We start from the raw sequence: 88,374 nt of genomic DNA on the forward strand, positions 1-88,374 counted from the left end.
CTGCGGTGGGTTTCATACGGAAACACTATCGAACAGGATTTGTAACAGCAACGCCATTAATTGCTGAAACCCACTGCAGCACAAGCGGATTCAGATTGCCTGAATGGGCCGCGAGTTCCGTTGGGGCGCAGGCAATCTCGTGGCCATTTGTTCGACTCCCAGCAGGGTGACCTGCATCACATTCTGTGTAGGCCGTCGTAGGCTCGGCCACCGCAGTGGCTCCGCCGGACAGTCGAAGAGACCCGGCGCCCCTCAGGTGGTGCGGCGGGTGACCGGGGAGAGGGCTTCCTGGCCGGAGAGCACCGCCAGGGCGTTGCGGGCGGCCAGGTCGGCCATGGCGGAGCGGGTCTCGTGCGTGGCTGACCCGAGGTGCGGGAGGAGGACGACGTTCTCCAGGTCGAAGAGGTCGGGGTGGATCGTCGGCTCGTCCTCGTAGACGTCCAGGCCTGCGCCTGCGATCGTGCCGTCGCGCAGGGCCGCAGCGAGCGAGGCCTCATCGACCACCGGGCCGCGGGAGGTGTTGACCAGATACGCGGTCGGTTTCATCGCGGCCAGCGCTGCCGCGTCGATGAGGTGGTACGTCGAGTCCGGGCGACCCTGCGGCACCAGCGGGCAGTGCACCGAGACGACATCCGCCCGGGCCAGCAGCTCTTCGGTTGCCAGCCGGGTCGCCGACAGCTCCGCCTCCGCGGCAGGGTCCATCGGGCTGCGACCGCTGTAGACGATCTCCATGCCGAATGCCCGCGCCCGCCGCGCCGTCGCGATGCCGATGAGGCCCGGTCCGATGATGCCCAGCGTCTTGCCTTGCAGGCTTGTGCCGAGCAGATAGAACATGCCCCAACGCCACGGCTCTCCCGAACGCACTTCCCGCTCGGCCTCCCCGAACCGACGGGTCGCCATGAGCATCAGCCCGAAGGCCGTGTCCGCCGTCGTATCCGTGAGCACCCCAGGGGTGTTCGTCGCGACGACGCCTCGCGATTCGCAGGCCGCCACGTCGAGGTTGTCGTAGCCGACCGCCACATTCGCCACCACCAGCAGTTGGTCGCCCGCCGCGTCCAGCAACTCGCCGTCGACCCGGTCGGTCAGCAGCGTGACGATCGCGTCGGCCCCCGCCACCGCCGCCAGCACCTGCTCCCGGCTCGGCGGCTGCTCCTGCTCCCAGGCGATCACCTCGTGCTGCTCGCGCAGCAGTTCCAGACCCGATGCCGGGATGCGGTTGGTGACGACGACGCGGGCCATGCGGTCTCCTGGTGATCGGTGCCAAGCGAGCGGGCCCCGCCATCGTGTCGTCTCCGGCCGCCCGCGCGCCAGCCGAGCGAGCGCCGCCAAGACACGGGGGCATCGACAGCGATCGCCTCATAGGCTGACGGGCGAGGATCGGCTGACATGAAGGAGTGGGGCGGGATGAGCGCAGGACACGTACTGGTCGCGTGTGACAAGTTCAAGGGATCGCTGACCGCGGACGAGGTGCTCGCCCACATCGAGCAGGGCCTGCTGCGCGCCGACCCCGACCGCGAAGTGCGCACCGTCGTCGTCGCCGACGGCGGCGACGGCACCCTGGCGGCAGCCTTCTCGGCCGGCTTCGATCGGGTGCCGGTCACCGTCGAGGGCCCCACTGGTGAGCCCGTCGAGACCGCCTACGCCGTCAAGGACGGGACCGCGGTCGTCGAGATGGCCGACGCGTGCGGCCTGGTCCGCCTGCCGAACCGCGAGCTCGCCCCCCTGACCGCCTCCAGCCGCGGCGCCGGGCAGGTGCTGGCCGCGGCGCTCGAAGCGGGCGTGCAGCGCATCGTCTTCGGCGTCGGCGGCAGCGCCTCCACCGACGGCGGCGCCGGCCTGCTGCAGGCCCTCGGCGCCCGGCTGCTCGACGCGCAGGGCAACGAGGTCGCCGTCGGCGGTGGGCCGCTCGGGCAACTCGCCCGCATCGACCTCGACGACCTGCACCCGCGCCTGCGCGACGTGCAGCTGACCCTGGCCAGCGACGTCAACAATCCACTGCTCGGCGACCAAGGTGCCGTCGCGATCTTCGCTCCGCAGAAGGGCGCCGACGCGGCCCAACAAGAGCAGCTGGAGGCGGCGCTGACCACCTTCTCCGACCTCGTCACCGCGGCCGTCGGTCGCGACGACACGCAGCGCCCCGGAGCCGGAGCTGCCGGCGGGGTCGGCTACGCCGCCATGGCCGCGCTCGGCGCCGACATGCGCCCCGGCATCGAGCTGATGCTCGACCTCACCGGCTTCGACGCGATGCTGCCCGGGGCGACGCTCGTCGTGACCGGAGAGGGTTCGCTCGACGAGCAGACTTTGCTCGGCAAGGCCCCCGCCGGGGTTGCCGCCGCCGCCCGCGCGCAGGGCATCCCCGTCGTCGCCGTCTGCGGACGTTCGCTGCTGACCGCGCAACAGGCCGCCGACTCCGGCATCGAACAGGTCTACGCCCTCACCGACCTCGAGCCCGACCCGAGCGTCTGCATGCGCGACGCGGGGCGCCTGCTCACCGACCTCGCCGAGCGCGTCGGCCGCGAGCACCCCCGCGGCTGAGGCAGTGGACCAGGGAGTGACCAGAGCCGGCGCCACATGATCGTCACGGCGAACCGCCTCGCCGCGCGCATCCCCTACGACGTGATGCGGGCCTGGCTGCACGAGGCGGGGCTGTCGGCGTTGCTGCGGGTGGGGACCGACGGGTGGGTGTTCGCCGACGTGCTCGCCGACGGCGACGATGTCGTGCACCGGGTGGGGGAGCGGGTCGGCGCCGGCAGGCTGTGCGCGGATCTGGCCGCCGTGCAGGCCAGGCACGAGAGGCGCCAGGGTCACGAGAGCGACGAGAGCGCCGTGTACGTCGGGACTGCGGGGATGACGTATCGGTGCCCGGCGTCGCCCGACGGTCCGACGGATCCGCAGGTCCGCGAGCTCGACCCGGAGGAATTGCCCGTGCGCCTGGCGGGGCCCCTGCTCACGGGCCTGGGCGAAGAACAGACCGCCGCCGGGCGCGAGGTCGCCCTCGTCGCGGGCCCGGGTGACCGGGCCGTCGCGTGGGTGGATCGGAGCCGGATCCCCGTGGCGGCGACCGTGGTGGACGCGAGCCCGAGCAGGCCGGTCACGCTCGTGCGCACGAGCGTCGACCCCGAGGTGGGTTTCGGTGAGCAGGGCGCCCACAGCCTCGCGCAGGAGTGGGCCGCCGGCGACCAGGTCGCCGCGCTCGTGCTGACCTTCGACTGGGAGGGCACCCATCTGCACGCCTACGACGGGTCCGTGCCCGTCGCGCACCACTTGTGGGCGGCAGGCGAATTCGTCGGGCGAGAGTTCCTGCCGAGCTACCTGCCGGCAGCGACTGCCTGGCAGGTGCTGACCGCGAGCTACGGGCTCGACTGGGCCGACCTGCCCGCCCTCGGCGATCGTCAGGGGCCGCGGCCAAAGCGGGTCCTCGCCGTTCCGGACGCCGAGTGGCCCACCGGCCCACCGGCCCGCGTCGTGCGCTCCATGCTGGCGGCGGCCGGCCTCGACCCCGACGCCCTGGCGCCGGCGGTCCTGCAGGAGCTGGTGTACGGCCCGGGCGACCCCACCGACCGCATCGCCCCCGCGCCCCTCCCGCCGTGGCCCCACGCCTCGGAGGCTGAAGAGACTGTCCGGGCGCCGCATCGCGGCCACTCAAGCGGACCACGGCACCAGCTGCTCGTCGAGACCTGGCGCTCGTGGGTCGCCGGCGAGGCCACGCCCTGGCCCGCGGGGACGCTGCGTGCCACGGCGTTCGAGGTCGCCATCGGTTTCGTCTTCCTCCCGCTGACGCTGGCCTACTCGGTCGATCTCGTCGGCCAGATCGTCGCGGGCGAAGCCGGCCCGTCGTCATGGCTGCTGCTGCTCGCAGTGCTGGTCATCGTGCCCCTGCCCGCCGCGCTCGCGTGGCGCCGGCTGCGCCGACTCCTGGGCCTCCACCGACCCGACGCCGACCGACCCGAGACCGAGTAGACGCGCCGTAGCCCTCAGGAGGCGGGGGCGGCCAGGTTCGGGTCGCGGATTCCTATGGCGAAGGGCGACGTGCAACTGCGTACACAGATAACTATAGGTACACTGGGAGCATGACGGAACCCAGCACGCTCACAGGGCAAATCACCACTCGTCAGCTGCGAGAGCAGCTCTCGGATGTGCTGGGCCGCGCTGCGTATGCGGGTGAGCGCATCGGCATTACCCGGCATGGAAAGTTGTCTGCGGTCGTGATCGGCGTCGAGGATCTCGAGGAGCTCGAGGAGTTCGAGATGTCCCAGGATCTCGCCGCCTACCGCGCAGCCAAGGCGGAAGACGATGGCGAGCGAGTCTCGGCCGTGGAGCTGCGTCGCCAGCTCGCGGACGATGCTTCATGACGCGATACGCCATCGAGTACACCCGCGCCGCCGCACGCCAGATGGCCAAGCTCGATCGCCCGACGCGGGAACCCTGCTGAACGCTATCGATGAACTCGGACAGGAGCCGCGCCCAAAAGGGTGCCGCAAGCTCACCGGTGAAGAAGCGTGGCGTGTGCGCATCGGCAGCTTTCGCGTGATCTACGAGATCGCCGACGCGCGATTGACCGTCACGGTGGTGCGCGCCGGGCATCGCCGCGACGTCTATCGCCGCTGACCCGCTCGGCGTGCTGTCAACCGCCCCAGACGCCGGTCGCCCAGGCCCGCTCGACGATGTCGGCGTAGGGCGCGGGGTCCAAGCCTTGGGCGGCGAGCCACGCGTCGTCGTTGACGCTCGCGTCGTAGCGCTCCGTGCCGTCGCAGACGAGGCTGACGATGCTCCCCGACCGCCCGGCGGCCACGAGTTCGCACGCCAGATACAGCGCGCCGTAAAGGTTGGTGCCCGTCGAGGGGCCGCTGCGCCGACCGAAGCGGGCGGCGAGGAAGCGCATCGCCGCGACCGAGGCCGCGTCGGGGATGCCGAGCATCCGGTCAACGACCCCCGGCTCGAAACTCGGCTCGACCCGCGGCCGCCCGATCCCCTCGATCCGCGAGCCCCGCGCGCTCGGCGCCTCCTCACCGGCGAAGGCCGGCAGGAAGGCCGAACCCTCCGGATCGACGACCGCCAGGGCTGTGTCGTAGCCGCGATAGCGCAGGTAGCGCCCGATCGTCGCGCTCGTGCCGCCCGTGCCCGCGCCGACGACGATCCACTCCGGCACCGGGTGCGGCTCGAGCGCCAGCTGAGTGAAGATCGACTCCGCGATGTTGTTGTTGCCGCGCCAGTCGGTCGCCCGCGCCGCGTTGGTGAACTGGTCGAGGTAGTGCCCGTCGCACTCCGCGGCGAGCCGCCGCGCGACGTCGTACACCTCGCCCGGATCGTCGACGAGGTGGGCGCGACCGCCCTCGCGCTCGATGAGCGCCACCTTCTCCGGGCTCGTCGTGCGCGCCATGACGGCGACGAACGGCAGCCCGAGCATCGCCGCGACGTGCGCCTCGCTGATCGCCGTCGACCCACTGCTCGCCTCGACGATCGTCGTACCCGGCCCGATGAGGCCGTTGCAGATGCCGTAGAGGAAGAGGCTGCGCGCCAGGCGGTGCTTGAGGCTGCCCGTGGGGTGCGTCGACTCGTCCTTGAGATAGACCGTCACCTGCGGCGCCGACGCACCGGACTCGGCGGGGACGGGCAGCGGTAGGCGCAGCAGGTGAGTGTCGGCGCTGCGGTTCGCATCGGCGGTCAGGGCCTGCACGGCGGCGTGGACCCAGGCGCGGTCGATGGGGCGCATTGTCGGAACGTCGCGGATCGGAGCAGGTGAGGGCGTGCGGGTCATGACAGACACTGTGCCCCCTCCCCAGAACGGCGGTGTGGTGGGGCGGGTCAGCGGCGGCCCATGCGCCGGATGAGTTCCTCCTCCGCTCCCGGGCCGGGCGTGACCTTGACGAGCCGGGAGGCGAAGTAGACCCCGATGATCGTCCACGCGCCGATGATGACCCACTCGTACGGCCAGGTGAGCGCCGCCGGGGCGCCCGGCATGAAGAGCGCCGCCATGCCGGCGGAGAGCACGACGGCTACGATCCCGAGACCGACGCCACCGGGGGCGCGGAAGGGGCGCTCCATCTCCGGCTCGCGGCGACGCAGGATGACGAAGCTGATCGCCACCATGAGCCACGCGAGGATGATCGCCAGGCCGCCGGCGTTGACGAGCCACACGAGGGTCTTGCGACCGAAGAACGGGGCGATCATCGACAAGACGCCGATGAAGACGATGGCGTTCGCCGGCGTCTTGAACTTCGGGTGCAGCGCCGCGAACCACGGCGGCAGCATGCCGGTGCGGGCCATCGCGTAGATGAGTCGGCTCGCCCCGATGAGGAAGCCGTTCCATGAGGTGAGCAGCCCGGCGATGCCGCCGAGCACGAGGACCGTGCCCATCATGGGTGAGTTCCACAGGGCGACCATTCCGTCGGCGGCCGCGAGCTCGGAGGCGGCAAGCATCTCGACCGGCAGCGAGGAGCCGATCGTCACCATGATCATCACGTACCAGAAGATCGCCATGAAGACCGAGACGAGCAGCACCTGGCCGATCTTGCGGTACTCCAGGTTGATCTCTTCCGCGGACTGCGGGACGACGTCGAAGCCGACGAAGAGGAAGGGCGTCGCCACGAGCACGCTGATGAGCCCAGCCGCGCCGCCGATGAAGAGCGGCTGCATGTTGTCCGTCGAGCCGCCGACGAACGAGCCGGTGAGCAGGACGACGCCGACGAGGAGGAGGAAGCCGACGGCGACGCTCTGGAAGACCGCGGCCTGCTTGACGCCGAAGTAGTTGAGCGCCGTCATGATGATCGCGGTGACGACGCCGACGGCGACCCAGCTCGCGTACACCTCGTAGCCCGCGACGCTGTACATGTAGCCGACGAGCATGTCGGGGAAGAGGTAGAGCACCGTCTGTGGGATGGCGACGGCCTCGAAGGCGACGACGCTGACGTAGCCGAGCACGAGGCTCCAGCTCGTGAAGAACGCCGCGCGCGAGCCCATGGCCCGGAGGGCGTAGTTGTGGGCGCCGCCGACGCTCGGCATCGCCGCGACGAGTTCGGCGTAGGTGAGGGCGATGAGCAGGACGATCGCGCCGCCGATGATGAAGGCGAGGGCGGCGCCGAACGTGCCGGCGGATTCGAGGAAGCCGCCGGTGAGGACGATCCAGCCGAAGCCGATCATCGCGCCGAAGGCGACGGCCATGACATCCCAACGACCCAGGACGCGATCCAGGGTGGCGTCGTCGTGCGGCTCGGTGTTGTCCACCTGACCTCCTTGCAGTAGGAGCGAAAGCCAATGACTACCGGACCGGTGAGCCCTTGCGGGAGGTCGGGAGCCACTTCGTGACCAAGGCGTGACCTGAGTCGCATATCGGTACGATCCGACGCCGGTTCGCGCGCGCCGGTAGCGTGCGCAACCGTGGCCACCTCTGCATCCACCGAGACTTCGCCCGCATCGACTCCGTCGACTCCGCTGGGCCTGCGCAAGATCCTCGTCGCCAACCGCGGCGAGATCGCCATCCGGGCCTTCCGCGCGGCCTACGAGCTCGGTGCGCAGTCCGTCGCCGTCTTTCCCTATGAAGACCGCGGTAGCGAGCATCGGCTCAAGGCCGAGGAGAGCTACGAGATCGGCGAGCGCGGCCACCCGGTGCGCGCCTACCTCGACCCCGAACTCATCGTGCGCGCCGCCGTCAAGGCCGGCGCCGACGCGGTCTACCCCGGCTACGGCTTTCTCTCGGAGAACCCCGAGCTCGCGGAGGCGTGCGCCCGCGAGGGCCTGACGTTCATCGGCCCGGGCGCCGACGTGCTGTCGCTGACCGGCGACAAGTCGCGTGCCATCGCGGCTGCCAAGGCGGCGGGCGTCCCCACCCTGGAGGGTGTGGCCCCGACCCGCGACGCCGACGAGCTGGTCGCCGCCGCGCAAGGCCTGGACTATCCGCTGTTCGTCAAGGCGGTCGCCGGTGGTGGCGGGCGCGGGATGCGCCGCGTCGATGAGCCGGAGGCGCTGCGCGAGGCCGTGCAGGCCTGTATGCGGGAGGCGGAGGGGGCCTTCGGCGATCCGACGGTCTTCGTCGAGCGGGCGGTCGTCGACCCGCGCCACATCGAGGTGCAGATCCTGGCCGACGCCACCGGCGAGGTGATTCACCTGTTCGAGCGGGACTGCTCGGTGCAGCGCCGGCACCAGAAGGTCGTCGAGATCGCTCCCGCTCCCAACCTCGACCCTGCGATCCGGGAGGCGATCTGCGCCGACGCCGTGCGCTTCGCCCGGCACATCGGGTACGTCAACGCGGGCACCGTGGAGTTTCTGCTCGACGCCGCCGGGCAGCACCATTTCATCGAGATGAACCCGCGTATCCAGGTCGAGCACACGGTGACCGAGGAGGTGACCGACGTCGACCTCGTGCAGTCGCAGATGCGCATCGCGGGCGGCGCCACCCTGGCCGACCTCGGCCTGTCACAGGAGAGTGTGCGGTTGCGGGGTGCGGCGCTGCAGTGCCGCATCACGACCGAGGACCCGGCCAACGGCTTCCGGCCCGACACCGGCAAGATCACGACCTACCGCTCTCCGGGTGGCGCGGGCGTGCGCCTCGACGGCGGCACCACCTACGCGGGCGCCACCATCAGCCCGCACTTCGACTCGATGCTGGCCAAACTGACCTGCCGCGGCGCCGACTTCCCGGCCGCCGTCGCCCGCGCCGCCCGCGCGGTCGCCGAGTTTCGCATCCGCGGCGTCCGCACCAACATCCCGTTCCTGCAGGCGCTGCTCGACGACCCGGACTTTCGCGCCGGCCTGCTCGACACCTCCTTCATCGAGCGGCATCCGCACCTGCTGACCGCCCGCAGCTCCGCCGACCGGGGCACCCGCCTGCTGCACTACCTGGCCGACGTCTCGGTCAACCGGCCGCACGGAGCGCTGCCGACGGCGATCGAGCCGCGGTCCAAGCTGCCGGAGCTGCCCGAAGGCACCCCGGTGCCCGACGGCTCGCGGCAACTGCTGATCTCGCACGGGCCGCAAGGTTTTGCCCGGCGGCTGCGCGAGCAGAAGAAGGTGGCGGTGACCGACACGACCTTCCGCGACGCCCACCAGTCGCTGCTGGCCACCCGGGTACGCACCTACGACCTGCTGGGAGTCGCCGAGCACGTCGCCGCGCTCACCCCGCAACTGTTCTCCCTCGAGGCGTGGGGCGGGGCCACCTACGACGTCGCCCTGCGCTTCCTGAGCGAGGACCCGTGGGAGCGGCTCGCGGCGCTGCGCGAGGCCGTGCCCAACATCTGCCTGCAGATGCTGCTGCGCGGCCGCAACACCGTCGGCTACACCCCCTACCCGACGCAGGTGACCGACGCCTTCGTCGCCGAGGCGGCCGCGACCGGCATCGACATCTTCCGCATCTTCGACGCCCTCAACGACGTCGAGCAGATGCGCCCGGCGATCGAGGCCGTGCGCGCCACCGATTCAGCTGTCGCCGAGGTGGCGCTGTGCTACACCGGCGACCTGTCGAACCCGGGCGAGCGGCTCTACACCCTCGACTACTACCTGCGGCTGGCCGAACGGATCGTCGAGGCCGGTGCTCATGTGCTGGCCATCAAGGACATGGCGGGGCTGCTGCGAGCGCCCGCGGCGCGCACCTTGGTCACGGCGCTGCGGGAGCGCTTCGACCTGCCGGTGCACCTGCACACGCACGACACCGCCGGCGGCCAGCTGGCGACGCTGACCGCGGCCATCGACGCCGGGGTCGACGCGGTGGACGCTGCCTGCGCCGCCCTGGCCGGCACGACCTCGCAGGTCGCGCTCAGCTCCCTGGTGGCCGCGACCGACCACTCGCCGCGCGAGACCGGCCTGTCGTTGGAGGCCGTGTGTGCGCTGGAGCCCTACTGGGAGGCCGTGCGGCGGGTGTACGCGCCGTTCGAGTCGGGCCTGCCCGCGCCGACCGGGCGGGTCTACCGGCACGAAATCCCGGGCGGGCAGCTGAGCAACCTGCGCCAGCAGGCCATCGCGCTGGGCCTGGGGGAGAAGTTCGAGCAGATCGAGGACATGTACGAGGCGGCCAACCGCATCCTCGGCAACATCGTCAAGGTGACCCCCAGCAGCAAGGTGGTGGGTGACCTCGCGTTGCACCTCGTGGCGGTCGGCGCCGACCCGGCCGAGTTCGAGGCCGACCCCGCGCGCTTCGACGTGCCCGACTCGGTCATCGGCTTCCTCTCCGGCGAGCTCGGTGACCCGCCCGGCGGGTGGCCCGAGCCGTTCCGCACGAAGGCCCTGGCGGGACGCACGATCAAGCCGGCCGCGGCCGACCTCGACGAGGAGGCGCTGCACGGGTTGGCCACCGACCGGCGGGCCACGCTCAACCGGCTGCTGTTCCCCGGCCCGACCCGCGACTTCGCCGAGTCCCGCGAGAAGTACGGCGACGTCTCCGTGCTGCCCTCGACCGACTTCTTCTACGGCCTGCAGCCCGGCGACGAACACGAGGTGCGCCTGCAGGAGGGCAAGTGGTTGCTGCTCGGCCTGGAGGCCGTGGGGCACGCCGACGAGCGCGGCCTGCGGACCGCGATGTGCGTCATCAACGGGCAGCTGCGGCCCATCGTCGTGCAGGACCGCTCGATTGCGGCCGAGGTGGCCGAGACAGAGAAGACCGACCCGAGCAAGCCCGGCCATGTGGCCTCCCCCTACGACGGCGCGGTCACCCCGACCGTCGCCGCCGGCGACCAGGTCGAGGCGGGCCAGGCCGTTGCGACCATCGAGGCGATGAAGATGGAGGCCTCGATCACCGCCCCGGTCGCCGGCACCGTCGAACGCCTCGCGATCGAGGGCACCGGCCACCTCGAGGGCGGCGATCTGGTGCTCGTCATCACCCCCGCGCAGTAGGTGCGGGGGTGGCCGGTCAGCTGGAGACGGCGGCGGCCAGGTTGCCGAGGCTGTCCTCCAACGCGGACTGCTGGATGAGGGGGAAGCTCACCTTCTTCAGCAGCTCCTTGTCGGTGACGGCGGACCAGTCGTAGGTCAGCGAGACGTCGGTGGCGTCCGGGCCCTGCGGGGTCAACTGCCAGACCCACTGCCAGCCGGGCGGCTGCGTGCCGGCCGGCGCCGTCTGCCAGGCCAGCAGCTTGTTCTCGTCGTACCCGGTGACGTGGTTGTCGGTCTGGTACTCCCCGCCCATGTGCTCGGCGTCCATGTTCATCGTGAACACCTGGCCGGTGCCGGTGATGCGGTCGCTCTTGTGGTCGGAGACGATCTGGCCCGCGCCGTCGAGCTGGGCGTGCCGCTGCGGATTGCTCAGCACCTCGAAGATGTCTTGGGCCGGGGCGTCAATGGTGCGGCTGACGGTGATGCTCGTTTCGTCACTCATGGTGCCCAGCCTTGCCGCTGCGGCGCGCCCCCGCGACTCGAAGCGCTGCGACCGGCCCGCGGACGTACTTGCGCGGCAGCCTCTTTCGACGCACCCTCGGTTCTTGCTCAGCGTGAGCGCGCGCAGGGCGATGGGACTGCAAGTGGCTCGGGGGAGTCTTCGAAGGGTCGATCGGTCCACCACCACCGCGGCCCAGGGTGTCGACGCGACGGAGGAAGCATGACGACACGCCGGCCTCGCCGCCGCAGCACCCTGCGGGCGGCCCTGAGCGCAAGCGTGACCATCCCGCTGGCCGCCGCTCTGGCGGCCGCCCCCCACCTGATGCCGAGCGCGCACGCCGCGGTCTCGCCGGCGATTTCGGCCGCACCGATGCCCGCGACCGTGGGCGTCGAAGCAGCCGACGCACCGGCGGATCGGATGCCGACCGGCCGGGTCATCGTGCGCTTCAAGGACGGCTCCGCAGCCGCCGTCTCCACCGCCGCCCGCGATCGGGCCCTCGATGCCGTAGGCGCCGGCACCGACGTCGACCTTGAGGCCGAGCGGCGGCTGGGCACCGGCGCCACCCTCGTCGCGGGGGCCGATCCCGCACAGGCGCAGGAGGTCGCCGACCGGCTGCAGGCCCGCCCCGACGTCGCCTACGCCGAGCCCGACGTGCGGCTGACCATCGCCCGCACGGCCACCCCCGCCCCCAACGACCCGCTGTGGCACTACCAGTGGAATCTGGCCGCGACCGACGTCGGCATCGACGCTCCGGCGGCGTGGCCGCGCACCCGCGGCGCGGGGGTCACCGTCGCGGTTGTCGACACCGGCATCGTGCGGCACCCCGACCTGAGCGGCCAGGTGCTGCCCGGATACGACTTCATCTCCGATCCGCGGACGGCCCGCGACGGCAACGGCCGCGACAACGACCCCACCGACCTGGGCGACTGGCTCGTCAACAACGACTGCGGCGGCACGGAGAAGGCCGCCGACAGCACGTGGCACGGCACCCATGTCGCCGGTGCCATCGCGGCGCTGTCCGGCAACGGCGCCGGCATCGCGGGTGTGGCGCCGCGCGCCAAGATCCTGCCCGTGCGGGCCATCGGCCGCTGCGGCGGTTCGCTCGCGGACATCGCCGACGGCATCACCTGGGCCACCGGCGGCACCGTGCAGCAGGTCCCCAAGAACGCCAACGTGGCCCGTGTCGTCAACCTCTCCCTCGGTGGGCCCATGGCCTGCCCCGCCACCCTGCAGGCCGCCATCGACGGAGCCCTTGCCCGCCGCGCCGTCGTCGTCACCGCCGCCGGCAACTCCGGCATTCCCGCCGAGCGCGAGTCGCCCGGCAACTGCCGCGGCGTCATCAACGTGGCCGCCACCACCGGCTCCGGGGCGCGGGCCAACTACTCGAACTACGGCCGGGCGATCACCCTGGCCGCCCCCGGCGGGCAGACCGATCGCGACGGCATCCTGTCGACCATCGACGGAGGCCGGCGCGGGTCCAGCGGTCCTGAGTACGGCTTCATGGTCGGCACCTCGATGGCCGCGCCGCACGTCAGCGGTGTCGCGGCCCTGCTGCTCTCGGCCTCGCCGGGACTGACTCCCGCGCAGGTCTCCTCGGTGCTGACCTCCTCGGCGCGCCCGTTCACCGCCGCCTGCAACGGCTGCGGGGCCGGGATCGTCGACGCAGGCCGCGCCGTCGCGGCCGTGCTCGGCTCGCCGGCCAAGGCCAACCGCGACGCGACGGCCGCCACCGGTGGCCAGCAGACCGTGGCCACCGGCGTCGCGCGCACCTCGACCCATGCGCCCGTCGTCGACCAGACGCTGATCCCCAACACCGTGCACACCACCCCGCGCGCCCGGCTCGCGTGGGAGCCCTTCGCCGGAGCCAGCGGCGACGTGCGCTACACCGTGCAGTGGCGCCCCATCACCCTCGACGGCGCCACCCGCCGCTACGGCGCGTGGAGCCCCGTCGCGACCGACACCACCGCCCGGTCGATGTGGGCGGGCGGGATGGCCGGCGGCGTCTACCAGTACCGCGTGCGCGGCACCGACTCCGCCGGCGTCACGAGTGCCTGGTCGCAGGCCGCCACGGTGACGATCCCGGCCGACCTGACCGCGCGCGTCGGTCGGTGGCGCGGCTCGTGGAGCACCGTGCGGGACGCCTCGGCGGTATCCGGCACGCTGATGCGCACGAGCGAGAGGGGCGCCGGCGTCACGCTGCCGTCCACCTACGCCGCCGGGGTGGCGGTCGTCGCCGGCACCGGTCCGGGCGGCGGGGTCTTCGACATCGTCGTCAACGGCAAGCGGGTGCAGCGGGTCGACACCAAGGCCGCCCGAACCTCCGCCGCCCGCAATGTCGCCACGGTCCGACTGCCCTACGGTCGGGCCGACGTACAGCTCGTGCGCGTCTCCGGCACGATCTCGCTCGACGCGATCGCCTACCTGCGGTGAACGCGACCCACCTGACCCCTTCGTGAGCCTCGGTCGGGGTAGGCGTGCACATCGGGGGGCGCGCCTACCCCGGCCGATCAGACGAAGAGCGGCACCCGAGCTCGGGCGGAGGCGACCGCCTCGGTATCGATGCGGCCGGTCAGCACCCCGGCCGCATGACCGAGGCGGGCGCACACCCCGCCGAGCGGGTCGATGAGCGCGCTGCGACCGATGCCCAGCGGCGCGGGCCCCTGCGGCTGCGTCCACGCCTGATCGCAGGCCAGCAGCCAGGCCTGGGCGTCCATGGCGCGGGCCCGCACGAGCACATCCCACTGCTCGGCCTTGCCCGGCCCCTCACCCCACGACGCGGACAGCAGCACGAGCTGCGCGCCGGCCCGCCCCAAGGCGCTGAACTGGTCGGCGAAGCGCACGTCGTAACACGTGGCCAGGCCGACCGTGACCCCGTCGACCACCGCGGTGACCAGCTGCGATCCGGGCGCCACCGTGTCGGACTCGCGGGAGCCGAAGGCGTCGTAGAGGTGGATCTTGCGGTAGGCCACCTCCCCGCGCGGGCCGGCGAGCAGCAGAGTGTTGTAGACGCGCCGGTCGTCGGCCGGCTCGAACATCCCCGCGACCACCGTGAGGTCGAGGCGATCGGCCAGCGCCCTGATTCCGTCGGCGAATTCGCCGTCCAACGGCTGTGCCACCTCGTGCAGGGGCGTGCCGAACGAGGCCATGGTCGCCTCCGGCAGCACCGCGAGGCGCGCCCCGGCGTCGGCGGCCTCCTGAACCGCTGCGGTGGCGGTCGCCAGGTTCTGGCGCGGGTCGGCGCCCGCGCTGATCTGGCAGGCGGCCACGGTCAGGTGCACGTTGCTCGGCTCGGTCAGGCTCGCGCTCATGCTCCCCACCTTCCCACGGGCACCCCCGGAGCGGGTTCGCTCGAGTCTGCGCGCAGCGGTCCGTCAGTGAGGGAGCGGCCGGGTGAGGGGCGGGGCGATCAGGCTCCGTCGGCGGCGCGGCGGCCGTTGGGCAGCCGCTGCGCGCTCACCCCGAGGGCCTGGGCACACGCGGCCACCTCGGTCAGGCGCACGCCGGCTTCGACGAACGGGAACAGCACTCGCTGCCGGTCCACGGTCCGCACGGGCACCCGGCCCGGCGCGTCGACGGCGGCGCAGTAAGCGACCGTGTCGATGGGTAGGTGCGCCACGTCCGTGGGGCGAGCCTGCCCGGGGCTCCACGTGCGCAGCACGCGGCACCCCAGCTCGCTGGCGATCTCCTGCGCCAGGGCGTCGTCCCCGGGGGCGGGTGGACGGATGGGGTCGAGCAGCAGCGAGACCCGTTGCGCGCCGAGGGCCCGCGCGGCGATCGTCAACAACAGCGCCGACTGGGGGTCGCCGGAGAAAGACACGGCGACGCGGCCGGCGCCGATGAGCGTGGCCTGCACCCGGCCGATCACCCCGGCCAGCTCCGGATCAACGGGTCGGTCCTGACAACGGGGGTGGCTCACCCTCCCGGTCGTCGGCCGGCCCTGACACGTCATGGCCCTTAGTGTCACGCGAAGGGGGCGATCGGGTCATCTGCGACACTCCGCGGATGCATACGTCCGGGATTTGAACACGGCTGGTGCCCAACGAAGGCCGATCACCTGTTGCCATGTGCAGGCCGCCTGCATATGGTCCAGAGCACGACGGCGCCGACGCCCGGCAGCGGGCGGCAGCGCCCCGCGACGGCAGGACGGAGGGGTCCCATGGGTCAGCAGCAGGGGCTGGGTCGGGTCACGCAGGCGCTGACGGAACGCCTCGGGGCCGGCCGGCTGATCACCGACCCGCTGGCCCGCAGCACCTACGAATGCGACGGCCTGGCCAACCACAAGGCCGTCCCCGGCCTCGTGGTGCTGGCCGAAAGTCCCGACGACATCGCCGTCACCGTGCGGGAGTGCGCCCGCGAAGGGGTGCCGTTCGTGGCGCGCGGCAGCGGCACCGGCCTGTCGGGCGGGGCGCTCCCGCACACCGACGGCGTCCTCATCGTCACCTCGCGGCTGCGCGAGATCGTCGACATCGACGTGGCGGCGCAGCGGGCCGTCGTGCAGCCCGGCGTCATCAACCTGCAGCTCACCAAGGCTGCGACGCCGCACGGCTACTACTTCGCGCCCGACCCCTCCAGCCAGCAGGTGTGCTCGATCGGCGGCAACCTCGCGGAGAACTCCGGTGGCGCGCACTGCCTGAAATACGGCTTCACCGTGCATCACATCACCGGCGCGCAGGTCGTCACCCCCGTCGGCGACGTGGTCGACATCGGCGGCAAGGCGCCCGACCCGCCCGGCTACGACCTGCTGTCGATGCTCGTCGGCTCCGAGGGCACGCTCGGAGTGGTCACCTCGATCACCGTCAAGCTGACCCGGCTGCCGCAGACCGTGCGCTGCCTGCTCGCCGGCTTTCCCGACACCGACAGTGCGGGGGCGGCGACCTCGGCGATCATCGGCTCGGGCTGCATCCCCGCGGCCATCGAGATGATGGACACCCTGGCGATCGAGGCCGCGGAGGCCGCCGTCGCCTGCAACTACCCCGCCGGGGCCGGAGCGGTGCTCGTCGTCGAACTCGACGGTCCGGCGGCGCAAGTGGAGGCGCAGTTCGCACAGGTCGAGGCGTTCTGCCGCGAGCACGGCGCGTTCGAACTGCGGGTCGCCGCCGACGAGACCGAGCGGGCCCTCATCTGGCGGGGCCGCAAGTCGGCGTTCGCTGCCGTCGGGCGCATCAGCCCCGACTACCTCGTGCAAGACGGCGTGATTCCGCGGACGGCGTTGCCCGAGGTGCTCCACGCGATCGCCGAGCTGGGCCGCGAGCGCGGCGTGCGGGTCGCCAACGTCTTTCACGCCGGCGACGGCAACCTGCACCCGCTCGTGCTCTTCGACGGCGACGTGCCGGGAGAGGAGGAGCGCGCCGAGGAGGTCTCCGGCGCGATCCTCGACCTGTGCATCAGCCACGGTGGATCGATCACCGGGGAGCACGGCGTCGGCTCCGACAAGGCCAAGTACATGCCGCGGATGTTCTCCGACGCAGACCTCGACACGATGCAGATGGTGCGCTGCGCGTTCGACCCCGACTCCATCTCCAATCCGGGCAAGATCTTTCCGACACCCCGGCTGTGCGGAGAACGGCCGGGTCGCCACCGCGGCGCCCATCCGCTGGCGCAGGCCGGCATCGCGGAGGTGTTCTGATGACCGCCCATAGCGCACACAACAGTGTGCGAGACGGGTCGTGTGCGGACGACCGACACGCGGCGGCGCTGTGGGAGCGGCTGTCCGCCGCCGCGCCCCTGCGGGCGGCCGAACCCGGCGACGAGGTCGGTGGTGTGGCGCCCGCGTGGGTCGCCCGCCCGACCTCCACCCAGCAGGTCGCGGACCTGCTCGCGGCCGCCCACGCCACCCACGCTGTCTCCGATGGCCACCCCGGCGCGGCGGCCGAGCCTCGTAGCGAGGCAGCGGCGCTGACCGTCGTGGCTCGAGGGATCGGCGCGCACCAGAGCTTCGGCAATCCGCCGCGGCGGCTCGACCTGGTCATCGAAACCGGTGGGCTCGACGAGATCATCGAGTACGCCCCGCACGACCTCGTGCTGCGCGTCGGCGCCGGGGTTCGGCTCAACGCCCTCGCGGGTTTGCTCGCCGAACAAGGGCAGCGTCTGGCCGTCGACCCGCCCCGCCGCGGCACCGTCGCCGGCACCCTGGCCGTCGGCACCGCAGGGCCGCTGCGACTGTCCCACGGCTCACCGCGCGACCTGGTCATCGGCATGACGTTCGTGCGCGCCGACGGCGTCGTGGCCCACTCCGGCGGCAAGGTCGTCAAGAACGTCGCCGGGTATGACCTGGCCAAACTCTTCGCCGGCTCGTACGGCACCCTCGGCGTCATCACCGAGCTGACCTTCCGCCTCCACCCCCTGCCAGAGGCGAGCGCCTGGGTGGGTGGGCTCGTCGACCCCGCTGGGGTCGGCCCGGTGATCAGCGCGCTGACGCACTCCCAGAGCGTGCCCGCCGCCGTCGAGTACGACGTGCCCGCCGACGGACGCGCCAGCCTGTGGGTGCAGTACGAGGGCACGCCCGTCGACCTGGAGGCGCGCACCGCGCAGGCGCTCGCCATCTTGGCCACCGACTCCTTGGCCACCGACTCCTTGGCGACCGACTCTGGGGCGCAGGCGCAGGTAGCCGACGAGGCGCCGTTCTGGTGGGGCGACGAGCCGCCCGGCGCGGCCTTGCTCAAGGTCACGCACGTGCTCGGCCGCGGCGCCACGTTGGCTGCCGGCCTGCAGATCGGTGCTCAGGAGGCCGGCGTGCAGGCCGCCTACCGCGGCTCGCCGCTGGTCGGCACCGGGTTGGTGGGCGTGAGCGACGTCGGTGACGGCGATGACGTCGGTGATAGCGATGACGGCGGCGCGGCGGCCCGGTTCGCCGCCTTCGTCCAGGGCGCCCGGGCGCGGACCGCCGCCGCGGGCGGCACCCTCACGGTGCTCAGCGCGCCTCCGGCGTGGCGGGCGGCGGTCGACGTCTGGGGGCCGGTGCCGGGCCTGGAGCTCATGCGCGCCCTCAAGGACCAGTTCGACCCCCGAGGTGCCTTGGCCCCGGGCCGATTCGTGGGAGGCATCTGATGGCGCGCCCCGAGCACACGGACGAGCACGCGCACGAACACACGGACCCGACGCACCAGGCGCCCGGGCCGGCGTTCGACGCGCACCACCCGCCCTCGGCCGAGCTCATCTCCGACTGTGTGCACTGCGGTTTCTGCCTGCCCACGTGCCCGACGTACGCGCTGTGGGGCGAGGAGATGGACTCCCCGCGCGGCCGCATCTACCTCATGGGGCAGGGCCTGGGCGGGGCGCCGATGACCGACACGATGGTCGGCCATTTCGACGCGTGCCTGGGCTGCATGGCGTGCGTCACCTCGTGTCCGTCGGGGGTCAAGTACGACCAGCTCATCGAGGCGACCCGCGCGCAGGTGGAGCGTCGGCACGAGCGGTCTCGCACCGAGAAGGCCTTGCGGGCGGCGATCTTCGCGTTGTTCCCGTATCCGGCGCGGTTGCGGGCGTTGAGCGCGCCGATGCGGCTGTATCAGCGGGTCGGCCTGGGGCGGCTGGTGCGCGGCAGCGGACTGCTCGAGCGCCTCTCGCCGCAGGTGGCGGCGATGGAGGCGCTGATGCCGCGGGTGCAGGAGGCGCCGCGGGTCCCGGCCCGCACCCGCGCCACGGGGGAGCGTCGGGGCACGGTCGGGCTGCTGCTCGGCTGCGTGCAACGCGAGTTCTTTCCGGGCGTCAACGCGGCCACGGTGCGCGTGCTCGTCGCGGAGGGGTTCGAGGTGGTCGCCCCGCCGGAGCAGGGGTGTTGCGGCGCGTTGTCGCTGCACGCCGGCCGGGAGGAGGAGGGGCTGGACTTCGCGCGCGGGGTCATCGAGGCGTTCGAGGCCGCCGAAGTGGAGGCGATCGTCGTCAACTCCGCGGGCTGCGGCTCGGCGATGAAGGACTACGCGCGGCTGCTCGCCGACGACCCACAGTTCGCGCAGCGGGCGCAGCGGCTGTCGGCGATGACCCGGGACGTCGCGGAGTTCCTCGCGCAGGTCGGCCTGCAAGCCACCTATCACCGGTTCGACGCGGACATCGCCTACCACGACGCCTGCCACCTGGCGCACGCCCAAGGGGTGCGCGCCCAGCCGCGGGAGCTGCTGCGCACCATCCCCGGCGTCACCCTCGCGGAGATCCGCGACGCCGAGCTGTGCTGCGGCTCGGCCGGCATCTACAACATCATCAACCCCGAACCGGCCACCGAACTCGGCGACCGCAAGGCGGCCAACGTCGCGGCCACGGGTGCCTCGCTGCTGGTGGCCGCCAACCCGGGCTGCCTCATGCAGATCGCCACCAGCCTGCACCGCCAGGGGCACGACATCGCCCTCGCCCACACCGTCGAGATCCTCGACGCCGCACTGCGCGGCGCCTCGCCTGAGTCGCTACGCGCCGCCGCCGGCTAGCTTGCGCCCTCGTCGTGCCCTGCCGCACCGGCCGGTGGCTCGAGCAGGTTGTGCCGCGCGACAAACCGGAAGCGGTCGCCGCGGAACACCGAGCGGGTCCACTCCACGGGGCGCCCTGTGGAGTCCCAGGCGGTGCGGTGGATGAGCAGCATCGGCAGGCCCGTCTCCACGCCGAGCAGGTTGGCCTCGACCGGGTCGGCCAGCGCCGTCTCGACCGTGTCTTCCACGGCGGCGATGTGCAGCCCGTAGGCCTCGCGCATCGTCACGTAGAGCGAGCCGTGCTCGGTCAGGCGCTCCTCGAAGTCGGGCAGCGGGCCCGGCACGTGGGCGATCTCATGGGCGATGGGATCGCCGCCGGCCGTGCGGAGCCGATCGAGTCGCTGCACCGCTGCTCCCGGCGGCAACTGCAAGGCCGCCCGCACCTGATCGTCGGCGGTGACCTGCGCACACCCCAGCAGCACGCTGCCGGGACGCCAGCCGTCGGTCTGTACGTCTTGGGAGAACGAGGTCAGCGGGCGGACCCGCATCAGCTTGGGGTGTGCCACGAAGGTGCCCCGCCCTTGGGTGCGTTCCAGCCGACCGTCCACGACGAGCGCCGCGATGGCTTGGCGCACTGTCGTGCGGGAGGTGGCGAAGCGCTCGGCGAGCTCGCGCTCGGTCGGGATCGCGGTCTGCGGATCCAGTCCCTCGATGAGGTCGAGCAGAGCCCGCTTCACCTGGTAATGCTTGGGAACCTTCATGGCGGCCTCGGCTGTCGGCGACGGGTTCCGACCACGATAGGGCATTGGCCTATACCAATCGGCGGAAACTGCTTGACACCACAGATTGGTCTAGACCAGGCTGTGGTCCAGACCAATTATCTGGTTGCACCACCTCACGAAGGAGTGACGACATGAGCGCCGTCCAGGAAAGCTCACCACCTCGGTCCAAGCGGCACCTACCGGGCTTCGGCCAACTGCAACGGCTCGGCAAGAGCCTCATGCTGCCGATCGCGCTGCTGCCCGCCGCCGGCATCCTGCTGCGCCTGGGCCAGCCCGACCTGCTCGGTCGCATCACGACCCCGATCATCGGGGCCTTCTTCGATGCGATGAGCGCCGCCGGTGACGCGATCTTCGGCAACCTGGCGATGCTCTTCGCCGTCGGCGTCGCGATCGGTTTCGCCCGCAAGGCCGACGGCTCCACCGCCCTCTCCGCGGTCGCCGGCTACCTGGTCATCGAGGCCGTCTTCAAGTCGATGTCGCCGGTCGTGCTCGAAGGGCAGCTCAACGCAGCCGGCGAGCAGGCGATGATCAACTACAGCGTCTTCGGCGGCATCGTCGTCGGCCTCGTCACCGCCTGGCTCTTCGACCGGTACCACGACATCCAGCTGCCGGCCTATCTCGGCTTCTTCGGCGGTCGCCGCTTCGTGCCGATCGTCGTGTCGCTGGCCACCCTGATCATCGGCTTCGCGCTCAGCTACTTCTACCCGATCTTCAACGCCGGCCTGACCAACGTCGGCGAGTTCATCGGTGGCGCCGGCGCGCTCGGCGCCTTCGTCTACGGTGTCGTCAACCGCCTGCTCATCCCGCTGGGTCTGCACCACATTGTCAACACCTTCGTCTGGTTCATCTACGGCGACTACGCCGGCCCCAGCGGCCTGGTCACCGGCGAACTGACCCGCTTCGCCGCCGGCGACCCCAGCGCCGGGCTGCTGACCTCCGGCTTCTACCCGATTCTCATGTTCGGCCTGCCCGGTGCCGCCCTGGCGATGATGCACATGGCCAAGCCGTCGCAGAAGAAGGTTGCCGCAGGCATCCTCGGGGCCGCCGGCCTCACCGCCTTCATCACCGGCATCACCGAGCCGCTGGAGTTCGCCTTCATGTTCGTGGCGTTCCCGCTCTACGTCGTGCACGCGCTGCTCACCGGGCTCTCCCTGGCCATCGCCTACACGCTCGACATCCACCTCGGCTTCTCGTTCTCCGCCGGACTCATCGACCTCGTGCTCTACTACTCCGCCCCGGCCGCCCACAACGTGCCGCTGCTCATCGTGCAGGGCCTGGTCTTCTTCGTCTTGTACTACGTGCTCTTCCGCTTCGTCATCAAGCGTTGGAACCTGGCTACCCCCGGCCGCGGTGACGAGGTGGCCCCCGACGCCGCCGACGCCGACGGCGCGGAGCCGAGCCAGCTCGCCGAGAACCTCATCGCCGCGTTCGGTGGCCGCGACAACCTGCGCAGCGTCGACGCCTGCATCACCCGGCTGCGCATCGAGGTGGCCGACAAGGCCAAGGTCGACGCCGCCCGGCTCAAGGGGCTCGGCGCCGCCGGCGTCGTCGAGGTCGGCAACAACGTGCAGGCGATCTTCGGCACCCAGGCCGACTCGCTGAAGTCGCAGATCAACGCCGTGCTCGCCGGTGCGCCCGCCCCGGCCGCCGTCGGCGCGACGACCGCTGCTCCGGCCGCTGCCAGCACGCCCGCTGCGCCCGCCAGCTCCGCCGTCCCCGCCGGCACCGTGCTCGCACCCCTGACCGGGCGCGTGCTCCCGCTGTCGCAGGTGCCCGACAAGTCCTTCGCCGAGGGCATCGTCGGCCCGGGCCTGGCCATCGACCCCGAGCACAAGGTGCTCAACGTCGCCGCCCCCGTCAGCGGCACGGTGCTGCAGGTGTGGCCGCACGCCTTCGTCATCGGCACCGACGACGGCCGCGGCGTGCTCGTGCACCTGGGCATCGACACGGTGCAGCTCGAAGGCAAGGGCTTCGCCAGCCACGTCAGCAAGAAGGACCGCGTCGTCGCCGGGCAGATCATGACGACCTACGACGTGCCCGCCGTGGTCGCCTCCGGCCGGAGCCCGATCGTGCCGGTCATCGTCATGGACAAGAAAGCCGACGTGCAGGCCCTGGCCCGCGAGCAGGTGGCCGCGCTCGACGAACTGTTCTGGGTCGATCGCTGAGCCTACGCACCACCCCGCTTCCGACCGTCTCGAAACGAAAGGTCCCTTGATGGAAATCGTCATTCACGACAGCCCGCAGCGGCTTGGGGAGGTGGCCGCCGACGCGATCGCCGCGCTGCTGGCCGCCGACCCGACCGCGGTGCTCGGGCTGGCCACCGGCTCGTCGCCACGGCCGGTCTACGACGCGCTGGCCGCCCGGTGCGAGCGGGGGGAGGTGTCGTTCGCGCAGGCGCGGGCGTTCACACTCGATGAGTACGTGGGTCTGCCCGCGGACCACCCCGAGCGGTACCGCAACGTCATTGACGCCGATTTCGTGTCGCGCGTCGACTTCGCCCCCGGGGCCGTGCAGGGCCCCGACGGGCTGGCGACCGACATCCCCGCGGCCTGCGCCGAGTACGAGGCGGCCATCGTGGCAGCGGGCGGGGTCGACCTGCAGATCCTGGGCATCGGCACCGACGGGCATATCGCGTTCAACGAGCCCGGCTCGTCGCTGGCCTCTCGCACCCGCATCAAGACCCTGACCCGGCAGACCCGCTTGGACAACGCCCGGTTCTTCGACGGGGACCCGCAGGCGGTACCCCAGCACTGCCTCACCCAGGGTCTGGCCACGATCATGGCCGCGCGGCACATCGTGCTGCTGGCCACCGGCCGCGGTAAGGCGGAGGCCGTGCATCACCTGGCCGAGGGAGCGGTCAGCGCGATGTGGCCGGCGACGATCCTGCAGCATCACCCGCACGTCAGCGTGCTGCTCGACTCCGCCGCCGCCAGCCGGCTGCAGCTCGTGGACTACTACCGCGAGACCTATGGGGCCAAGCCCGGGTGGCAGGGGATCTGAGATGAGCCTGCTGACCGCCGACCGGGTCGTGACCGGCGAGCAGATCCTGGCGCCCGGTTGGCTCGAGGTGCGCGACGGTCGCGTGGTGGCGGTCGGGGCCGGCGACCCACCGCGCCCCGCCGACCGCGCGCTGGGTGCGGTGACGGTGGTGCCGGGCTTCGTCGACATGCACGTGCACGGCGGCGGGGGAGGAGCCTTCCCCGCCGCCGACGCGGCGGCCACCGCGGCCGCGGTCGACTTCCACCGGCGCCACGGCACCACCGCGATGCTCGCCTCGCTCGTCTCGGCCAGCCCGCCGGATCTACTGGCCCAGGTCGAGGCGGTCGCCGAGCAGGTGCGGGCCGGGCTCGTCGCCGGCATCCACCTGGAGGGGCCGTGGATCTCCGCCCACCGCTGCGGCGCCCACGAGCCGACCGCCCTGCGCGCGCCCGACCCGGCCGAACTCGATCGGGTGCTGGCGGCCGGCGGCGGCACCATCGCCATGGTGACGCTGGCCCCCGAACTGCCCGGCGGGCTGGAGGCCGTGCGCCGGGTTGTCGACGCGGGCGCCATCGCGGCCGTCGGGCACACCGACGCCACCTACGAGCAGACCCGCGAGGCCATCGGCGCCGGCGCCCGCGTCGCCACGCACCTGTTCAACGCCATGCGCCCGGTGCACCATCGGGATCCGGGCCCCGTCGTGGCGCTCATGGAGGACCCGCGTGTCACCCTCGAGCTCATCACCGACGGTCAACACCTGCACCCGGCGCTGTACCGCGACGTGTGTGGGCGGGCCGGCTCCGACCGGGTCGTGCTCGTCACCGACGCGATGGAGGCCGCCGGAATGGCCGACGGCGCCTACAGCCTCGGCGGGCTCGACGTCACCGTCGCCGACGGTGTCGCCCGGCTCACCGGCACGACGACGATCGCCGGCAGCACCGCGACGATGGACCACCAGTTCCGGCAGGCGTTGGCCGCCAGCGAGCTGCCGCCCGACGAGGCGCTGCTCGCGGTGACCCGGCAGACCTCGGTGCTGCCGGCCGCCGCGATCGGGCTACCGCCGGTCGCGCTCGCGGCCGGGGGGCCGGCCGACCTCGTGGTGCTGGACGAGCAGTGGGGTGTGACCGACGTCATGAAGGCCGGTTCCTGGGTCGCGCTCGCCTGATTCGCGGGCCTTCGCTCGACCGGAACGCGCACTCGCCTGACCCGCCCGGGTCAGGCGAGTGCGCGTTGGAAGGCGCTCAGCGCCTTCTCCCCGAAGAGCACGAAACGCACCTGGAGGTCGTCGCTGGCCTCGGCGCGGACCGTCGCCACCGCGATACGTGCGACCTCTTCGACATCCCAGCCATAGACGCCGGCGCTGATCGCCGGAAAGGCGATCGAGGTGGCGCCCACCTGCCGTGCGACCGCCAGGCTGTTGCGGAAACACGCGGCGAGCAGCGCCGGATCGATTTGACCCACATGGCGATTCGGTCCGACCGTGTGGATGACCCAGCGGGCGGGCAGCTCGTGCCCGTCGGTGGCGACCGCCTCGCCGACGCCGAGCCCGTCCGGATGGCTGGTGCGGCGCAGCCGCCGACACTGCGCGAGCAGGGCCGGACCGGCGGCCTTGTGGATCGCGCCGTCGACACCGCCACCGCCGAGCAGCCCCGAGTTCGCGGCGTTGACGATGGCGTCGACCTCTTGCGTCGTGATGTCCCCGGCCACGGCTTCGATGCGCGCACTCATGACAACTCATCCTGCCGCAGCGCCGGTTTTCGGCCCCCAGTGTGGGTGTCTGGGCAGCCGGAGGCGGGTAAGTTCAGGCAAGACACAGGCCGCAAGGGCGGGCGGAAAGCCCCCGGCCACGGTAGAGAGGAAGCACATGGCCGTCATTGGCATCATCTTCATCATCGCCGCCGCCGTCGTGGGTGGCGCCGCGTACTGGGTGGCCTCGTCCGCAGGCGCGGCGACCACGACCGTGGAGATGTTCAACAACCAGCTCACTCTGACACCGCTGACGATGTTCCTGTCCGGCGCGCTGACCGTCTTCTTCCTGCTGCTGGGACTGTGGATGATCGCCGTCGCAGGCCGCCGCCGGTCCAAGCGCAGCAAGGAGCGTCGCGACCTCGAGAAGCAGGCTCGCGAGCAGGAGCGGGAGCTGGCCCAGACCCGCGCCCGCCTCGCCGAGCACGGCGGACCCAGCCGCTCCGACTCCGGTGCCGCGCGCACCCAGCCGGTGCCCGCCTCCGGGGGGAGTACTCAACCGGCCCGCGGGTCGCGCGTGTCGCAGACCAAGGCCCCCGAGACCAAGCCCGAAACCAAGGCCCCCGAGGCCCGGTCCGAAGCCAAGGCTGAGGCGAAGGCCGACGGCAAGGCGACCGACTCCAAGGCAAGCTCTGCCTCCCGGCCCGGCTCGACGTCCGGGGTTGCAGCGGGCGGTGCGAGCGGCCAGCCAGATGCTCCGGGTGGGGCCGGCCCCCGCCCCGACGGCACCTACGACTCCGGCAAGCCCTGAATCGAGCCCTTAGCCCACGTGAGCCGCTTGCCGCCGCCAGCCGAATCCGCTGGCCGGTGGGGTGTGTCGAACGGCCCGGCGTCGCTCTCTGCGCGATGCCGGGCCGAGTTGTTCCCCCTGCCGCCGGTCGGCCGGCCGCTGCGATCTGGGCCCGTCAGGAGGCCGGAGGCGCCGGTGGTAGCGTGCGATTTGCACCGGGCCTGACCGTGAAATAGCCGTCCCTGCTCCGTGGACAGAGCCTTCGTGGTAGCCCTGGAGAGGGGCGCGGCTGGCCCCGATCCTCCCGTTGACCTATCCCAGCGAAGGACGCATCAATGAAGCTGTCACCTGAGTCCGAAGCGATCGTCAAGGCCACGGCCGGCGTCGTCGCCGAGCACGCCGAAGACATCACCAAGGTCTTCTATCCCGACATGTTCGCCGCGCACCCGGAGCTCATGCGCGTGTTCAACAAGGCCAACCAGGCGATCGGTGAGCAACCCAAGGCCCTGGCCGCCTCGGTCGTGGCCTACGCGGTCAACCTCATCGACCCCGACGCCCCCGACTTCGGCCCCGTCATGCGCCGCATCGCCCACAAGCACGTGTCGTTGGGCATTCGCGCGCAGGAGTACACGATCGTCGGGCATCACCTCCTCAAGGCCGTCAAGACGGTGCTCGGCGACGCGATCACCCCGGAGGTCGGGGCCGCCTGGGACGAGGTCTACTGGCTGTTCGGCACCGAGCTCATCGCGGAGGAGGCCAAGCTGTACGCCCTCGCGGGCACCGACCCCACGCACCCGTGGCGCAAGTACCGGGTGGTCGAGCGTTTCGACGAGGGGGAGGACGTGTTCTCGCTCGTGCTCTCACCCGTCGAGGGGGAGGCGCCCCCGCACGAGGTCGGTCAGTACGTCGCGATCGCCGTGGATCTGCCCAACGGCGAGCGCCAACCGCGTCAATACACGATCTCGTCCAGCCCCCGCGGCGACCTGCGCGTGACGATCAAGCGCGTCCACGGCGTCGACGGGGCACCGGAGGGGCAGGTCAGCAACTGGCTGTACGACAACGCGCGACCCGGCACGATCCTCGACCTGTCGCAGCCCGCTGGCGACCTCGTGCTCGACGACTCCACGGGCCCGCTCGTGCTGGTTTCGGCCGGTATCGGCATCACCCCGATCGCCGCCATCCTCGACGACCTCTCGCGCCGGCAGCCCGAGCGCACCGTGCGGCTCTTCCACGCGGACACCTCGCACGCCAACCACGCGCTGTACAAGCACCTGCGCCGCCAGGTCGAGTGGATGAGCGACGCGAAGGCGCAGAACTGGTACGAGGAGGGGGCCGAAGACGCCCCCACGATCCACCCGGCGCGGTCGGGCTTCATGGACCTCTCCGACATCGCCGTGCCCTCGGACTGCACCGTGTTCATGTGCGGCCCACTGGAGTTCATGCGCAGCGCCCGCCGCGCCCTGCTCGACAAGGGCGTCTCCAGCGAGCGCATCCACTACGAGGTGTTCGGCCCCGACCTGTGGGCCCAGAACCCCGACAACGCCGCCTGAGTTCCCGCCGCCCGCTGCCGACGGGTGCGCCCGCTGCCGGCGGTTGCGGTCGCGAGCGCACCCGTCGGCAGGGACCACGCCCGTCGGCAGCGGGCTTGCCCTGGTCTAGCGCTGGGCTAGTCCCAGGCGGCCCGGCCCCACCCGCCCGCGCCGACGGGTGCGCTTGCTGCCCAGGGTTGCTATTGCGACCGCGCCCCAACGCAGGGAGCGCAACCGTCGGCGGCGGGGCGGGCTGGCCGGCCGGGGGTTAGCCCCAGGCGGCGGTGAGTTGGGCGGCGGCGGCCTGGGGGTCCGGGGTGCCGCAGATGGCGCTGATGACGGCGACCCCGGCGAGGCCGGCCGCGCGCAGGTCGGGCAGGTCGGCGGCTTTGACGCCCCCGATCGCCACGCACGGCCACGGGCTCGCGGCAGCCAGCGCACCCAAGTGCGCCAGGCCGCGGACCGGAGAGTGATCGAGCTTGCTGCTCGTCGCCCGCAGGGGGCCGATGCCGAGGTGGTCGATGGTGCCCCTCGGCAGCCCTCGGGCCGCGGCCAGCTGGCTCTCGTCGTGCACCGAGTAACCGAGCAGCGCCCGCGGACCGAGGATCTCGCGGGCGCGCACCGGGTCGAGGTCGCCCTGCCCGACGTGCGCGCCTTGGGCGCCGATGTCCGCGACGAGATGCACCCGGTCGTTGACGATGAGCGGCACCCCGGTGTCGGCCAGCGCCGCGACGAGCGCCCGCCCCAACTCCACGGTCTGCGCGTCGCTGGCCTCCGGATCGCGAAGCTGCACGATCGTCACGCCGCCGGCGACCGCCAAGCGCACCGTCTCGACGACGCCGAGCTGCCCGCATTGCGCGGTGTCGGTCACGAGGTAGAGCCGCAGATCCGCCTCCGGGCGACGCCCGCCAGACACCTGCGTCACGACAGCCGCACCTGCTCGACGAGGTCGTCGGCGCTCAGGGAGGCGAGTCGGTCGAGCAGGGCGACCGCGAAGGTGCCCGGACCCTGCGCGCCCTGGGCCGCCTGGTCCGCGGCGACCGTCAGCAAACCCGTGGCGGAGGCCGCAGCGACCAGCGGGTCGTCGACGACCCCGGCGAATCCCGCCATGAGCGCACCCAGGCTGCAGCCGACCCCGGTCACGCGCGTCAGCCACTCGTGGCCGTTCGCGAGCCGCACGGTGCGTCGGCCGTCGGTCAGGAGGTCCACCGCGCCGCTCACGGCGACGACGCAGGAATTCGCGCGGGCAAGGTCTTGCGCGACCTCGCGGACCGCGTCAGGGGTATCGGTGGAGTCCACGCCCCGGCCGCCCGCGCCGCCGGCCAGGCCCGCGATCTCCGACGCGTTGCCCCGGATGATCGTCGGCGCCCCGGCCGCCACCAGCTCGCGCGCGATCTCGGTGCGCCATGGCAGCCCCCCGGCCGCCACCGGATCGAGCACCCACGGCGTGCTGGCGTCCTTGGCTCCGGCCACCGCCGCGCGCATCCCGGCGACCGTGTTCTCCTGCGGTGTACCGAGATTGACGAGCACTCCCGAGGCGACGCCCGCGAACAGCCCCGCCTCCTGCTCGTTGTCGACCATGGCCGGAGCCGCCCCGGCGGCGAGCAGCACGTTGGCGGTCCAGTTGGTCACCACGATATTTGTCAGGCACTGCACGAGCGGCCCCTCGTTGCGCAGGGCGTCCAAGGCCTCGCCCACCTGGGCGGCGGTGATGGGTGAGTCGTTCATCGCGGATCCTTTTCGTCCGTTGCGGGTGCTGCTCCCGATGGTCGGCGGTGTCGCGGGCTGCGCACTGCCTGGCGCAGGGCCTGGGTGAGCGACCCTCCTGGCATCCTTCCAGGCGCGACGATCACCGACACCGGCACATCGCGGGGAGCATTTTGTTGCGCAGCTGTGGCCGCAATTGCCCACCGCCACTGGCCTTTTGGGTGCGATGGTGCGTATGTGGTCCTGCTCGCGACCTTCGCCGTGTGCGTGCTGTCGGCGATCGTGCCCGTCGTCAACGCCGAGGTGTACCTCGTCGGGCTGCGCGGCGTGCTGTCGCCGGAGTCGCTGTGGCTGACGGCTTTGGCGGCCGGTGCGGGTCAGGCCGTCGGCAAGCTCGTCTGGTATGCGGCGGGCTGGCGCTCCATGGAGTCGGCCTGGGTGCAGCGCAAACTCGACGTCGGCACCCGCCGTCGCGACTACGACCGCTGGCGGCACGCGTTCGAGGCTCGGCCACTGCTCTCGCGGGTCACGTTCTTCGCCTCCGCATCCCTGGGTCTGCCGCCACTGCTCATCGTCGCGTTGCTCGCCGGCCAGTTGCGGCTGCCCCTGCGCTGGGTGTTTCCCATGGTGCTCATCGGCCGCACCCTGCGGTTCGCCGTAGTGCTGGGCCTGGCCGATCAGCTGATGACGCGTCTGACCTGATCCCGCCGCGTTCCCCGGGCAGCCGCGTTCCCCGGGCCCGCGCCCCGCCCGAGTCGTCAGTTGTGGGCTCGAGTCGTCAGTTGTTTGTGACGACTGGCCCGCCAAAGTGACGACTCGTGTGGCGGGAAGTGACGGCTGGCCCGTGAAAGTGACGATTCGTGTGGCGGGAAGTGACGGTTGGTCCGCCAACGTGACGACTCGCCGCCAGGAGTGCACCGGTTGGGGCCCGAAGGTGGCAGCGGTGGCCTCTGGCGGTCAGACTGGTGAAGGTCGCCGGAAGGGCGCCCAGGGTTGAGCGGAATACACTCAACTTTGACACAGTTATGCAGGTGAAGACCACAACACTCAAGGAGTCGCACACCTCATGAATCTTCAGCTGACGACCAAGGCCCAGGAGGCCTTCTCGGCGGCAACGCGTAACGCCGCGGCCGCCGGCAACCCCAATGTCGAGCCGGCGCACCTGCTGCTGGCCCTGACCGAACAGCCCGACACCACCACCGGCCCGCTGCTCGAGGCCACGGGCTCCTCGATGCTCGCCGCACGGCGCGCCGCCGAGGCCGAACTGGCCAAGCTGCCCAGCGCCTCCGGCTCCTCGATGACGAACCCCAGCCTCTCCCGCTCCGGTCTGACCGTGCTCGAGCAGGCTCGCCAGGTCATGGAGGCCATGGGCGACAGCTTCGTCTCCACCGACCACCTGCTGCTCGCGCTCGCGCGCACCGGGGCGTTCGGCCTCGACGCCGACGCCATCGACGAGCGCATCCCGGCGATGCGCGGCGGCGGCAAGGTCACCTCCGAGAACCCCGAGGACCAGTTCAACGCCCTGGCCAAGTACGGCACCGACCTCACCCTCGCCGCCCGCGAGGGCCGGCTTGACCCCGTCATCGGCCGGGACTCCGAGATCCGCCGGGTCGTGCAGGTGCTCTCTCGCCGCACGAAGAACAACCCCGTGCTCATCGGCGAGCCCGGCGTCGGCAAGACGGCCGTCGTCGAGGGCCTGGCCCAGCGCATCGTCGCCGGCGACGTGCCCGAGTCCCTGCGGAACAAGCGCCTCATCGCTCTCGATCTGGGAGCAATGGTCGCCGGCGCCAAGTACCGTGGCGAGTTCGAGGAGCGGCTCAAGGCCGTGCTCACCGAGATCACCGAGTCCGACGGCAAGGTCGTCACGTTCATCGACGAACTGCACACGATTGTGGGCGCCGGTGCGACGGGCGAGGGCTCGATGGACGCCGGCAACATGATCAAGCCGCTGCTCGCGCGCGGTGAGCTGCGCCTGGTCGGCGCCACGACGCTCGACGAGTACCGCAAGTTCATCGAGAAGGACGCCGCCCTCGAGCGCCGCTTCCAGCAGGTGTACGTCGGCGAGCCGAGCGTCGAAGACACGATCGCCATCCTGCGCGGGCTCAAGGAGCGCTACGAGGCGCACCACAAGGTAGCCATCGCCGACTCGGCCCTCGTCGCTGCCGCCACGCTGAGCAACCGCTACATCCAGAACCGGCAGCTGCCCGACAAGGCCATCGACCTCGTCGACGAGGCCGCTAGCCGGCTGCGGATGGAGATCGACTCCAGCCCGGTCGAGATCGACGTGCTGCGCCGTCAGGTTGACCGCCTGAAGATGGAGGAGCTGCACCTGGAGCGCGAGACCGACGACGCCTCCCGCGAGCGGCTGGCCCGCCTGCGCAAGGACCTGGCCGACCGCACGGAGGAGCTTGCCGCGCTGACCGGGCGTTGGGAGGCCGAGAAGGCCGGGCTCAACCGGGTCGGCGACCTCAAGGCGCGCCTGGACGAGGTGCGCAGCCACGCCGAGCGCCTGCAGCGCGAGGGTGACTTCGGTGAGGCATCCCGCCTGCTCTACGGCGAGATCCCAGCCCTGGAGAAGGAGCTCGCGGCGGCCTCCGCCTCCGAGCACCAGGTGGCCGAAGACGGCCCGATGGTCAAGGAAGAGGTCGGCGCCGACGACATCGCCGACGTCATCAGCTCGTGGACCGGCATCCCCGCCGGGCGACTGCTCGAAGGGGAGACCGAGAAGCTGCTGCATATGGAGGAGTGGCTGGGCAAGCGGCTCATCGGCCAGACCGAGGCCGTTCGCGCCGTTTCCGACGCCGTGCGCCGCAGCCGGGCCGGCATCGCCGACCCCGACCGGCCCACCGGCTCGTTCCTGTTCCTCGGTCCGACCGGTGTCGGCAAGACGGAGCTGGCCAAGTCGCTGGCGGACTTCCTCTTCGACGACGAGCGCGCGATGGTGCGCATCGACATGAGCGAGTACTCCGAGCGGCACGCGGTCGCCCGGCTCATCGGCGCCCCGCCCGGCTACGTCGGCTACGACGAGGGCGGTCAGCTGACGGAGGCCGTGCGGCGCCGACCGTACTCGGTCGTGCTGCTCGACGAGGTCGAGAAGGCACACCCAGAGACCTTCGACATCCTGCTGCAGGTGCTCGACGACGGGCGCCTGACCGACGGGCAGGGTCGCACGGTCGACTTCCGCAACGTCATCCTCGTGATGACCTCCAACCTTGGCAGCCAGTACCTCATCGACCCCTCGATGAGCCCGGACGCCAAGCGCGAGGCGGTCATGGGCGCGGTGCGGGCGGCGTTCAAGCCGGAGTTTCTCAACCGCCTCGACGAGACGGTGATCTTCGAGCCGTTGACGCTGGAGCAGCTCTCGCAAATCGTCGAGCTCGCGGTCGCGGCGCTGTCGCGGCGGCTGGCGGACCGGCGGATCACGCTGTCGGTCACCGAGCCCGCTCGGCAGTGGCTGGCTCGCACCGGCTACGACCCCGCGTACGGGGCGCGCCCGCTGCGCCGGCTCGTGCAACGCGAGATCGGCGACCGGCTGGCCACCGCGCTGCTCTCCGGGCAGGTGCGCGACGGGCAGGAGGTCACGGTCTACCTGGCGGCCTCCGGCGATCACCTCACCCTGGCCGAGCCGGAGTACGACGTCACGCTGGAGTCGGTGGTCGAGAACGACGCCGATGGCGACGACGAGGCGCAGGAGGTCGTGCAGGGGGAGCTGACCGACGGTCAGTGATCCTGCGCACACCGGCCGGGCGGTGACTTCTCGCGGGGCCCGTTCTGGACGCAAAGACCCCCTGGGCATGTTCACGATGTGGACATGTGCAGGGGGTCTTGCGCTGTCTGGCAACCTGCGCGGCTACGCGAAAGGCGTTGTGTTGCGGGCGAACTCCCCAACTGGGGACACCCCCGGTGAACCTCGGGGAAACGAGTATCCACAGGCCCTCGTAACGCCCACCTGTCAAGCGGCGATGTCCACAACGGTCAGAGCGCGCCGGGGGAACCTCTTCGTAGGCTGCGCGCACGCTCTGCCGCCCACACGCCGTACCCCTCGAGGATCGTCATGTCCCGCCTCTCGTTCACCCGTCCGCTCTGCGCTGCCGTCGTGGCCACGCTGGGGATCACCGCTCTGAGCGGAGTCGCCGTAGCCACGCCCGCAGCGAACTCTCCTGCTCTCATCGCGCCCTTGGCGGCCGCGACGGCTTCGACCGCATCGACCGTCTCGGCCGCGTCGATTCCGTCGACGTGCCGCGCCGCAGTGACGATCGTCCGCCCCGACACGACCTTGGCGATGGGTGTCGTGCAAGGCACGAAGCCGACCGTCTACTCGACCGGGCACCAACTCGGCTATGAGCCGACCGCCATCGCCTTCCTGGGTAACACCAAGTCCGCCGGCGATCGAGTCAGCGTCGACCGCTTCCTCGCGGTCGACGGTTCCGGTCGGCTGCATCGCCTCACCGCGACGACCCGCACGACCGAGGGCAGCGCGAGCACGGCCGTCGACGACACCGTCGTCGCGACCGGCTGGGGCTCCGTTCGGCTCATGGTCGCCACCGGCCCCTACCTGTATGCGGTGACCGAAGCCGGTGCCCTGCGGCGGTACGCCATCTCAGCGGACTACCGGGTCGAGCCCGCGGGGGTCGTCGCGACCTCCGGTTGGGGCGGAGTGCGGTCCCTGGCCTACGGCGGCTGGTGGAAGCTGCCCGGCGACGACGTCGGCGAAGACCTCGTGGCGATCACCGGATCGGGCGCGTTGACCGCCTACGTCGTGCCGCGCAAGAGCCCGCAAAACGTCACGCGGCGCACGCTGGCCAGCTCCGGCTGGGGCAACTACCGGCACGTTGCCGCGGGGGAGTGCAGCACCGGCGAGGGGCGTTCGCTCGCCGCGGTCACCCCCTCCGGGCAGGTGCACGCCTTCCTCGACGCCGACGGCAACGACCAGTCCGGTCGCGACATCCGGTCGACGGGTCGCGTCGCCAGCGGCTGGCGAGGGCTCGTCGCCGACTGATCGGTATCACGCCTGAGGCGACCCTCTCGTGGGGCGATCCGGCAGGTACCGTCGAAGCATGTCTCGTCGCTCACTTGCAGCCCTCGCCGCGTGTGCGCTGCTGGCGCTCCCGGCCTGCAGCAACGGCGGCGCGGCGCCCGGCCCGGACGAGCCCACGGCTGCCCAGCGCCTGGCCACCGCCAAGCAGCAGGCCGATTCGGCCTCCTCGGTGCATCTGCTCGTCACCTCCCGCGACGTGCCCGACACGGCGGAGGGCATTCTCGGATTGGACGGGGTCGGCACGCACGAGCCGGCGTTCAAAGGCCTGCTCGACGCGCGGGTCCGCGGCATCAACGCCCGCATCGACGCGGTGGCGATCGGATCGGCACTCTGGCTGAAGCTGCCGTTCACCCCCCGGCACGTCAAGACCGACCCCGCCACGTGGGGCGTGCCCAGCCCGGCACAACTGCTGTCGCCGGAGACGGGGTTGACCGCCCTCATCACCCACACCCAGTCACCGCAGGATGCCGGCCAGGCGCGCGAGGGGCAGGAGGTGCTGCGCACGATCACCGGGACGATCCCCGGCGCCAACGTCGGACAAATTCTCAACACCGGTGACCCCAACGGCACCTACCAAGTCAGCTACGGCCTCACCGAGCCCGACGGGGTGCTGCGCAAGGCGTCGATCACCGGGCCGTTCTTCCCGGGGGCCACCTCGAGTTACGACGTGGTCTTCGACCGCTACAACGAGCCCGTCGAGATCAATGAACCCTCCGATGCTCAGACGAGCGCGCCCCCGGGGATGCCGTTCCCCGGCGGCACCGGCACCCTCGCGCCCGGACCACCGACGGCGACCGTGACGGCTAAGCCGGCCCGCCCCACCCCGACGGGGACCCAGTCCATCGGCCCGGCGGATCCGCCGTGAGCCCCGCGCAGCCTTGTGACGTCGCTGGCGGCGTCGGCGGGCCAGCCAGGCGGTGAACACCTCCGTCGACGCTACGCGCCGCACGCGACTGCCGGCCGGGTCGCGGGGGCTGCTCGCGCTGGCCTCCCTGGCCGTGGCACTGGCCGCGGCCGACACCTATGTCGTGGTGCTGGCGCTGCCCGACATGATGGCCGGCGTCGGGCTGAGCATCGATGACCTGCAGCGCGCGACCCCGGTCATCAGCGGCTTCCTGCTCGGCTATATCGCCGTGCTGCCGCTCATCGGGCGGCTCTCCGATTTCGTCTCCCGCCGCCGCGTGCTGCTGTGGTGCCTTGGCCTGTTCGTCGTCGGCTCCGCCGTCACCGCGCTCGCCGTCGACCTGCCGGTGCTCGTCGCCGGGCGCGTCGTGCAGGGGATCGGGGGCGGCGGCCTCGTGCCCGCGACGCTGGCCCTCGTCGCCGATCTGTGGCCCGCGCACCGGCGAGGCGTGCCGCTCGGGCTGGTCGGGGCCGTGCAGGAGGTCGGGTCGGTCCTCGGACCGCTGCTCGGCGCCCTCGTGCTCGCCGTCGCAACCTGGCGCGAGATCTTCTGGCTCAACGTCGTGCTCGGGCTGCTGCTGGCCGCGGCGCTGGTCGTTCTCGCCCGGCGGGCCGATCCCACCGCGCGGGCGCGCCTCGACGCCGCCGGCCGGGCCCCCAAGACGAACGCCACGGGACCGGGCGCCGTCGAGCCCGAAGCTCCCGGACCGGGCGCCGCTGCACCCGATACCGCCGACACTGCGCACGTCACCGCTGCCCCGAACCATGGCGCGCCGCCGAACCGCGGCCCGCAGCCGAACCACAGCGCGCGGCCGAACCGTGGCCCCGGGCTGGCCCGAGCCGCGCTCTTGGCCCTCGGGCTCGTGAGCTTGCATTTCGCACTGCTCGCCCCACCGGCCCTGGTCCGCGACGTCACGTGGGGGCTGCCGTTCGTGCCCCTGGGTATGACGGGCTTCTGGGCGTGGCTGGGGCGACTCGGCACCCCGATTGGCGTGGCGGCGCTGCTGCTGCTCGTGCTCTGGACCGTCGCGGCGCTCTACGCCGGGCGGCGAGTGTTGGCGCGCGTCGACGTCATCGGGGCGTTGCTGGTCGCCACCGCGCTGGGCTCCCTGGTGCTGACGTTCGCGTCGGCCAATCCGGAGGAGGAGGTCGTCGGGCCGCTGGGGTGGGTGCTCGTGCCGGTCGGCCTGATCGCCGTGCTGCTCGCCTGGTGGTGGCACGGGCGGGCCCCGCAGCCGCTGGTGCCCCGCGGCATCGTCACGCGGCGCGTCGGGGCCGGCCTGCTGACGAGCCTGGCCGTGGGTGCCGCCCTGGTGGCCGTGGTCGTCGATGTGCCCGTGCTCGCTCGGCTGACCCTCACCGACTCCCAGACACAGGCGGCCCTCGTGCTCGTCCGCTTCCTCATCGCGCTACCGGTCGGTGCCCTGCTCGGCGGGTTCGCGCTGCGGCGCCTCGGCAACGGCGCGGTCGCCGCCCCGGGGCTGCTGCTGGCCGCCGGCGGGCTGGCGGTCATGGCCACCTGGGAGCGCGGCTCCCTCGACCACCCCGTCAGCACGACCGTCGTCCTGGTGGCCGTGGGTCTGGGTCTGGGGCTGGCGATCGCCCCCGTCAACGCGGCGGTCCTGGACGACGTGCACGCCGACTCCCATGGCGTCGCCGGAGCGCTCGTGGTCGTCGCCCGGATGATCGGCATGGTCGTCGGCCTGGCGTTGCTCACCGCCTGGGGCCTGCGCCGCTTCTACCAGCACGTCGAGACGCTGCCCGACCTGCTCGACGCCCAGGCGCTGCTCGACGCCGGCCTGGTTCAGGTGCAGTCGGTCTTCGCCGGGGCCGCCGCCTGCGCGCTCGCCGGGGCCGTCGCGGCGCTCTTCCTGGGTCTGCGCCGCGAGTAGCCCAACCGGGTCACGCAACCGTCCACATCCTGGACGTTGCGCTGGCTGCCGACGGTTGCCGTTGCAACCGCAACCCTGGGCAGGGACCGCGACCGTCAGCGAGGGCCGGGGCGGGGCCCGGCTGGGGCTGGGGAGCGGGTGGCTAGGCAGGGTGGGCGAGCGGTCAGACGGGCCAGGTCTCCCGACGCCAGGCCGCGTCCCAGAACATCCACTCGTACCGGGCGGCGGTGACGAACGCGCGAGTCATCCGCTGCCGCACCCCTTCGTCGGCCGCCTGCGCGAGCCGGTCGACGATCTCGCGCGCCCGGGCGGTGGAGGCGGCGAACTCGGGATCGCCGTAGGCGGCGATCCAGTCGCCGTACGGATGCTCGGACAGTCCGCCGCGCGCTTCGACGACCGCCTTCATGCGCGTGCCGACGTCGTCGTAGATCCAGAAGCACGGCAGCACGCCGGCCGCCAGCGCCGGGTAGCACCCCTGCGCGGAGTGCGCGAGCAGGTAGGACGTGTAGGCGGTGCACGTCGGCGAGGGCTGGCCCAGATCATGCAGGCCACGCTCGACGTGCGCGGCGTGGAGTTCGCGCTCCACGACGACGGTCTGGCGGGCCGACTCGGCCCAGAACACCATGTCGCCGGGGTCGGTGGCCTGCGCGGCGCACGCGGCGAGCGCCCGGCCGTAGTCGGCGAGGTAGAGCGCGTCCTGGGCCATGTAGTAACCGAATCGGTCGGCGTCCAGTGATCCGTCGGCCAGGCCGGTGACGAACGGCAGCTCGTCGATGGCGGTGCGGATGGGCTCGATGGTCTGCCAGAGCTGGTCGACGAAGCTCACGGGCGCCTCCAAATCTCGTGGAAGTGGTGGACCGGGCCGCTGCCCGACCCGACGTACAGGGTGTCGCCGGCCGCAAGCGCCCCAGAGAGCCAGGTCTTGGCGTCGCGCACCGTCGTCGGCCAGTCGTCGCGTTGCGGGCGCAGCGCCGCCAATGCCGAGGAGAGGGTGCAGCCGGTGCCGTGGGTGTTGCTCGTCTCGATCCGCTCGCCCTCGAAAACCGTGACCCGCTGCTCACCGCCACTGCCACCGGTGTCGGTGTCGGTGCCGTCGCCGGTGGCGGGTTCGGCGAGCACGTCGGTGGCGTCCTGCACCCCGTGCCCGCCCTTGACGAGCACGGCCGTCCCGCACGTTCGCGCGAGGGCACGGGCCTGCTCGGTGAGGCCGTCGAGGTCACCCGCCGGAGCGACGTCCAGCAGCACCGCGGCCTCGGGCAAGTTAGGGGTCACCAGATCGGCGAGCGGAAGCAGGTCGCGCACGGCGTCGACGGCCGCCTCGTCGAGCAGCCGGTCGCCGCTCGTGGCGACCATGACCGGGTCGAGCACGATGTACGGCGGACGCTCCAGCCGGCGTTGCGCGCGCAGGAACTCGCCGACCGCCCCGGCGATGGCGGCGTCGGCCAGCATGCCGATCTTGATCGCGTCGATCCGCAGGTCGGCGGCCAGGGTGTCGAGCTGGGCCGTGACGAACCCCGGCGGGACGACGTGCACTCCCGTGACGCCGCGGGTGTTCTGGGCGGTCAGCGCGGTGATCGCGGCGGTGCCGTAGGCGCCCAAGGCGCTGAACGTCTTGAGGTCGGCCTGGATGCCCGCCCCGCCGGAGGGGTCGCTCCCGGCGATCGACAGCGCGATCGGGGGTGCCCCGGCCGGGCGGGAGATGGGAGGGGCGTCGTCGGTCATGGCGTCAGGATTCCTCTGGTTGGGGATTCATGGCGATGGGTGTCCGGTGTCCGCAGTCAGCGACCGGCCATCTCCTCGAGGGCTTGCCCGGAGATCCGAAACACCTGCTGCTCGGCGAGCCGACGGGCGCCGAGGCCCCGGTAGAAGCCGATGGACGACTCGTTCCACTGCGCGACGTGCCACTCCAGGCGGGGTGCGCCGCGCTGCTCGCACTCGCGAGCCAGCTCGGCCAGCAGCGCCAACCCGAGCCTGGCGCCGCGATGCTCCGGTTCGACGAACAGGTCCTCGAGCCAGATGCCGTTGCGCCCGGTCCAGGTGGAGAACGACGGGTACCACACGGCCATCCCGACGACCCGCGGCCCGACCTGCGCGACGTGTGCGAACACGCTGGGAGCGCGATCGGTCGGGAAGAGGGCCGCGAGCAGATCTGCCTCGGTGGCTACGGCCTCGTGCCGGTGATTCTGGTAGTCGGCGAGCTCGCGGATCAGACGCACGAGGTCAGGGACGTCACTAGGTGTGGCGCGGCGGATCACCTGCCCACGCTATCGGGCGTGGCGCCCCGCGAGGAGGGCACGGTCACTCCTCCGGCCGCAGTTCGACGATCACCGGGGCGTGGTCGCTGGCGCCCTTGCCCTTGCGCTCCTCCCGATCGATGAGCGCATCTTCGACGCGGGCCGCGAGCGCCGGTGAGCCGAGCGCGAAGTCGATCCGCATGCCGCGGCGTTTCTGGAAGCTCAGCTGCGTGTAGTCCCAGTACGTGTAAACCCCGGGCCCCGGATGCAGCGGCCGGACGACGTCGGCGAAGCCCGCGTCGACGACCCCCTCGAAGGCGGCCCGCTCGGGCGGGGAAGTGTGGGTACGGCCCTCGTAGTACGGCAAGGACCACACGTCCTCGTCGCGGGGCGCGACGTTCCAGTCGCCCATGAGCACGATCTGGGTCTGCGGGTCGCCCGCGAGCCACTCACGGCCCGCATCGGCCAGCCGCCCCAACCAGTCGAGTTTGTACGCCAGGTGCGGGTGCCCCAGCTCCCGGCCGTTCGGCACGTACAACGACCAGATGCGCACCCCGCCGCAGGTGGCGCCGAGCGCGCGGGCCTCGGCGACCGGCTCCGGCTCGCCCCACGTCGGCATCTGCTCGAAGCCGACCTGCACGTCGGCGAGCCCGACCCGCGAGACGATCGCCACTCCGTTCCACTGATTGAGGCCGTGCGCGGCGACCTCGTAGCCGGCCTGCTCGAAGGGGAGCAGCGGGAACTGGTCGTCCCGGCACTTGGTCTCCTGCAACGCCAGCACGTCGAGGTCGTGCCGTTGCAGCAGCGCGACGGCGCGGTCGACGCGGGTGCGGATCGAGTTGCAGTTCCAGGTCGCGATCTTCACGAGACGACACCCTAGGCCCGGCCGCCGACAAGGTTCGCGGGCTGGCTGCGGCGGACGAATTCGACGTTGCGGGCGTACATGCGTTCTCCGGTGGGTCCGGTGTAGGGCTTGCCGGCGGGCAGTGGTTCGGCGCGGTGGCGAGGTGGGGGGTGCCTATAGGTGATCGGTTTGCCGTCGTTGGTGCTGCGGAAGCGCACGGCGTCGGGGTGATCGTCGGGCAGGTCGGCGTTGCCGGTGATGGTGAATTCGCCGCGGTGGTGGGCGTCGTGGTGCCCGGGGCACAAGCAGAGGAGGTTGCACGTGTCGGTGGGACCGCCGCGCATCCAGTGGACGATGTGGTGTTTCTCGGTGTGCCCTATCGCGGGGCAGCCGGGTAGCGGCAGCCGCGGTCTCGGTCGTCGAGCAGGCGGCGTACGCGTTGGGGCACGGTGCGGTGGGATCGCCCGACGTTGACGGGCGTGCCGTGGGTTTCCCAGACGGGTTGCAGTAGGCCGTCGCAGGTCATTTTCTCCACGATGTGAGCGGGGAGGCGGGGCTGGCCGGTGAGCCAGCCCCCGTCGGTGTCCAGATGGATGTACACGCGGTAGTGATCACGCCGCGCTGATGAATCGACCGCGGCGAGGGCTCGCTGGGTCAGCTCGGCCAGTCCCTCGGCCAGACTCACCCGGGGTTTTCCTTCTCGCTCGTCGCAGGCGTCGGTGACGTTGGCCCCGACCCGCTGCGAATCCAGGTTTGGGAAGGCCCGCCCCCACGGATACGCGTCGCCCAGGAAAGCGCCGCCTCGACCTGTGGCGCCGTGAGCAGCACCCGAGTCAGCAGCACCCGAGTCAGCAGCACCCGAGTCAGCAGCACCCGAGCCAGTGGCGCCCGAGTCAGTGGCGCCGGAGTCGGCGGTGTCGGAGTCGGCTGCGCCGGCGCGAGTCCCACTGGCGTCACTGGCACCGGAGCCAGCTGCCTCCATGTCGGCTGCGTCGACCTCCGTGGGTTCGGACGAGTCAGCGGCGTTGACGGCGTCGGCGGGCCTGGCGGGCGGCGTGCCGTGTCGGCGGGTGCGGTCGCGGGCACCGCTCTTGGCTGCTGCGTCGTGGCCCCCTTCGTGGCCCGCTTCGTCGTCGGTGGCCTCGGGCAGGTCGGTTTGGCCGGTATGGCGTCGCCAGATGGCGTCGGTGGCTTCACGGACAGAGGCTTCGATGAAGGGCGCCGATGTCGCTGGGCGCGTTGTAGTGCAGGTAGAAGCGGCCGAGGCGGTGGTGCATGGTCAACCGCGGCGGAGCCACGGGTTGCGGCTGGTCAAGCGGCGGCGGCGTGAAGGAGCCCCCAGTGTCTCCAGAGTCGTCGGCGGGGTGCGTGTGGAAGGAACTGCGGGAGGCGGCGCGAGTCACCTGAGGCACCGTGGCGTGCCGCGCGAGCTTAGCGACGGACTCCTCAAACTCGGGCGGGACGTGGCGGGCGATCGGGGTGGCCTGCTCGATGGAGATCTCACCGCTGGCCATCGTGGCCATCGTCGCGGGCAGCTCGTGTGCGCGTTTGGCCAGCTCCACCACTTGGCAGGCGCGGGCCCGGGACAGTCCAGCGCGCAGCATGAGCCAGTGGGTCGGGGACAGGATGCCGCCACCGGCCCACGCGCCGGTTTCGATGAGCTCGGCTGTCGCCTCCACCAATTGCGCGTGGGCCCTGTTCAGCACGCCCACGACCTGCGAGACGCACTCATTGAGGCGCTCGCTGGCAGTGGGAAGGGCGCTGACAGTCATAGTGAAATCATACATTTGATCGACTCGCAGTGGAAGGGCTTTGCGGGGTTGCGGAGCAGAACTGGCGGCCTGGAGCGGCTCTAAGGCAGTCCGCTCGTGAGCTGAAGTGACCTGTGGGCCGACCCTAGGGGCGAGCACCGACAAGATTCACCGGCCACACTGCCTCCGGTCGGGTGCGCTCTCCCGCTGCCCCGCCTTCGATCGGGCGCGCCCGCCACGCAGGCCGGCTCGGATGAGTAGAACGACGGATGTGCCTTGTCGGTGGGGCCGTTTACCGTCAGGTGTCATGAACGGCGGCATGGACGAGGACGTCACGGACGACGGGGCCCGGCGCACCCCGAGCGGTCTCGGCAGGAGGGGGCCGGGGCCGGTCGGGATGCGCGCCGAGCCCACCGATGCGGTCGGCCATGTGTGGCACAGCCCGCCCCTGCGGCACGTACGCCGCGGTGGGCTGCGGGTGGCGGCCAAGGCGCTCAGCGGTGTCTACTCCCTGCACAAGACGCACCCGGCGCTGTGGCGCTTCACCGCGACCCACTACACGCCCCGGATGGGCGAGCTGGCCCGCCTGCACGCGTGGATGACGTGCCAGATGGCCAACCTGCACGTGCCCGCCTACCAGCGGCACCTGCACGAGCACGGCTTCGAATTCGCCTGGTGGGACCTCGCGGCCTTTCCGGTGACGACCAAGGACAACTACGTGCGCCGCCACGACGACGCCGACCGGTGTTGGCACGGCCGGTTGGAGTCGCGCGGCACGACCGTCGATGAGTCCTCGGGCAGCTCCGGCACCCCGTACAACTGGGTGCGCGGCCGCAACGAACTGTCCGACATCCACCGCAATGTCGCCGGGTTCACCTCGTTGGTGCATCGCGGGCAGGAGCCACTGTTCGTCATCAACGCGTACTCGATGGGGGCGTGGGCGACCGGCACGAACACCGGCATCGCGATGGCGCGCATCGCGATGGTCAAGAACACCGGGCCCGACCTGGAGAAGATCGTCGACACCCTGCTGCACTTCGGCCCGGGCTTCACCTACATCGTCACGGCCTATCCGCCGTTCCTCAAAGACCTGCGCGACCGCCTCGACGCGATCGGCTTCGACTGGGCCTCCTTCGGTATCCACGGCCTTGTCGGCGGCGAAGCGATGACGGAGGGGCTGCGCGACTACTGCGAGCAGCGCTTCGACACCGTGCGCTCCGGCTACGGCGCCAGCGACCTGACGATCGGCATCGGCGGCGAGACCAATCTGAGCGTCTGGCTGCGGCGAGCCATCGCGGCCGACGACGACCTGCGTGCCGCAGTGTTGGGCCCCGACGAGACCCGACTGCCGATGATCTTCCAGTACAACCCGCTGGAGACCTACCTGGAGACGACGCCCGAGCGGGAGCTCGTCTGCACCCTCACCTCGACCTCCGTGCTCGCGCCGAAGCTGCGTTACAACATCGGCGACGAGGCGCTGCTCCTGACGTGGAGCGATCTGCAGACCATCGTGAGCAGTAGGCCGGAGTGGTCCGGCCCCGCTCAGGCGGCGTTCGCCAAGGAGCGGATGAAGCTCCCGCTGCTGTTCGTCTACGGTCGCGCCGACGCGACGATTTCGTTCATGGGCGCCAACATCTACCCCCAGGATGTCGAAAACGGACTCTACGCCGACGCGTCGGCTGCCGCGTCGATCGCGGCCTTCACCCTCGCCCTGGAGGACGATCCCGCGGCGGCCGCCGACGCGGTCGCCGGGGTCGACCAGCAGCCCGTCGTACACATCCTGCTCCGGCCAGGGCACGGGCTCGACGAAGTGCAGCGGGCGCAGTTCGCGCAGACATGCCGCGCCGGGTTGGTGACCTATCTCGCCCGCGTCAGCCGCGACTTCGCCCAGTCGCTGGAGGAGAGCGAGCGCACCGCCGACATCCGCATCGAACTACACGAGGAGGGCCAGGGTCCGTTCGCCGACGACACCGCGCGGATCAAGCGGGTCTACCTGCAGCGCGCCCCCTCGCCCGCGGAGGCGCAGCAGCCGTCGCGGGCCGATCGCGAGGCCGATCATGGCTGAGCGCGGGCTTTTCGGGCTGGCCGACAGCGACGCGGTGTTCGTCGGTGCGAGCCGCTATCGGGGCCCGCACTCGTGGGCAGTCCTGGCGCCGCGCTGGCGACGGATGACGGCCCAGATGGCGCGGCTACCGGGTTACCGGACGCACCGCGTGTACTACGCGCTGCCGTTCACGCTCGGCACGATCGGCGCGTTCGCGCGGCTCGACGACCTGCTGCGATTCGCCCGCAGCGGGGAGCACCGTGCGCTGATGGAGTGGGTCACCGATGGCACCCGCAACGCCAGCGGGGGCTACATCCGCATCTTCCGATCGATCCCGACAGCGGGCGATGCCCCGGAGGTGGAGGGGTTGAGTTCGGTGCCCCGCCCGGTGACAGGGTCGGCGGGGGCAGCGGGCGCAGCGGGGACCGCGGGGGTGGCAGATGCGCACGACTGACTTCTCGGCCGCACCGCGCCTCGCGCAGGCCGAGGCGATGCTGGCCGGTGGGCAGCGGTACGCGTCGGTGCGGATGCTGGCGTCGGCGCTGCCGCGCTGGCGGCGGCTGATCGGGGACCTGCGGCGGGCGCCGGGCTACTGCGCGCACCGGCTCTACGTCGAGCGGCCGCGCACCGTGGGGCTGCTGGCCTGGTTCGACACCACCGAGGAGTTGCAGCACGCGCTCCAGGGCTCCGAGCACGAGTGGTTCACACACAACTCCGTGGGGAGTGCAGCCGCTGGTGCGGCCAGCAGGGGAGTGACCGAACGGTTCATGCGGATCTTCGCCGCCGACCCGCACGGCTACAGCAACGGTGTCTGGCGCGCTGAAGACCAGCGGATGGCCCATGAGGAACGGTTCACGCCGTTGAGCACCGAACGCCAGGCCCCGAAGGTCCGACGGTCCGCCCGCCTGCGATCGGTGCCCGGGCCGGCCGCGGATCGCCGATGACTGCCGGGCTGCGCGTCGAACCGGTCCGCACCCGGGTGCAGCTGCGCGAGTTCATCGAGCTGCCGTTGCGCGTGCATCCGGCCGGGATGGCGGTGCCCTTGTGGCAGCGCACGATCCAGGCGTGGCACGACCGCCCCGACGTCGAGCTGTGGGTGGCTCGCGACGCCACCGGCACCGTCGTCGGTCGCACGACGCTGCACACCGACCGCCGCATGGACGAGCGGATCGGTGGCCCCACCCTGCTCCTGGGCGCCACGGAGATGGCCAGCCCGGCCGCGTTCGCCGCTCTCGTCGAGCACGCTCGCGCCCAGGCGGCCACCCGCGGGTGCGCGCACCTGCTGGGGCCGGTCAGCCTGTTGCCGAACCAGACCGGCGGGGTCATCACCTCCGGCTGGGGAGAGCGGGGATTCGTCGATTCACCGTGGAACCCGGCCTGGTACCCCGACGTGTGGGAGGCCGCGGGATTCACACGGTGCTTCACCGGAGCCACCTGGATCTGCGAGCGGTTGGACGCGGTCGGCTCCGACGCTTTCGGTGCGGCCGACGCCCCGCCGGGCGTCACTCTCCGGTACGGGTCGCGGAGCGACCTGGGCACCCAGGTGCCGATGCTGCGCGACCTGCTCAACGACAGCTTCGCGCAGCTGCCGTACTACACCCAGATCACGGCGCAGGAGATGGCGGAGGCGACCGACGGGTTGGCGCACCTGCTCGACGAGCGGTTGCTGATCTGGGTCGAGGCCGACGGGGAGCCGGCGGCGTTCGTGCTCGTGGTCCCCGACCTGTCGCGTTTCGTCATGTCGGTCGACGGTCGCCTCGGTCCCCTGGAGGCGGTGCGGCTGCTGGCGACGCGGCACCGCTATCGGCGGGAGGCGGTGCTCATCGTCAAGGGCACCCGGCCGCAGTTTCAGGGCCGCGGGCTCAACCGGCTGCTGTCCCGCGAGCTGCTGGCCGGCCTGCACGCCGGTGGGTACGAGACGCTGCGCTCGACGTTCGTCGGTGACGACAACCCCGCGTCGGCCGCCCAGTACGAGCGGATGGGCGGACGCCCGCTGCACGGCACGACCTTCTACCGCCTCGACCTGCCGTCGGAGTCGCCATGACCGCAGCCAGCACCGACGCAACAGACGACGCCGGTTGGATCGGCGACCTGCGCGCCAGCCAGGAGCTGTGGAGCCGTGCGCCGAGCGCCCACAACACCCAACCGTGGCGGCTGCGCGTCGACGGCGAGCAGGTGGAGTTGGGCTGGGACCCGGCGCGGACCCTACCCGTCACCGACGCCACCGGCCGTGACCTGCGGCTCAGCCTTGGGGCGTTCGCCGAAGCGATCCGGCTGGTGCTGGCCGACCCGCTGCACGGCGGCCACGACCTCGCGCTGGCCTGGTCGTGGGACGAGCCGGGGCAGGTCGCCGGGTTGCTGCGCCGGGAGCCTGACGGCGGCCCATCGGGCGATGTGTCGGGCCGAGGCCGGCCGGATGCCGCCGAGGTGCCGGGGAACGTGGTGTCGACCAGTCCTGCTGTGGGTGAGTTCGCGCCGAGCGCCGCCGAGGTCGCGGCGCGGCGCACCCACCGCGGGGATTACGTCGCCGGCCCGGACGGCATCGACGCGGTCGCGGCGTTGGCGGCGGGTCTGACGGAGGCAGGCCGCAGACTCGGGGTCGGCCTGCTGGCAGTCGATCCCGCGCTGGCGACCGACTTGGTTCGCGTCGCCGACCGCGAGCAGTTCGAGGATCCGGCGGCAGCCGCGGAGCTGACTCGCTGGCTGCGGTGGCGTTCGAGCAGTCGGCGGCTGCGGACCGACGACGGGCTCGGACACGAGGCGCTGCTGCTGCCCGCCTGGCAGGTCGCGGCGCTGGCGCGAGTGCTGCGGCCGCGGCTCCACCCGGCAGCTCGCCGCATGCGGGTGCTGCGCACGCTCGCCCGGTTCGCCAGCGCCGCCCGGCCCGGAGCGCTTCTGGTGCTGCACGCACCCGCCCACCTGTCACCTGAGCGAGAGTGCGCTCTCGGGGCCGACCTGCTGCGCCTGTGGCTGCTCGCAGGCCGCCACGGCTGGTCCGTGCACCCGTGGAGCCAACTGCTCGACGTGCCTGACACGCAGGCCGTGCTGACCAGGGCGGTGCCGCCGGGCCAGCGCCCGTACGCGGTCTTCCGGGTCGGGATCGCGCGCGGCCTGGCCCCACCGTCGCCGCGCCGCACCGACATCTGGGGTTGAGGAGCCCAGCCCAGCAACGGGACACAGGGTGACCCGACGGAGCACAGGGCATCAGGTGTGTCCGGTCGGGTCAGGCCGTGTCCCGTTGCGATGGGGCATGCCCCGTCGCGCTCGGCCCGGCCCACTGACGTCTCGGCTACGAGGACGGCGACGTAGCGTGTCGTGGCATGAGCACTGCACTGATCACGGGGGCCAGCGCGGGGCTCGGCGCGCAGTTCGCCAACACGCTGGCCGCACGGGGGCACGACCTGGTGCTCGTGGCGCGCAACGTCGAGGCGTTGGAGGCACTGGCGGGGCAGCTGCGCGAGGCCGCCGGGGTGCGGGTCGAGGTGCTGCCCGCCGACCTGGCGGACCGGCAAGCGCTGCAGGTCGTTGCCGATCGCGTCGCCGGCGACGGGCCGCCCGGGGGAGCAGGCCAGGTCGACCTCCTAGTCAACAACGCTGGCTTCGGGCTGCGCACGGCGTTCCTACAGTCCGATGTCGCCGACGAGGAGAAGGCCCTCGACGTCATGTGCCGGGCAGTGCTGGTGCTTTCGCACGCGGCCGGGCGCGCCATGTCGCAGCGCGGGCACGGCGGCATCCTCAACGTCGCCTCGGTGGCGGCGTTCGTGCCCGGCGGCAGCTACTCGGCGGCCAAGGCGTGGGTCACGACCTTCACCCAAGGCCTGGCCAACGACCTCGCCGCCCACGGGGTGCTCGTCAGCGCGGTGTGCCCCGGCTTCACCCACACCGAGTTTCATCAGCGGGCCCAGATGAACATGTCGCGGCTGCCGGAGTTCGCCTGGTTGGAGGCCGACCAGGTCGTCGACGTCGCCCTGCGCGACCTCGCCCGCGGCCGGGCGATCAGCGTGCCCGGAGCCCCGTACAAGGCGCTGACCGCGCTGCTGCAGGCCACCCCACCGGGGCTGGCCTCCCGCGCCACCTTGGCCTTGGGGCGTCGCCGCCGCTCCCGCAAAAGGGCGCACTAAGGTAGCGGCCGTGACCGACTCCAGCACGACCTCCGCCGACCTACCCGCCGCCCGCGAGCGCCTCCAGCAGCTCATCAAGGACAAAGCCGTCATCCACGGCCGCGTCACCCTCTCCTCGGGCAAAGAGGCCGACTACTACGTCGACCTGCGCCGCGTCACCCTCGACGGCGAGGCGTCGCCGCTGGTCGGAGCGGTGCTGCGCGATCTGGTCGCCGACCTGGAGTTCGACGCCGTCGGCGGCCTGACGATGGGTGCCGACCCGGTCGCGACCGCCATGCTGCACGACGCCGCGGCTCACGGTGAGCGCCTCGACGCGTTCGTCGTCCGCAAGGCCGAGAAGGCCCACGGGCTGCAGCGGAGGATCGAGGGCCCGGACATCACGGGTCGACGGGTGCTCGTGGTCGAAGATACCTCCACGACCGGCGGCTCCGCGCTGACGGCCGTCGAAGCGTGCCGGGAGGCGGGGGCCGACGTCGTTGCGGTGGCCGTCATCGCCGACCGCTCCACCGGCGCCCAAGAGCGCGTCGAGGAGGCGGGGCTGCCCTACCGATTCGCCTACGGTCTGGGCGATCTCGGCCTCGCCTGAGCTGCCCGCACGAGGGAGTCCGCGACCTCTGCGCGGGGCCGGAACACCCTGCCCTCACCGGGGCCGCCAGCAGCGCCACTGACCGTTGTCGGTGTGCCCGCGTAGGATCGGGACGAACCCGCCTCCGACCTACAAGGGGTTGTCCGTGTCCATCGGTCTCATCATTCTGCTCATCGTCCTGCTGGTCGTCGTCGGCGGCGTCATCTGGGGCTTCTCCGGCTACAACGGTCTGGTCGCTTCCCGCAACCTCGTGCAAGAGGCGTGGCGGCAGATCGACGTCGAACTCAAGCGTCGGCACGACCTCATCCCCAACCTCGTCGAGACGGTCAAGGGCTACGCCTCGCACGAGGCGGGCACGCTCGAGGCCGTCATGAAGGCCCGCTCGCAGGCCATCCAGGGTGGGGATTCCCCGACGGCCGCCTCGCAGAACGAGGGTGAACTCAGCCAGGCGCTGGGCCGCCTCATGGCGATCAGCGAGGCCTACCCCGACCTGAAGGCCAACGCCAACTTCACCGCCCTGCAGCAGGAGCTGTCCTCCACCGAGGACCGCATCGCCTCCGGGCGGCGCTACTACAACGCCACCGTGCGCGACCTCAACACCAAGGTCGAGTCGGTGCCCACCAACTTCCTGGCGCGCATGGGCGGCATCGGCAAGGAGCCGTACTTCGAGGCCGAGCCCGCTGCGCAGAACGTTCCCCAGGTCAGCTTCGGCCAGGGTGGCGGCACCGTCGCCGGTCCGGGCCAGGGCGGCCAGGGCTACCAGCAGGGGCAGGCCCAGGGCATCGGTGGCAACGAGCCGGGCCAGCTCTCCGGCGGTTACGACGCCAACCGCGGCCTGGGGCAGGGCTACCAGCCGAGCCCCATCCAGGACGAGCGCCAGCCCGGCCAGGCGCGCCCGGCAGACCCCGAGGCCCAGGGGCGCTGACCCTCGGTCGACACCCCATTTGGTCGACACCCCATTGGTCGACGCCGGCCGCCGGCACCGCTGGGCGTCGGCGCCAGCCGGCCGATCGGCCTCACCCAACGCAACGGACTCCCGCTGCCCAAGGGGGGCGGCGGGAGTCCGTGAGGGTTCAGGGTGAGCCGTCGGCCGCAGGTGTGACTTCGGGCGTCTATGAGTTCGGGCGTCAGGGGTTCTCGGGCTGGCGATGGGCGGCGACGACGTCTTGGCCGGCCGTGATCGCCTCTTCCACGATGGCGTGGGTGCGGCGCTTGTGCGCGATGAACTCGATCGCCATCGGGAGCAGCGAGATGAGCACGATCGTCAGGATCGCGGCCTCGAGGTGATCGTGGATGAACTGGATGCCGCCGAGGAAGTAGCCGAGCAGTGTGATGCCGGTCGCCCAAAGGATCGCGCCGACCGCGCTCCAGGTGAAGAACCGGCGGCGGTCCATGCGGCCGACGCCCGCGACGACGGTGATGAACGTGCGCACCACCGGCACGAATCGGCCGATGACCAGGGCCCGGTTGCCGTGCTGCTCGAAGAACGCCGTGGTCTGCTCGAAGTACTTGCGCTTGAGAAAGCGGCCGTCGCGCTCGTAGAGCGGGGCGCCGATGGCACGACCGATCTCGTAGCCGACGACATTGCCGGCGAGGGCCGCTACCGAGAGCGCGACGCAGGCGACGACGATGGAAACCGGGATGTCGCCGCGGCTGATGAACATGCCGGCGGCGAACAGAAGCGAGTCACCCGGCAGCAGCGGGAAGAGGAGGCCGCATTCGATGAAGATGATCGCGGTGCTGACCCAGAAGAAGCTCGCCCCGAAGTGGGTGAGCAAGAACTGGGGGTCCATCCAGTCGATGGTGGGTGGCACGAACACACCACCAAAGCTACGGGAGCGTGACACCCACCCAGTGGTCTCTCTCAGCGCGCTGTCAGCGACTCTGCCGCGGGGCGCTCGATGAGTGAGGTGGTCGGCGTCGGTCCCCACCCGCAGCCCTGGCCCACCGCCGACCACTTCGACCCCGAGCTGCTGGGCGCGGGCGACCGCCGCAACGTCGTGGACGGCTACCGCTACTGGCGGCACGAGGCGATCGTCGCCGACCTCGACACCCGCCGGCACGAGCTGCACATCGGCGTCGAGAACTGGGGCCACGACTTCAACATCGGGTCGGTGATCCGCACGGCGAACGCGATGAACGTGGCCGCCTTCCACATCGTCGGCAAGCGCCGCTGGAATCGTCGCGGCGCGATGGTCACCGACCGCTACCAGCACGAGCACCATCACCCCGATGTCGCCGCGCTGGTCGACTGGGCCGCCGGTCAGCCCGGCGACGGGCCGGGGGAGTCGCTGCCGATCCTCGGGGTCGACAACGTGCCGGGTTCGGTGCCGCTGGAGACCTATCGCCTGCCGCGTCGCTGCCTGCTGCTGTTCGGCCAGGAAGGCCCCGGCCTGACCCCCGAGGCGCTCGCCGCCTGCCGCGACGTGCTGGAGATCGCCCAGTTCGGCTCGACCCGCTCGATGAACGCCGGCGCCGCGGCCGCCATCGCCATGCACGCCTGGGTCCGCGCGAACGTCTTCGGGCAGACCCTCGGCGACTGAACCTGTCGCCGCAGATCGTCGGGCTACGGCCCGTACGCTGACCTGGTGAGTCCACGGACGAAACTGGCGGATGTCGCGGCGCGGGCCGGCGTTTCTCTGTCGGCGGTCTCGCTGGTCATCAACGGCAAGGACGCGGGCAATATCGCCGCCGACACCCGCGAGCGCATTCTGACGGCGGCCCGCGAGCTCGACTACCGCCCGAACTCCGTGGCGCAGTCGCTGCGCCGGCAGCGCTCGCACGCACTGGGCCTGGTCACCGACCACATCGCGACCTCCCCGTTCGCCGGACGCATCGTCGCGGGGGCCATGGACGTCGCGGCAGCCAATGGTTACGTGCTGCTGCTGGTCGACACGGACACCCAGCACGAGCGCGAGCAACAGGCCATCGCCGAACTGACCCGCCGTCAGGTCGACGGGCTGCTCTACGCCACGATGGGCCACATCCAGCTAGCAGCGCTGCCGAGTACGACGCTGCCGCTTGTGCTGGCCAACTGCTACATCCCGGAGGCCGTGGCTCCGGCCGTCATCCCCGACGACATCGGCGGAGGACGCCGTGCGGCGGAGCATCTGCTCAGGCTGGGCCATCGCCGCATCGTCATGCTCTCGGGCCCGGGAGCCGAGGCGGGCGACGCCGGTAACATCTCGGGACCGCTTCGGGAGAAGGGTTTTCGGGCCGCTCTGGAGTCGGCTGGACACCCCGAGCCAGCCGCCGCGGTGCGCATCTTCGGGTGGGACATGGACGATGGATATCGCGGCGCCATGAGCGTCCTGGCCGACGCCTCCGGCCGGCCGCTGCCGCCGAACGAACGGCCGACTGCGATCTTCGCCATCACCGACCGCGCTGCCTCCGGGGTGGCCTTCGCCGCTGCCACCCTCGGCCTGCGAGTGCCGCACGACCTGTCCCTCGTGGGTTTCGACGACCAGGAGCACCTGGCCGAACGGCTCACCCCGCCGCTGACGACCCTTGCCCTGCCGCACCGGGCGATGGGGGAGCAGGCCGCCACCATTCTGCTCGACCAGTTGAGCGGCACCCCGCCGGAGCCCAACCTGCTGCGGCTCCTGCAATGCCCGCTCATCGAACGCGCCTCCACCACCGCGCCGGCCGACTGACCCTGGCACCCAACCGATCTCGTCTGAACGCTAGCCCCGCGGCGGCCCCTGATCGGGGGTCGCGGCGGTGAAGCCGGGCGGTGGCGCGGTGCTCGAGCGCACGACCAGCTCGACCGGGATGATGGTGCGCTCGGTGCGAACCCCCTGTTCGATCTCTCTGACGAGAGAGGTCACGCAGGCCACGCCGACGCGGTCGAAGGACTGGTGCACGGTGGTCAGGGGAGGGATGAAGTTCGCCGATTCCGGCATGTCGTCGTAGCCGACGACGCTGATGTCGTTCGGCACGCGGCGGCCGGCCTCGTCGAGGCCGCGCAGGAGGCCTAGGGCCATCTGGTCGTTGGCGGCGAAGACCGCGGTGACCCCCGGCTCGGCGGCGATCCGCCGCGCGGCCTCGTAGCCGGACTGCGCGCTCCAGTCGCCGCGGATCACCGGGGGGATGGTCCGTCCGTGCCGGCTCAGGGTCTCGCGCCACTGGTTTTCGCGGGCGTCCGCGGGGTGGCTGTCTTGCGCACCCGCGAGATGCCAGACCGTCTCGTGACCCAGGTCGAGCAGGTGCTCGACCGCGAGGCGGGCCCCGAGCCGCTGATCGTTGTCGACGACGGTGTAGCTCGACTCCTGGTCGGTGTCGACGAGGATGGCGGGAAGCCCTGGCGGAAACTCGATGCGGGCGCGATCGAGGGTCGAGGCCTCGACAAGGAGGACGACGCCGTCGGTCCCCTCGATGAGGCTCTCGAAGGCCTGGGACACCGCCTCGATGGTGGGCACGCCGAGCGGTCGCAGTGTGACGAGGTAGCCGACGCGGGCCGCTTCGAGGGTGATCGCGTTGGCGGTCCGCGTGTTTCCGTAGGACTCGAGGTCGAGGACCATGAGGCCGAGGCTGCGGAAGCGCCCCGACTTCAGGGCGCGGGCCGCGCGATTCGGGCGATATCCGAGGTCCTCCATGGCCGTGACGACCCGGTCGCGGGTCGCCGGGTCGACGTTCGTGCGGCCGTTGACGACCCGGGACACCGTCTGGCTCGAGACGCCGGCGAGCTCAGCCACCTGCGTCATCGAGGGCCCGCGACCGGGGCGGCCCCCTCGGGCGGGCTGGGGACGGCGTTCGGCCGATTCGGCGGACGGCGATGTCATGTGAGATTTCTACCATGTTTGCGTTGACATCGCCCGTCGAGTCTGCCATGTTTGCGATCACACGGAGCTGACAGTGAGGTCGATTCGATGACAACGATGGCGCGCGACACCGTCGCACCACAGCGCAAGAGCGGGGGCCCCAGCGGGCTCAGCCGCCCGAGCCGCAGGCGCGGCCGATGGCAGGGCTGGATGTTCGTCGGCCCCTTCATGGGCGTCTTCGCGCTGACCTTCCTGGCGCCGGTGGCCTATGCGCTCTACCTCAGCCTCTTCCGGGACCGGCTCATCGGCGGCGTCTCGTTCGTCGGACTGTCGAACTACGCGCAAGCGCTGGCCGACCCCAAGCTGCACGAAGGAGCGCTGCGGGTCGGGCTCTTCCTCGTGGTCCAGGTGCCGATCATGCTCGGCCTCGCGCTCGTCGCCGCCCTTGCCCTGGACTCCCCGAGGCTCGCGGGCCGGGCACTCTTTCGCATCGGGCTCTTCTTGCCGTATGCCGTGCCGGGCGTCGTCGCGGTGCTCATGTGGGGCTACATCTACTCCCCGCGCATGGGGTTATTGGCCGACCTCAATGCGGCGCTCGGGCTGGGGGCCGACCCGTTCTCGGCCCAATGGATTCTCGTGGCGATCGGCAATATCGTCACGTGGGAGTTCCTCGGCTACAACATGCTGATCTTCTACTCCGCGCTCAGTTCGATCCCGCTGGAGCGCTATGAGGCGGCCGCGCTCGACGGCGCCGGACCGCTGCGCACCGTCTGGAGCATCAAGCTTCCCGCACTACGCGGGGCCATCGTCATCGCGACGATCTTCTCGATCATCGGCAGTTTCCAGCTCTTCAACGAGCCGAACATTTTGCGCTCTTTTGCGCCCAGCCTGATCACGACGTTCTACACGCCGAACATGTACGCCTACAACCTCAGCTTCTTCGGCCAGCAGGTCAACTACGCGGCGACGGTGGCGATCGTCATGGGCGTGATCACCGCCGTCATCGCCTACATCGTGCAACTACGTGGCAGCCGAGAGGACCTTCGATGAGCACCCCGAGCCAGCTTTTCAACCCCAAGTCATCCAAGCTCCTCACCGCGATGATGGCGATCTTCCTGCTCTACGCCTTTCTACCGTTGGTCTGGCTGCTCATCAGCTCGACGAAGACCCAGGAGGCGTTGCTCGGCTCGTTCGGCCTGTGGTTCTCGGGGCCGTTCGCGCTGTTCGACAACGTGGCGCAGACGCTGACCTACAACGACGGCATCTTCCTGCGCTGGTTCGCCAACACCCTGCTCTATGTGCTGGCCGGGGCCGGGGGCGCCACCCTGCTGGCCACCATGGCCGGCTACGGCCTGGCGAAGTACTCCTTCCCCGGCAAGCGCGCGGTCTTCGCCGTGGTGTTGGGTGCCATCGCCGTGCCGGGCACTGCACTGGCGGTGCCGACCTTCCTCATGTTCAGCCACCTCGGCCTGACCAACACGATCTGGGCGATCATCATCCCCTCGCTCATCTCGCCTTTTGGTCTCTATCTCGTGTGGGTTTACGCGATCGATGCCGTGCCCGTGGAGCTTCTCGAAGCGGCCCGGGTGGACGGTGCGGGCGAACTGAGGACCTTCTTCACGATCTCACTGCGACTGCTCGCCCCAGGTGTGGTGACCGTCGCGCTCTTCTCCATCGTCGCCGTGTGGAACAACTACTTTCTGCCGCTCATCATGCTCAACGATCCGAACCTCTTTCCCCTGACGATCGGCCTGACGCAATGGAGCGCGCAGGCGACCGGGGTCGGCTCCGACCCGATCTTCCACCTCGTTATCACCGGATCGGTCCTGACGATCATCCCGATCGTGCTCGCCTTTCTCCTATTGCAGCGCTATTGGCAGTCCGGCCTCGGTGCCGGCGGCGTCAAGGGCTGAACAACGCGCTGCGCAACACACCGCGCCAACGAGACAACTCGAACAAGAACTCCCTGAGCACGACGCCCAAAGCCACCTGGGCGCTACGAAAGGAAATCACCATGAACAACCGAATCCTCGCGCGCGCCCTGGCCACGACGGCCGTCCTCGCGGTCCTCGGCACGACGGCCGCCTGCGGTGGCGGCGGCTCGAACCCTGCCGCGACGGGCGGTGCGGGCGCGGCGAACCCCGACTCCCAGGCCGCGATCGACGCGGCTCTGGCGCAGGGCGGCAAGCTCACCTATTGGACGTGGACCCCGCAGGCCAAGGCCCAGGTGGCCGCCTTCCAGAAGGCCTACCCCAAGGTCGAGGTCACCCTGGTCAACACGGCCTCCGCCAGCGACAACAACCTCAAGCTGCAGAACGCGATCAGCGCCGGCTCGGGCGCACCCGACGTCGTGCAGCTCGAATACCAGTCGCTGCCGCAGTTCGTGCTCAAGCAGAGCCTCGTCGACCTCACCGAGTACGGCTTCGGCGACCTCAAGGACCTCTACACGCCCTCCACCTGGGGCGCCGTGACCCAGGGCGGCGTCTGGGGGCTGCCGCAGGACTCCGGCCCGATGGCCCTCTTCTACAACAAGCGCGTCTTCGACAAGCACAAGGTCGCCGTGCCGAAGACCTGGGACGAGTACGTCGCCGCCGGGCGCACGCTGCACGCGGCCGACAAGAGCATCTACATCACCAACGACGCCGGCGGCGACGCGGGCTTCGGCACCTCGATGATCTGGCAGGCGGGCGGTCGCCCGTTCAAGGTCGACGGGGAGAACGTCGCGGTGAACCTGCAGGACGAGGGCACCAAGAAGTGGGCCGCGACGTGGAACACGCTCGTCTCCGAGGGGCTCATGAGCCAGATCTCCGGCTGGAGCGACGAGTGGTTCGCCGGCCTGGCCGACGGCAAGATCGCCACGCTGCCTATCGGGGCGTGGATGCCCGGCGTCCTGGAGTCCGGCGCGAAGGGCGGAGCCGGTGACTGGGCGGTCGCCCCGATGCCGACCTACGACGGCGGCGCCCCCGTGACGGCCGAGAACGGCGGCAGCTCCCAGGTCGTCGTCAAGCAGTCGGCCAACCCCGCTCTGGCGGCCGGCTTCCTGCGCTGGCTCAACTCCTCCGACGAGTCCATCGACGTGTTCCTCGCCGGCGGCGGCTTCCCGGCGACGGTCAAGCAGCTCAACGCGCCGGCCTTCCTCGAGGCCAAGTCCGCGTACTTCGGCGGCCAGCAGATCAACAAGGTGCTCGTCGACGCCGCGAAGTCGGTCGGCACCGGCTGGCAGTACCTGCCGTGGCAGGGCTAGGCCAACAGCATCTACGCCGACACCGTCGGCAAGGCCTACCTCGCCAAGACCGACATCAACGCCGGCCTGGCGGCCTGGCAGGAGCAGAACGTCACGTACGGCACCGAGCAGGGCTTCACCGTCGCCAAGTGACGACGCGCGACCCACGAGACATCCAGACACCGATTTCGCCGGAGGTATTCATGAGAGCGGCGCCCGCGCCCGAACCGCCACGCCTGCCCGCCATGCTCGGGGCGGGGTTCGCCTACGGGGCGGACTTCAACCCCGAGCAGTGGGACGACGCGGTCCTGACCGACGACATCCGCCTCATGCAGGAGGCCGGGGTGAGCGTCGTGACGCTCGGCGTCTTCTCCTGGTCCCACCTCGAGCCGCGGCCGGGGGAGTTCGACACCGGCTGGCTGCGTCGGGTCATGGACGCCCTGCACGAGGCCGGGATCGGCGTCGACCTCGCGACGGGGACGGCCTCGCCGCCTGCCTGGCTCGGGGCGGAGCACCCGAGCACGCTGCCGGTCACGCCCGACGGGCGGACGCTGTGGTGGGGGTCGCGTCAGCAGTACAACCCGAGCAGCGCGATCTTCCGTGAGCGCGTCCACCTGCTCGTCGAGCGGATGGCGCAGGACTTCGCCGATCACCCCGCGCTCGTCGCGTGGCACGTCGGCAACGAGTACGCCTGCCACGTCTGGGAGAGCGCCGACGAGGAGTCGGCCGAGCGCTTCCGGGAGTGGCTGCGCCGCCGCTACGGATCGTTGGACGAGGTCAACCGGGTGTGGGGCACGGCGTTCTGGTCGCAGCGGCTCTCCACGTGGGCGGAGGTCATCCCGCCGCGCCCGACTCCGACGTTCCAGAACCCGCACCGGCTCACCGACTGGCGGGCGTTCTGCTCCGACGCCCTCCTCGAGCTGTACCTCCTCGAGCGCGACATCCTGCGCAGCGCCAACCCGGCCATCCCCATCACGACGAACTTCATGGGGCTCTTCGGGCCGGTCGACTACTGGGAGTGGGCGCGGCACGTCGACTTCGTGAGCAATGACTCCTACCCCGACCCGGCCGACCCGCGCGGTGCCCGCACCTTCGCCTTCGAGTGCGACCTCATGCGCTCCCTGGGGCAGGGGCGCCCGTGGATCCAGATGGAACAGGTCACCTCGGCGGTCCAATGGCGCGGCCGCAACGCGGTGAAGCGGCCGGGTCAGTACGAGCTGTGGTCGCTGGGGGCCGTCGCGCGGGGTGCCGACGGCATCCTCAACTTCCAGTGGCGGCAGTCGGTCGCCGGCGCGGAGACCTGGCACGGCGCGATGGTGCCGCACGCCGGCCCGGCGAGCCGCACCTGGGCGGAGGTGACGTCGCTCGGCGCGACCCTGCGCGCCCTCGCCGATGTGCGGGGGAGCGAGGTCGAGGCGCAGGTCGCGATCCTGTGGGACTGGCGCAGCGCGTGGGCCCAGGAGGACGCGCTCGGCCCGATCGACCAACGCGCCGCCCACGACGGCGTGCGCGCCTGGCACGCCAGCCTCTTCGAGCGCGGTCACCTCGTCGACCTGGCCCATCCCGGTCAGGACCTCACCGGGTATCGGGTCGTCGTCGTGCCCTCGCTCTATCGGCTCGAGGAAGCCCACGTCACCCGCCTCGCGGAGGCGGTCCGCGCCGGGGCGCAGGTCGTCGTCACCTACCTCACGGGGCATGTCGACGCCGACGGGCACGCGGTGCTCGGCGGCTACGCGGGGGAGTTGAGTGAGCTGCTCGGCGTGCGGGTCGTCGACCTCTCCCCGCGCGCCGTCGATGTCCAGCCCCTCGTGCCGAGCCGGACGGGCGGGCCGGGCGGACCGGCCGAGCCGCTCGACCCGGGCGTCGATCGGATCTCCGCCGCCGTCGGGGCGCCGGGGGCCGAGCGGGGGATCGCCCTGCGGGGCCCCGACGGCGCGGCCTGGGCTGGGGGCGGCATCGGCTGGTCCGAGGTCGTGCACGTCGAGGATGCCGACGGCTCGCCGGTCGAGATCATCGCCACCTTCGACTGCACAGATCTGCGTGGCGACCCGGCGGTCACCGTGCGGGGCGCGCCGCAGGGGGGTGCTGGCTGGTACGTCGGGACCGACCTCGATGCTCGCGGTCGCGACCGGCTCCTCGACCTCGTCCTCGGCCGTGCCGGGATCACCGGATCGTCGTTGCCTCCCGGAGTCGAGCGGCGGGATCGCGGTGGCGTCACCTTCTGGTTCAACCACGGGGACCAGGCGGTGCGCCTCGACGAGGTGCGCGGCGTGGACGTCCGATCCGGAGTCGCCGTCGAGGGCCTGCACCTCGCGCCCCGCACCTGCGCCCTCGTCCGGGCGAAGGGCCGGCACGAGTAGTCGTTCTCCGACCGATGCGCACGGCTGGTGGGTCGACCTTCGGCCAGGGGGCTGCCGGTCAGTCGGCCCCGCCGAGGGCGACGAGTTCGAGCCACGCGGTGTCGTCGGTCGGGACATCGAGGCGCCACGTCGCGCCGACGCGGCGGTACGTCGCCGGGACCCGCGGAGTATCCGGAGCGGAGGCCGACCCGGGCGGCGTCGCCCCGAGCACGGGGTACACCTCGACGACCTCGCCGTCGACCCACACCTCGACGGGGACCGGAGGCAGGTCGATCACCCCGCCGGGCCAGCCCAGTGTTCCACCGGTGGTGCGCACGACGCAGGCCGACGGCAGCTCGTGTCCCCCGGCGGCTAGGGCGCGAGAGTCGCCGCTGAGCAGCGCGTCGAGCTCCTGCGCGCGGGTCACGACGACGTGATCGCCGACCACGCCGATGCGTCGCGGCAGCGTGAGGCAGCCGGCGACGAGGTCGGCGTCCGGGTCGCTCGGATCGGCCGGCACGTCGCTCTGCCGCACCCAACCCAGGTGCCACGAACCGGTCGGATCCTCGGCGAACTGCGGCGCATAGCAGGCGTCCCCGAGGTCGAGGCGCTCGAAGGCCGCGGCGTTGAAGGCCGGCCGCGTCGGGTCGTCGCTCGACGGCTCCAGGTCGCCGACGACCGCGACGACGTCGTCGAGGCTCCCGTGGTGCTGCGTCGCGAGCACCAGGACGGCGCGCCCGTCCGAGTCGTCCGAGTCGTCGCCGAGCACGAGCTGCGGGCACTCCCAAATGTCGGCGGGGAAGCGCCCGAGCAGCTCCGCGCCGAGCGCCCCGGCTCCGGTGAACCACAGCCCCTCGTAGGTCCACGCGTCGGGGTCGTCGCACCCGAACAGCAGGACCGCCGGCGACCCGTCGGTCAGCCCGGCGCCGTGCAGCGCCCAGCGCCGCCCGCCGAACGTGAACAGGAACGGGTCCCGCATCTGCGCCACCTCGTCGGCCTCCGGCGTCGTGGCGACGACCCACGGCTCCGACCACTCGTCGAGGGTCGAGGAGGGGGAGCTGTCGAGCGCGCGCCGGAGCACCGTGGTGCTGTGCGCGGTCTCGTCGGACACCGCGCTGTAGGCGACGAGCGCCTGCGCGCCCGAATCGCTCACCTCCGAATCGCTCACGCCCGAATCGCTGACCTCGTTGGCGCCCCGGAACGAGTCGGGTACGAACACCCCGCTCCAGCAGCCGGCTCGATCCGGCCCGTCCGGCGTCGGCCCGAAGGCCACCGGATGCGGGGTCCACGTCGCCAGGTCGTCGCTGCTGACGTGGCCCCAGTGGATGTCGCCGTGCACCGCGGCGGCGGGATTGTGCTGGTAGAAGACGTGCCATCGCCCGTCCCGATATGTCATCCCGTTCGGGTCGTTGAGCCAACCGCGGCCGGGGCGGATGTGGTAGCTGGGCAGGGCGGATTGCGCGGGCATGGAGCCTCTCTCGAATCGCAGGGCAGGGACGTGTCAGCGATGGCTGCCGGCGGTGAGGCCCTCGCGCAGGGTCCGCTGGCCGAAGATGAAGACGACGAGCGCGGGGATCATCGAGATCACGACGCCGGCCAGCACGGTCGCGACGCTGCCGGTCCCCATGTTCCCCTGCAGGGAGACCAGCCCCAGCGGCAGCGTGAAGTTCTGTTCGCTGATCGTGAGGATCAATGGTCGGAAGAACTCGTTCCAGTGGAAGTTGAACGCGAGGATGCCGACGATCGCCAGCCCGGGGGTCGCCAGCGGCGCGTAGACGGAGAAGAAGGTGCGCCAGGGCCCGGCGCCGTCGATAGCCGCGGCCTCGCCGAGTTCGTCGGGCAACCCGAGGAAGTACTGACGCATGAGGAACGTGCCGAACGCGGTGGGGATCGCGGGCAGGATGAGCGCGAGCAGCGTGTCGGCCAGCCCCATGCCGCGGATCAGCATGAAGACCGGGACGATCGTGACCTGCATCGGCACCATCATCGTCGCGAGCACGAGGGCGAAGATCGCCTCGCGTCCCTTGAACGGCACCTTGGCGAAGACGTAGCCGGCCATCGCCGCGGTGATCATCTGCCCGATCGCGCAGGCGGCGGTGACGAGCACGGAGTTCCACACGAGCAGCCACATGTCGACCTGTTTGAAGACGTCGGCGTAGGAGCCGAAGTCCAGGCTCGTCGGCCAGATCGTCGGGGTGGCGCCGAGCGACTCGGTGACCGGCCGCAGCGAGGTGGAGACGGTCCACAGCACCGGGCCGAGGGTGAGTAGTGCGGCGATGGACAGCACGAGCACTTTGCCCAGAAAGCTGACCGTGATGAGGCGGGGGCGGCGCAGCTGCTGCGGTGGGCGCTGCCCGGTCCCGGTGCCGGATGACGCGGTGGGCCCGGAGGCGGTGGTTGCAGTCATGTCGGCCTCCTCAGCCGTAGAAGACGAAGCGGCGGGACAAACGGAACTGCAGCGCGGTGACGAGCATGATGACGATCGTCAGGACCACACCGATAGCGCTGGCTCGGCCGAATTGCAGCTGCTGGAAGGCGGATTCGTAGATGACCATGACGGCGGTGCGGGTCGCGTCGCCGGGGCCGCCGCGGGTCAGCACGTACGGCTGGTCGAAGATCTGCAGCGCGGCGATGATCGCCATGACCGAGGCCACGAGCATGGTCGGGCTGACCAGCGGCAGCGTGATCCGCCAGAACTGTCGCCACCCGGTGGCTCCGTCGATGGAACTCGCCTCGTACACCTCCTTGGGGATGGCCGCCAGGCCACCGAGAAAGAGCAGGAAGCTGAAGCCGAAGTTCTGCCAGACGTAGACGAGGATCACCATGACGACCGCGCCGGTCTCGGAGTTCAGCCACGGGATGGCCGGCACGCCGACGAAGCCGAGCAGGTAGTTGACGAGGCCGAACTGCTGGTTGAACAGGTAGCTCATCATGATCGACACGCTCGCTGCCGACAGGATGAGCGGGAAGAACAGCACGGAGCGGAAGAACGAGCGCAGCCAGTCCGGCATTTTGGACTGCACCAGCACCGCCAGGCCCAGGGCGATCGTCAGCTGCAGGATCACGGTGGCGATCACCAGGCCGAACGTGTTGAGAAAGGACACCCGCACGGTCGGATCGGTGGCCAGCTCGGTGAAGTTCTGCAGGCCGACGAACCGCGGCGGGCTGATGACGTCCCAGCTGAAGAACGCCAGCACGATCGAGGCGACGATCGGGACGAACATGAACAGCGCGAGGCCGCCCACGGTCGGCAGCAGGAACAGGAACACCAGCAGCCGCTGGGAGCGGATGGTGCGCCGCTGCTGCGGGCTGTCGGCGTGGCGATCGGTGGGGCCGCCGACGGTGCCGGTGGCCGCAGTGGCGGAGACGGGGGCGGGCACGCTCATGTCGACTTCCTCAGGGCGAGTTCGAGGTCACGCTGCAGGTTGGCCAGGTGGCCGCGCAGGCCGGCCTGGCTGCCGGCGGTCACGGCGCCGGTCACGTTCTTGATGAGGGCGGTCTCGACGGCCGCCTGCTGCGGGGGCGCCGGGATCGGCGCGGCCTCCATGCGGTCCAAGGTGTCGTAGAAGACCCGCCAGTGCCGCGGACCGATGGTGCCGTACAACTCGTCGTTGCACATCGAGCGCCGCGTCGGGGTGGTGTCGGCCCGCGGTAGCGCCAGCTTCATTCCCTCGCGCGAGATGCAGAACTTGATCCACTCCCAGGCCTGCTCCTTGCGCTGCGAGGTCTTCATCAGTGCGTAGCCGGCGGCGCCGAACTGATGGCGTTGGCTGCGCCAGCGCGGGAAGTACTGCACGTCGTAGTCGGCCTGGGTCATGCCCGCCTCGTTCAGGCCGTTGACCCAGTAACCGCCGGCGGGCGTCATGCCGATCGAGCCGCCGGCGAACTGCGCGACGAGTTCGGTGCCGCCGCCTTGGGCGGGGCTGGTGCCCAAACCCTCGCGCACGACCTCCCGCAGGAAGTCGAAGGACTCTTCCACCCGCGGGTCTTGCGCGTTCGGCTCCTCCCACAGGTAGCCGCCGCTGCGTCCGGCCGCCGCGGGGTCGCCGGAGTAGAACTGCTGCCACAGCCACTCGCCTCCGGGCGCCTTGGCCTCTTTGAGGAAGCTCGTGTCGTTGACGTACAGCCATGGCACCACGCCACCGAACAGCCGGTTGGTCCAGTAATAGGGCACGAACGGGGCACGGTTGGCCGTGCGCATGCCGCGGGCGTAGGCGAGGAAGTCCTCGTGGGTCCAGTGCTCCTGCGGGTAGTCCAGGCCGGCGGAGGTCATCGCGTCGGTGTTGAAGTACATGTTCGCGGCGTTGAAGTCGATGGGCAGCTGATAGAGGTGCCCGCGATACATGAACGCCTCGATGAGGCTGGGGTGCACGTCGTCGAAGTAGTCCTGGAGTTCGGCCCGGTCGCGCTGCACGTAGGCGTCGAGGGGCTCGGCGAGCCGGTCGGCGAACAGCTGGGCGCCCTCGGTGGCGACGATGCACACATCCGGTGGGGTGCCGGCGGCGACCATCGTGAGGATCTTGGCGAAGAAGTTGCTCCAGTCGGCGCCCTGGATGGCCTGGAGGCGCACCGGGATGTCGGGGTGCTTGGCGCGGAAGGCGGTCAGCAGGTCGGCGCGCGCCGCAGCGTCCTGGCTCGTGCCCAGGATCGCGACGTTGAGCACGTCCTGCCCGCGACCGGGGATGTCGCGGGCCGTCAACCGGGGCCAGGAGGCCGCCGTGGCCCCCAGCGCTCCGACGCCGAGCAGGCCGCCCAACACCGTTCGCCGCGTGATGTCCACCATCAGGTGCTCCTTCGGTCCGGTCTGCGTCGCTGCCGACCTAGAACGTTTGAGGTCATGATCCGTAACCGTATTGGCGGGACCGTCGAGGCGTCAAGAGGCGCCCTTGAGGGGGATTCACAAACAAGAGTTTGTAATAACGTTCGGTGGCAGGTCGGGATCTGGGATGCGGGACGTTGCTCCCGGACCCCCGGCGCCGGGCTGGGTCATAGGATGGCCGTGGTCCAGGTCTTCGCTGCCGCGGTACACCAGGCGGCGGCCCGGGTGCGCGAGGCGCCCAGGGCCCGACGTCGCAGCGGTGCGAACGGCCGCCACGAGAACCCCTATCCACGAGGAGTCGCAGTGCCAATCGCAACACCCGAGGTCTATGCCGAGATGCTCGACCGGGCGAAGGCCGGTTCCTTCGCCTACCCGGCCATCAACATCACCTCCAGTCAGACGGTGACGGCCGCGATCCGCGGCTTCGCCGAGGCCAACTCCGACGGCATCATCCAGGTCTCCACCGGTGGCGCCGAGTACGCCTCCGGCTCGACGATCAAGGACATGGTCACCGGCTCGCTCGCGCTGGCCGCGTACGCCCGCGAGGTCGCCAAGAACTACCCGGTGAACATCGCCCTGCACACCGACCACTGCCCCAAGGACAAGCTGGACGGCTTCGTGCGGCCGCTGCTGGCCATCTCCGCCGAAGAGGTCAAGAACGGCCGTCCGCCGATCTTCCAGTCGCACATGTGGGACGGCTCGGCCGTGCCGCTGGAGGAGAACCTCGAGATCGCCCAGGACCTGCTGGCCCTGGCCAAGGCCGCCAACATCATCCTCGAGGTCGAAATCGGCGTCGTCGGTGGCGAGGAAGACGGCGTCGCCAACGAGATCAACGACCAGCTGTACACCACGACCGACGACGCGCTCAAGACCGTCGAGGCCCTCGGCCTCGGCGAGAACGGCCGCTACATGGCCGCGCTGACCTTCGGCAACGTGCACGGCGTCTACAAGCCGGGCAACGTCAAGCTGCGCCCGGAGATCCTCAAGGAGTGCCAGGACGCGATCGTCGGCAAGTACGGCGACGCCGCCGGCGACAAGCCGCTGGCCCTGGTCTTCCACGGTGGCTCCGGCTCGCTGCCGCAGGAGATCTCCGACGCGGTCGACTACGGCGTCATCAAGATGAACGTCGACACCGACACGCAGTACGCGTTCACGCGTCCGGTCGCCGGCTGGATGATGCAGAACTACGACGGCGTGCTCAAGGTCGACGGCGAGGTCGGCAACAAGAAGAAGTACGACCCGCGCGCCTGGGGCAAGGAGGCGGAGGCCGGCATGGCCGCCCGCATCGTCGAGGCCTGCCAGAACCTGCGCTCCGCCGGCACCCACGTGTGACCAGGTAGCACGTCAGCAACACCACAGCAGCGCAGCAGCGGGGCCCGTGCCACACGGCACGGGCCCCGCTGTTGGTTTGTCGGCCCCGCGCGCGAGAAGGTGGAGTCATGACCGACGCCAACAACCTGCTGGGCATCCCCGAGACCACGCTCCCCGAAGACCCCGCCGGGGCAGAGCTGCTGGCCGGCGGCGACCCAGCCCTCATCGCCGGCCGCAACCCGGCCTCCGCCCTGGCCTGGGCCACCCTCGCCGAGGCGGCGCTCGCCACCGGCTTCACCGTCGAGGCCTACGCCTACGCCCGCACCGGCTACCACCGCTCCCTCGACCAGCTGCGCAAAGCCGGCTGGCGCGGCCAGGGACCCGTCCCGTGGTCCCATGAGCCCAACCGCGGCTTCCTGCGCGCCCTGGCCGCCCTCAGCCGCGCCGCCGGCGAGCTCGGCGAGACCGACGAGCAGGCCCGGTGCGCCCAGTTCCTGCGCGACTCCAGCCCCGAGGCTGCCGACGCGCTCGGCCTCTGAGCCGGTAACCCTCCCGCTCGATAAGCCCACCTGCTCGGAGAAACGGCGAAAGCAGCGGGTTGCCGCTATGTGCGCAACCCGCTGCTCCGAGGCCATCGGCGAGCGTCTGGGTGGGGTCAGGCCGCCGAGACCCGAGCGGCGGTGATGGCGTGCTTGGCGCCGGCGGCGACCTTGTCGCTGTCGTAGGTCAGGGTCAGGCGCGCCCCGGCCTCGTTGCTCCAGCTGCACAGGTTGTCTTCGCAGGCCGTCAGCAGCAGGTCGTCGGGAGCCGTGGCGCCGCGCAGCGACGACATCGCCCCGGCGGTCACCAGGTCACCCATCGCAGCGGTGTCACCGGCCTGCCAGGCGGAGATCAGCTCGCCGCCGTACTCGCCCGCGTCGGTCGGCAGCTGAGCCCGGGCGCCCCCGGTCGCGGTGGCCGCCGACGTCGGCGCCTTGGTGGCGGGCGTGCCCTGCGCGGTCGACTGACCACCCGTTGCCGGTGAGTTCGGCGCCGAGAGCGGCGTGCTCGGCGACTGGGTCGCCGGTTCGGTCTGCGTCGCCGGAGCCGTCGCGGTCGCGGCGGTATCGGGCGTGTTCGAGCCGCACCCCGCAAGCAGCAGCGCCCCGGTGAGCGCGCCCACGGCGGCCACGGCGAGCCGGCGCGAACGGCGACTGTCAGGGCCCTGGGTGGGCAGATCGATCCCGGTCGAAGGTCGGTCGGTCGTCCCCTGGGTGGTCATCAACCACGTCCTGCCTCCGGCTTGCTGGGCACGAGCCGGTCACGTGCGGCCGCGAGCGCGTGCTGCGGCCTCTGCCGCGTCCCCATCGACGCAACCCCCCGGTGGCCTGAGCAATTCGTGGTAACCCCAACGAAATTCGCTGCCTACTCCCAGTATGCGCACAGTCGGGCGGGTCCGGTTGGCGCGCAACGCCGTTGCGTGGCGCGGCGGGTGGACCCGTCGCCACGACGGGTCGAGGGCCGCTACCGGGCCAGCTGCCCCGCGATGGCGACCCGATAGTCTTGCGCGGGGCCCGGCAGGGCACCATGTCTGTTCGAGTCTGTTCGAGCGAAAGAGGGTGGCCCGCGATGCCCGCGATCGTGCTGGTCGGTGCCCAGTGGGGCGATGAAGGCAAGGGCAAGGCGACGGACCTGCTCGGCGACCGCATCGACTACGTCGTGAAGTTCAACGGCGGCAACAACGCCGGGCACACCGTGGTGATCGGCGACGAGAAATACGCCCTGCACCTGCTGCCCAGCGGGATCCTGACCCCCGGCGTGACGCCGATCATCGGCAACGGCGTCGTCGTCGACCTGCGTGTGCTCTTCGAAGAGCTGGACGCCCTGGAGGCGCGCGGCGTCGACACGTCGCTGCTCAAAGTCAGCGCCAACGCCCACATCATTCCGCCCTACAACACGGTGCTGGACCGGGTCACTGAGCGTTTTCTGGGCAGCCGCAAGATCGGCACCACCGGTCGCGGCATCGGCCCGACCTACGCCGACAAGATGTCGCGCATCGGCATCCGCGTGCAAGACCTGTACGACGAGTCCATCCTGCGGCAGAAGGTCGGCGCGGCACTGGCGTTCAAGAACCAGGTGCTCGCCAAGATCTACAACCGCCGCGCCATCGACGTCGACCGCGTTGTGGCCGAACTGCTGTCCTACGCCGACCGGTTGGCGCCCATGGTCGCCGACACGTCGCTGGAGATCAGCCGCGCCCTGGATGCCGGCAAGACCGTGCTCTGCGAGGCCGGTCAGGCCACGCTCCTCGACGTCGATCACGGCACCTACCCCTACGTGACCAGCTCGAACGCCACCGCCGGTGGCGCCTGCACCGGCGCCGGGCTGCCGCCGACCCGCGTCGACCGCGTCATCGCCGTGCTCAAGGCCTTCACCACCCGCGTGGGTGAGGGGCCCTTCCCCACCGAACTGCACGACGAGGTCGGCGACCGGCTGCGCGTCATCGGCAACGAATTCGGCACGACCACCGGGCGCCCGCGGCGGGTGGGCTGGCTCGACGTCGTCATCGGCCGTTACGCCACCCGCATCAACGGCGTCACCGACTACGTGCTGACCAAGCTCGACAACCTCGACACCTTCGAGCAGATCCCCGTGTGCGTCGCCTACGACGTCGGTGGCGAGCGGTTCGAGGAGATGCCGACCAACCAGAGCGACTTTCACCACGCGACGCCGATCTACGAGTACCTGCCGGGGTGGTGCGAGGACATCAGTGGTGCCCGCACCTTCGAGGAGTTGCCGGCCCGCTGCCAGGAGTACGTGCTGTTCGTCGAGGGGCAGATCGGCGCCCGCATCTCGGCCATCGGCGTCGGCCCGGGCCGCGACGAGATCATCCAGCGGTATCCGCTGACAGGGGAGTGAGCGTGTCGCAGGCAGCGCAGCAGGCACAGCAGGATTGGGTCACCCGGCTCGCCGACGAGGTCATCGAGGAGGCCACCCGACGTCAGGGGGGCACCCTGACCCGCCCCATCGTGTGCGCCTCCGGGCTGAGCCCGAGCGGTCCGATCCACCTGGGCAACCTGCGGGAGGTGATGGTTCCGCACTTCGTGGCGGACGAGATCGCCCGACGGGGCATCGCCGTCGAGCACATCATCAGTTGGGACGACTACGACCGTTTCCGCAAGGTGCCCGCCTCCGTCGAAGGCGTTGACGACTCGTGGAAGGCGCACATCGGCAAGCCGCTGACCAGCGTTCCCGCCCCCCACGGCTCGGGGTACGACAACTGGGCCGCGCACTTCAAGGCGCCGATGAAGGCCGCGCTGCAGATGATGGGGGTCGCCTACCGCGGCATCAGCCAGAGCGAGCAGTACACCTCCGGCGCCTACCGCGAGCAGGTGCTGCACGCGATGCGCGACCGGGAGCGCATCGACAAGGTGCTCGACCGGTACCGCACCAAGGCGGCGGCACCCGCCAAGACCGCAGGCGGCCAGGCACCGCTGGACGAGGACGCCCAGGAGGCGGCCGATCTGGCAGCCGTCGGCTCCGGTGCCGCCGGTGAGGACGACGGCAGCGGCACCGGCGGTTACTTTCCGTTCCGGCCGTACAGCAAGGCGTTCGGCACCGACGACACCCGCGTCATCGCCTACGACGAGGCGAGCACCGAGTTGACGTACGTGGCGAACGGCCCGCAGGGGGAGCAGGTCACCGAGACCATGCACCTGGACCGCGACACCCACGGCAAGCTCGTGTGGAAGGTCGACTGGCCCATGCGGTGGGCCTACGAAGGTGTCGACTTCGAGCCCTCCGGGGTCGACCACCAGAGCCCCGGATCGTCGTTCGTCGTCGGCGGTCAACTCGTCGAGGAGATCTTCGGCGGGCACCAGCCGATCGGCCCGATGTACGCCTTCGTCGGCATCGCGGGCATGGCCAAGATGAGCTCGTCGCGCGGCGGCGTGCCCACCCCGGCCGACGCCCTGGTCATCATGGAGGCGCCGCTGCTGCGCTGGCTGTACGTGCGGCGCCGCCCGAACCAGTCGTTCACCGTCTCCTTCGACACCGAGCTGCTGCGGCTGTACGACGAGTGGGATGCGTTGACGCGCAAGGTGGTCGGCGGCTCGGCGCAGCCCGGCGACCTGGCCGCCTACGAGCGCAGCGTGCGCACCACGGAGCGGGAGTTGACGCTGACGCCGCGATCGGTGCCCTACCGAGCGCTCGCCTCGATCATCGACATCACCGGCGGGCACCCGGAGCAGACGCTACGGATCCTCGAGGGCTTCGACGTCGCCGGCTCGATCACGAGCCTGGACGACGTGCGTCCCCGGCTGGACTGCGCCAGCAGTTGGGTGCACACCCAACTCGATCCGGGCGACCGCACCCGCCTGCGCACCGAACCCAACCGCGGGTTGCTCGCCGAGCTCGGTCCGCAGCAGCGCGATGCGCTCGGACTGCTCGCTCAGCGCCTGACCGACGACTGGTCACTGGACGGCCTGACGACCCTGACCTACGGCATCCCCAAGGCCCAGGCCGGCTTGGACGTCGGCGAGAAGAAGCTGCCGCCGGAGGTCAAAAAGGCCCAGCGTGAGCTGTTCCGGCTGCTCTACCTGCTGCTCATCGACAAGGAGACGGGCCCCCGCCTGCCGACCCTGCTGCTGTGCGTCGGCCCCGACCGAGTCCGCCACCTCATCGGCCACTGACCCCCCGCGCCGCCGCCGCAGGGGCGGGGCGGCGCAGGGGTTGGGCCGCCCTAGACGGGGCGTAGGACGTGCATGCGGTGGGCGGCGCGGGTGAGCACCACGTAGAGCACCCGGGGGCCGCCGGGGGATTCGGCGACGATCTCGTCGGGGTCCAGCACGATGGTGGCGTCGTACTCCAGGCCCTTGGTGGACAGGGGATCGACGACCTCGACCCGACCGCGAGCCTCGCCGGTCAGCGCGCCGACCACCTGCGCTGCCGACTCGGCCCAGCGAGCGGGGGCGACGACCGCGACGTTGCCGTCGACCTCGCCCAGCACCTGCGCGATCGCAGCGCCCAACTCCTGGGGCAGCTGCGCGGCCGCCACCTGCCGGTCCACCGGCCGAACGCCGGTCTCCCGCACGGCCTGGGGGATGTCGGCGTCGGGCATCGTGACCCGGATGACGTCGGCGGCGTGCTCGAAGATCTCCCGGGCGTTGCGGTAGTTGGTGTCCATGTGAAAGGCCTGCCGTGGGTGCCGACCGAAGGCCTGGTCGCGGGCCGCGATCGCCTCCTGCTCCAACGGCCAGGACGCCTGCGCGGCGTCACCGACCACGGTCCACGACGCCCACCGGCCGCGGCGCCCGACCATCCGCCACTGCATCGGAGACAGATCCTGCGCCTCGTCGACCAGCACGTGGGCGTATTCGGCCGGCGCCTCGATCCGACCGTGCAACAGCAGCTCCCGCGCCTCGCGCTCGTCGACCGGCGCGCGAGTGCCCCGCAGCCGCAGGGCCGCGTGCCCCGGCCGCTCCTCCTGCGCGCGCAGCTGGCCGGCGGCCACGGCTGACTCCAGCACGTCGTCCAGCTCCTCGACCTGATAGAAGCCGCGCTCACGCTTGACCTCCGGCACGAGCCCGACGCGCGGGGAGAGATCGTCGATGAGCGCCGTGTCGGCAACCGACCAGGTGCCGGTGCGCAGGGCCTCGCGCATCGAGGCGGCCAGCGCCTCGGCGGCCGCCTCGCCCAGCACCCCGGCGGCGTAGCGGTGGGTGCGTTCGGCGTCGGCCAGCCACAGCAGCACCTCGCGTGGGTCGACGGGCCGCCACCAGCGGTCGAGAAAGTCCTCGACGTCGCGGTGCTCCTCGAAGGTCGCGATGAAGTCTTCGGCGTCTCCGGCTCCGGGGCGCTCCGGGCGCACCTGCTGCCAGGCGAGCTTGGCCAGGGCCGCGAGCATCGCCGACCGCGAGGTGTTGCGGGTGTGGTGGCGCAGTACCTGCGCCCGCGCCCGGTCCAGTTCGCGGGCGCGCAGGTGCACCGGAGCGCCCTGCACCATGGCCCGCAGCTCGGTCGGGGCACCCGGGATGACGTCACGCGCCGCCCGCGCGAGCACCCGCCGAATGGTCGGCGACCCCTTGATCTGCGCGACCTGCGGGGTGTCGAGCCGCCCAGCCGTCGCGACGTCCAGCAGGTCACCCAGGCTGCGCAGGGTCACCGACTCCTCACCGAGGGAGGGGAGCACCCGCTCGATGTAGGCGGTGTAGGCCGCCGACGGTCCGACGACGAGGATGCCGCCGGTCTCGTAGCGGCGCCGGTCGGCGTACAGCAGATAGGCGGCGCGATGCAGGGCCACGACGGTCTTGCCGGTGCCGGGGCCGCCGGTGATGAGGGTGACGCCGCGCGCGGGGGCCCGGATCGCCTCGTCCTGGTGGGCCTGGATCGTCGCCACGATGTCGCGCATGCGGCCCGTGCGGCTGCGGGTCAACGCCGCCAGCAGCGCCCCATCGCCGAGAATCACCAGGTCGTCGGGGGCCTGCGGGGCCAACATGTCGTCTTCCACGCCGATGACCTGCTCGCCGCGGCTGCGCAGCACTCGGCGCCGCACCACCCCGTGCGGTTGCACCGGTGTCGCCCGGTAGAACGGCGCCGCGGCCGGTGCCCGCCAGTCGATGACCAGCGGCTCGTAATCGTCGTCGCGCACCCCGAGGCGGCCGACGTAGCGCACCTCCCGGTTCGGCGACTCGGGGTTCTCGACCTCGGCAGCGCCGCCTCCGTCGCGGCCGCCCCCGTCGCGGCTGCTGCTGTCGCCGCCGTCGGCCTCGCCGAGCTCGTCGAATTCGCCGTCCACGGCGAAGTCCAGCCGCCCGAAGACGAGCCCCTCGTGCTGCCGGTCGAGCACGTGCTGGCGGCGACCGGCGGTGTAGACCAGCGCGTCCCGCTCGAAGAGGCCGGTGATCTCCTCGTCGCGCACGTCGCCGGTGCGGTCGGTGCGGCCGCGCGAGAGACCGTCGGCCTCGATGAGGTCGGCGCGCCGCCGGGCCTTCTCCAACTCGGCGTACACCCGGTCCACGTGGGCCTGCTCGTCGGCCAACTCGCGCGCCAGGATGGCCTGTGCGTCGGCGGCGCCTTCGGGTGCGCCCTCGCCGGTCTGCGCCTGCCCGGGGTCGGTTGCCTGCTTGCCTGCCTGCTGCGTGTCGCTGCTCGTCACTACTCGCCTGCCCCGCGCCAGCTCGCCCTGATGTCGTCCAGATGTCCCCACCCGCCGGGGTGCGCTCGTCACGCACCCGCGCTCGGGCCGAACCATCGAGTTTACGGCCTGGCCGCCCCAGCCCTGCCCAGCAGGTGCGGCGTAAGTGCGGAGCGGGGCTCAGAGCCAGCCGCGGCGTGCGGCTTGAACGCCGGCCTGAAAGCGGGTGGCGGCGCCCAAGCGCTCCATGAGGGTCCGCACTTTGCGCTCGACGGTTCGCTGACTGATGCCCGTGCGGCTGGCGATGAGGGTGTCGGTGGCGCCGGCGGCCAGCAGGCTGAGGATCAGCCGGGACTGCCCGTCGATCGGGCCCTCCTTGTCGGAGGCCATCGGCGCCGCGGTGCGCCACACCATCTCGACCAGGCCCGCCAGCGCCAGCACGAGCCGTCGGTCGCCCACGAGCAGACATCCCTGAGCCGACGAGTCATAGCTGGTCAGGTCGACGACGGCACTGGTGGTGTCGGCGACGATGACCGAGAACGGCAACCCGCGGGCAAAGCGGCAGCTCTCCCCGGAGGCCGTGCGGGCCTGCAGGATCTCGGCGGCGCGCGGCAGGTCGAGCACGGCCGAGTCGAAGGTCGTGCGCAGGCGCAGCGGCCGACCGGAGGCGTTGACCCAGCGGCCGCGGTGTTGATCGGGGTCGCCGCCGAAGAGGTGCGCGGTGCGCGGGGAGTTGTCGCGAAATCCGATCACTTCGTGCTCGGCGACCGCGACGAGGTGCGCGGAAGCCTCAGCCAGCTCCTGCTGATTGCTCAGCGCCACGATGCCGCCGCCTTCGACCCGCGGGTGCGCTCGGGCGTTGCGGTAGATCGTGGACAGCTCGATGGACAGCGCCCGCGCTGTCGCGGCGCGCAGCTCGAACTCCCCGGCCAGGGCGGGCAGCGTCAGGTCCGGCGGCAGCGCCTCCCATTCGTCGTCCGCGGTGCGCCGCAGCAGACCGATGCGCTGCAGGTCGGCGGTGACCTTCTCGATCGTGGCCTCGTCGAAGCCTTCGGCGAGCAGCGCCGCGCGGGTGATGCCGGGTCGGTGAACGGCCAGCAGGTACAGGCGGTTGGCGGGCTCGTCGACGCCGGTGGCGCTCAACGTCAGCAGGCCGGGGTCGACGATCTGCACTGGTCTGGTCACGACGCCCCCCGGTGCCGATCGCTGGGACCCGGGTGCCACCCGGCGTTCTGCTGCCCGAACAGTAGCGGCTCCGGGACTTCCCGGTGCCCTCCCGCCGGCACCACGATTCGCGCGAAAGATCAGGCGGTTCAGCGGGGATTCAGTTCTGCGGGCCTTCGATCCGACCGATCGCCGCGCCGGCTCGAGGCGCCCACCCGCCGCCCGATATCCGGGTTTTCGCCCCTCTTGTCGGCCTATCGCGGGTCGTTGCCCAGGTCACGCTGTTGCCCGGGGATGTGTTGCAGAGCACACTGGGATCACCCCTCTTTACCGCGGGGGGTGTGGTTTGCCAGAGTGTGTCCAGGCCGCATCCGCGTAGTCCCAACGCGGGTTGTGGCGCCCGGCCGGGAGTTCGGTCCCCTGTGACTCTCGGTACGGAAGGCGACGCCCCCGGGAGGGTCCCCCCTGTCTCCCGGGGGCCTCGCGTCCCTCCCACTAGGCTGGAGCCCGTGAAGGTCCTCGTCGTAGGTTCTGGTGCTCGCGAGCACGCCATCGTCACCGCGCTGCGGCGCGACCCGCAGGTCACGCATGTCCATGCGGTCCCGGGCAATCCGGGCATGTGGGCGCAGGCCAAATGCCATGAGCTGCCGGAGGGGATCGAGGACGGCGACGCGGTCGCCAAGCTCGCCGTGCGCATCGGCGCCGATCTCGTCGTCATCGGGCCGGAGGCGCCGCTCGTCGCCGGCGTAGCCGACGCGGTGCGCGCTGCCGGAGTGGCCTGCTTCGGTCCCTCGGCGCAGGCGGCGCGGCTGGAGGGCAGCAAGGCCTTCGCGAAGGACATCATGGCCGCCGCCGACGTGCCGACGGCCCTCGCGCACGTGTGCACCGGCCTGGAGCAGGTGATGGACGCCCTGGACGCGTTCGGGCCGCCCTACGTCGTCAAGGACGACGGCCTGGCCGCCGGCAAGGGCGTCGTCGTCACGCCGAACCGAGGGCAGGCGCTCGCGCACGCCGCGCAATGCCTGGAGCGGGAGACGGGGCCGGGCGAGGCGCCCCCGCAGGTGGTCATCGAGGAGTTTCTCGACGGGCCCGAGGTGTCGCTGTTCTGCGTCACCGACGGGGTCAGCGTCGCGCCGCTGACCCCCGCGCAAGACTTCAAGCGCCTGCTGGACGACGACCAGGGCCCCAACACCGGTGGCATGGGCGCCTATTCGCCGCTGCCGTGGGCTCCGGCGGGGCTCACCGCGCAGGTCGTGGAGCGCATCGCCGAGCCGACGATCAGGGCGATGCGCGAACGGGGCACCCCGTTCGCGGGCATCCTGTACGTCGGCCTGGCCCTGACCTCCCGCGGGCTGCGAGTCGTGGAGTTCAACGCCCGGTTCGGCGACCCCGAGACCCAGGTCGTGCTTGATCGTCTACGCACCCCCCTCGGGGGGCTGCTCTACGCGGCGGCCACCGGCACCCTGGGCGACCTCGACGAACTCGCCTGGCATCCGCACACGAGCGTCACGGTGGTGCTGGCCGCCAACGGCTATCCCGACGGGCCCCGGCGGGGCGACCCGATCACCGGGTTGGAGACGGTGCACGAGCCGGCGTACGTGCTGCATGCCGGCACCCGCAAGCCGTCGGGCAGCGAGCTGCTCTCCCATGGCGGGCGGGTGCTCAGCGTCGTGGCTTCCGGCGACGATCTGGATCAGGCGCGCGAGCGGGTCTACGCCGCCATCGCCGGCATCGAGTTGCGCGGCAGCCAGTACCGACACGACATCGCGCTGGCCGCGGCCCAGGGCCGAGTCGCCGCGCCGGCCGCAGGGCGTGACTGATGACCGACGAGCGCAGCGGGGCAACGACCTCCGACACCACGACCTCCGACACCACGGCCCGAGCCGAGGGCGACGCCGCTGGGCCGCCGCTACCCGGCTACGTGCACGTGTACTCGGGCAAGGTGCGTGACCTGTACGCGCCCGTGGACCCGGTCACCGGCGAGACCGACCAGACCCGGCTGCTGCTCGTGGCCTCGGACCGAGTCTCGGCGTACGACTGGGTGCTCGACAGCCTGATTCCCGACAAGGGCGCGATCCTCACGCAGTTGTCGCTGTGGTGGTTCGAGCGGTTGGCCGACCTGGTGCCCAACCACGTGGTCTCGACCGACGTGCCGGCGCAGGTGGCGGGTCGCGCGGTGCTGGTGCGGCGGCTGCAGATGGTGCCGGTCGAGGCGATCGGTCGGGCGTATCTGACCGGCAGCGGACTCGTGGAGTACCGCGAGCGCGGCTCCGTCTGCGGCGTGTCACTGCCGCAGGGGTTGACCGAGGCCAGTCGGCTGCCAGAGCCGATCTTCACGCCGACGACCAAGGCCCCCATCGGCAGCCACGACGAGGCGATCACCTACGAGGAGGTCGTGGCGCAGGTCGGTGCGGCGACCGCGGCGCAATTGCGCCGGCTGACGACGGCGATCCTCGCGCGGGGCAACGAGATCGCGGCGCAGCGGGGCGTGCTCATCGCGGACACGAAGGTGGAGTTCGGCATCGAGCCCGACGGATCCCTGGTGCTCGCCGACGAGGTGCTCACGCCCGACTCCAGCCGGTTCTGGCCCGCGTCGGAGTGGGTGCCGGGGCGCCCGCAGCGCTCGTACGACAAGCAGTTCGTGCGCGACTGGCTGACCAGCGCCGAATCCGGCTGGGACCGCCACGGCGAGCAGCCGCCGCCCGCCCTGCCTAGCAGCGTCGTCGAGCAGACCCGCGCCACGTACGTCGCCGCCTACGAGTCGATCACCGGCCGGCGCTTCGAGTAGCGGCTCGCCGGTGGCACGCGCAGGGTCGAGGCGCTCCGGTGGCCCGCCGCAGGCCCGGATTCGGTTCGAGGTCGACGAACGCGGCGGGGTCACCGTGCACCTCGACGGGCATCCGCAGTCCTACGTCGACCTCGCCGATCCCGAACTGTTGGCGTTCGAGTACGTCCAGCACCTGGCGGCGTGCCTCGACGTACTGGAACCCGGCGCCCCGCAGCGACTCGCGGTCACTCACGTCGGCGGGGCCGCGCTGACCCTGCCCCGCTACGTCGAACAGACCCGCCCACGGTCGCCCCAGATCGTGCTGGAGCCCGACGCCGATCTCACCGCCGCGGTGCGCGAGCGGCTGCCGCTGCCGCGGGGCCACCGCATCCGGGTGCGTCCGCAGGCCGGCCGGGCAGGATTGGCCGAGCTGGCCGACGGCAGCGCCGACGCCGTGGTGCTCGATGCCTTCGCCGCCGGCCGCGTACCGGCAGATCTGACGACGCAGGAGGCGCTCGCGCAGTGCGCCCGGATCCTGCACCCCACCGGGGTGTGGTTGGCGAACCTGCCCGACGAGCCCGGCCGCCGCTACGTCGCACGGGTCGCCGCGGCGGCGCAGCACGCGGGACTGAGCCGACAGCTGTACGTCGCCACGCTCGACGTGCACAAGGGCCGACGCTTCGGCAACACCGTGCTCGTCGCCTCCGCTGCACCCCTGCCGTTGGCGGCGCTGCAGCGAGCCTTGGCCCGCAGCCCGTTTCCCACCGGGGTCGCCGACGAGGCGCAGAGCGCGCGCCACCGGCTCGGTGCCCGCCCGGCGACCGACGCCGACCCAGCGGGCTCGCCCGCGCCGCCGGACCCGGGCCGCTGGCGAGCCCGCTGACATCGGTAGCAGATTCGCTCAGCTGGCACTTCGGTAGCGGCCGTAGCATCCGGGGCGTTTCACGCCGGCATTCGGCTGGCCCTGCGCCACCTGACGACTCCCACAAAGGAGATTCCATGTCCACCCCGAACGGGTCCGCCGCGGCCGAGTTCGACTCCCGTCAGGATCGCGGCTTTCTCGGCCACCCCGGCGGCCTGTCGACGCTGTTCTTCGTCGAACTGTGGGAGCGGTTCTCCTACTACGGCATGCGTGCGATCCTCGTCTACTACCTGTACGACGGGGTCGCCAACGGCGGCCTGGGTCTTGAGCAGGAGACCGCGCAGTCGGTCGTCGCGGTCTACGGCGCGAGCGTCTACCTGCTCTCGATCGTCGGGGGCCTGGCGGCGGACCGGATCGTCGGGGCCCGACTGTCGGTGCTCTACGGCGGCATCGTCATCATGGCCGGGCACATCAGCCTGGCCATCCCCGGAGCCGCGTTCAGCTGGATAGGCATCGCGCTCGTCGCGCTCGGCACCGGTCTGCTCAAGCCGAACATCTCGGCCATGGTCGGCAGCCTCTACGACGTCGACGACCCCCGGCGCGACGGCGGCTTCCAGATCTTCTACATGTCGATCAACATCGGCGCCTTCTTCGCGCCGTTCGTCGTCGCCTTCCTGCGGGAGCGCTGGGGATACCACGCCGGCTTCTCGGCCGCGGCGGTCGGCATGGGTTTGGCTCTCGTGTTGTTCGTGCTCGGGCGGGCCCGGCTGCGCGGCGCCGGCGACGACGTGCCGAATCCGCTGGCTCCGCAGGAGCGCACGCGGCTGATTCTCGGCTCGATCGCCGGGATCGCCGCCTTCGTCGTCGTGCTTCTGCTGGCGATGACGTGGAACACCGGCCCGGTGACCGCGGCCATCGACGCGATCTCCATCGTCTGCATCATCACGCCGCTCATCTACTTCATCGTGATGTTCCGCAGCCCGAAGGTCACCGAAGTCGAGCGCTCGCACCTGGCGGCCTACGTGCCGTTGTGGGTCGGGGCGGCGATGTTCTTCATGATCTTCGAGCAGGCGGCCGGCAAGATGGCGACCTTCGCGGAGCAGAACACCGACTTGGGCGGCTGGGTCTCCCCGGAGTGGTACCAGGCGATCAACCCGATCACGATCGTCGTGCTCGCGCCGCTGTTCGGCTGGCTGTGGACCAAACGCGCGGGGAGGTTTCCCTCCACGCCGCTGAAGTTCGCGGCGGCGGTGCTCATCATCGGCCTTTCGGCGCTGATGATGGCGGCGGCGTTCGCCGTGTACTCCGTCGAGGGCGGCGCCAACCGGGCCCCGTTCTGGGTACTCGGGACCGTCTTCGTCGTGCAGACCGTCGCCGAACTGTGCCTGTCCCCAGTCGGTCTGGCCGCCACGACGCTGCTGGCACCCCGGGCCTTCGCCAGTCAGGCGCTCGCTCTGTGGTTCTTGGCGTCCTCGGCGGGGCAGGCGGTCGGCGCCCAGAGCATCAAGGCGATGGCCGGACTGCCCGACAGCACGTTCTACCTGGTGGTCGGCGGGATCACGATCGTCATCTCCGGCGTCCTCTTCGCGCTCGTCCCGTGGACCCGGGGCAAGATGCAGGACGTGGAGGACCGCAAACTCGCCGGGGCGCAGCGCGAGGCCGCGGAGCGCCACTGACCGGCCAGTCTGACGGTGTCGCCGTGGGCCCGCCTCAGTCGGCTCGTGGCTGCGAGGCGTCCCGGCCCTTCGCGGTCGAGGCGTCGCCGTCGGGCAGTGACGCGCCCTGAATCCCGGCGGTCACGCCCCCGGCGGGGACCTCGCCGAGCGGGTCCGCGCCGTTCGGCGAGGTGTAGCGGGTCGGCTCGGTGCAGTCCGGGTCGTCGTAGTAGCCGACCTCCTCGTGCCAGTCGCCGTCGACGCCGTCGCCCCGCCGCCGCACGTACTCCTCCGGAGGCAGCGTGCGGCGCCACCGTCGGGCCGGCAGCGGCTCGAGCTCGCCGGCGTCTTCCTTCAGCCCGCGCCACAGGCTGTACATGAGGAAGTAGCCGAGCGCGAAGAACGGTAGCCCGATGACCGTGATGACCTCTTGCAACGCCCGCAGGCCGTCGTCGGCGGTCGTGACGATGAGCGCGATGGTGATGAGGCCGACCCCGAGGCCGAAGAAGACCCGTTGGACGACCGGACCTTCTTCCTCATATCCCTTGGCCATCATGTCCATGACCAGCGCCGCGGAGTCCATCGAGGTGATGAAGAAGACGCCCACGAGGGCGATCGCGACGGCCGAGGTGAAGGTCGCCAGCGGGAATCCCTCGAGAAAGATGAACAGCGCTCCCGGTATATCGCCTTGCCCCACGACCTCCTCGACGAGGCCGCCCGGACCGTTGAGCTCACGGTCGAACGTCGCCATGCCGAAGATGCCGTACCAGATGACGCTGAACAGCGTCGGCAGCCCGAGCACGCCGAACACGAATTGGCGGATGGTGCGGCCGCGGCTGATGCTCGCGATGAAGATTCCGACGAACGGCGACCACGTGATCGTCCAGGCCCAGTAGAACGCGGTCCAATAGTTCTGCCAGCCGGTGTTGTCGAACGTGTCGTTCCACAACATGAGTTCGGGCAGCATCGCCGCATACGTGCCGACGCTTTCCACCGTGCCCTTGAGCAGCAGCAGCGTGGGCCCCGTGAACAGCACGAAGACCAGCAAGAGCACCGCGGTGATGATGTTGAAATTCGACAGCCGCTTGATGCCGCGCTCGATGCCCAGGGCGGCCGAAACGCTCGCGATGACCGAGACGACGCTGATGATGACGATCTGCATGCCGACCGTGTTGGGCACCCCGAAGAGCCGCTCGAGACCACTGTTGATCTGCAACGTGCCCAGGCCGATGGAGGTCGCGATGCCGAGCATCGTGCCGACGATGGCCAGGATGTCGATGAGCGCGCCGATCGGGCCGTGGATGCGGTTACCCAGCAGCGGCTGGAACAGCGAGCTGACGCGCGGCGGCAGGTTGCGCCGGTAGATGAAGTAGGCGAAGGCCAGGGCGGGCAACGCGAAGATCGTCCACGTGTGCAGACCGAAGTGATAAAGCGTGAAGGCCATCGCCTCGCGGGCGGCCTGAATGCTCTCGGGCGCCACTCCCATGGCCTCCCGCGGTGGTTGCGCGAAGTGGTACGTGGGCTCGGCCACGGCCCAGAACAGCAGGATCGTGCCGATGCCCGCGGCGAAGAGCATCGCGAACCAGGACAGCGTCGAATGATCCGGGCCCTCGTCGTTGGGGCTCAGGCGCACCCGGCCGAAGCGGCCGAGCGCGATGACGATGAGGAAGAGGAGGAAGATCGTGACGCCGGAGATGTAGAACCAGCCGAGGTTGGTCAAGATCCACTCGCTGGCGACGCTGAAGGTGCTGTTCACCCGACTGGTGAACACGATCGTCACGACGCTGAAAGCGATCGCGATGAAGGCTGCGCCAAAGAAGCGTGTGGGATTTGTGCGTAATCCCAGGCGGTCGTGGGCGTTCTGCAGTAGCTGTCGCATGTCATTGCCTGTCGTCGGACGCGGACGGTGCTTCGCAGGATTGTCTGCAATACGACGAAACTAGCGAGATCTTGTGCGCCTGGCGAGCGACACCTTCGATATGGGTGGCATTCGCGATCGCTGTGGGTGGTTCGAAGGCCAGCACCGGCGGCAGCGGACCCTGCCACCGGCTCACCTGCACGAGCACGTGCGCACCCGTGCACCCCTGCGCCAGGGCCGAGGTGCCGCGGTCGGCGGTCAGCACGTTGGGGTTGCCGTGCACGCACGCGCCCTCCGGCAGGCCGTGCTCGCCGGCCTGCGGGCCGTGCCGCGCGGGGTCGTACGGGTCGTACCAGGCGCCGGTCGACAACTGCACGACGCCGGGTCGCAGCTCCTGGCTCAGCACCACGCCGGCCAAGCACGCCCCGCGATCGTTGCTGACGAGCACGACATCTCCGTCAGCGACGCCCCGGGCCGCCGCGTCGGCGGGGTGCAGCCGGATCGGCTCGCGCCCGGCGACCTTGCTGGCCTGCGAGGTGGCGCCCTGGTCGAGCTGGCTGTGCAGCCGCGTGCGCGGCTGGTTGGCCAGCAAGTGCAGCGGATAGCGCCCCGCGCGCGGCCCGCCGAGCCACTCCTGCGGCTCCAGCCAGGTGGGCTGCGGCGGGCAGTCTGCGTAGCCGAAGCCCTTGATCGCGTCGCTGAACAGCTCGATGCGCCGCGACGGCGTGGGCAGCGGCGCGCCGGCCGGGTCCGTGCGGAAGGCCTCGAGCAGGGTCAGCGGGCCCTGGCGCGGCAGATCGACGTGGCCCGCCGCCCAGAAGCCCGCGAAGCCCGGCAGCACCTGGTCCAGGTCCGCCGCGGTCACCGGACCAGGGGGCAGCGTGCGCCCGGCCGTGAGGTCGGCGCGCCACGTCTCGTAGAGGTGCTCGATCCAGGCGGCGGCGTCGCGGCCCTGGGTGAAGCGCTGCGCCACGCCGAGGCGGCGCGCCAGCCCGGTGAGGCTGTCGTAGTCGTCGCGGGCCTGCCCGTGCCGCGGCACGACCGTCCGCATGGCCGACAGCCGAGCGCCGGCCCGGGTGCCGGAGAGGTCGTCACGCTCCAGCGCGGTGGTGGCGGCCAGCACGATGTCGGCGTGCCGGGCCATCGGCGTCCAGTACGGGTCGGCGACGACGAGAGTGTCCAGGCGCCCCAGGGCCCGGCGCAGCCGCAGCAGATCCTGATGATGGTGAAACGGGTTGCCGCCCGCCCAGTGCATGAGCCGGATCCGCGGGTAGCGCCGCGTGTGCCCGTTGTAGTCGTACTCCTGGCCCGGGTGCAGCAGCATGTCGCTGACCAGCGCGACCGGGATGAACTCGGCGACCGGGTTGGTGCCCTGCGGCAGCGACGGCAGCCGGCACACGGCCGGAGATAGGCCCGATTTGTTCATCGAGCCGTAGCCGCTGCCGAAGCCGCCTCCGGGCAGTCCGATGTGCCCCAGGCAGGCCGCCAGCGCCAGGGCGGCCCACAGCGGCTGCTCGCCGTGCTGGATGCGTTGCAGTGACCAGCCGACGGTCACCAGCGTGCGCCGGGCCGCGGCCAGCAGGCGAGCGCACTCGAGCACGACCAACGGATCGATGCCGCAGATCTGTGCCGCCCAGGCCGCCGTCTTGGGTTGCCCGTCGATCTCACCGCGGACGGCAGCGAGCAACTCCGGCCCGCCCACGCACCAGCGCGCGAGAAAGCCGTGATCCACCGCGCCCAAGGCGTCCAGCTCCCCGATGAGCGCGAGCAGGAACGCCGCGTCGGTGCCGGGGCGGATGGAGATCCACCCGGCCTCCGCCGCACCGTCGCCTCGGCCGGCGGGGTCCGCGAGCTGCTGCGTGGCGGCGCGCAGCCACGGGGCGTCGGCGGGTGCGGCGTCGCGCAGGTCGTCGCGCAGCGGGCTCACGGAGACGATCCGCACTCCGCGGCGGCGCGCCTGGTCGACCGCGGCGGGCACCGGATGGTCGGCGGTGCCGCCGCTGTCGGTGCCCGTGTTCTTCAGCGGGATTCCGCCGAAGCACAGCAGCACGTCGGTGTGCTCGGCGATGACGTCCCACGTCGTGGCGAACGCCGTGACGACGGACTCGGGTGCCACGACGTGCGGCAGGAACACCTCGCTGCATCCGGTCGAGTAGGAGTTCACCGAGCGGGTGTAGCCACCGAGGCAGTTGAGAAAGCGGTGCAGCTGCGACTGCGCGTGGTGGAAGCGGCCGGCGCTGGCCCAGCCGTACGAGCCTCCGTAGATCGCGGCGTTGCCGTGCTCGCGGATCACCCGGGTGTACTCGGCGGCCAGCACGTCGAGCACCTCGTCCCAGCCGGGCTCGACGAAGTCGTCGCGGCCGCGACGGTCGGTCGGTCCGGGGCCGCGCTCCAGCCAGCCGCGGCGCACCGCCGGGCGCGCGACCCGGCTGCGGTGGCGCACCGACCCGGGGATATTGCCCAGCAGCGGGGAGGGGGCCTGGTCACCGGCCCACGGCGTGACTGCGGCGACCTCGCCGTCGCGCGCCAGGGCGGTGAACAATCCCCAGTGCGCCGCCGACGCGAGCGCCCCCGCGGACTCCTTCGGCGCGGCCTGCGCGGCATCCGTCATGCGCTTCATCGTGGCATGCCGCTCGCTGTCCCCTAGCGTGGCGGAATGCGCTTCGGTCTCTGCATCCTGCCTGAACACCGCTGGTCCGACGCGGCGCCGATGTGGCGCGCGGCCGAGGAGATGGGCTTCGACCACGCGTGGACCTACGACCACCTCGTGTGGGGTGGTCTGCGCGAATCGCCTTGGTACGGAACGACGCCCACGCTCACCGCCGCCGCCCTCGTCACCGAGCGGATCCAGCTCGGCACGTTCGTCACCTCCCCGAACTACCGGCATCCGGTGACGCTGATGCGCGACCTGCTGGCGCTGGACGACATCAGCGGCGGGCGCGTCATCGTCGGTATCGGCTCCGGGGGAGAGCCCGACGCCACGATCCTCGGCACGCCGCCGCTGACCCCCCGGCAGAAGGTCGACCGGATGGCGGAGTTCACCGACCTGCTCGACCGCACGCTGACCAGCGACCACGTGGACTTCGACGGCGAGTGGTTCCAGGCGCGGGACGCGCGCTCGCTACCGGGCCCGGTGCCGCGCCCCGACGCCGCGCGGATGCCGTTCGTCATCGCCGCCAACGGTCCGCGCGCCATGCGCGTCGCGCTCGAGCACGGCCAGGGCTGGGTCACCATCGGCCGCGACGGTGCCACGGGAGAGACGTGGTGGCAGGGGCTCGCGCAGCTCTGCGCCCGCCTCGACGAGCTGGCGCAGGAGACCGGCCGCGAGCAGCCTCTCGACCGTTACCTCAACCTCGACTACGACCGCTACAGCCTCACCAGCGTGGCCGCCTTCACCGACGCCGTCGGGCGCGCCGCCGACCTGGGGTTCACCGACGTCATCGCCCACTGGCCCCGCGCGGACTCCCCGTACGAGGGCCGCCGCGACACCCTGGAGGCCGTCGCCGCCCTCCTGCCCACCCTCCGCTGAACGCGCCGGGTCACCGCATGGCCGCAGGCGTCGTCAGAGGTCGGCGCCGTCTTGCACCAGAAGGGCGATCTGCACGCGGTTGGTGAGGTCGAGCTTGGCCAGGATGCTGGAGATGTGCGCCTTGACGGTCGGCACCCCGAGGTACAGCTCACGGGAGATGTCGGCGTTCGAGCCGCCCCGGGCGACGGCGCGGGCCACGTCGAGTTCGCGCTCGGTGAGCCGATCCAGTTGCGCTCGGGCGCGCGCGGCGCGGTCGTCGCCGGGGGTCGGCTCCTGGGAGACCTGCCGCACCAGCAGCGCCGTCACCGAGGGGGAGAGCGCGTGCTCACCGGCGACGATCTCGTGCACGGCGGCGACGAGCCGGTCCGGCGGGGTGTCCTTGAGCACGAACCCGCGGGCGCCGACCCGCAGGGCCTCCAGCACGTAGTCGTCGGCGTCGAACGTCGTCAGCACGAGCACCTTGGCGTCGGGATAGGCGGCCAGCAGCGCGCGGGTCGCACCCAGCCCGTCCAGGCGGGCCATCCGGATGTCCATGAGGACGACGTCGGGGCGGTGTCGGCCGTACAGCTCGACGACCTGGTCGCCGTCCTCGCCCTCCGCGACGACAGCCACGCCGTCGGGCCCGCCGAGCATCATCCGCAGGCCCGCCCGCACCAGCGGGTCGTCGTCGATGAGCACCACGCTCGGCCGCCCAGTCATCGTCCGCCCTCCGCCCGGTCTGCCCGACTCGTCGTCTCCGCCTCGGATGTCGTCGTGGAGACTACCGGCCCTGCGTCGGGCTGCTGCGCACCGTGCCCGCCCGCCGGACCGTTCTCCCGCGCCGGTACCGGGGCATCCTCCGGTGCGTCGTGCTGGCGACTCGGCCAGGGCAACCAGACCCGCACGATGAAGGCCGCCCCGCGCACCCGCGCATCGAAGCGCCCGCCGGCCAGGGCCACCCGCTCGGCCATGCCGGGCAGGCCGCGCCCGCCGGAGGGCAGCGCATCCCGCACCCGGGTCAGGGGATTCGAGATCTCCAGGGTCAGCCCGTGCCCGGGGCCCCCGCCCAGGGTCACCGCGCAGGTCACGCCGGGCGCATGCTTGCGGGCGTTGGTCAGCGACTCCTGCACCACCCGGTAGGCGTGCCGGCCGGTGCTCGCGGGCAGGCTCACCGAGCGGGCCCACAGCGCGGGGTCGGCGGTCAGCGTCACGTCCTGGCCGCTGCTGGTCAGCTCGGCGACGAGGGAGGGGATGGCGGACAGGCCGGGTTGCGGGGCCTCGACGGTCCGTTCGGGGTCGCCGTCCTCGCGGAGCACGCCGAGCACCTCGCGCAGCTCCTCCAAGGCCTGATGCGCGCCGCTGCGCACGACCTCGGCGGCGGCGCGCCGATCCTCCTCCGGTAGATCGGCGCGGTGCGCGAGCACGCCGGCGTGCATGGCGACGAGGGACAGGCGGTGGGCGAGCACGTCGTGCATCTCGCGGGCGATGCGGGCGCGCTCGGCGAGCCGGGCCTGGGCGACGCGGGCGGCCTGCTCACTGGTCGCCGTGCGCGCCTGCGTGCGCCAGCTGCGGACGAGCTCTCGCCGCGAGCCGGTGTTCCACCCCAGGAGCACGGCCACGAGGTAGACCAACCCGATGAAGCCGAAGCTGATCGCGAGGTCGACGAGCAACCCCGAGTCGGGTGCAGTGCCGCGCAGGCCCAGCACCGGGGTCATCACGGTCTCGTAGAACAGGGAAACCGCGCAGCCGACGCCACTGACCAGCAGAATCGAGGGCAGATGCCGTCGGGTCGCCACCGAGGTCAGCGCCAGCAGAGCGGCGGCCGACGCGAACATCGAAATCCCGGAGAGCAGCGCGGTCACGAGGGCGATCGTCATCGGCCAGCGGCGCCGGAAGGCGACGGCAACGACAGCGATCTGGCCGACGACGAAGTCGACGAAGAGCAGCGCCGGCGCGCTCGGCGACGGCTGCGCGCCCTCCGCCAGCCCCCACGCGTTCGCGACGATCGCCGCGGAGAACAGCCACACCAGTGCACCCGCGCACCACACGAAGACCAGCCGCCAGGCGTGCCCCCACGCAGGCAGTCGGTCGAGGTCCGGATGGTTCACCTCGGCGGCGGTCGACGATGCGGGCGGCATACCTGTCAACACTAGGGGCCGCCGGCCGCGCACCCCACCGACCAGCGGGTACGGGCACCTCATCCTTTGGTAGGGGGTGCCGCGACCAGGCGTAGACCTTGGTCGCGGCCGAATCCTCCCGCCGGGGGATGTGCGCCCCGACCCGCGCGGCCGATGCTGGAAGCATGATCCAGATCGAGAACCTCACCAAGCGCTACGGCGCCTTCACCGCGGTCGACGACATCACCTTCACGGCCCGCGCCGGTCGCGTCACCGGCTTCCTCGGCCCCAATGGCGCCGGCAAGTCGACGGCGATGCGGATGATGGTGGGGCTCACGACCCCGACCTCCGGCACCGCGACGGTGCTGGGCCGCCCGTACCGCAGCCTGCCGACCCCGTCCCGGCACGTCGGCGTCATGCTCGACGCCACCGCCCAGCACCCGGGCCGTACCGGCCGCGAGACGCTCTTCCTGGCGGCAACGATGGCCGGGCTGGGGCGCCCGGCGGTCGACGCCGCCATCGAGCGGGTGGGCCTGACCACCAAGGAGGCCGGCCGACGCGTCGGCAACTACTCCCTCGGAATGCGGCAGCGGCTCGGCCTGGCGGGCGCGCTCATCGGCGACCCGCGAGTGCTGATCCTCGACGAGCCCGCCAACGGGCTGGACCCCGCCGGCATCCGCTGGATGCGTGGCCTGTTGCGGGAGTACGCCGCGCAGGGCGGCACGGTGCTGCTCAGCTCACACCTGCTGCACGAGGTCGAGCAGATCGCCCAGGACCTGGTGATGATCGGCCGCGGCCGGATCGTCGCCCACGGCGCCAAGGACGAGCTGCTGCGCGCGGGCGGCACGATCGTGGACTCCCCGGATCGAGCGCGGCTGGGGGCGGCTCTGGAGGTCGCCGGGTGGGGGCCGAGCGCCCGCCCCGAAGGTGGCTTCGTCGTCGCGGCCGACGCGCAGGATGTCGCGCGCCTGGGCCTGACCGAGCAGCTGCTCATCACCGAGCTCCGCAGCGCGGGCGGCGGCGGGCTGGAGGACATGTTCCTGCAGCTGACGGCCGACGACGCCCGCGAGGGCGTCGGGAACGCCGCATGAACACCGCCACCAGCAGCACGCAGACCATTGACGAGGGGACCTCGATGAACAGCAGCACCGCCACCTCCGATGTGAACGCCCCAACCGGGGCCGCCTCGACGCCTCCGCGGGGTCGTGAGTCGGCGTCGTTGGACCAGGGCTTTCACCCCGAACTCGCCGACGTCGGGCCCGTGCCGTTCACCCGGCTCGTGCGCGTCGAACTGCGCAAACTCGTCGACACCCGCGCCGGCCGCGGCGTGCTGCTGGCGATCCTGGGGGTCACGGTCATCGCGATGGCCGCGGTGCTGTGGGTCAGCCGTGAGACCGGCGCCGAGCTGGTGCCGCTGCTCATCGCCGCCAACATGCCGCAGGCCCTGCTCTTGCCGGTACTCGGCGTCATGACCGCCGCCAACGAATGGAGCCAGCGCACCGCGCTCGTCACCTTCAGCCAGGAGCCGCGCCGGCTGCGGGTCATGCTCGCCAAGGCCGTCTCGGCGGTGCTGCTGGGCCTCGGCGTGCTGGTCATCACCGTGGGCGTCGCGATGCTCGGCCACACGCTCTCGATGGCGCTGGTCGACGGTGGCCAGGTCGACCTGGCGATGGGTTGGGCGTTCCTGGCCAACCTCACCTTCCTGCAGGTGCAGGGCGTGCTCATGGGCATCGCCTTCGGTGCCCTGGTGCTCAGCGTGCCGCTCGGCATCGTCGCCTTCTTCCTCGTGCCGGTCGTCACGAGCATCGTCACGATGCTCAGCTCCTGGCTCACCGAGCGCGCGGTCTGGTTCGACATGAGCGCGGCCAACCTGCCGCTGCTCGGCGACAACGCGCTGACCGCCCAGCAGTGGGCGCACGTCGGCTCGACCACCGCCCTGTGGGTGCTGCTGCCGCTGGCCATCGGCTTCTGGCGCGTCTCTCGCAAGGAAGTCAAGTAGCCGAACCCCTCAAACCGCAGCGGCCCGGGTCTTCAGGGGGATCCGGGCCGCTGCCGTGCCCGAGGGGTGCGCCCGCTGCCGCAGCCTTCCCACCAGTCGACGGTTGCGGTCGCTGCCGAGGGTTGCCGTTGCGACCGCAACCCTCGGCAGGTACCGCAATAGCCACCAGTTGAGACGGAGGTATCGCCCGGCGCCAGGGGAGGGGCTGGCGCCGGGCGCGGGCACGGCGGGGAGAATCGGGGACATGCCTGCACGCCGCCGCATCGACCCCGCCGCCGGCGCCGCCGCGCTCGC

At 71.4% G+C, this 88,374-nt stretch carries 74 protein-coding genes; 44 read left to right on the forward strand and 30 right to left on the reverse strand.

Going from position 1 to position 88,374, the window contains the following annotated elements; all coding sequences use genetic code 11:
* Positions 1 to 252 precede the first annotated feature (252 nt).
* On the reverse strand, positions 253 to 1,239 hold the full coding sequence (locus KILIM_RS07485) for a 2-hydroxyacid dehydrogenase (protein ID WP_006592049.1): 987 nt from the start codon (positions 1,237 to 1,239) through the stop codon (positions 253 to 255).
* A gap of 165 nt (positions 1,240 to 1,404) precedes the next feature.
* On the opposite strand from KILIM_RS07485, the gene KILIM_RS07490 reads away from it, so the two are divergent.
* The 4 genes from KILIM_RS07490 (at position 1,405) to KILIM_RS07505 (ending at position 4,608) form a co-directional block, all read left to right on the forward strand.
* Positions 1,405 to 2,535, forward strand: a complete 1,131-nt coding sequence (locus tag KILIM_RS07490) for a glycerate kinase (protein ID WP_006592050.1) — start codon at positions 1,405 to 1,407, stop codon at positions 2,533 to 2,535.
* A gap of 36 nt (positions 2,536 to 2,571) precedes the next feature.
* Complete coding sequence (locus tag KILIM_RS07495; protein WP_006592051.1) at positions 2,572 to 3,960, forward strand: hypothetical protein; 1,389 nt, start codon at positions 2,572 to 2,574, stop codon at positions 3,958 to 3,960.
* 110 nt (positions 3,961 to 4,070) lie between these two features.
* The gene (locus KILIM_RS07500; protein ID WP_006592052.1) at positions 4,071 to 4,352 is read left to right on the forward strand and encodes a type II toxin-antitoxin system Phd/YefM family antitoxin; all 282 of its coding nucleotides are present in this window, start codon (positions 4,071 to 4,073) and stop codon (positions 4,350 to 4,352) included.
* Positions 4,342 to 4,608, forward strand: coding sequence for a type II toxin-antitoxin system RelE family toxin (locus tag KILIM_RS07505; RefSeq protein WP_006592053.1), 267 nt, complete (start codon positions 4,342 to 4,344; stop codon positions 4,606 to 4,608). The genes KILIM_RS07500 and KILIM_RS07505 overlap by 11 nt, the downstream gene beginning before the upstream one ends.
* A gap of 16 nt (positions 4,609 to 4,624) precedes the next feature.
* Here KILIM_RS07505 and KILIM_RS07510 read toward each other — a convergent pair whose 3' ends face one another.
* Both KILIM_RS07510 and KILIM_RS07515 read right to left on the reverse strand, forming a co-directional pair.
* A complete protein-coding gene (locus KILIM_RS07510) occupies positions 4,625 to 5,758 on the reverse strand; it encodes a PLP-dependent cysteine synthase family protein (RefSeq protein WP_157551579.1) in 1,134 nt (377 codons plus the stop codon).
* A 47-nt stretch (positions 5,759 to 5,805) separates the two neighbouring features.
* Positions 5,806 to 7,224 carry an APC family permease gene (locus KILIM_RS07515; RefSeq protein WP_006592055.1) on the reverse strand — a complete coding sequence of 473 codons (1,419 nt, stop codon included), beginning with the start codon at positions 7,222 to 7,224 and terminating at the stop codon, positions 5,806 to 5,808.
* A gap of 207 nt (positions 7,225 to 7,431) precedes the next feature.
* Between KILIM_RS07515 and KILIM_RS07520 the strand changes: the two genes are divergently transcribed.
* Positions 7,432 to 10,821 carry a pyruvate carboxylase gene (locus KILIM_RS07520; protein ID WP_373280986.1) on the forward strand — a complete coding sequence of 1,130 codons (3,390 nt, stop codon included), beginning with the start codon at positions 7,432 to 7,434 and terminating at the stop codon, positions 10,819 to 10,821.
* Between the two features lie 16 nt (positions 10,822 to 10,837).
* Here the strand turns inward: KILIM_RS07520 and KILIM_RS07525 are convergent, their stop codons facing one another.
* On the reverse strand, positions 10,838 to 11,302 hold the full coding sequence (locus tag KILIM_RS07525) for an SRPBCC family protein (RefSeq protein ID WP_006592057.1): 465 nt from the start codon (positions 11,300 to 11,302) through the stop codon (positions 10,838 to 10,840).
* Positions 11,303 to 11,521: 219 nt separating this feature from the next.
* Here KILIM_RS07525 and KILIM_RS07530 point away from each other — a divergent pair, with 219 nt between their 5' ends.
* Positions 11,522 to 13,732, forward strand: a complete 2,211-nt coding sequence (locus KILIM_RS07530) for a S8 family serine peptidase (RefSeq protein ID WP_006592058.1) — start codon at positions 11,522 to 11,524, stop codon at positions 13,730 to 13,732.
* Between the two features lie 77 nt (positions 13,733 to 13,809).
* Here KILIM_RS07530 and KILIM_RS07535 read toward each other — a convergent pair whose 3' ends face one another.
* Together KILIM_RS07535 and KILIM_RS07540 are read right to left on the reverse strand one after the other, a co-directional pair.
* Positions 13,810 to 14,610, reverse strand: a complete 801-nt coding sequence (locus tag KILIM_RS07535; RefSeq protein ID WP_006592059.1) for a carbon-nitrogen hydrolase family protein — start codon at positions 14,608 to 14,610, stop codon at positions 13,810 to 13,812.
* A gap of 98 nt (positions 14,611 to 14,708) precedes the next feature.
* On the reverse strand, positions 14,709 to 15,218 hold the full coding sequence (locus KILIM_RS07540; protein WP_157551581.1) for an adenine nucleotide alpha hydrolase family protein: 510 nt from the start codon (positions 15,216 to 15,218) through the stop codon (positions 14,709 to 14,711).
* A gap of 240 nt (positions 15,219 to 15,458) precedes the next feature.
* Between KILIM_RS07540 and KILIM_RS07545 the strand changes: the two genes are divergently transcribed.
* Genes KILIM_RS07545 through glcF form a run of 3 tightly spaced genes read left to right on the forward strand, consistent with a single transcriptional unit; the run spans position 15,459 to position 19,719 of the window.
* Positions 15,459 to 16,928 (forward strand): FAD-linked oxidase C-terminal domain-containing protein, encoded by a 1,470-nt coding sequence (locus KILIM_RS07545; protein ID WP_006592061.1) that lies wholly within the window; start codon positions 15,459 to 15,461, stop codon positions 16,926 to 16,928.
* The gene (locus KILIM_RS07550) at positions 16,928 to 18,349 is read left to right on the forward strand and encodes an FAD-binding oxidoreductase (RefSeq protein WP_006592062.1); all 1,422 of its coding nucleotides are present in this window, start codon (positions 16,928 to 16,930) and stop codon (positions 18,347 to 18,349) included. The genes KILIM_RS07545 and KILIM_RS07550 overlap by 1 nt, the downstream gene beginning before the upstream one ends.
* Entirely contained in the window at positions 18,349 to 19,719 is a 1,371-nt protein-coding gene (gene glcF / locus KILIM_RS07555) for a glycolate oxidase subunit GlcF (RefSeq protein WP_006592063.1), read from the forward strand. Before KILIM_RS07550 ends, glcF begins: the two co-directional genes overlap by 1 nt.
* On the opposite strand, the gene KILIM_RS07560 is transcribed toward glcF, so the two are convergent.
* Positions 19,716 to 20,459, reverse strand: a complete 744-nt coding sequence (locus KILIM_RS07560; RefSeq protein WP_157551582.1) for a GntR family transcriptional regulator — start codon at positions 20,457 to 20,459, stop codon at positions 19,716 to 19,718. The genes glcF and KILIM_RS07560 overlap by 4 nt on opposite strands.
* A gap of 152 nt (positions 20,460 to 20,611) precedes the next feature.
* Here KILIM_RS07560 and KILIM_RS07565 point away from each other — a divergent pair, with 152 nt between their 5' ends.
* Genes KILIM_RS07565 through nagA form a run of 3 tightly spaced genes read left to right on the forward strand, consistent with a single transcriptional unit; the run spans position 20,612 to position 24,624 of the window.
* Entirely contained in the window at positions 20,612 to 22,645 is a 2,034-nt protein-coding gene (locus KILIM_RS07565; protein ID WP_006592065.1) for a glucose PTS transporter subunit IIA, read from the forward strand.
* 49 nt (positions 22,646 to 22,694) lie between these two features.
* Complete coding sequence (nagB, locus tag KILIM_RS07570) at positions 22,695 to 23,480, forward strand: glucosamine-6-phosphate deaminase (protein ID WP_006592066.1); 786 nt, start codon at positions 22,695 to 22,697, stop codon at positions 23,478 to 23,480.
* A 1-nt stretch (position 23,481) separates the two neighbouring features.
* Positions 23,482 to 24,624 carry an N-acetylglucosamine-6-phosphate deacetylase gene (gene nagA, locus KILIM_RS07575; RefSeq protein WP_006592067.1) on the forward strand — a complete coding sequence of 381 codons (1,143 nt, stop codon included), beginning with the start codon at positions 23,482 to 23,484 and terminating at the stop codon, positions 24,622 to 24,624.
* A gap of 50 nt (positions 24,625 to 24,674) precedes the next feature.
* On the opposite strand, the gene KILIM_RS07580 is transcribed toward nagA, so the two are convergent.
* Positions 24,675 to 25,187, reverse strand: a complete 513-nt coding sequence (locus KILIM_RS07580) for an O-acetyl-ADP-ribose deacetylase (protein ID WP_006592068.1) — start codon at positions 25,185 to 25,187, stop codon at positions 24,675 to 24,677.
* A 136-nt stretch (positions 25,188 to 25,323) separates the two neighbouring features.
* Here KILIM_RS07580 and KILIM_RS07585 point away from each other — a divergent pair, with 136 nt between their 5' ends.
* The gene (locus tag KILIM_RS07585) at positions 25,324 to 25,956 is read left to right on the forward strand and encodes a hypothetical protein (protein WP_006592069.1); all 633 of its coding nucleotides are present in this window, start codon (positions 25,324 to 25,326) and stop codon (positions 25,954 to 25,956) included.
* A gap of 314 nt (positions 25,957 to 26,270) precedes the next feature.
* The gene (locus tag KILIM_RS07590; RefSeq protein WP_006592070.1) at positions 26,271 to 27,485 is read left to right on the forward strand and encodes a globin domain-containing protein; all 1,215 of its coding nucleotides are present in this window, start codon (positions 26,271 to 26,273) and stop codon (positions 27,483 to 27,485) included.
* Between the two features lie 247 nt (positions 27,486 to 27,732).
* Here the strand turns inward: KILIM_RS07590 and thiE are convergent, their stop codons facing one another.
* Positions 27,733 to 28,389 carry a thiamine phosphate synthase gene (thiE, locus tag KILIM_RS07595; protein ID WP_006592071.1) on the reverse strand — a complete coding sequence of 219 codons (657 nt, stop codon included), beginning with the start codon at positions 28,387 to 28,389 and terminating at the stop codon, positions 27,733 to 27,735.
* Positions 28,386 to 29,192 carry a hydroxyethylthiazole kinase gene (gene thiM / locus KILIM_RS07600; protein WP_006592072.1) on the reverse strand — a complete coding sequence of 269 codons (807 nt, stop codon included), beginning with the start codon at positions 29,190 to 29,192 and terminating at the stop codon, positions 28,386 to 28,388. The genes thiE and thiM overlap by 4 nt, the downstream gene beginning before the upstream one ends.
* A 216-nt stretch (positions 29,193 to 29,408) precedes the next feature.
* Between thiM and KILIM_RS07605 the strand changes: the two genes are divergently transcribed.
* From KILIM_RS07605 to KILIM_RS07625, 5 genes are all read left to right on the forward strand, one after another.
* The gene (locus KILIM_RS07605; RefSeq protein WP_006592073.1) at positions 29,409 to 29,873 is read left to right on the forward strand and encodes a YqaA family protein; all 465 of its coding nucleotides are present in this window, start codon (positions 29,409 to 29,411) and stop codon (positions 29,871 to 29,873) included.
* 364 nt (positions 29,874 to 30,237) lie between these two features.
* Entirely contained in the window at positions 30,238 to 32,898 is a 2,661-nt protein-coding gene (gene clpB, locus KILIM_RS07610) for an ATP-dependent chaperone ClpB (RefSeq protein ID WP_006592074.1), read from the forward strand.
* Positions 32,899 to 33,225: 327 nt separating this feature from the next.
* Positions 33,226 to 34,170 carry a hypothetical protein gene (locus KILIM_RS07615; protein WP_006592075.1) on the forward strand — a complete coding sequence of 315 codons (945 nt, stop codon included), beginning with the start codon at positions 33,226 to 33,228 and terminating at the stop codon, positions 34,168 to 34,170.
* Positions 34,171 to 34,228: 58 nt separating this feature from the next.
* Positions 34,229 to 35,074, forward strand: coding sequence for an LppX_LprAFG lipoprotein (locus KILIM_RS07620; RefSeq protein ID WP_006592076.1), 846 nt, complete (start codon positions 34,229 to 34,231; stop codon positions 35,072 to 35,074).
* A 52-nt stretch (positions 35,075 to 35,126) separates the two neighbouring features.
* Entirely contained in the window at positions 35,127 to 37,004 is a 1,878-nt protein-coding gene (locus KILIM_RS07625) for an MFS transporter (protein ID WP_006592077.1), read from the forward strand.
* Positions 37,005 to 37,167: 163 nt separating this feature from the next.
* Here KILIM_RS07625 and KILIM_RS07630 read toward each other — a convergent pair whose 3' ends face one another.
* The 7 genes from KILIM_RS07630 to KILIM_RS07655 all read right to left on the reverse strand — a co-directional run bounded on the left by KILIM_RS07630 (position 37,168) and on the right by KILIM_RS07655 (position 41,854).
* On the reverse strand, positions 37,168 to 37,830 hold the full coding sequence (locus tag KILIM_RS07630) for a TenA family protein (RefSeq protein WP_006592078.1): 663 nt from the start codon (positions 37,828 to 37,830) through the stop codon (positions 37,168 to 37,170).
* Entirely contained in the window at positions 37,827 to 38,726 is a 900-nt protein-coding gene (gene thiD, locus KILIM_RS07635) for a bifunctional hydroxymethylpyrimidine kinase/phosphomethylpyrimidine kinase (protein ID WP_006592079.1), read from the reverse strand. Before thiD ends, KILIM_RS07630 begins: the two co-directional genes overlap by 4 nt.
* A 56-nt stretch (positions 38,727 to 38,782) precedes the next feature.
* On the reverse strand, positions 38,783 to 39,259 hold the full coding sequence (locus KILIM_RS07640; RefSeq protein WP_006592080.1) for a GNAT family N-acetyltransferase: 477 nt from the start codon (positions 39,257 to 39,259) through the stop codon (positions 38,783 to 38,785).
* Positions 39,260 to 39,302: 43 nt separating this feature from the next.
* Complete coding sequence (locus tag KILIM_RS07645; protein ID WP_006592081.1) at positions 39,303 to 40,103, reverse strand: exodeoxyribonuclease III; 801 nt, start codon at positions 40,101 to 40,103, stop codon at positions 39,303 to 39,305.
* Positions 40,104 to 40,114: 11 nt separating this feature from the next.
* A complete protein-coding gene (locus KILIM_RS22185) occupies positions 40,115 to 40,543 on the reverse strand; it encodes an HNH endonuclease signature motif containing protein (protein ID WP_373280987.1) in 429 nt (142 codons plus the stop codon).
* Complete coding sequence (locus KILIM_RS23935; RefSeq protein WP_006592083.1) at positions 40,459 to 41,064, reverse strand: TrbL/VirB6 family protein; 606 nt, start codon at positions 41,062 to 41,064, stop codon at positions 40,459 to 40,461. Before KILIM_RS23935 ends, KILIM_RS22185 begins: the two co-directional genes overlap by 85 nt.
* Before the next feature lie 211 nt (positions 41,065 to 41,275).
* Positions 41,276 to 41,854, reverse strand: a complete 579-nt coding sequence (locus KILIM_RS07655) for a DUF222 domain-containing protein (RefSeq protein WP_006592084.1) — start codon at positions 41,852 to 41,854, stop codon at positions 41,276 to 41,278.
* Between the two features lie 286 nt (positions 41,855 to 42,140).
* Here KILIM_RS07655 and KILIM_RS07660 point away from each other — a divergent pair, with 286 nt between their 5' ends.
* The 8 genes from KILIM_RS07660 (at position 42,141) to KILIM_RS07695 (ending at position 49,509) form a co-directional block, all read left to right on the forward strand.
* Positions 42,141 to 43,898, forward strand: a complete 1,758-nt coding sequence (locus KILIM_RS07660; RefSeq protein WP_006592085.1) for a phenylacetate--CoA ligase family protein — start codon at positions 42,141 to 42,143, stop codon at positions 43,896 to 43,898.
* Entirely contained in the window at positions 43,891 to 44,331 is a 441-nt protein-coding gene (locus KILIM_RS07665; RefSeq protein ID WP_006592086.1) for a hypothetical protein, read from the forward strand. Before KILIM_RS07660 ends, KILIM_RS07665 begins: the two co-directional genes overlap by 8 nt.
* Positions 44,318 to 44,821 (forward strand): hypothetical protein, encoded by a 504-nt coding sequence (locus tag KILIM_RS07670; RefSeq protein WP_006592087.1) that lies wholly within the window; start codon positions 44,318 to 44,320, stop codon positions 44,819 to 44,821. The genes KILIM_RS07665 and KILIM_RS07670 overlap by 14 nt, the downstream gene beginning before the upstream one ends.
* Positions 44,818 to 45,921 carry a GNAT family N-acetyltransferase gene (locus KILIM_RS07675; protein WP_006592088.1) on the forward strand — a complete coding sequence of 368 codons (1,104 nt, stop codon included), beginning with the start codon at positions 44,818 to 44,820 and terminating at the stop codon, positions 45,919 to 45,921. Before KILIM_RS07670 ends, KILIM_RS07675 begins: the two co-directional genes overlap by 4 nt.
* Positions 45,918 to 47,030 carry a nitroreductase family protein gene (locus KILIM_RS07680; RefSeq protein ID WP_006592089.1) on the forward strand — a complete coding sequence of 371 codons (1,113 nt, stop codon included), beginning with the start codon at positions 45,918 to 45,920 and terminating at the stop codon, positions 47,028 to 47,030. Before KILIM_RS07675 ends, KILIM_RS07680 begins: the two co-directional genes overlap by 4 nt.
* 167 nt (positions 47,031 to 47,197) lie before the next feature.
* Positions 47,198 to 47,998, forward strand: a complete 801-nt coding sequence (locus KILIM_RS07685; RefSeq protein ID WP_006592090.1) for an SDR family NAD(P)-dependent oxidoreductase — start codon at positions 47,198 to 47,200, stop codon at positions 47,996 to 47,998.
* Positions 47,999 to 48,008: 10 nt separating this feature from the next.
* On the forward strand, positions 48,009 to 48,584 hold the full coding sequence (pyrE, locus tag KILIM_RS07690; protein WP_006592091.1) for an orotate phosphoribosyltransferase: 576 nt from the start codon (positions 48,009 to 48,011) through the stop codon (positions 48,582 to 48,584).
* Positions 48,585 to 48,729: 145 nt separating this feature from the next.
* Entirely contained in the window at positions 48,730 to 49,509 is a 780-nt protein-coding gene (locus KILIM_RS07695; protein WP_006592092.1) for a LemA family protein, read from the forward strand.
* Positions 49,510 to 49,711: 202 nt separating this feature from the next.
* On the opposite strand, the gene KILIM_RS07700 is transcribed toward KILIM_RS07695, so the two are convergent.
* On the reverse strand, positions 49,712 to 50,398 hold the full coding sequence (locus tag KILIM_RS07700) for a DedA family protein (RefSeq protein WP_006592093.1): 687 nt from the start codon (positions 50,396 to 50,398) through the stop codon (positions 49,712 to 49,714).
* A gap of 87 nt (positions 50,399 to 50,485) precedes the next feature.
* On the opposite strand from KILIM_RS07700, the gene KILIM_RS07705 reads away from it, so the two are divergent.
* Both KILIM_RS07705 and KILIM_RS07710 read left to right on the forward strand, forming a co-directional pair.
* Positions 50,486 to 51,127, forward strand: coding sequence for a TrmH family RNA methyltransferase (locus KILIM_RS07705; RefSeq protein ID WP_006592094.1), 642 nt, complete (start codon positions 50,486 to 50,488; stop codon positions 51,125 to 51,127).
* A 45-nt stretch (positions 51,128 to 51,172) separates the two neighbouring features.
* Complete coding sequence (locus tag KILIM_RS07710; protein WP_006592095.1) at positions 51,173 to 52,237, forward strand: LacI family DNA-binding transcriptional regulator; 1,065 nt, start codon at positions 51,173 to 51,175, stop codon at positions 52,235 to 52,237.
* A 30-nt stretch (positions 52,238 to 52,267) separates the two neighbouring features.
* Here KILIM_RS07710 and KILIM_RS07715 read toward each other — a convergent pair whose 3' ends face one another.
* Positions 52,268 to 53,365, reverse strand: a complete 1,098-nt coding sequence (locus KILIM_RS07715) for a LacI family DNA-binding transcriptional regulator (protein WP_006592096.1) — start codon at positions 53,363 to 53,365, stop codon at positions 52,268 to 52,270.
* 87 nt (positions 53,366 to 53,452) lie between these two features.
* Between KILIM_RS07715 and KILIM_RS07720 the strand changes: the two genes are divergently transcribed.
* The 4 genes from KILIM_RS07720 (at position 53,453) to KILIM_RS07735 (ending at position 58,927) form a co-directional block, all read left to right on the forward strand.
* Positions 53,453 to 54,394 carry a carbohydrate ABC transporter permease gene (locus KILIM_RS07720; protein WP_083875988.1) on the forward strand — a complete coding sequence of 314 codons (942 nt, stop codon included), beginning with the start codon at positions 53,453 to 53,455 and terminating at the stop codon, positions 54,392 to 54,394.
* Positions 54,391 to 55,257, forward strand: a complete 867-nt coding sequence (locus KILIM_RS07725) for a carbohydrate ABC transporter permease (protein WP_006592098.1) — start codon at positions 54,391 to 54,393, stop codon at positions 55,255 to 55,257. The genes KILIM_RS07720 and KILIM_RS07725 overlap by 4 nt, the downstream gene beginning before the upstream one ends.
* Before the next feature lie 101 nt (positions 55,258 to 55,358).
* Entirely contained in the window at positions 55,359 to 56,588 is a 1,230-nt protein-coding gene (locus tag KILIM_RS07730; protein WP_006592099.1) for an ABC transporter substrate-binding protein, read from the forward strand.
* A 182-nt stretch (positions 56,589 to 56,770) separates the two neighbouring features.
* Positions 56,771 to 58,927 carry a beta-galactosidase gene (locus tag KILIM_RS07735; protein ID WP_006592100.1) on the forward strand — a complete coding sequence of 719 codons (2,157 nt, stop codon included), beginning with the start codon at positions 56,771 to 56,773 and terminating at the stop codon, positions 58,925 to 58,927.
* A gap of 58 nt (positions 58,928 to 58,985) precedes the next feature.
* Here KILIM_RS07735 and KILIM_RS07740 read toward each other — a convergent pair whose 3' ends face one another.
* The 4 genes from KILIM_RS07740 to KILIM_RS07755 are packed head-to-tail and all read right to left on the reverse strand — an operon-like array spanning position 58,986 to position 63,689.
* Positions 58,986 to 60,374 carry a glycoside hydrolase family 32 protein gene (locus KILIM_RS07740; protein ID WP_006592101.1) on the reverse strand — a complete coding sequence of 463 codons (1,389 nt, stop codon included), beginning with the start codon at positions 60,372 to 60,374 and terminating at the stop codon, positions 58,986 to 58,988.
* 33 nt (positions 60,375 to 60,407) lie between these two features.
* The gene (locus KILIM_RS07745) at positions 60,408 to 61,313 is read right to left on the reverse strand and encodes a carbohydrate ABC transporter permease (RefSeq protein ID WP_006592102.1); all 906 of its coding nucleotides are present in this window, start codon (positions 61,311 to 61,313) and stop codon (positions 60,408 to 60,410) included.
* A gap of 10 nt (positions 61,314 to 61,323) precedes the next feature.
* Positions 61,324 to 62,292: a carbohydrate ABC transporter permease gene (locus KILIM_RS07750; RefSeq protein WP_006592103.1), complete on the reverse strand. Its 969-nt coding sequence runs from the start codon at positions 62,290 to 62,292 to the stop codon at positions 61,324 to 61,326.
* Positions 62,289 to 63,689 carry an extracellular solute-binding protein gene (locus KILIM_RS07755; RefSeq protein WP_006592104.1) on the reverse strand — a complete coding sequence of 467 codons (1,401 nt, stop codon included), beginning with the start codon at positions 63,687 to 63,689 and terminating at the stop codon, positions 62,289 to 62,291. The genes KILIM_RS07750 and KILIM_RS07755 overlap by 4 nt, the downstream gene beginning before the upstream one ends.
* 339 nt (positions 63,690 to 64,028) lie before the next feature.
* Between KILIM_RS07755 and fbaA the strand changes: the two genes are divergently transcribed.
* Both fbaA and KILIM_RS07765 read left to right on the forward strand, forming a co-directional pair.
* Positions 64,029 to 65,057 (forward strand): class II fructose-bisphosphate aldolase, encoded by a 1,029-nt coding sequence (fbaA, locus tag KILIM_RS07760; protein WP_006592105.1) that lies wholly within the window; start codon positions 64,029 to 64,031, stop codon positions 65,055 to 65,057.
* A 107-nt stretch (positions 65,058 to 65,164) separates the two neighbouring features.
* Complete coding sequence (locus KILIM_RS07765) at positions 65,165 to 65,575, forward strand: DUF3151 domain-containing protein (RefSeq protein ID WP_006592106.1); 411 nt, start codon at positions 65,165 to 65,167, stop codon at positions 65,573 to 65,575.
* Positions 65,576 to 65,691: 116 nt separating this feature from the next.
* Here KILIM_RS07765 and KILIM_RS07770 read toward each other — a convergent pair whose 3' ends face one another.
* Positions 65,692 to 66,297, reverse strand: a complete 606-nt coding sequence (locus KILIM_RS07770) for a hypothetical protein (RefSeq protein WP_006592107.1) — start codon at positions 66,295 to 66,297, stop codon at positions 65,692 to 65,694.
* A 347-nt stretch (positions 66,298 to 66,644) separates the two neighbouring features.
* On the opposite strand from KILIM_RS07770, the gene KILIM_RS07775 reads away from it, so the two are divergent.
* Positions 66,645 to 67,934, forward strand: a complete 1,290-nt coding sequence (locus tag KILIM_RS07775; protein WP_006592108.1) for an adenylosuccinate synthase — start codon at positions 66,645 to 66,647, stop codon at positions 67,932 to 67,934.
* A 2-nt stretch (positions 67,935 to 67,936) separates the two neighbouring features.
* Positions 67,937 to 69,706, forward strand: a complete 1,770-nt coding sequence (locus tag KILIM_RS07780) for a lysine--tRNA ligase (protein WP_006592109.1) — start codon at positions 67,937 to 67,939, stop codon at positions 69,704 to 69,706.
* 50 nt (positions 69,707 to 69,756) lie between these two features.
* Here the strand turns inward: KILIM_RS07780 and KILIM_RS07785 are convergent, their stop codons facing one another.
* On the reverse strand, positions 69,757 to 72,171 hold the full coding sequence (locus tag KILIM_RS07785) for a HelD family protein (RefSeq protein ID WP_006592110.1): 2,415 nt from the start codon (positions 72,169 to 72,171) through the stop codon (positions 69,757 to 69,759).
* A gap of 159 nt (positions 72,172 to 72,330) precedes the next feature.
* On the reverse strand, positions 72,331 to 73,335 hold the full coding sequence (locus tag KILIM_RS22195) for a helix-turn-helix transcriptional regulator (protein WP_157551584.1): 1,005 nt from the start codon (positions 73,333 to 73,335) through the stop codon (positions 72,331 to 72,333).
* 488 nt (positions 73,336 to 73,823) lie between these two features.
* Here KILIM_RS22195 and purD point away from each other — a divergent pair, with 488 nt between their 5' ends.
* From purD to KILIM_RS07810, 4 genes are all read left to right on the forward strand, one after another.
* Entirely contained in the window at positions 73,824 to 75,134 is a 1,311-nt protein-coding gene (gene purD, locus KILIM_RS07795; protein WP_006592112.1) for a phosphoribosylamine--glycine ligase, read from the forward strand.
* On the forward strand, positions 75,134 to 76,102 hold the full coding sequence (locus tag KILIM_RS07800) for a phosphoribosylaminoimidazolesuccinocarboxamide synthase (protein WP_006592113.1): 969 nt from the start codon (positions 75,134 to 75,136) through the stop codon (positions 76,100 to 76,102). The genes purD and KILIM_RS07800 overlap by 1 nt, the downstream gene beginning before the upstream one ends.
* Before the next feature lie 10 nt (positions 76,103 to 76,112).
* A complete protein-coding gene (locus KILIM_RS07805; protein ID WP_006592114.1) occupies positions 76,113 to 76,964 on the forward strand; it encodes a spermidine synthase in 852 nt (283 codons plus the stop codon).
* A 116-nt stretch (positions 76,965 to 77,080) separates the two neighbouring features.
* Positions 77,081 to 78,619 carry a peptide MFS transporter gene (locus KILIM_RS07810; RefSeq protein WP_006592115.1) on the forward strand — a complete coding sequence of 513 codons (1,539 nt, stop codon included), beginning with the start codon at positions 77,081 to 77,083 and terminating at the stop codon, positions 78,617 to 78,619.
* 34 nt (positions 78,620 to 78,653) lie between these two features.
* Here the strand turns inward: KILIM_RS07810 and KILIM_RS07815 are convergent, their stop codons facing one another.
* Positions 78,654 to 80,477 (reverse strand): BCCT family transporter, encoded by a 1,824-nt coding sequence (locus KILIM_RS07815; RefSeq protein ID WP_006592116.1) that lies wholly within the window; start codon positions 80,475 to 80,477, stop codon positions 78,654 to 78,656.
* 1 nt (position 80,478) lies between these two features.
* Entirely contained in the window at positions 80,479 to 83,076 is a 2,598-nt protein-coding gene (locus KILIM_RS07820) for a molybdopterin-dependent oxidoreductase (protein WP_169330744.1), read from the reverse strand.
* Between the two features lie 36 nt (positions 83,077 to 83,112).
* On the opposite strand from KILIM_RS07820, the gene KILIM_RS07825 reads away from it, so the two are divergent.
* Positions 83,113 to 83,985, forward strand: coding sequence for an LLM class flavin-dependent oxidoreductase (locus tag KILIM_RS07825; protein WP_006592118.1), 873 nt, complete (start codon positions 83,113 to 83,115; stop codon positions 83,983 to 83,985).
* 33 nt (positions 83,986 to 84,018) lie between these two features.
* Here the strand turns inward: KILIM_RS07825 and KILIM_RS07830 are convergent, their stop codons facing one another.
* Positions 84,019 to 84,684, reverse strand: coding sequence for a response regulator (locus tag KILIM_RS07830; RefSeq protein ID WP_006592119.1), 666 nt, complete (start codon positions 84,682 to 84,684; stop codon positions 84,019 to 84,021).
* The gene (locus KILIM_RS07835; protein WP_006592120.1) at positions 84,681 to 86,102 is read right to left on the reverse strand and encodes a sensor histidine kinase; all 1,422 of its coding nucleotides are present in this window, start codon (positions 86,100 to 86,102) and stop codon (positions 84,681 to 84,683) included. The genes KILIM_RS07830 and KILIM_RS07835 overlap by 4 nt, the downstream gene beginning before the upstream one ends.
* Positions 86,103 to 86,266: 164 nt before the next feature.
* Here KILIM_RS07835 and KILIM_RS07840 point away from each other — a divergent pair, with 164 nt between their 5' ends.
* Entirely contained in the window at positions 86,267 to 87,172 is a 906-nt protein-coding gene (locus KILIM_RS07840) for an ABC transporter ATP-binding protein (protein ID WP_006592121.1), read from the forward strand.
* Positions 87,169 to 88,080, forward strand: coding sequence for an ABC transporter permease (locus tag KILIM_RS07845; RefSeq protein WP_006592122.1), 912 nt, complete (start codon positions 87,169 to 87,171; stop codon positions 88,078 to 88,080). The genes KILIM_RS07840 and KILIM_RS07845 overlap by 4 nt, the downstream gene beginning before the upstream one ends.
* The last annotated feature ends 294 nt before the right edge of the window (positions 88,081 to 88,374 follow it).

The organism is Kineosphaera limosa NBRC 100340 (assembly GCF_000298215.1).
Taxonomy (GTDB): domain Bacteria; phylum Actinomycetota; class Actinomycetes; order Actinomycetales; family Dermatophilaceae; genus Kineosphaera; species Kineosphaera limosa.

Excerpts from the sequence above, each read along its gene's own strand:
- thiD (WP_006592079.1), bottom strand. The coding sequence starts at position 38,726 with ATGACCGACGACGCCCCTCCCATCTCCCGCCCGGCCGGGGCACCCCCG.
- KILIM_RS07665 (WP_006592086.1), top strand. The coding sequence starts at position 43,891 with ATGGCTGAGCGCGGGCTTTTCGGGCTGGCCGACAGCGACGCGGTGTTC.
- KILIM_RS07620 (WP_006592076.1), top strand. The coding sequence starts at position 34,229 with ATGTCTCGTCGCTCACTTGCAGCCCTCGCCGCGTGTGCGCTGCTGGCG.
- KILIM_RS07840 (WP_006592121.1), top strand. The coding sequence starts at position 86,267 with ATGATCCAGATCGAGAACCTCACCAAGCGCTACGGCGCCTTCACCGCG.
- KILIM_RS07490 (WP_006592050.1), top strand. The coding sequence starts at position 1,405 with ATGAGCGCAGGACACGTACTGGTCGCGTGTGACAAGTTCAAGGGATCG.
- KILIM_RS07725 (WP_006592098.1), top strand. The coding sequence starts at position 54,391 with ATGAGCACCCCGAGCCAGCTTTTCAACCCCAAGTCATCCAAGCTCCTC.
- KILIM_RS07500 (WP_006592052.1), top strand. The coding sequence starts at position 4,071 with ATGACGGAACCCAGCACGCTCACAGGGCAAATCACCACTCGTCAGCTG.
- KILIM_RS07815 (WP_006592116.1), bottom strand. The coding sequence starts at position 80,477 with ATGCGACAGCTACTGCAGAACGCCCACGACCGCCTGGGATTACGCACA.
- KILIM_RS07720 (WP_083875988.1), top strand. The coding sequence starts at position 53,453 with ATGACAACGATGGCGCGCGACACCGTCGCACCACAGCGCAAGAGCGGG.
- KILIM_RS07505 (WP_006592053.1), top strand. The coding sequence starts at position 4,342 with ATGCTTCATGACGCGATACGCCATCGAGTACACCCGCGCCGCCGCACG.
- KILIM_RS07525 (WP_006592057.1), bottom strand. The coding sequence starts at position 11,302 with ATGAGTGACGAAACGAGCATCACCGTCAGCCGCACCATTGACGCCCCG.
- nagA (WP_006592067.1), top strand. The coding sequence starts at position 23,482 with ATGAGCCTGCTGACCGCCGACCGGGTCGTGACCGGCGAGCAGATCCTG.
- KILIM_RS07825 (WP_006592118.1), top strand. The coding sequence starts at position 83,113 with ATGCGCTTCGGTCTCTGCATCCTGCCTGAACACCGCTGGTCCGACGCG.
- glcF (WP_006592063.1), top strand. The coding sequence starts at position 18,349 with ATGGCGCGCCCCGAGCACACGGACGAGCACGCGCACGAACACACGGAC.
- KILIM_RS07660 (WP_006592085.1), top strand. The coding sequence starts at position 42,141 with ATGAACGGCGGCATGGACGAGGACGTCACGGACGACGGGGCCCGGCGC.
- KILIM_RS07715 (WP_006592096.1), bottom strand. The coding sequence starts at position 53,365 with ATGACATCGCCGTCCGCCGAATCGGCCGAACGCCGTCCCCAGCCCGCC.
- KILIM_RS07775 (WP_006592108.1), top strand. The coding sequence starts at position 66,645 with ATGCCCGCGATCGTGCTGGTCGGTGCCCAGTGGGGCGATGAAGGCAAG.
- KILIM_RS07745 (WP_006592102.1), bottom strand. The coding sequence starts at position 61,313 with ATGACTGCAACCACCGCCTCCGGGCCCACCGCGTCATCCGGCACCGGG.
- KILIM_RS07680 (WP_006592089.1), top strand. The coding sequence starts at position 45,918 with ATGACCGCAGCCAGCACCGACGCAACAGACGACGCCGGTTGGATCGGC.
- nagB (WP_006592066.1), top strand. The coding sequence starts at position 22,695 with ATGGAAATCGTCATTCACGACAGCCCGCAGCGGCTTGGGGAGGTGGCC.
- KILIM_RS07670 (WP_006592087.1), top strand. The coding sequence starts at position 44,318 with ATGCGCACGACTGACTTCTCGGCCGCACCGCGCCTCGCGCAGGCCGAG.
- KILIM_RS07755 (WP_006592104.1), bottom strand. The coding sequence starts at position 63,689 with ATGGTGGACATCACGCGGCGAACGGTGTTGGGCGGCCTGCTCGGCGTC.
- KILIM_RS07810 (WP_006592115.1), top strand. The coding sequence starts at position 77,081 with ATGTCCACCCCGAACGGGTCCGCCGCGGCCGAGTTCGACTCCCGTCAG.
- KILIM_RS07765 (WP_006592106.1), top strand. The coding sequence starts at position 65,165 with ATGACCGACGCCAACAACCTGCTGGGCATCCCCGAGACCACGCTCCCC.
- KILIM_RS07565 (WP_006592065.1), top strand. The coding sequence starts at position 20,612 with ATGAGCGCCGTCCAGGAAAGCTCACCACCTCGGTCCAAGCGGCACCTA.
- KILIM_RS07495 (WP_006592051.1), top strand. The coding sequence starts at position 2,572 with ATGATCGTCACGGCGAACCGCCTCGCCGCGCGCATCCCCTACGACGTG.
- KILIM_RS07510 (WP_157551579.1), bottom strand. The coding sequence starts at position 5,758 with ATGACCCGCACGCCCTCACCTGCTCCGATCCGCGACGTTCCGACAATG.
- KILIM_RS07580 (WP_006592068.1), bottom strand. The coding sequence starts at position 25,187 with ATGAGTGCGCGCATCGAAGCCGTGGCCGGGGACATCACGACGCAAGAG.
- KILIM_RS07820 (WP_169330744.1), bottom strand. The coding sequence starts at position 83,076 with ATGAAGCGCATGACGGATGCCGCGCAGGCCGCGCCGAAGGAGTCCGCG.
- KILIM_RS07685 (WP_006592090.1), top strand. The coding sequence starts at position 47,198 with ATGAGCACTGCACTGATCACGGGGGCCAGCGCGGGGCTCGGCGCGCAG.
- KILIM_RS07535 (WP_006592059.1), bottom strand. The coding sequence starts at position 14,610 with ATGAGCGCGAGCCTGACCGAGCCGAGCAACGTGCACCTGACCGTGGCC.
- KILIM_RS07615 (WP_006592075.1), top strand. The coding sequence starts at position 33,226 with ATGTCCCGCCTCTCGTTCACCCGTCCGCTCTGCGCTGCCGTCGTGGCC.
- KILIM_RS07730 (WP_006592099.1), top strand. The coding sequence starts at position 55,359 with ATGAACAACCGAATCCTCGCGCGCGCCCTGGCCACGACGGCCGTCCTC.
- KILIM_RS07560 (WP_157551582.1), bottom strand. The coding sequence starts at position 20,459 with ATGAAGGTTCCCAAGCATTACCAGGTGAAGCGGGCTCTGCTCGACCTC.
- KILIM_RS07845 (WP_006592122.1), top strand. The coding sequence starts at position 87,169 with ATGAACACCGCCACCAGCAGCACGCAGACCATTGACGAGGGGACCTCG.
- KILIM_RS07770 (WP_006592107.1), bottom strand. The coding sequence starts at position 66,297 with ATGACCACCCAGGGGACGACCGACCGACCTTCGACCGGGATCGATCTG.
- KILIM_RS07585 (WP_006592069.1), top strand. The coding sequence starts at position 25,324 with ATGGCCGTCATTGGCATCATCTTCATCATCGCCGCCGCCGTCGTGGGT.
- KILIM_RS07800 (WP_006592113.1), top strand. The coding sequence starts at position 75,134 with ATGACCGACGAGCGCAGCGGGGCAACGACCTCCGACACCACGACCTCC.
- KILIM_RS07545 (WP_006592061.1), top strand. The coding sequence starts at position 15,459 with ATGGGTCAGCAGCAGGGGCTGGGTCGGGTCACGCAGGCGCTGACGGAA.
- KILIM_RS23935 (WP_006592083.1), bottom strand. The coding sequence starts at position 41,064 with ATGGAGGCAGCTGGCTCCGGTGCCAGTGACGCCAGTGGGACTCGCGCC.
- KILIM_RS07655 (WP_006592084.1), bottom strand. The coding sequence starts at position 41,854 with ATGACTGTCAGCGCCCTTCCCACTGCCAGCGAGCGCCTCAATGAGTGC.
- KILIM_RS07705 (WP_006592094.1), top strand. The coding sequence starts at position 50,486 with ATGAGTGAGGTGGTCGGCGTCGGTCCCCACCCGCAGCCCTGGCCCACC.
- KILIM_RS07550 (WP_006592062.1), top strand. The coding sequence starts at position 16,928 with ATGACCGCCCATAGCGCACACAACAGTGTGCGAGACGGGTCGTGTGCG.
- KILIM_RS07590 (WP_006592070.1), top strand. The coding sequence starts at position 26,271 with ATGAAGCTGTCACCTGAGTCCGAAGCGATCGTCAAGGCCACGGCCGGC.
- KILIM_RS07530 (WP_006592058.1), top strand. The coding sequence starts at position 11,522 with ATGACGACACGCCGGCCTCGCCGCCGCAGCACCCTGCGGGCGGCCCTG.
- KILIM_RS07750 (WP_006592103.1), bottom strand. The coding sequence starts at position 62,292 with ATGAGCGTGCCCGCCCCCGTCTCCGCCACTGCGGCCACCGGCACCGTC.
- clpB (WP_006592074.1), top strand. The coding sequence starts at position 30,238 with ATGAATCTTCAGCTGACGACCAAGGCCCAGGAGGCCTTCTCGGCGGCA.
- KILIM_RS07485 (WP_006592049.1), bottom strand. The coding sequence starts at position 1,239 with ATGGCCCGCGTCGTCGTCACCAACCGCATCCCGGCATCGGGTCTGGAA.
- KILIM_RS07735 (WP_006592100.1), top strand. The coding sequence starts at position 56,771 with ATGAGAGCGGCGCCCGCGCCCGAACCGCCACGCCTGCCCGCCATGCTC.
- KILIM_RS07835 (WP_006592120.1), bottom strand. The coding sequence starts at position 86,102 with ATGCCGCCCGCATCGTCGACCGCCGCCGAGGTGAACCATCCGGACCTC.
- thiM (WP_006592072.1), bottom strand. The coding sequence starts at position 29,192 with ATGAACGACTCACCCATCACCGCCGCCCAGGTGGGCGAGGCCTTGGAC.
- KILIM_RS07675 (WP_006592088.1), top strand. The coding sequence starts at position 44,818 with ATGACTGCCGGGCTGCGCGTCGAACCGGTCCGCACCCGGGTGCAGCTG.
- KILIM_RS07740 (WP_006592101.1), bottom strand. The coding sequence starts at position 60,374 with ATGCCCGCGCAATCCGCCCTGCCCAGCTACCACATCCGCCCCGGCCGC.
- KILIM_RS07830 (WP_006592119.1), bottom strand. The coding sequence starts at position 84,684 with ATGACTGGGCGGCCGAGCGTGGTGCTCATCGACGACGACCCGCTGGTG.